The organism is Mesorhizobium sp. BR1-1-13 (assembly GCF_020165515.1).
Classification (GTDB): domain Bacteria; phylum Pseudomonadota; class Alphaproteobacteria; order Rhizobiales; family Rhizobiaceae; genus Mesorhizobium.
The window spans coordinates 285,202-399,435 of the sequence record NZ_JAIUIH010000004.1; the positions used below are offsets into that span (position 1 = coordinate 285,202).

Annotated in this window: 107 protein-coding genes, 2 tRNA genes and 2 riboswitches (2 of these 111 cut by a window edge); of the genes, 47 read left to right on the forward strand and 62 right to left on the reverse strand. The window is 64.0% G+C overall.

Annotated elements, in window-relative coordinates; all coding sequences use genetic code 11:
- The 8 genes from LB533_RS12095 to LB533_RS12130 all read left to right on the forward strand — a co-directional run.
- Positions 1-403: the 3' portion of a formyl transferase gene (locus tag LB533_RS12095; RefSeq protein WP_224677257.1), read on the forward strand. The gene continues 380 nt to the left of window position 1, outside the view; only the last 403 of its 783 coding nucleotides appear in the window; its start codon lies beyond the left edge, outside the window; its stop codon occupies positions 401-403.
- 202 nt (positions 404-605) lie between these two features.
- Entirely contained in the window at positions 606-908 is a 303-nt protein-coding gene (locus tag LB533_RS12100; protein ID WP_140516337.1) for a virulence factor, read from the forward strand.
- On the forward strand, positions 901-1,524 hold the full coding sequence (locus LB533_RS12105; protein ID WP_224677258.1) for a methylenetetrahydrofolate reductase C-terminal domain-containing protein: 624 nt from the start codon (positions 901-903) through the stop codon (positions 1,522-1,524). Before LB533_RS12100 ends, LB533_RS12105 begins: the two co-directional genes overlap by 8 nt.
- Positions 1,521-2,612, forward strand: a complete 1,092-nt coding sequence (locus LB533_RS12110; protein WP_224677259.1) for a methylenetetrahydrofolate reductase — start codon at positions 1,521-1,523, stop codon at positions 2,610-2,612. Before LB533_RS12105 ends, LB533_RS12110 begins: the two co-directional genes overlap by 4 nt.
- Positions 2,613-2,693: 81 nt before the next feature.
- Complete coding sequence (locus LB533_RS12115; protein ID WP_140639040.1) at positions 2,694-3,665, forward strand: methyltetrahydrofolate cobalamin methyltransferase; 972 nt, start codon at positions 2,694-2,696, stop codon at positions 3,663-3,665.
- On the forward strand, positions 3,616-5,745 hold the full coding sequence (locus LB533_RS12120) for an ASKHA domain-containing protein (protein ID WP_224677260.1): 2,130 nt from the start codon (positions 3,616-3,618) through the stop codon (positions 5,743-5,745). Before LB533_RS12115 ends, LB533_RS12120 begins: the two co-directional genes overlap by 50 nt.
- A 402-nt stretch (positions 5,746-6,147) precedes the next feature.
- Positions 6,148-6,333 (forward strand): hypothetical protein, encoded by a 186-nt coding sequence (locus tag LB533_RS12125; RefSeq protein ID WP_140559670.1) that lies wholly within the window; start codon positions 6,148-6,150, stop codon positions 6,331-6,333.
- Positions 6,334-6,578: 245 nt separating this feature from the next.
- Entirely contained in the window at positions 6,579-7,559 is a 981-nt protein-coding gene (locus LB533_RS12130; protein WP_224677261.1) for an alpha/beta hydrolase, read from the forward strand.
- Here LB533_RS12130 and LB533_RS12135 read toward each other — a convergent pair whose 3' ends face one another.
- Positions 7,560-8,459 carry a LysR substrate-binding domain-containing protein gene (locus LB533_RS12135; RefSeq protein WP_140551349.1) on the reverse strand — a complete coding sequence of 300 codons (900 nt, stop codon included), beginning with the start codon at positions 8,457-8,459 and terminating at the stop codon, positions 7,560-7,562.
- Between the two features lie 217 nt (positions 8,460-8,676).
- Between LB533_RS12135 and LB533_RS12140 the strand changes: the two genes are divergently transcribed.
- The 3 genes from LB533_RS12140 (at position 8,677) to LB533_RS12145 (ending at position 10,629) form a co-directional block, all read left to right on the forward strand.
- Positions 8,677-8,862: a hypothetical protein gene (locus tag LB533_RS12140; protein ID WP_140495643.1), complete on the forward strand. Its 186-nt coding sequence runs from the start codon at positions 8,677-8,679 to the stop codon at positions 8,860-8,862.
- 358 nt (positions 8,863-9,220) lie between these two features.
- On the forward strand, positions 9,221-9,355 hold the full coding sequence (locus LB533_RS29845; RefSeq protein ID WP_127853696.1) for a hypothetical protein: 135 nt from the start codon (positions 9,221-9,223) through the stop codon (positions 9,353-9,355).
- A gap of 335 nt (positions 9,356-9,690) precedes the next feature.
- Entirely contained in the window at positions 9,691-10,629 is a 939-nt protein-coding gene (locus LB533_RS12145; protein WP_263482988.1) for a GlxA family transcriptional regulator, read from the forward strand.
- A 9-nt stretch (positions 10,630-10,638) separates the two neighbouring features.
- Here LB533_RS12145 and LB533_RS12150 read toward each other — a convergent pair whose 3' ends face one another.
- The 15 genes from LB533_RS12150 to LB533_RS12220 all read right to left on the reverse strand — a co-directional run bounded on the left by LB533_RS12150 (position 10,639) and on the right by LB533_RS12220 (position 28,569).
- A complete protein-coding gene (locus tag LB533_RS12150) occupies positions 10,639-11,424 on the reverse strand; it encodes an ABC transporter ATP-binding protein (protein WP_224677262.1) in 786 nt (261 codons plus the stop codon).
- Positions 11,421-12,197: an ABC transporter permease gene (locus LB533_RS12155; protein WP_140495640.1), complete on the reverse strand. Its 777-nt coding sequence runs from the start codon at positions 12,195-12,197 to the stop codon at positions 11,421-11,423. The genes LB533_RS12150 and LB533_RS12155 overlap by 4 nt, the downstream gene beginning before the upstream one ends.
- A 63-nt stretch (positions 12,198-12,260) precedes the next feature.
- Complete coding sequence (locus tag LB533_RS12160; RefSeq protein ID WP_140639045.1) at positions 12,261-13,205, reverse strand: ABC transporter substrate-binding protein; 945 nt, start codon at positions 13,203-13,205, stop codon at positions 12,261-12,263.
- A gap of 141 nt (positions 13,206-13,346) precedes the next feature.
- Positions 13,347-13,691: a peptidase inhibitor family I36 protein gene (locus LB533_RS12165; protein WP_140551346.1), complete on the reverse strand. Its 345-nt coding sequence runs from the start codon at positions 13,689-13,691 to the stop codon at positions 13,347-13,349.
- 210 nt (positions 13,692-13,901) lie between these two features.
- A complete protein-coding gene (locus LB533_RS12170) occupies positions 13,902-14,747 on the reverse strand; it encodes a DUF1194 domain-containing protein (protein WP_181169324.1) in 846 nt (281 codons plus the stop codon).
- 101 nt (positions 14,748-14,848) lie between these two features.
- Positions 14,849-17,410: an FAD-dependent oxidoreductase gene (locus LB533_RS12175; RefSeq protein WP_140639047.1), complete on the reverse strand. Its 2,562-nt coding sequence runs from the start codon at positions 17,408-17,410 to the stop codon at positions 14,849-14,851.
- A gap of 148 nt (positions 17,411-17,558) precedes the next feature.
- Positions 17,559-18,317: an FkbM family methyltransferase gene (locus LB533_RS12180; RefSeq protein WP_140639048.1), complete on the reverse strand. Its 759-nt coding sequence runs from the start codon at positions 18,315-18,317 to the stop codon at positions 17,559-17,561.
- Positions 18,314-19,546 carry a hypothetical protein gene (locus LB533_RS12185; protein WP_140639232.1) on the reverse strand — a complete coding sequence of 411 codons (1,233 nt, stop codon included), beginning with the start codon at positions 19,544-19,546 and terminating at the stop codon, positions 18,314-18,316. Before LB533_RS12185 ends, LB533_RS12180 begins: the two co-directional genes overlap by 4 nt.
- An 11-nt stretch (positions 19,547-19,557) precedes the next feature.
- On the reverse strand, positions 19,558-20,988 hold the full coding sequence (locus LB533_RS12190) for an aspartate aminotransferase family protein (protein ID WP_181169332.1): 1,431 nt from the start codon (positions 20,986-20,988) through the stop codon (positions 19,558-19,560).
- A gap of 104 nt (positions 20,989-21,092) precedes the next feature.
- Entirely contained in the window at positions 21,093-22,100 is a 1,008-nt protein-coding gene (locus LB533_RS12195) for an NAD-dependent epimerase/dehydratase family protein (protein ID WP_140639050.1), read from the reverse strand.
- Entirely contained in the window at positions 22,097-22,546 is a 450-nt protein-coding gene (locus tag LB533_RS12200; protein ID WP_140639051.1) for an EamA family transporter, read from the reverse strand. The genes LB533_RS12195 and LB533_RS12200 overlap by 4 nt, the downstream gene beginning before the upstream one ends.
- A 123-nt stretch (positions 22,547-22,669) precedes the next feature.
- The gene (locus LB533_RS12205) at positions 22,670-24,022 is read right to left on the reverse strand and encodes an FAD-dependent oxidoreductase (protein ID WP_140639052.1); all 1,353 of its coding nucleotides are present in this window, start codon (positions 24,020-24,022) and stop codon (positions 22,670-22,672) included.
- A 2-nt stretch (positions 24,023-24,024) separates the two neighbouring features.
- Positions 24,025-25,458 (reverse strand): UbiA family prenyltransferase, encoded by a 1,434-nt coding sequence (locus tag LB533_RS12210; RefSeq protein WP_224677263.1) that lies wholly within the window; start codon positions 25,456-25,458, stop codon positions 24,025-24,027.
- Between the two features lie 204 nt (positions 25,459-25,662).
- Positions 25,663-25,926 (reverse strand): hypothetical protein, encoded by a 264-nt coding sequence (locus tag LB533_RS12215; protein ID WP_140521120.1) that lies wholly within the window; start codon positions 25,924-25,926, stop codon positions 25,663-25,665.
- 153 nt (positions 25,927-26,079) lie between these two features.
- Entirely contained in the window at positions 26,080-28,569 is a 2,490-nt protein-coding gene (locus LB533_RS12220; RefSeq protein ID WP_140639054.1) for a mechanosensitive ion channel family protein, read from the reverse strand.
- A 442-nt stretch (positions 28,570-29,011) separates the two neighbouring features.
- Between LB533_RS12220 and LB533_RS12225 the strand changes: the two genes are divergently transcribed.
- From LB533_RS12225 to LB533_RS12245, 5 genes are all read left to right on the forward strand, one after another.
- A complete protein-coding gene (locus tag LB533_RS12225; protein WP_140639055.1) occupies positions 29,012-30,271 on the forward strand; it encodes a sarcosine oxidase subunit beta in 1,260 nt (419 codons plus the stop codon).
- Positions 30,272-30,321: 50 nt separating this feature from the next.
- Positions 30,322-30,618, forward strand: coding sequence for a sarcosine oxidase subunit delta (locus LB533_RS12230; protein ID WP_140639056.1), 297 nt, complete (start codon positions 30,322-30,324; stop codon positions 30,616-30,618).
- Positions 30,615-33,608, forward strand: a complete 2,994-nt coding sequence (locus LB533_RS12235; RefSeq protein ID WP_224677264.1) for a sarcosine oxidase subunit alpha — start codon at positions 30,615-30,617, stop codon at positions 33,606-33,608. The genes LB533_RS12230 and LB533_RS12235 overlap by 4 nt, the downstream gene beginning before the upstream one ends.
- Entirely contained in the window at positions 33,601-34,188 is a 588-nt protein-coding gene (gene soxG, locus LB533_RS12240) for a sarcosine oxidase subunit gamma family protein (protein ID WP_140639058.1), read from the forward strand. The genes LB533_RS12235 and soxG overlap by 8 nt, the downstream gene beginning before the upstream one ends.
- 160 nt (positions 34,189-34,348) lie before the next feature.
- Positions 34,349-35,791, forward strand: a complete 1,443-nt coding sequence (locus LB533_RS12245; protein ID WP_224556607.1) for an MFS transporter — start codon at positions 34,349-34,351, stop codon at positions 35,789-35,791.
- 28 nt (positions 35,792-35,819) lie between these two features.
- On the opposite strand, the gene LB533_RS12250 is transcribed toward LB533_RS12245, so the two are convergent.
- A complete protein-coding gene (locus LB533_RS12250; protein ID WP_140639060.1) occupies positions 35,820-36,524 on the reverse strand; it encodes a nitroreductase in 705 nt (234 codons plus the stop codon).
- Between the two features lie 223 nt (positions 36,525-36,747).
- Here LB533_RS12250 and LB533_RS12255 point away from each other — a divergent pair, with 223 nt between their 5' ends.
- Genes LB533_RS12255 through LB533_RS12270 form a run of 4 tightly spaced genes read left to right on the forward strand, consistent with a single transcriptional unit; the run spans position 36,748 to position 43,412 of the window.
- The gene (locus tag LB533_RS12255) at positions 36,748-37,290 is read left to right on the forward strand and encodes a helix-turn-helix domain-containing protein (protein ID WP_181169333.1); all 543 of its coding nucleotides are present in this window, start codon (positions 36,748-36,750) and stop codon (positions 37,288-37,290) included.
- 31 nt (positions 37,291-37,321) lie between these two features.
- Positions 37,322-39,775, forward strand: coding sequence for an FAD-dependent oxidoreductase (locus LB533_RS12260; protein ID WP_140639062.1), 2,454 nt, complete (start codon positions 37,322-37,324; stop codon positions 39,773-39,775).
- Complete coding sequence (locus tag LB533_RS12265) at positions 39,775-40,956, forward strand: pyridoxal phosphate-dependent aminotransferase (RefSeq protein WP_140639063.1); 1,182 nt, start codon at positions 39,775-39,777, stop codon at positions 40,954-40,956. Before LB533_RS12260 ends, LB533_RS12265 begins: the two co-directional genes overlap by 1 nt.
- Positions 40,953-43,412, forward strand: a complete 2,460-nt coding sequence (locus LB533_RS12270) for an FAD-dependent oxidoreductase (protein ID WP_140639064.1) — start codon at positions 40,953-40,955, stop codon at positions 43,410-43,412. Before LB533_RS12265 ends, LB533_RS12270 begins: the two co-directional genes overlap by 4 nt.
- A 398-nt stretch (positions 43,413-43,810) precedes the next feature.
- Here the strand turns inward: LB533_RS12270 and LB533_RS12275 are convergent, their stop codons facing one another.
- The 9 genes from LB533_RS12275 to LB533_RS12315 all read right to left on the reverse strand — a co-directional run bounded on the left by LB533_RS12275 (position 43,811) and on the right by LB533_RS12315 (position 52,744).
- Positions 43,811-44,569: a hypothetical protein gene (locus LB533_RS12275; protein ID WP_140639065.1), complete on the reverse strand. Its 759-nt coding sequence runs from the start codon at positions 44,567-44,569 to the stop codon at positions 43,811-43,813.
- Positions 44,562-45,092: a hypothetical protein gene (locus tag LB533_RS12280; protein WP_140639066.1), complete on the reverse strand. Its 531-nt coding sequence runs from the start codon at positions 45,090-45,092 to the stop codon at positions 44,562-44,564. Before LB533_RS12280 ends, LB533_RS12275 begins: the two co-directional genes overlap by 8 nt.
- Before the next feature lie 861 nt (positions 45,093-45,953).
- Positions 45,954-46,541, reverse strand: a complete 588-nt coding sequence (locus tag LB533_RS12285; protein WP_140639067.1) for an NAD(P)H-dependent oxidoreductase — start codon at positions 46,539-46,541, stop codon at positions 45,954-45,956.
- Entirely contained in the window at positions 46,541-47,122 is a 582-nt protein-coding gene (locus LB533_RS12290) for an NAD(P)H-dependent oxidoreductase (protein WP_140639068.1), read from the reverse strand. The genes LB533_RS12285 and LB533_RS12290 overlap by 1 nt, the downstream gene beginning before the upstream one ends.
- A gap of 205 nt (positions 47,123-47,327) precedes the next feature.
- Complete coding sequence (locus LB533_RS12295) at positions 47,328-48,731, reverse strand: FAD-binding oxidoreductase (protein ID WP_140639069.1); 1,404 nt, start codon at positions 48,729-48,731, stop codon at positions 47,328-47,330.
- Positions 48,731-50,032, reverse strand: coding sequence for a cytosine deaminase (locus tag LB533_RS12300; protein WP_140639070.1), 1,302 nt, complete (start codon positions 50,030-50,032; stop codon positions 48,731-48,733). The genes LB533_RS12295 and LB533_RS12300 overlap by 1 nt, the downstream gene beginning before the upstream one ends.
- Positions 50,033-50,062: 30 nt before the next feature.
- Complete coding sequence (locus LB533_RS12305) at positions 50,063-50,911, reverse strand: ABC transporter permease (protein ID WP_140639071.1); 849 nt, start codon at positions 50,909-50,911, stop codon at positions 50,063-50,065.
- Entirely contained in the window at positions 50,898-51,728 is an 831-nt protein-coding gene (locus LB533_RS12310; protein ID WP_140639072.1) for an ABC transporter ATP-binding protein, read from the reverse strand. Before LB533_RS12310 ends, LB533_RS12305 begins: the two co-directional genes overlap by 14 nt.
- Positions 51,729-51,739: 11 nt before the next feature.
- The gene (locus tag LB533_RS12315) at positions 51,740-52,744 is read right to left on the reverse strand and encodes an ABC transporter substrate-binding protein (RefSeq protein WP_140639073.1); all 1,005 of its coding nucleotides are present in this window, start codon (positions 52,742-52,744) and stop codon (positions 51,740-51,742) included.
- 269 nt (positions 52,745-53,013) lie between these two features.
- Between LB533_RS12315 and LB533_RS12320 the strand changes: the two genes are divergently transcribed.
- Entirely contained in the window at positions 53,014-53,397 is a 384-nt protein-coding gene (locus LB533_RS12320; protein ID WP_140639074.1) for a RidA family protein, read from the forward strand.
- A 55-nt stretch (positions 53,398-53,452) separates the two neighbouring features.
- A complete protein-coding gene (locus LB533_RS12325; protein ID WP_140639075.1) occupies positions 53,453-54,253 on the forward strand; it encodes a creatininase family protein in 801 nt (266 codons plus the stop codon).
- A gap of 315 nt (positions 54,254-54,568) precedes the next feature.
- On the opposite strand, the gene LB533_RS12330 is transcribed toward LB533_RS12325, so the two are convergent.
- Positions 54,569-55,078, reverse strand: coding sequence for a tyrosine phosphatase family protein (locus LB533_RS12330; RefSeq protein WP_140639076.1), 510 nt, complete (start codon positions 55,076-55,078; stop codon positions 54,569-54,571).
- Positions 55,075-56,121, reverse strand: a complete 1,047-nt coding sequence (cobD, locus tag LB533_RS12335) for a threonine-phosphate decarboxylase CobD (protein WP_140639077.1) — start codon at positions 56,119-56,121, stop codon at positions 55,075-55,077. The genes LB533_RS12330 and cobD overlap by 4 nt, the downstream gene beginning before the upstream one ends.
- Here cobD and cbiB point away from each other — a divergent pair.
- Complete coding sequence (cbiB, locus tag LB533_RS12340) at positions 56,120-57,091, forward strand: adenosylcobinamide-phosphate synthase CbiB (protein WP_140639078.1); 972 nt, start codon at positions 56,120-56,122, stop codon at positions 57,089-57,091. The two genes, cobD and cbiB, sit on opposite strands and share 2 nt — an antisense overlap.
- Before the next feature lie 36 nt (positions 57,092-57,127).
- Here cbiB and cobO read toward each other — a convergent pair whose 3' ends face one another.
- Genes cobO through LB533_RS12360 form a run of 4 tightly spaced genes read right to left on the reverse strand, consistent with a single transcriptional unit; the run spans position 57,128 to position 59,244 of the window.
- Positions 57,128-57,742, reverse strand: coding sequence for a cob(I)yrinic acid a,c-diamide adenosyltransferase (cobO, locus tag LB533_RS12345; protein ID WP_140639079.1), 615 nt, complete (start codon positions 57,740-57,742; stop codon positions 57,128-57,130).
- A 1-nt stretch (position 57,743) separates the two neighbouring features.
- Positions 57,744-58,259, reverse strand: a complete 516-nt coding sequence (gene cobU, locus LB533_RS12350) for a bifunctional adenosylcobinamide kinase/adenosylcobinamide-phosphate guanylyltransferase (protein ID WP_140639080.1) — start codon at positions 58,257-58,259, stop codon at positions 57,744-57,746.
- Positions 58,252-59,049 carry a CbtA family protein gene (locus tag LB533_RS12355; protein WP_140639081.1) on the reverse strand — a complete coding sequence of 266 codons (798 nt, stop codon included), beginning with the start codon at positions 59,047-59,049 and terminating at the stop codon, positions 58,252-58,254. The genes cobU and LB533_RS12355 overlap by 8 nt, the downstream gene beginning before the upstream one ends.
- Before the next feature lie 15 nt (positions 59,050-59,064).
- On the reverse strand, positions 59,065-59,244 hold the full coding sequence (locus tag LB533_RS12360; protein WP_140639082.1) for a CbtB domain-containing protein: 180 nt from the start codon (positions 59,242-59,244) through the stop codon (positions 59,065-59,067).
- 35 nt (positions 59,245-59,279) lie between these two features.
- Positions 59,280-59,476: riboswitch (cobalamin riboswitch) on the reverse strand.
- Between the two features lie 134 nt (positions 59,477-59,610).
- Between LB533_RS12360 and LB533_RS12365 the strand changes: the two genes are divergently transcribed.
- A complete protein-coding gene (locus LB533_RS12365; RefSeq protein ID WP_140639083.1) occupies positions 59,611-60,780 on the forward strand; it encodes an aromatic ring-hydroxylating oxygenase subunit alpha in 1,170 nt (389 codons plus the stop codon).
- A 3-nt stretch (positions 60,781-60,783) separates the two neighbouring features.
- Here LB533_RS12365 and LB533_RS12370 read toward each other — a convergent pair whose 3' ends face one another.
- Complete coding sequence (locus LB533_RS12370; RefSeq protein WP_140639084.1) at positions 60,784-61,983, reverse strand: MFS transporter; 1,200 nt, start codon at positions 61,981-61,983, stop codon at positions 60,784-60,786.
- 231 nt (positions 61,984-62,214) lie between these two features.
- Here LB533_RS12370 and LB533_RS12375 point away from each other — a divergent pair, with 231 nt between their 5' ends.
- Entirely contained in the window at positions 62,215-63,216 is a 1,002-nt protein-coding gene (locus tag LB533_RS12375; protein ID WP_140639085.1) for a DUF1624 domain-containing protein, read from the forward strand.
- On the forward strand, positions 63,213-63,689 hold the full coding sequence (locus LB533_RS12380; protein ID WP_224677265.1) for a methyltransferase family protein: 477 nt from the start codon (positions 63,213-63,215) through the stop codon (positions 63,687-63,689). Before LB533_RS12375 ends, LB533_RS12380 begins: the two co-directional genes overlap by 4 nt.
- A 147-nt stretch (positions 63,690-63,836) precedes the next feature.
- On the opposite strand, the gene LB533_RS12385 is transcribed toward LB533_RS12380, so the two are convergent.
- The 3 genes from LB533_RS12385 to LB533_RS12395 all read right to left on the reverse strand — a co-directional run bounded on the left by LB533_RS12385 (position 63,837) and on the right by LB533_RS12395 (position 66,043).
- A complete protein-coding gene (locus LB533_RS12385) occupies positions 63,837-64,223 on the reverse strand; it encodes a MerR family transcriptional regulator (RefSeq protein ID WP_006203215.1) in 387 nt (128 codons plus the stop codon).
- Between the two features lie 124 nt (positions 64,224-64,347).
- The gene (mgtE, locus tag LB533_RS12390; protein ID WP_140639087.1) at positions 64,348-65,766 is read right to left on the reverse strand and encodes a magnesium transporter; all 1,419 of its coding nucleotides are present in this window, start codon (positions 65,764-65,766) and stop codon (positions 64,348-64,350) included.
- Positions 65,767-65,958: 192 nt separating this feature from the next.
- Positions 65,959-66,043, reverse strand: a tRNA-Leu gene (locus tag LB533_RS12395).
- A gap of 180 nt (positions 66,044-66,223) precedes the next feature.
- Here LB533_RS12395 and lipB point away from each other — a divergent pair.
- On the forward strand, positions 66,224-66,967 hold the full coding sequence (gene lipB / locus LB533_RS12400) for a lipoyl(octanoyl) transferase LipB (protein ID WP_140639088.1): 744 nt from the start codon (positions 66,224-66,226) through the stop codon (positions 66,965-66,967).
- Positions 66,968-66,983: 16 nt separating this feature from the next.
- Here lipB and LB533_RS12405 read toward each other — a convergent pair whose 3' ends face one another.
- Positions 66,984-68,231 (reverse strand): site-2 protease family protein, encoded by a 1,248-nt coding sequence (locus LB533_RS12405; RefSeq protein ID WP_140639089.1) that lies wholly within the window; start codon positions 68,229-68,231, stop codon positions 66,984-66,986.
- Between the two features lie 421 nt (positions 68,232-68,652).
- Here LB533_RS12405 and LB533_RS12410 point away from each other — a divergent pair, with 421 nt between their 5' ends.
- On the forward strand, positions 68,653-68,850 hold the full coding sequence (locus LB533_RS12410) for a hypothetical protein (protein ID WP_140639090.1): 198 nt from the start codon (positions 68,653-68,655) through the stop codon (positions 68,848-68,850).
- A gap of 113 nt (positions 68,851-68,963) precedes the next feature.
- On the opposite strand, the gene LB533_RS12415 is transcribed toward LB533_RS12410, so the two are convergent.
- From LB533_RS12415 to LB533_RS12520, 22 genes are all read right to left on the reverse strand, one after another.
- A complete protein-coding gene (locus tag LB533_RS12415; protein WP_140495870.1) occupies positions 68,964-69,644 on the reverse strand; it encodes an ABC transporter ATP-binding protein in 681 nt (226 codons plus the stop codon).
- Positions 69,644-70,930, reverse strand: a complete 1,287-nt coding sequence (locus tag LB533_RS12420) for a lipoprotein-releasing ABC transporter permease subunit (protein WP_224677266.1) — start codon at positions 70,928-70,930, stop codon at positions 69,644-69,646. Before LB533_RS12420 ends, LB533_RS12415 begins: the two co-directional genes overlap by 1 nt.
- Positions 70,927-72,255 carry a proline--tRNA ligase gene (gene proS, locus LB533_RS12425; protein ID WP_224677267.1) on the reverse strand — a complete coding sequence of 443 codons (1,329 nt, stop codon included), beginning with the start codon at positions 72,253-72,255 and terminating at the stop codon, positions 70,927-70,929. The genes LB533_RS12420 and proS overlap by 4 nt, the downstream gene beginning before the upstream one ends.
- A gap of 634 nt (positions 72,256-72,889) precedes the next feature.
- Entirely contained in the window at positions 72,890-73,174 is a 285-nt protein-coding gene (locus LB533_RS12430) for a DUF1467 family protein (protein WP_140495592.1), read from the reverse strand.
- A complete protein-coding gene (gene mce / locus LB533_RS12435; RefSeq protein ID WP_140639093.1) occupies positions 73,171-73,575 on the reverse strand; it encodes a methylmalonyl-CoA epimerase in 405 nt (134 codons plus the stop codon). Before mce ends, LB533_RS12430 begins: the two co-directional genes overlap by 4 nt.
- Before the next feature lie 118 nt (positions 73,576-73,693).
- Positions 73,694-75,364, reverse strand: a complete 1,671-nt coding sequence (locus LB533_RS12440; RefSeq protein WP_140639094.1) for a ribonuclease J — start codon at positions 75,362-75,364, stop codon at positions 73,694-73,696.
- 93 nt (positions 75,365-75,457) lie between these two features.
- A complete protein-coding gene (locus LB533_RS12445) occupies positions 75,458-76,279 on the reverse strand; it encodes a biotin--[acetyl-CoA-carboxylase] ligase (RefSeq protein ID WP_224677268.1) in 822 nt (273 codons plus the stop codon).
- A 4-nt stretch (positions 76,280-76,283) separates the two neighbouring features.
- Positions 76,284-77,720, reverse strand: coding sequence for an NADH-quinone oxidoreductase subunit NuoN (nuoN, locus tag LB533_RS12450; protein ID WP_140639096.1), 1,437 nt, complete (start codon positions 77,718-77,720; stop codon positions 76,284-76,286).
- A gap of 19 nt (positions 77,721-77,739) precedes the next feature.
- Entirely contained in the window at positions 77,740-79,245 is a 1,506-nt protein-coding gene (locus LB533_RS12455; RefSeq protein WP_140495587.1) for an NADH-quinone oxidoreductase subunit M, read from the reverse strand.
- A complete protein-coding gene (nuoL, locus tag LB533_RS12460) occupies positions 79,245-81,218 on the reverse strand; it encodes an NADH-quinone oxidoreductase subunit L (protein WP_140579847.1) in 1,974 nt (657 codons plus the stop codon). Before nuoL ends, LB533_RS12455 begins: the two co-directional genes overlap by 1 nt.
- Before the next feature lie 10 nt (positions 81,219-81,228).
- A complete protein-coding gene (nuoK, locus tag LB533_RS12465; RefSeq protein ID WP_019858930.1) occupies positions 81,229-81,537 on the reverse strand; it encodes an NADH-quinone oxidoreductase subunit NuoK in 309 nt (102 codons plus the stop codon).
- Position 81,538: 1 nt separating this feature from the next.
- Positions 81,539-82,159 carry an NADH-quinone oxidoreductase subunit J gene (locus tag LB533_RS12470; RefSeq protein WP_140495585.1) on the reverse strand — a complete coding sequence of 207 codons (621 nt, stop codon included), beginning with the start codon at positions 82,157-82,159 and terminating at the stop codon, positions 81,539-81,541.
- Between the two features lie 226 nt (positions 82,160-82,385).
- The gene (gene nuoI / locus LB533_RS12475; protein WP_140553634.1) at positions 82,386-82,877 is read right to left on the reverse strand and encodes an NADH-quinone oxidoreductase subunit NuoI; all 492 of its coding nucleotides are present in this window, start codon (positions 82,875-82,877) and stop codon (positions 82,386-82,388) included.
- On the reverse strand, positions 82,877-83,920 hold the full coding sequence (gene nuoH / locus LB533_RS12480; RefSeq protein ID WP_224627743.1) for an NADH-quinone oxidoreductase subunit NuoH: 1,044 nt from the start codon (positions 83,918-83,920) through the stop codon (positions 82,877-82,879). The genes nuoI and nuoH overlap by 1 nt, the downstream gene beginning before the upstream one ends.
- A gap of 2 nt (positions 83,921-83,922) precedes the next feature.
- Positions 83,923-86,004 carry an NADH-quinone oxidoreductase subunit NuoG gene (nuoG, locus tag LB533_RS12485; protein WP_140639099.1) on the reverse strand — a complete coding sequence of 694 codons (2,082 nt, stop codon included), beginning with the start codon at positions 86,002-86,004 and terminating at the stop codon, positions 83,923-83,925.
- Between the two features lie 73 nt (positions 86,005-86,077).
- Positions 86,078-86,773, reverse strand: coding sequence for an NADH-ubiquinone dehydrogenase (locus tag LB533_RS12490; protein WP_140639100.1), 696 nt, complete (start codon positions 86,771-86,773; stop codon positions 86,078-86,080).
- A 76-nt stretch (positions 86,774-86,849) separates the two neighbouring features.
- Complete coding sequence (nuoF, locus tag LB533_RS12495) at positions 86,850-88,154, reverse strand: NADH-quinone oxidoreductase subunit NuoF (protein WP_140521143.1); 1,305 nt, start codon at positions 88,152-88,154, stop codon at positions 86,850-86,852.
- Between the two features lie 10 nt (positions 88,155-88,164).
- Positions 88,165-89,442, reverse strand: coding sequence for an NADH-quinone oxidoreductase subunit E (locus tag LB533_RS12500; RefSeq protein ID WP_140639101.1), 1,278 nt, complete (start codon positions 89,440-89,442; stop codon positions 88,165-88,167).
- Complete coding sequence (locus LB533_RS12505; protein ID WP_140639102.1) at positions 89,443-90,633, reverse strand: NADH-quinone oxidoreductase subunit D; 1,191 nt, start codon at positions 90,631-90,633, stop codon at positions 89,443-89,445.
- Positions 90,633-91,235 carry an NADH-quinone oxidoreductase subunit C gene (locus tag LB533_RS12510; RefSeq protein WP_140495577.1) on the reverse strand — a complete coding sequence of 201 codons (603 nt, stop codon included), beginning with the start codon at positions 91,233-91,235 and terminating at the stop codon, positions 90,633-90,635. The genes LB533_RS12505 and LB533_RS12510 overlap by 1 nt, the downstream gene beginning before the upstream one ends.
- Before the next feature lie 4 nt (positions 91,236-91,239).
- Positions 91,240-91,821, reverse strand: a complete 582-nt coding sequence (locus LB533_RS12515) for a NuoB/complex I 20 kDa subunit family protein (protein WP_140495576.1) — start codon at positions 91,819-91,821, stop codon at positions 91,240-91,242.
- Entirely contained in the window at positions 91,812-92,177 is a 366-nt protein-coding gene (locus LB533_RS12520) for an NADH-quinone oxidoreductase subunit A (protein ID WP_140639103.1), read from the reverse strand. Before LB533_RS12520 ends, LB533_RS12515 begins: the two co-directional genes overlap by 10 nt.
- A gap of 331 nt (positions 92,178-92,508) precedes the next feature.
- Here LB533_RS12520 and LB533_RS12525 point away from each other — a divergent pair, with 331 nt between their 5' ends.
- The 8 genes from LB533_RS12525 to LB533_RS12560 all read left to right on the forward strand — a co-directional run bounded on the left by LB533_RS12525 (position 92,509) and on the right by LB533_RS12560 (position 102,609).
- Entirely contained in the window at positions 92,509-93,708 is a 1,200-nt protein-coding gene (locus LB533_RS12525) for a winged helix-turn-helix domain-containing protein (RefSeq protein ID WP_224677269.1), read from the forward strand.
- Positions 93,709-93,737: 29 nt separating this feature from the next.
- Positions 93,738-93,942: riboswitch (cobalamin riboswitch) on the forward strand.
- A 37-nt stretch (positions 93,943-93,979) separates the two neighbouring features.
- The gene (locus LB533_RS12530) at positions 93,980-94,426 is read left to right on the forward strand and encodes a DUF1636 family protein (protein ID WP_224677270.1); all 447 of its coding nucleotides are present in this window, start codon (positions 93,980-93,982) and stop codon (positions 94,424-94,426) included.
- 2 nt (positions 94,427-94,428) lie between these two features.
- Positions 94,429-95,481 carry a cobalamin biosynthesis protein CobW gene (gene cobW / locus LB533_RS12535; RefSeq protein ID WP_224677271.1) on the forward strand — a complete coding sequence of 351 codons (1,053 nt, stop codon included), beginning with the start codon at positions 94,429-94,431 and terminating at the stop codon, positions 95,479-95,481.
- A 16-nt stretch (positions 95,482-95,497) separates the two neighbouring features.
- Positions 95,498-98,959, forward strand: a complete 3,462-nt coding sequence (gene cobN, locus LB533_RS12540; RefSeq protein ID WP_224677272.1) for a cobaltochelatase subunit CobN — start codon at positions 95,498-95,500, stop codon at positions 98,957-98,959.
- Positions 98,956-100,446 carry a precorrin-3B synthase gene (gene cobG, locus LB533_RS12545; protein WP_224677273.1) on the forward strand — a complete coding sequence of 497 codons (1,491 nt, stop codon included), beginning with the start codon at positions 98,956-98,958 and terminating at the stop codon, positions 100,444-100,446. Before cobN ends, cobG begins: the two co-directional genes overlap by 4 nt.
- 2 nt (positions 100,447-100,448) lie before the next feature.
- The gene (locus LB533_RS12550) at positions 100,449-101,081 is read left to right on the forward strand and encodes a precorrin-8X methylmutase (RefSeq protein WP_224677274.1); all 633 of its coding nucleotides are present in this window, start codon (positions 100,449-100,451) and stop codon (positions 101,079-101,081) included.
- Positions 101,078-101,848 (forward strand): precorrin-2 C(20)-methyltransferase, encoded by a 771-nt coding sequence (locus LB533_RS12555; protein WP_224677275.1) that lies wholly within the window; start codon positions 101,078-101,080, stop codon positions 101,846-101,848. Before LB533_RS12550 ends, LB533_RS12555 begins: the two co-directional genes overlap by 4 nt.
- Positions 101,845-102,609: a precorrin-3B C(17)-methyltransferase gene (locus LB533_RS12560; protein WP_224677276.1), complete on the forward strand. Its 765-nt coding sequence runs from the start codon at positions 101,845-101,847 to the stop codon at positions 102,607-102,609. Before LB533_RS12555 ends, LB533_RS12560 begins: the two co-directional genes overlap by 4 nt.
- Here the strand turns inward: LB533_RS12560 and LB533_RS12565 are convergent.
- The gene (locus LB533_RS12565; RefSeq protein WP_224677277.1) at positions 102,573-103,337 is read right to left on the reverse strand and encodes a cobalt-precorrin-6A reductase; all 765 of its coding nucleotides are present in this window, start codon (positions 103,335-103,337) and stop codon (positions 102,573-102,575) included. The genes LB533_RS12560 and LB533_RS12565 overlap by 37 nt on opposite strands.
- A gap of 1 nt (position 103,338) precedes the next feature.
- Here LB533_RS12565 and cbiE point away from each other — a divergent pair, with 1 nt between their 5' ends.
- The 8 genes from cbiE to LB533_RS12605 are packed head-to-tail and all read left to right on the forward strand — an operon-like array spanning position 103,339 to position 109,967.
- The gene (gene cbiE, locus LB533_RS12570) at positions 103,339-104,580 is read left to right on the forward strand and encodes a precorrin-6y C5,15-methyltransferase (decarboxylating) subunit CbiE (protein ID WP_224677278.1); all 1,242 of its coding nucleotides are present in this window, start codon (positions 103,339-103,341) and stop codon (positions 104,578-104,580) included.
- Entirely contained in the window at positions 104,577-104,963 is a 387-nt protein-coding gene (locus LB533_RS12575; protein WP_224677279.1) for a cobalamin biosynthesis protein, read from the forward strand. Before cbiE ends, LB533_RS12575 begins: the two co-directional genes overlap by 4 nt.
- Positions 104,960-105,724 (forward strand): precorrin-4 C(11)-methyltransferase, encoded by a 765-nt coding sequence (gene cobM / locus LB533_RS12580; protein ID WP_224677280.1) that lies wholly within the window; start codon positions 104,960-104,962, stop codon positions 105,722-105,724. Before LB533_RS12575 ends, cobM begins: the two co-directional genes overlap by 4 nt.
- The gene (cobA, locus tag LB533_RS12585) at positions 105,721-106,539 is read left to right on the forward strand and encodes a uroporphyrinogen-III C-methyltransferase (RefSeq protein ID WP_224677281.1); all 819 of its coding nucleotides are present in this window, start codon (positions 105,721-105,723) and stop codon (positions 106,537-106,539) included. The genes cobM and cobA overlap by 4 nt, the downstream gene beginning before the upstream one ends.
- Entirely contained in the window at positions 106,536-107,849 is a 1,314-nt protein-coding gene (locus LB533_RS12590; RefSeq protein ID WP_224677282.1) for a cobyrinate a,c-diamide synthase, read from the forward strand. The genes cobA and LB533_RS12590 overlap by 4 nt, the downstream gene beginning before the upstream one ends.
- Positions 107,850-107,852: 3 nt before the next feature.
- The gene (gene cobS / locus LB533_RS12595) at positions 107,853-108,629 is read left to right on the forward strand and encodes an adenosylcobinamide-GDP ribazoletransferase (protein ID WP_224677283.1); all 777 of its coding nucleotides are present in this window, start codon (positions 107,853-107,855) and stop codon (positions 108,627-108,629) included.
- Positions 108,630-108,653: 24 nt separating this feature from the next.
- Entirely contained in the window at positions 108,654-109,664 is a 1,011-nt protein-coding gene (gene cobT / locus LB533_RS12600) for a nicotinate-nucleotide--dimethylbenzimidazole phosphoribosyltransferase (RefSeq protein WP_224677284.1), read from the forward strand.
- A 39-nt stretch (positions 109,665-109,703) separates the two neighbouring features.
- Positions 109,704-109,967 (forward strand): hypothetical protein, encoded by a 264-nt coding sequence (locus tag LB533_RS12605; RefSeq protein WP_224677285.1) that lies wholly within the window; start codon positions 109,704-109,706, stop codon positions 109,965-109,967.
- Positions 109,968-110,097: 130 nt separating this feature from the next.
- Here LB533_RS12605 and LB533_RS12610 read toward each other — a convergent pair.
- A tRNA-Lys gene (locus LB533_RS12610) sits at positions 110,098-110,173 on the reverse strand.
- Positions 110,174-110,280: 107 nt separating this feature from the next.
- Positions 110,281-111,213 carry a PhzF family phenazine biosynthesis protein gene (locus LB533_RS12615; RefSeq protein WP_140639121.1) on the reverse strand — a complete coding sequence of 311 codons (933 nt, stop codon included), beginning with the start codon at positions 111,211-111,213 and terminating at the stop codon, positions 110,281-110,283.
- Between the two features lie 130 nt (positions 111,214-111,343).
- On the opposite strand from LB533_RS12615, the gene LB533_RS12620 reads away from it, so the two are divergent.
- The 3 genes in view from LB533_RS12620 to LB533_RS12630 are tightly spaced (at most 4 nt apart) and all read left to right on the forward strand, a layout consistent with a single transcriptional unit that may run on beyond the window.
- On the forward strand, positions 111,344-112,636 hold the full coding sequence (locus LB533_RS12620) for an efflux RND transporter periplasmic adaptor subunit (RefSeq protein ID WP_140639122.1): 1,293 nt from the start codon (positions 111,344-111,346) through the stop codon (positions 112,634-112,636).
- A 4-nt stretch (positions 112,637-112,640) separates the two neighbouring features.
- On the forward strand, positions 112,641-113,348 hold the full coding sequence (locus LB533_RS12625) for an ABC transporter ATP-binding protein (protein ID WP_140639123.1): 708 nt from the start codon (positions 112,641-112,643) through the stop codon (positions 113,346-113,348).
- 2 nt (positions 113,349-113,350) lie between these two features.
- Positions 113,351-114,234: the 5' portion of an ABC transporter permease gene (locus LB533_RS12630; RefSeq protein WP_140639124.1), read on the forward strand. The gene runs 334 nt beyond the window's last position; only the first 884 of its 1,218 coding nucleotides appear in the window; its start codon is at positions 113,351-113,353; the stop codon falls past the right edge of the window.

Consider the following 114,234-nt stretch of genomic DNA (forward strand, 5'->3'; position numbering starts at 1 on the left):
CGGTTGCCGACTCCTGTCGAAGGACATGTTGGCCAGGATGCCCTGCCCGGTGCTCAACTATCACGCAGGCATCACTCCGAAATATCGCGGCATGAATGGCGGCTACTGGGCTTTGGCATCAGGCGATTCCGCGAATTTCGGCACCACGGTGCATCTTGTCGATGCCGGCGTGGACACGGGCGGCGTGCTGAAACAGGCCTACGGCCACCCGAAACCAGGCGACACGATCTCAAGCTATGCGCTGCGCCAGACGGCGTTTTCGCGCGACATCTGCGTCGAGGCGGTCAGTGATGCCCTTGCCGGAAAAATGACGACGTTCGATCCAGGCCTGCCATCGAAACAGTGGTACCATCCGACGATCTGGTTCTATCTCTGGACGGGGCTCAGAACCGGCATCTGGTAGCGCATTCCTCGTCCGGCGCCGCGTGCAGAAGGCAGGGCTATCCCAGCGTTTCGAGCCTGCCGACGCACAAGCCGGAACGAATAAACGCGCCTTTCATTTTACGACATCCAAATGCGTCGCTTTTGAATGCGCGCGCGTCGTCCCATAACAAGCGGCCCAATTGCGCATGCGGCAATGCTCGCAGATCGAGGAGTGAGAATTCATGGCCGATCTGATCGTCGTCTACTGGCGCGACATCCCTGCCCAGGTCATCGTCAGGAAAGGCCGCCAGAACGCCAAGCGCGAACTGCCATTGCGCTTCACCGAGGCGATCGACATGTGCGCCATGCGGACCGGCGCGGGCGGCACGGACGACTATCTGGCCGAATGGCGCAAGGCCGATCCGGTTCCGGTCGGCGACGATCTCGAAGCCGAGGTCGAGAAGGCATTCCAGGACATCGACGCGAAATATGACCGCGAGCGGCTGGTCGCTCTGGTCAAGGCGGGCGGCAAAGAAAATGTCTGAAACCATTCCCGCCAAGGAGAGCCCGGCGGCCCTGCAGCCGGTCACCCAGGCGACCCTGGTCAAGACGGCGGCGCCGAAATCCGACTACAAGCCGGCCGACGTGTCGCCGCAGCGGCGCGTGCAGCGCTCCTTCGCGGTGAGATTGTGGTCGGTCCGGCACTCGCGTCTGCTCGAATGGTTCTATGCCCGCTTCGCCGACACGTTCCTTCTGCTGCATCCCTTGTGGAAAGGCATCGGCTACAGCCGTGTCGAGGCCCCTGTGAAGTTTGTCGAAAAGCGCGTCAAGGGCTTCATGTTCGACTGCCGCATGTGCGGCCAGTGCATCCTGTCCTCGACCGGCATGTCGTGCCCGATGAACTGCCCAAAACAGCTGCGCAACGGCCCCTGCGGCGGCGTGCGCGCCAACGGCAATTGCGAGGTCGAGCCCGACATGCCTTGCGTCTGGGTCAAGGCCTGGGAGGGGGCGCGCAACATGGAGCACGGCGACAGGATTCTTGCGGTGCAGAAGCCGGTCGACCAGTCGCTGCGCGAAACGTCCGCCTGGCTGCGCGTCACCGCGCAGGCGGCAGCGGCCCGTGAAGCCGCGGCCGATGCGAAGACCGGAGCGGCCGCATGATCGCCCGCCAGCGTGACGAGAACCCGGCCGGCATCCATCTGCCGCTCGACCCCTTGCCCGGCCACACCTCGCGCGGCCGGCTCGAGCGCGTCCTGCGACGCGGTGAATTCGCTGTCACCACAGAGCTCAACCCGCCCGACAGTGCCGATCCCGAAGACGTCTACAACAGGGCGAAGATCTTCGACGGCTGGGTCGACGCCATCAACGCCGTCGATGCGTCGGGCGCCAATTGCCACATGTCGTCGGTCGGCATCTGCGCGCTCCTGACCCGCATGGGCTATGCCCCGATCATGCAGATCGCCTGTCGGGACAAGAACCGCATCGCCATCCAGGGCGACGTGCTGGGCGGGGCTGCCATGGGTGTCGCCAACATGCTGTGCCTGACAGGCGACGGCGTGCAGGCCGGCGACCAGCCCGGCGCCAAGCCGGTGTTCGACCTCGATTCCATGTCGCTGCTCGAAACCATCCGCATCATGCGCGACAACGGCAAGTTCCTGTCCGGCCGCAAGCTTACCACGCCGCCGCAGTTGTTCCTCGGCGCGGCGGTCAATCCGTTCGCACCGCCCTTCGACTTCCGCCCGATCCATCTCGGCAAGAAGATCGCCGCCGGCGCGCAGTTCGTTCAAACGCAGTACTGTTTCGACGTACCGATGTTCAAGACCTTCATGCAAAAGGCACGCGACCTCGGCCACACGGACAAAGTGTTCGTCCTGTGCGGCGTCGGACCGCTCGCCTCGGCCAAGACGGCCAAATGGATCCGCTCCAACGTGCCGGGAATCCATATTCCCGATACCGTCATCAAGCGGCTGGAAGGCGCCCAGGACCAGAAGAAGGAAGGCAAGCAGCTCTGCATCGACATCATCAATGAGGTGAAGGAAATCCCGGGCGTTTCGGGCATCCATGTGATGGCCTACCGTCAGGAGGAGTATGTCGCCGAGATCGTCGATGAATCGGGCGTGCTGAAGGGCCGCCAGCCCTGGAAACGCGAGATCCGCCGCGATGACCAGATGGTCGCCGACCGGCTCGACCATATCCTGCACGACGATGTTACCGAAACCCAGGTGGACATGGTGAAGACCGCGCATTGACTTGCGCTGAGAACCACCATTCGCTTGATCGACAAGAGATAACGATATAAAGAACTCTTTATATCACGACGGAGAGATTTCATGACCCGGACCATCGTTGCCTCGGCGACACGAGAAATCATCATCGGCTTCGACCAGCCCTTCTGCGTGATTGGCGAGCGCATCAACCCGACCGGCCGCAAGAAACTCGCCGCCGAGATGGTCGCCGGCAATTTCGAGACCGTGATCAAGGACGCGTTGGAACAGGCCGCTTGTGGCGCCACCATGCTCGACGTCAATGCCGGCGTCACTGCCGTCGATCCCAACGCGACCGAGCCGGCGCTGCTGGTGCAGACGCTGGAGATCGTGCAAGGCCTGGTCGACCTGCCGCTGTCGATCGACTCCTCGGTCACCGCCGCGATCGAGGCGGCTCTGAAGGTCGCCAAGGGCCGCCCGCTGGTCAACTCCGTCACCGGTGAGGAGGAAAAGCTCGAGGCCATCCTGCCGCTGATCAAGAAATACAACGTGCCGGTCGTTGCCATCTCCAACGACGAGACCGGCATTTCGATGGATCCGGATGTGCGCTTCGCCGTCGCCAAGAAGATCGTCGAGCGCTGCGCCGATTTCGGCATTCCCGCGCATGATGTGGTCGTCGACCCGCTGGTCATGCCGATCGGCGCGCTCGGCGATGCCGGCCGCCAGGTGTTCGCCCTGCTGCGGCGCCTGCGCGAGGAACTGAAGGTCAACACCACCTGCGGCCTCTCCAACATCTCCTTCGGCCTGCCGCACCGCCACGGCATCAACGCCGCCTTCATCCCGATGGTGATCGGCGCCGGCATGACATCGGCGATCATGAACCCCGTGCGGCCGCAGGAAATGGAGGCCGTGCGCGGCGCCAACGTTCTGAACGGCACCGACGAGAATTGCACCAACTGGATTCGCACCTATAAGGATTACAAGCCGGCCGAAGGCGGCCAGGCGGTCGCCGCACCGACGGCGGTCAATGCACCAGGCGAAGGCGGCAATGGCGGTCGCCGTCGTGGCGGCCGTGAAGCCCGCATGGCAAGGGGATAAGCGCGCAATCGTGAATTCGCATACCAACATCACCGATCCGCTCGTGCTGTTCATGCCGTCGGGCAAGCGCGGGCGGTTTCCGGTCGGCACGCCGGTGCTCGACGCCGCGCGCCAGCTCGGCGTCTATGTCGAAAGCGTGTGCGGCGGGCGCGCCACTTGCGGGCGCTGTCAGATCGAGGTTCAGGAAGGCAATTTCGCCAAGCACAAGATCGTCTCCTCCAACGACCACATCTCGCCCAAGGGGCCCAAGGAAGAGCGCTATGAGCGCGTGCGCGGCCTGCCAGAACGTCGCCGCCTCTCCTGCTCGGCGCAGATCCTCGGCGACCTTGTCATCGACGTCCCGCAGGACACGGTCATCAACGCACAGACCATCCGCAAGGATGCCGACACCAGGGTGATCGCCCGCGATACGGCGATCCGCATGTGCTATGTCGAGATCGAAGAACCCGACATGCACAATCCGTCAGGCGACCTCGACCGACTCAAGATCGCGCTGATGAAGGACTGGAACTTCAAGAACCTCGAATTCGATTTCTATTTGCTGCCGCAGGTGCAGGGCATCCTGCGCAAGGGCAACTGGACCGCGACCGCCGCCATCCACAAGGACGCCGACAGCGACATCGCGCGCGTCATCGCTTTGTGGCCCGGCCTCAAGAACGAGGCCTATGGGCTGGCCTGCGATATCGGTTCGACCACCATCGCCATGCATCTGGTGTCGCTGCTGTCGGGCCGCGTCGCCGCTTCCTCCGGCACATCGAACCCGCAGATCCGCTTCGGCGAGGATCTGATGAGCCGCGTCTCCTATGTGATGATGAACCCGGATGGGCGCGAAGGCATGACGGTCGCCGTGCGCGAGGCGATCTCGGGCCTTGTCGACAAGGTCTGCGCCGAAGGCAGTGTCCAGCGCAACGACATCCTGGATTCCGTCTTCGTCGGCAATCCGATCATGCACCATCTATTCCTCGGCATCGATCCGACCGAGCTCGGCGGCGCGCCCTTCGCGCTCGCCGTCTCGGGCGCGGTGCGCATCAAGGCCTCGGATATCGGTCTCAAGCTCAACCCGGGCGCACGTCTCTACATGCTGCCCTGCATCGCCGGCCATGTCGGCGCCGACGCCGCGGCGGTGACGCTGTCGGAGGGCCCGCATCGCCAGGACGAGATGATGCTGATCGTCGACGTCGGCACCAATGCCGAGATCGTGCTCGGCAATCGTGCGCGGGTCGTGGCTGCTTCCTCGCCCACCGGTCCGGCCTTCGAAGGCGCGGAAATTTCCGGCGGCCAGCGCGCAGCGCCCGGCGCCATCGAGCGCGTGCGCATCGATCCCGAGACGCTGGAGCCGAAATACCGCGTCATCGGCTCGGAACTGTGGTCCGACGAGCCGGGCTTCCTCGACAGCGTGCAGGCGACCGGCGTCACCGGCATTTGCGGCTCCGGCATCATCGAGATCGTTGCGGAGATGTATCTGGCCGGCATCATTTCCGAAGACGGCGTCGTCGACGGATCGCTCAGCATGCGCTCGCCGCGTATCGTCGCCAACGGCCGCACCTTCTCCTACGTGCTGAAGGAAGGCGAGCCGAAGATCACCATCACCCAGACCGACGTGCGCGCCATCCAGCTCGCCAAGGCGGCGCTCTATGCCGGCACCAAGCTGTTGATGGAAAAGCAGAACACCGAGCATGTCGACCGCATCCATTTCGCCGGCGCCTTCGGCTCCTTCATCGATCCGAAATACGCCATGGTGCTGGGCCTGATCCCCGATTGCGACCTCGACAAGGTCTCGGCCGTCGGCAACGCCGCCGGCGCGGGTGCGCGCATGGCGCTGCTCAATCGCGGCTATCGTCGCGAGATCGAGGAGACGGTTAGCCAGATCGAGAAGATCGAGACCGCACTGGAGCCCAAATTCCAGGAGCACTTCGTCTATGCGATGGCGTTGCCGAACAAGGTCGATCCGTTCCCGAAACTGTCGGCGGCGGTGAAGCTGCCGCCGCGCAAGACGGTGAGCGAGGACGGCATCGCCGGCGACGCCACCCCGCGCCGGCGCTCGCGCGAAGGCCACGCCGCGCGGCGTGGACGGGAGTAGACAGCCGCGCAGCCGAGTGCTTTCCCGAACTGTTGGCGTCGCCCCTCATCCGGGTGCCGCCACCTTCTCCCCGTATACTGACGGGAAGACGGGAGCTCCCCGCAACCTTGGCGCCTGTTCGGCAACGTCTGTGATTGGCGAAATCATCAACGATGGCCACTTTCGCCCCGTCACTATACGAGGAGAAATGTCCGGCAGGACAATGAGGGGCAGCGCCCGAGATTTCAGAGTTGGTTGCCTGGTCCAATTCATTTGTATGCAAATGTTTCGGGATTGACTGATCCGGAAACCAAATCACCGTTTTCGCGAAATCCGACCGATACATGGCAGGCGCATTTACCCGGCATCGAACGGCGGCCGAAGATAATCCTCGGCCGCCGCCGTTCTTCAAGGGAGATGAAAATGTCGATGTTTGAAAATCTCGGCCGCTACGGTGCGACCATCAGGCAGGCCCATGCCAGGAACAAGGCCGTCCGCGCCCTGAACAGCCTGCCGGCGCATGTCCAGAAGGACATCGGCTGGCCGGCCTCGCCGCCCAGCGACCCGCAGGCAGCACTTTCCGCCCTGCTCTTGGGCTTTACGCGCTGATGACCTTCGCCGACAAGTGCAAACTGCTCGGCACGCGCCGGAGCCCGCGCGGGGCTCCGGCCGTCACCAGCAACCGCCTGCGCGCAGCCCTTCTGCCGCAGCGCTGATCCCTCCCGCGAGAAATGCGGCGCCGATCACAGCGACGTGTGCACACAGCGTAAATCTTGACATCTTCGACCAGGGCACGATCTTCAAACATGAAGGGGACTTCTCTTAGCCGGCTCCGCTGAAGTTCGTGTATCCGCATGCCAAGTTTGAAAAGCCACGTCGTGTCCTTCGTGCTCAGGCACAGTCGCAAGAAGGCGTTTTCCAGCCCGGAAAACCTGCAGCGCTGGATCGCCGCGGCGCGCCGGACAGAGAACCATCACCCTCCGGTGTCCGTGCAGCAGCGCTTCGACATCGAGACACGCACCGTCGACGGCTTTCCCGTCTACGAGATCGCCCCCAGGGCCGGCGAGCGCAAGCGGGTTCTCTATCTGCACGGCGGCGCCTATGTCTTTGAAATCACGCCCTATCATTGGCACCTGATCGCCGACATGGCCGACCGGCTGGGCTATGCCTTTACGGTGCCCATCTATCCCATCGCGCCCGAGCATGACTTCCACGCCATGTTCGGCATGGTCGGCGACGTCTATCGCCGGATGCTCGGCGAGACGGAGGCGGAAGACATCGTCTTCATGGGCGATTCCGCCGGCGGCAACATGGCCGTGGTGCTGACCATGATGGCCGCCGAAGAAGGCCTGCCCTTGCCGTCGCGCCATGTGCTGATCTCACCCGGGCTCGACGTCTCGCTTGCAAACCCCGAGGTGTTCGAGGCGGAGCGGAACGATCCCTGGCTGGGCATCGCGGGCGGACGGGAGGCCATCCGGCTCTACAGTGCCGGAATAGATCCGACGGACTGGCATATCAGCCCCGTCTATGGCGACCTCTCGGTGCTGCCCAGGACATTGCTCCTGGCGGGCTCTCGCGATCTTCTCACGCCCGACAATCTGATCTTCGCACAAAAGGCGCGGGCCGCCGGCGTCGAGGTAGAGCTCGTCCACGAGGAAGGCATGTTCCACGTCTGGCCGCTGATCAACATGCCGGAATCGCGCCGCGCGCGCGAACGGATCGTGGCGTTTCTGACCGAGAACCCCTCGCCCCTTGCTGAAGGGGCCGGAGCAAGCTTCGAAGCGCCGTCCGCCGAGGCTTCGGGGCAGAGCCTCCAGTCGGAGCACCCCGGCTGATCAGAACTTGCCGGTTTCCCGGAAGACTTCGAACGTCGCGCGAATGTGGTCGGCCACCGCCTTGACCGGCGCGCTGGCATCCGGCGCTACCACCATGGCGAGGTTATAGGTGCCGATATCGGGCATGCCGTCCTTGGGACAGAGCTCGACCATGTCGTTGCCGAGGAAAGACTTCGGCAGCGGCGCCACGGCAAGATCTGACATGATGGCGGCGCGCTGGCCGGCCGTATGCGCGCTCATATAGGCGATGCGGTAGTTGCGGCCCTCGCGGCTCAGCGCTTCGAGCGCCCCTGCCCGCCAGGCGCAGCCCTCTTCCCACAGCGACACCGGCAAGGGTTCGCGCAGATGCGCGCAGCCGCCCTTGGCGCCGGCCCAGACGATCGGCTCCGTCAACAGCACCTCGGCGCCGAGCGCGCTGGTCTTGTAGGAATTGGTGAGCAGCGTGATGTCGAGCGCACGGTCATCCATGCGCCGGCGCAGATTGCTGCTCTGGTCGATCGTGACGTCGACGGCGATCGAGGGATGCGACTGCGCAAAACGCTTCAGCACATGCGGCAGCACGCGCTCGCCATAGTCATCCGGCGAGCCCAGCCGCACCACGCCGACAATGTCGGGAACGATGAACTTGGACACCACCTCGCGATTGATCGACAGCAGACGGCGGGCATAGCCCAGCAGCATTTCCCCATCTGTGGTCAGCGTCACCGAGCGGGCATCGCGCGCGAACACCGAACGGCCCAGAATATCCTCCAGCTTCTTGATCTGCATGGAGACCGCCGACGGCGTCCGGAAGACGGCGTTGGCGGCGGTGGTGAAGCTGCCGGTTTCGGCAATCGCCACGAAAGTGCGCAGCACGTCGAGGTCCAGCAGCGGCAGCGGATGATTGAGTGGGGCGTTCATGACGATCGACCTTCAATTTTTCTGATGCAAACTATCATTCCATTTCGTTTGATTGAACATCAGTTCGGGCGCATAGTCAACTCCATCGAAGCAGGATGCTGCCAAGGCAGCCACGAAACGATCACGACACAGACCTGCCTTCGACATGCAATGAAGCTGATACAGACCTGACGTAAGGCATTGCCGGGCACTTCCGCCCCGACATGAGGAGATCGAAATGTCTATCCTGTCATCCATCGGTCGGCTTGCGACCGAATTCAGCGCGGCCCGCGCCCGCTATCAGACCGAACGCGCCATCCGCTCCCTGCCGATCGAGCTGCAGAAGGATATTGGCTGGCCTGAAGCGGCCGACACGAAGGCCGGCATACGCGCCGGCGTCGGATCCTGGGCTGGAGCAAAGTAAACCGTGTGTATCATGCATTGAAGGCCTGCCGCGCAAACCGCCCGGCAGGTCTTCTTGTTTTACCGACCTGTTTTGCCCTTTTATTTGCGTTCACATGAATTTCGGAGCCATGCCGCCGCTGCATGGCGCATATGAACAAGCCGCATAGCGGCTCGGTTTTGAGCTAACCATTTGTAAATTATTGAAAAATCCGGGAATGCCTACAAAGGCTCCCGCCTTGCGTGTCGCTTTTCATATCAAGTGCTTCGCTTTTGCGATTTAGTTTTTACTTACACAAGCCTATATCCGCGCCAGCAAACGAGCTGCCCCACTCCATCAAGCGAAGGCGACCCGTCTGAGCAACCGATTGGAGATGAACATGAAGCTTTTTGCCCGCCTTTTCCCTCGCCGCGAAATGAACCTGACCACGGCCCTCGAGCGCCAGCGCCTTGCCAACACCATGCCCGGCCAGACCGGCGCCATGGCTGCCGCACGCCTCGGTTTCGTCGCCTGAACCGATCCCGCAGGCAGCGCTCCCTCGCGCTGCCTGAATAGATGACGCCGCCCGGTTCCGCCGAGGCGGCGTTTGTTTGCACACCCCTGACGGCGCTTCCATCATGGACGGCGCCGCGGCTGCCCGGCGTCGCAACACGATTGCCCATTTGCGACCCATGTCGCAAATTAAATCTTGCTAAAGCTCCTTAGCCGATTGACAAGGATGGTTTTTCCTGTTGTCGCTATGCTATTCGCGACATTCTGTTCGCGCCATGGCTGCGTGAGGTTCCCGTGAACGCCGTTAAGCATCCGATCAAGCGATCGTTTGTATTTTTCCTTATCCCCGACTTCACCATGATCGCCTTTGCGACGGCGCTCGACCCGCTTCGCTCGGCCAATCGCATGCTCGGCTACGAGGCCTATCGATGGCGCCTTGCCAGCATCGACGGCAAGCCGGTGCGCGCTTCGAACGGTGTCGAATGCGCGGTCAACACCTCGCTGGAGGAGGAGCGCAGGAAGATGGGAGGGCCGGATCGCCCCAATATGGCCATCGTCTGTAGCGGCACCAATGTCGAGCGCTACCAGAACAAGTCCGCCTTCGCCTGGCTGCGCGAGGAATACAATCGCGGCGTCTCCGTCGGCGGCCTGTGCACCGGAGCACATGTTCTGGCCGCTGCCGGCCTGTTGTCCAACAAGCGCTGCGCCATCCATTGGGAGAACCTGCCAGGCTTCTCCGAGGCATTCCCGAAGGCCAATGTCTTTGCCGACCTGTTCGAGATCGACCAGAACATCTACACCTGCGCCGGTGGCACCGCCGCGCTCGACATGATGCTGAAGCTGATCGGCGACGATTTCGACGAGAATCTCGTCAACCGCGTCTGCGAACAGGTGCTGACCGACCGCGTGCGCAGCCCGACCGACCGCCAGCGCCTGCCGCTGCGCGCCCGGCTCGGCGTACAGAACTCGAAAGTGCTGACCATCATCGAACTGATGGAAGGCAATCTGTCGGAGCCGCTGTCGCTGATCGAGATCGCCGATCATGTCGACCTGTCGCGACGCCAGATCGAGCGGCTGTTCCGCACCGAGATGGGACGCTCGCCGGCCCGCTACTATCTCGAAATCCGCCTCGACCGTGCAAGGCATCTCTTGATCCAGTCCTCGATGCCGGTGGTCGAGGTGGCGGTCGCCTGCGGCTTCGTCTCGGCCTCGCATTTCTCGAAATGCTACCGCGAGCTCTACGCCCGTTCGCCGCAGCAGGAACGCGTCGACCGCAAGCAGCTGCTGGCGGCATAGAGGCGCGCCTCAGAGCACCTCTGCCGATCGCATCGCCTCGACACGGATGTCCTCGGTCAGCCGCGCCTTCAACACGGAGAATTCCGGACTGGTCTTCAGCGTGTAGTGGCGCGGGTGCGGCAGGTCGATGGCGACGTCCGACTTGATCCGGCCGGGCCTGGCCGTCATCACCACCACGCGCGACGCCATGAAGATCGCCTCCTCGATGTCGTGGGTGACGAACAGCACCGTCTTCTTGCGCCGTTCCCAGATGCCGAGCAGCAGTTCCTGCATCAGCCCGCGCGTCTGGTTGTCGAGCGCGCCGAACGGCTCGTCCAGCAAAAGGATCGCGGGGTCGTTGGCGAGCGCCCTGGCGATTGCCGTGCGCTGTTGCATGCCGCCCGAGAGTTGCTTGGGCCAATGGTTCTCGAAGCCCCTCAGCCCGACGAGGTCGATATAGGAGGCGACGATTTCGCCCCTCTCCCGCTCAGCCATGCCGCGTTCGCGCAGGCCGAAGGCGATGTTTTCGGCGACCGTCAGCCACGGAAACAGCGTGTAGGACTGGAAGACCATGCCGCGATCCGGCCCCGGCCGGGTCACCGCCTTGCCGTCGAGCAGCACGCGGCCCTCGCTCGGCGCCTCCAGCCCGGCGACGATACGCAAGAGCGTCGACTTCCCGCACCCCGAAGGTCCCAGGATGGTGATGAAATCATTGGCCGCGACCGCCAGGTCGACAGGCATCAGCGCCTGGACCGGTGAGCCGCCGCGCACGCCGGCGAAAATGCGCGAGACGCCCTCGATGAGAAGCTTGCTCATGCCAGGCTCCATGGGAAGAGCCAACGATTAAGCGCCTTGAAGGCAAGGTCGGACAACAGGCCGATCAGCCCGATGACGATGATGCCGAAGATGATCTGCCCGGTTGCCAGTCGCGACTGGCTGTTGATGATCATGTAGCCGATGCCCGACGACGAGCCGATCAGTTCGGCGACGATGACATAGGTCCAAGCCCAGCCAAGCACCAGCCGAAGCGTCTCGGCGATCTCGGGCGCATTGGCGGGCATGATCACACGCTTGACGATGCCGTTGTCCGTGGAGCCGAGCGTGTAGGCCGCCTCGACAAGGTCGCGGCGTGTGGAGCCGACCTTTACGGCGATGATCAGGATGATCTGGAACACGGAGCCGACGAAGATGACCAGCAGCTTCTCCAGTTCGCCTATGCCGGCCCAAAGGATGAGCAGCGGAATGAAGGCCGAGGCCGGCAGATAGCGGGCGAAGGAGACGAACGGCTCCAGGAACGCCTCGACTGGTTTCCACGCGCCCATCGCAATGCCCAGCGGCACGGCGACGGCCGATGCCAGCACGAAGCCGCCGAAGACGCGCCAGATGGTGATCAGTATGTCGAGCCAGAACCGGTCTTCGACCAGCAGCCGCCAGCCATCCCGCAGCATCGATAGCGGATCGGCTAGAAAGATGCGGTTGACGTGACCTCCAAGCGTGATCCACGCCCAGAAGACGACGAACAGCACGAAGAAGGAAATGCCGAGCACGGTTCGCGTGCCCGGCGAGATCGGATGCAAGGGGCGCGGCATTAACAACGGTCCTTGTGGGAAGCAAAACGGCGGCGCGGGGCGCCGCCGCTAGACAGCGGCCGGTCAGTTCGCCACGGCGCTGGTGTCGGCCAGGGTGGAGACGTCAGGCGCTTCCTTGATCAGCCCCATCTGCAGCAGGAGCTCGCCGGCGGTCTTGGAGAAATCCTGGAACTCCTTGGTGAAGAACTGCTTGTTCTCCGCCCGGTCGGCCCATTTCAGGTACTTCGCCGAATCCTCGAACTCCTTGGCCGACTGTTTTACGTCCGCGCCCATGATGCCGTAGGATTTCTGCGGGTCCTTCTTGATCAGCTCGAGCGCGTCGAAATAGCTGTCGGCAAGCGCCTTGGCGGCGTCCGGATTGGCTTTGAGGAATTCGGGCGTGCAGCCGACCGTATCGAGCACCATCGGGTAGTCGAGCGTGGTCGCCAGAATGTGGCCCTGGTCGGCCTTGTCGCGCACCGCCGAGATGAACGGCTCATAGGTGACGGCGGCGTCGTTCTGGCCGGCAAGAAAGGCTTGCGCCGCCGCGTCCGGTTCCAGGTTGACCACCGTGACATCCTTGGTCGACATGCCGTTCTTGTTCAGCACCCAGGCCAGCATGAAATAGGGCGAGGTGCCCGGCGCCGAGGACGCGACAGTCTTGCCCTTGAGGTCGGCGACGGTCTTGATGTCGTTGCGCACGACGATGCCGTCGGCGCCGTAGGACTTGTCGAGCTGGAAGATCTGCTTGGTGGTCACGCCACTGGCGTTCCACACCTGCCACGTCTCGACCGTGGTGGCGGCGCATTGCAGGTCGCCGCTGGCGATGGCGAGCGGCCGGCTGGCCTGCGGCACCTTCTTCAAAGTCACGTCGAGACCGTGCTTCTCGAAGAGCCCCGCCTGTTTGGCGAGCGTCAGCGGCGCGAAGCCGGTCCAGCCGCTGATGCCGATAGTGACCGATGTGGCGGCCATCGCCGGCGCGGACAGGCCGGCGGCGAGCGCCAGCGTAAGGATAATGGTCCTGTTCATGTCAGTTCCCCTTTGTTTTCTCTGGGGGAATGTTCACGGACGCCGCCCGGCTGTCAATGAACAGGGCCGTGTTCGCCCCCATCGTCGGCGACGAATGTTCGCCTTTGCCGCCATAAAGCGGCTAGGCCGAGGACCGTGTCGTCAATACTGGTCGCAGTAGCACTCCGCGGACGAGATGCGGTCGTTCCAGTCGCTGCCGCCGAAATCGCGGACCCTGCGCCTGATCTCGATCGAACGGCCTCCCCTGCGCGAATCCTCATAGGCAACGAGAGTGCAGCCCCGGCGAACGATCACCGACGACACGCGGTCGTTCCAGAACTCGCGGCCGCGAAAATTGACCGAATCGTCGGCCCCGAGCGCGATCGACCGTCCGCGAAAATTCGCATTTTCGAACATGATGCAGGCGGCCTGATCGTCGTATTGGGCGCTGGCGCCGTCAGCGTAAAGCATGGACGCGACCGCAGTCAGGATGGCTAGACGTCTCATCTGGTGTTTCCTCGGTTTGACCGCGTCACCCCGCCCGCCGGATGGCGCGGCAAGGTCAGTTTGCCACTGCTTCTGCCGGACTGGCAAGCCTGGAGCGGTTGGGCATTTCACGGAAAGGCCGAACCGCTTTGACTATTTTTTTCAACCAATTCCCAAGGGAAAGCGTTACGCGCGTACCGGCAAAGCGCTCTGCGCTTTTTCTGGAATTTCTCAGCGGCTATCGAGCATCCAGTTGCGGTTGCGCCACATCTTTTCGCCGACAAGGCAATCGGTGGCTCGTTCGGCCTGCGCCAGCACCACCGGCGGACGATCGGCCTTGCTACCCGACCGCGGCGAGGCCGGCCCGGCGAGTTCCAGCACCAGCTTGCGGCGGATAGCCTCCGGGAACTGCGTCCAGTCATTGACCGGGACCATGAAGGCGCCGGGGCCGCCAATGACGCAGTCGCTGTAATAGCGGTCGAGATCGTTGACGTCGTAGGCGCTGGTGAAACCGCCGCGGGTCATCAGCGGCAAGCCGTTTATGACGATGCCTTGCGTGACCACCTCGTCGCGGATGATATCGACCGGCGCGCCCTGGTTGTTGGGGCCGTCGCCGGAAATATCGATGACCCGCTTTGTCCCTTGAAAGCCACTTTCGGCGAAAAGGTCCGCGCCGAATTCCAGCGCGCCGGAGATCGACGTGCGCCGCGCGCTGTTGGGCGGCTGGGCGGACAGCCGCGCCACCACCCGCTCGGCGTCCGCGCGAGTGGCGATCACCGTCCACGGCACGATGACGTGCTGCGAGTTGGTGCCGGCCCATTCGACATAGGTGACGGCGATCCTGCCATAAGCGCCGGCGGCGATGGCTTGCAGCACATGATCGTGCGTCAAGGCAGCCGCGTAGCCGCGACGCTGGATCTCGAGTTCGTCCGCCGACATCGACAGCGAGACGTCGACCGCCAGCACCAGTTCGACGTCGACGGGTTCGTCCGCGAGCGACGCCGGCGCCAGCCACAGCATCAGCGCCAGGGCGGCGGCACCGGAAAGCAGATGTCTTGCGCGAGCAAAAGCAGACATGCCGCAGGGTAAGCCAGAATCGCCAGCCGAAAAAGAGAAAAGCCCGACCATGGCCGCCGGGCTTATCCAAAATTTGCTGACGAGCCCTGCTGGGAGGTCGCCTAGCTTCTCGGTTTCAGATTCTCCGGATCGTAGAGCGGCTTGTAGCCGACCCCGGCGACCTCGACCGGATAGGTCTCGCCGAAATACTCCACCTTCAGCTTGCGGCCCTCTTGGCAGTAAGCCCATGGCAGATAGGCGAGCGCGATGTTCTTGCCGATGGTCGGGCCGTAGGCGACCGACGTGGTGAAGGAACGGCGGCCGAGTTCGTCAACCAGCGTCTCGCCGGTCTCGGGGTCCAGCACCGGCATGATGCCCACCGGATAACGCGCCACGCCCTTGGAATCGGTGTTTTCGGTCATCACCAGCGTGCACAGCATCGCCGGCTGGTGCTCGCGGGCGCGGTATTCCAGGTGCTTGGCCTTGCCGCAGAAGTCGTTCTCCTTGACCTTCGGGCGGGCAAGATCGGCCTCGAGCAGGTTGTACTCGGTGAGCAGGTCGGCATTCTGCAAACGCAGGCTCTTTTCCATGCGCCGCGTGTTGGCATAGGTCTCGACGCCGAACGGCATGACGCCGGTCGAGCGCAGCGCGTCCCAGACGGCCAGCCCGTCCTCGTAGCGCATGTGCAGTTCCCAGCCTTGTTCGCCGACATAGGAGATGCGGAACGCGGTGACGTCCTTGCCGCCGATCCGGATCGGCTTGATCGCGGCGAACGGGAAATTCTCCAGCGCAAGGCCCTCGGGATTCTCGACCACCTTCTGCAAGGTTGCTCGGGCGTTCGGGCCCCAGATGCCGATGGTGACGTATTTTTCCGTCACATCGGTGATGGTGACATCGAAACCCTTATCCTGCGCGGTGCGGCGCATGTACTGGAAGTCGCGCGGGCCGGCGTCCGCGCCGTCGATCAAACGGCAGCGGTCGGCCATGCGGATGACGGTGAAGTCGGCGCGCACCATGCCTTCCTCGTCGAGGAAGTGGGTGTAGATGCCCTTGCCGATATTGTTGTCGCCGCCGATCTTGGCCGCGCACAGCCACTCCAGCAGCGCGACGTGGTCGGGTCCCTCGACGTCATACATCGAGAAGTGCGACAGGTTGACGATGCCGCAGTCTTCGCTCATCGCCAGATGCTCGGCATTGGAGACGCGCCAGAAATGGCGGTTGTCCCATTCGTTCTCGCGCACCGGTACCCGGTTGGCGTATTTCTCCAAAAGATGCTCGTTGGCGGCATAGCCGTGCGCTCGCTCCCAGCCGCCGAGTTCCATGAAGTAGCCGCCGAGTTCCTTCTCGCGCTCCCAGAACGGCGAGCGCCTGATGTTGCGGCCCTTGGAGAAGGGCTCGCGCGGATGCACGGCGGGATTGTAGACCTTCATCGCTGTCTCGGTGCAGCGATCCCAGATGAACTGCTCCTTGGTCTGGTGCGGATAGAAGCGCGCATAGTCGATGGCGTGATGGTCGATCGAGGTGCGGCCGTCCGTCATCCAGTCGGCGATGAGCTTGCCCATGCCCGGGCCGTCCTTGACCCAGATGGCAACGGCATACCACAGCCCCCTCACCTTCTGGCTCTCGCCCATGGACGGGCCGCCATCGGCCGTCACCTGCAGCAGGCCGTTGAAGGAATGGCTTTCGTTATAGCCGAGTTCGCCAAGGATCGGCGTCAGTTCCATGGCGCGCTCCAGCGGCGCCAGGATCTGCTCCATGTCGAGGTCGCGCTGCGAAGGCGAAAGCCGGGCCTGGTCCTTCTCGAGCAGGTCGCGCGGATGGCAAAGGCGCGGATTGGTCTCTTCGTAATAACCCCATTCGATCTGCCCGCCCTCGGCGGTCTTGGGGTCGCCGGTGTCGCGCATATAGGCCGAATTGCCCTGGTCGCGCAGCAGCGGCCAGCCGATCTCCTTGCCCGTGCCGGCGAACTCGTTGTAAGGGCCGAAGAAGGTGAGCGGATGGTCGATCGGCATGACGGGCAGGTCCTCGCCCACCATCTCGGCGATCAGCCGGCCCCAGATGCCGGCGCAGACGATGACATAGTCGGCCTCGATGGTGCCGCGGTCGGTCACCACGGCGCTGATGCGGCCGTCCCTGACGACGAGCGAACGGGCCGGCGTGTTGGCGAAGGATTTGAGCTTGCCGGAGGCTTCCGCCTGGTCGACGAGCTTGCCGGCGACCGTCTGCGAGCGCGGGATGACCAGACCGGCGTCGGGATCCCACAGGCCGCCCTGCACCATTCCCTCTTCGATGAGCGGGAATTTCTCCTTGATCTCGGCCGGTTCGATCAGCCGGGCGCGCGTGCCAAAAGCCTTGGCCGACGCGATCTTGCGCTTGATTTCGTCCATGCGGCCGTCATCGCCGACGCGCGCGACTTCGAGGCCGCCGATGCGAGCGTAATGGCCCATCTTCTCGTAGAAATCGATGGAGTAGAGTGTCGTCCAGCAGGACAGGAAATCGTGGCTGGTGGTGTAGCAGAAGTCGGAAGCGTGCGCCGTCGAGCCGATGTCGGTCGGGATCCCTGATTTGTCGATACCGACAATGTCGTCCCAGCCGCGTTCGATCAGGTGATGGGCGATCGACGCGCCGACAATGCCACCCAGGCCGATGATGACGACCTTCGCCTTGTTCGGAAACTCTGCCATTGCCCGCGACTCCAGGTGCTGTTGCGGGCGGCGTCGGCGCCCGTCTGATCGGCGCACAATATGCAGACGACGGTGAGCGCGCTACCGCCTGTTTGCGACACGCCGCGGATGCGCCGCGACCCGATTTGGATCAGGAAAATCGCTGCCGTCAGGCGAAGGCCCAGATATCCTCGGCCTGGAAACCGACCTGGTAGCCGGCGGTCTTGAGCTTGACCACGACCTGGCCGATCTCCGGAGCGGGCAGTGCGCCGACCTCGACCTTGATCATGCCCGGACGGTAGCGTTGGAGATCGAGTTGCTCGAAGACCATCCAGTCTGCGCCCTCGCAATCGACGAGGAAGGCGTCGATATGGCTGATGCCGTTGCGGTCGAGTAATGTCTGCAAGGTCTCGGACGGCACTTCGATGTCCCTGAGATAGGGCGCGAATTTATTGAAATTCACGTCATCCTCGCCCCAGGCATTCTTGCCCGACATCAGGTTCGTGTCGGTGACCGAGGAGCAGCCGATGAACTCGATCGGCAGCGTGCCGGCCTCGAGCGCGGCGGCATCGAAGGTGTGGACGGTGATCGTCCCCCTTGTTTTCGTGACGGCAACCGGCTCGATGATGAAGCGGCTGGTATCGGGATAATTGGCGCGCAGGCGCTTCTGGTTATAGGGGATCGGCTCTACCAGCAGGGCACGGGCACCCGGTATGCGATGCAGCCACGGCGTGACGTCGTCGAACAGCGCGCCGTCGCAGGCACCGATATTGACCATCTGGAAAGGCCGCCTTGTCCCGCCGAAGCGCGATTTCAATGCCGCCCCGGCCAGGAATTTCGTGCCGCGCAGCGACGGACCGCGGTCGAGCAAACCGGCCGGAAGGCCAAGCGACAGCGCGATGCGCGTCAGGCTGGATAGCGAACTCATGGCGTGTCTCCGGGAATGACATGCAAGACGGCGCGGTGCTGGCCATGGGCGATCGTCGCCCACAGCGCCATGAAAGGGGTAGCCAGCAACAGGAATGGCGGGACCAGATGCGGGAAATAGATGCGCGTGTCGTGGATCGGGAAGACGGTGAATTTAGCCAGCGCGCCGAGCACGAGCGCGGCAAACAGAATGCCGGCGCGTCGGTCGAGCCGGAAGCCGGCACGGCCGGCCGTGTACCAGCCGGCCAGCGCCAGCACCGAGACGCCAACCCAGCTGTTGAGATTGACGGCGCGCAGCAGCGATGCGGCAAACGCCTTGAGATAGGCAACGACCGAGAAGGGCGGCTCGAATCCGTCCATATTGTAGTGCTGCGCGACGCTGGAGAACCACAGATGCGGCCACCAGCCAGGATGATGCGCCCAGTGCGAGATGGCGAAATAGGCGACGAAAGACGTGGCAAAACCGGCCAGCGCGCCCCATGCCTGCTGCCGGAAGGCGACGACCAGAACGGCGAAAACGGCAAGAAAGACAATATTGTCCGGCCGCACCATGAAGGCGAGGAAGAGCAGGATCGCCGTCGCCGTCTCGCGGCCGCGGACATAGGCGTAAAGCCCGCCGAGCAGCAGCGCCGAAGTCAGCAGATCCGGCGTCGAGGCGCGCGCCGCATCGCCGAAATCGGCCATGATCAGCACCGCGCCGATCACCGGCGCCAGCGCCAAGGCCTTTTCCGAGCGCAGCCAGAGCAGCGTGATTGCGCCGAACAGCAGCACCGAAGCCACCTGCACCAGCCGCATCGCTTCGACCGGCGACATCGCCGCGCTCAGCGTCGACAGGATCTCGGCGTAGAGGAACTTGATCCGGTACATGCCGAGCAGCGAATGGAAGTCGGCGGCATTCTCCGCCATGTGGCTGCGGAAGCCGCCGCCATCGTCGGTCAGCGTCTTGTAGTCGCCTGCCGAGACCCCGGCCTTGACGGTGTTGTAGGCATAATCATGCAGCGCCTGCGCATCGGGGTATGTGCCTTCCTCTGATATGGCGAGATAGGGAAGCATGTCCCAATTGGCATCGGGCATCACCCAGGCCGTCAGCGCCGTCAAAAGGATATAGAGCGCGAAAGCCGCCGCGCCGATGGGCGCCGCCAGCCGTGCATAGGTTCCCTCACCCCACGCCAGGCCGGCCGCTGTGAGCCGGTCGAGCGGGTTTTGCGGAGTGGGCGACTTGGTCAGCATCGTCGTGGGGCTCAACGAACCTGGCTTTTGACGAAATCCTTCACGATTCCCACAATGCCGCGCGACAACAGGCTGTCGAAGGCGTCGACGAAGCGGTCAACATGCTCGCGCTGGCAGATCAGCGGCGGCTCGAGCCGGATGACGTTGCGGTTGTATTCGGTGAAGGCGACAAGCACGTCATAGTCGCGCAGGAGCAGCGCGCCGACGAAGCCGGACAGCGAACCCTTCAGCTTGTCGTCGAGCACGCTGACCACCGGCCGCAACACCGTCGGCAAGGTCTGCGAAAAATCATGGAACTCGAGCCCGATCATGAGCCCCTTGCCGCGCACCTCCTTGATGATCTTTGGGTGTCTGTCCTTCAGCGCCTGCAGGCGCTGCAAAAGATATTCGCCGGTAGCGGCGGCGTTGTCGATCAGGCCCTCGTCATAGAGAACGTTGAGCGCTTCGATCGAGGTGACGCAAGCCTCGCCCATGCCGCCGAATGTCGCCATGGCATGGATCATCGCCGTCTTCGGCGTGCCATAGGCTTTCATATAAATCTCGCGCCTGGCGACCATCGCGCCGACCGCCGCCTTGCCGCCGCCGAGCGACTTGGCGAGCGCCGTCACGTCGGGGACGACGCCATAATGTTCGAAAGCATAGAAGCGGCCGGAGCGGCCGTAACCGCACTGCACTTCGTCGGCCACCCACAGCACACCGTACTGATCGCACAATGCGCGCAGCTTCTGCCAATATTCCGCGGGCGCCTGGATGATGCCGCCGCCACCCTGGATGGTTTCCAGTACGATGACGCCGATCTCGGGATCGCCGCGGAATGCGCGCTCGACCGCTTCGATGTCCGCGAACGGAATGCGGACCGCATTGTCGGCCACCTTGAAATCGGCGCGGTAGAGCTGGCCGTCGGTGATCGCCAGCACACCCTTGGTCTTGCCGTGGAAGGAATTTTCGGCATAGACGATTTTGGGCCGCTTCGGACCGGCGGCACGCTCGGCGAGTTTTATCGCCGCTTCCATCGCTTCCGAGCCGGACGAGCCCAGAAACACCATGTCGAGATCGCCGGGCGAACATTTGGCGATGTTGTGCGCCAACGCGGCCGCATACTGCGACATGAAGGCAATGGCGATCTCCTGGCGCTTCTCCTCCTGGAATTTTTTCCGCGCTTCGAGGATGCGCGGATGGTTGTGGCCGAAGGCCAGCGAACCGAAGCCGCCGAAGAAATCCAGGATCTTGCGGCCGTTCTGGTCGATATAGAACATGCCCTCGGCGCGTTCGATCTTGATCTTGTGGAAGCCGAGCAGCTTCATGAAATGCAGCTGGCCCGGGTTGAGATGTGCCTTGAACAGGTCGGTCATCGCAGCGACGTCCATCGCCTTGGCCTGCTCGACGCTGATCAGGCCAGGCTTGGCGATGGTGGCTGGCGACAGCGCCGGCGCGCTGACCATGGTGCGCGCGCTCGCCTGATCGGGCTTGGCCATGATGGTCATTTCAATCTCCTGTCCGCGCGCAGGATCGGGGATCGTGCGCAGATGAAACTGTTGGCAGGCCGCTATTCGGCGGGCACATGTTTGGCGGCGACGGCGTGCCCGGCCTTCTTGGCGCGGTATTCGCTGTAGGCGGCGATCAGCATATCCTCGTCGCGATATTGCGGCACCCAGCCGAGCTGGCGTCCCGCTTTGGAGACGTCGAGCACGCACTCCTCGTCGGCGATCAGATATTGCTCCGGATCCATGATCGGCAGGTTCACCAGGTCGAGCAGGTCCAGCGTGCGCTTCACCGCCCAGCCCGGCGTCGGAATCAGGATCGATTTCGAACCGGCATGCCTGATCAGGTCGCCGAGCAATTTCCTGACCGGCGGCGGGTTGAGCGAGCCCAGATTGTAGGCTTCATCAGGCACTCCGGCCTTCCAGGCGGCCCGCGCGGCCTCGGCGCAGTCGAATACGGAGATGAACTGATAGGGGTTTTTGCCCGAGCCGATCATCGGCACTGGAAGGTTCCAGTCGATCAGTTTGAACAGTTTTTCGAGAATGCCGAGCCTGCCCGGCCCGATGATCAGGCGCGGACGAAACAGCGAGATCGACATGCCGCGCTTGCGCCATTCGGCGGCCAGTTCCTCCGTCTTCTGCTTCGACCAGCCATATTCGCCGAGCGGCGCGACCGGATGCTCCTCGGTCATCGGCTGGGTGACCGTGTGGCCGTAGATCATGTCGGTCGTGTAGTGGACGAGTTTTGGCGCGCCAGCCCTGTCCATGGCCTGCATGATGTGCTCGGTGCCATGGAAATTGACCGGAAAGAAGAAGTCATGCCGCTTGGCCCGCACCTGGATCGGCGACAGCATCTTGGCCGACAGATTGTAGACCATGTCGTCTGCCTTCAGCCCAACTGCCGCCACTGACGCGGGATCGGTCACGTCGCAATGGATGAAGCGGGCGTTGCGGTAATGCGCCAGGTCGCTCTTGACGATGTCGGCGACGACCACCTCTTCACCATCCGTCACAAGCTTCGGGGCAAGGTGGCGGCCGACGAAGCCGTCACCGCCGAAAATCACATGTCTCATCGAACGATCTCGCTGGTGCCGATCTTGTCGGGGGTGATGGAGACGGTCTGCTCGTCATGCCCGCGGGCACCCAAGTCTCGGCCGCTTTGGGCGATCAGCACCGTGCCCACGCAGATGCAGGCGATACCCGCGATGCGCCAGCCATTGAGATCCTCGCGGAAGACGAAATAGGCGAAGACCGCGACGGCGACATAGGCGAGGCTAAGGAACGGATAGGCAAAGGAAAGCTCGACCTTGGACAGCACATAGAGATGCGAGGCCATGGAAATGACGAAGGTGCACAGGCCGAGAAACACCCAGGGGCTGAAGACGATCTGCAAAAGCTTGATAAGCGGGTTGGCGCCTTCGAACGAGATCGGCCCAAGCGACATCATGCCTTGCTTCAGCATCAGCTGCGCGGCCGCATTGGTCATGACCGTAAAGAGAATGAAGACGATATATTTCATGTCAGCTCAGCCACCCGTGACGCCTTCTATTACAAACCCGAAAAGATTTCGTGAACTCACAAGGATATTTTGAGTAAATCTTCTCGTTAACCGCTTGCTAACCAAGATCCATTTCAATTTTATCTATTCGGCTGCCTCGGCGCCCCGGCTTCGCAGGTCGATGTCTTTCGCGGTTCGCGCCCAGAAGCCGGACATGAAGGCCGGATCGCGCTGCGCCTCCAGCCGCGACCACTCCGGAAAGGACGCGGCGAAGGTTGCGGCACTCATGCGGGCATCCTTGTAGGGGTTGACCGCTCCGCCGGCTCCGATGGCGATGCGGTCGAGTTCATCCAACAACGCCAGGGTCGCGGCTCCCCTGTTGGGGAAATCCAGCGTCAGCGTGTAGCCAGGCCGCGGGAAGGAGAGCAGCGCCGGGGATAGGACGCCGCCGAAGCGTTTCAGAACAGTGAGGAACGAGCCCTGCCCGGCCCGCCTGGCAGCCGCGAGCAGCGTCGGCACCGCTTCGCGCGCGGCGGCTTCCGGCACAACGCTCTGGTGCTGGAACAGCCCGTTCGGGCCGTAAAGCCGGTTCCAATCGCGCACGCCGTCCAGCGGGAAGAAGAAGCCCTGGTAACCGACCTGGCGCGGCGCGGCAGAGCGGCCCTTCCTCCATCGGTAGGCCGCATTGAAGGCGCTCAGGAACGGTCGGCTGAGCACATTGAACGGCGGCTGGAACGGCACCGCGAAATTGCCGCCGGCGCGCGCAGCGGTATGCGAGCCATGCTCGGCGTGATTGCCTGTGAACAGCAGGCCGCGCCCGCTGCCCCGGCCGCCGGCGAGCTGATCGATCCAGGCGACGGCATATTCATTGGCCTGGTCCGCCGCTTCGGCCAGGTCGAAATATTCGCCGAGGTCACGAAACCGCGTTGTCTTCTCCACGATGTCGAGCGACGGAACCCGCATCAGCCGAATCGAGGCCGACAGAATCAGGCCGGTGAGGCCCATGCCGCCGATGGTCGCCCGGAATAGGCGCGCATTGTCGGTCGCAGAGCAACGGTAGGCCCGTCCATCCGACCGCAGCAGCGTAAAGCTCTCCACATGGCACCCGAACGTGCCGCGCCGGTGATGGTTCTTGCCGTGGACGTCGTTGGCGATGGCGCCGCCGAGCGTGACGAACTGCGTGCCCGGAACGACTGCCGGGAAGAACCCGTAGGGCGCGGCGTGGGCAATGATGTCGGACAGAAGAACGCCCGTATCCGCTTCGAGAAGGCCGGTCTCGGCGTTGAAGGCGCGGATGCGGTTCAACGGCCGCATGTCGACGACCGCGCCGGCCTCGTTCTGGCAGGAATCGCCGTAAGATCTGCCATTGCCATAGGCAAGCAAAGAGGATCGCCTGGCCTGGCCGCCCTTCAGCAGCGCGATAGCATCATCGACGCCGGTGGCGCGGGGCGCCGGCGGCGTCGCGCGCCCGAAGCTGTTGAAGCGCTCGCCGGCCATGCCTACCAGCCCCCGATCATCAGCAGCACGGCGCCGATCAGCACCACGATCTGGCTGCGCCAGTCGCGGATGATGAACACGACCGGATCGTCATGCATCTCATCGCGACGCGCCAGGATCCAGACCCGCATGGTGAGATAAAGCACGATCGGCGGCAGCGGCCAGATCAGCCAGGGATGCGGGTAGAGTTCACGCACCGCGACACTGTCGATGTAGAGCGCCAGCACCAGTGCCGAGGAGAAGGCCGAAGCCATGCCGGCCTGGGCGACGATCTCCTGGTCCTCGGTGCGATATCCGCGCCCGGCAATGCGCTCGCCGGGTGGAATGGCCGTGGTGCGCAGTTCGACGAAGCGCTTCACCAGCGCCAGCGACAGGAAGAAGAAGATCGAGAAGGCCAGAAGCCAGAACGAGACATCGACGCCGGTCGCCGCCGCGCCCGCCAGCACACGGATTGTGTAGAGGCCCGCCAGCGTCAGCACGTCGACCAGGAGCATGCGCTTGAATGACAGTGAATAGGCCGTGGTGACGGCCAAATAGCCGCCAAGCACGGCGAGGAATTCGAGCGACAGCAGGGCTCCCGTGCCGAGGCCGATCGCCAGCAGCACCGCGATCGCGCCAATGCCGAACGGTATGGACAGCGCGCCGCTGGCGAACGGCCTGTTGCGCTTGGTGGCGTGCTTGCGGTCGAGTGCAAGGTCGAAGAAATCATTGAGGATGTAGATCGCCGACGCCACGGCACTGAAAGAGACGAACGCCAGCAGGCATTCCCAGATCATGTTGGTGTTGAAATAGTCATGCGACAGCACCATCGGCACGGTGATCAGCGAATTCTTCAGCCACTGATGGACGCGCAACATCTTGACGATGGTCCGCAATGTCGGCTTCGGCGCCGGCATCGCCTCCGCGCCATGTGCCGCCTGCCAGCGCGCGGCGTGGCGATCCGGCGCCACCACGATCGCACTGCGCGCCGCATCGAAAACCTGGAGGTCATGGCGGCTGTTGCCGGCATAGTCGAAGCCGCCATCGCCATAGGCCGCGATAAGCGAGGCACGCTTCTTGCCGGAAGTTAGATTGTCGACCCCGTCCGTCGCCAGCACCCGGTCGAAGACACCGAGGTGGCGAGCGATGGCGTCGGCGAATTTGCGCGGCGTGCCTGTCGCCAGCACGATCTTGCGGCCTTCGGCATGCTCGGCCCGGATGCGGTCGAGCAACGGTGCGCGGTAAGGTAGCGACGCCGGATCGATATCGACGCGCTGGGCGATGGCCTGCTTCAGCCGGGCCGGCCCGGCGGCGGCCCAGAAAGGCACGAGGAAAATGTAGAGCGGGTTCTTCTTGAGAAGGATGAACAGTCCTTCCCATAGCAGGTCGGTCGCGATCAGCGTGCCGTCGAGATCGACCGCAAGCGGTATTGCGTTTCCGTCAGACCGCGCGTCCATGCCGTCCTGCCCTGCCTCGAACCCGTCGCGCCGTTTGTCGGCGTCTTCGCAAGACGTATAGCGGGGAGATGGCGTAACGAACGTTAAAACGCCCGGTTGTAGGCGGCTGTCGCCGCGGTATTCCCGCGTCATTGTTAAACAACGGCTACCGAAAACAATAAAAGGCCGGACAAATGTCCGGCCTTTCAAGGCATGCCGTCGAAATTACTTGATGCGGGCGACGCCACCCGAGATCTCGACCGTTTCCGAGCCGGTCAGGGCTTCGAGGTCGCCATTGGGCAAGGTGACGAAGCAGCCATTCGGGCAGAATTCCACGGTTTCGCCGGCGGCCAGCGCCAGGTCGGTCTTGCTGCCGCCTTCCGTCACGATCAGCGTGCGGGTCTCGGCGTCCTTGTTGACCGCGCTGGCGGAATGGGCCGAGCCGCTCACGGCGAGCAAGGCGACGGCGGCGACGAGCGACTTCCACATGTGCAGTATCGGTGTTCCCACCGCCTCTGTTGCATTCGCAAGGCATCCTCGCCTTTGCTTGGGAGCTTATATGAGATGGAAGCTGAACCGCAACTGAATGCCGCATTCATGCCGCAATTGGTTTTGACGGCCTGAAATTTTCCGACCGCCGATCTAATCCGGATCAGGTTTTTTCGCCTTGCGTCCCGATCTGGCCAGACGTTTGGCCTCGGCCGCGGCTTCCGCCTTTGCTTGTTCCTGCTCGGCGAAATCGGCCTCGATCTTGTCGTCGTCGGTCGGCCAGGCCTTCGCATGCTTGGGCTCGACGACCGCGCGTGGCGTCGAAGGTATCTCGATATGCTGGTCGCTGAATGTTTCCAGCACGGTGAAACGAATATCGTTCTGCACGATGTTGCCGTTCATCACATCCGCCAGGAAAACCCGGATCTCGAATTCCAGCGCGGCAGGCCCGAAATTGGAAAACAGCACGAACGGTTCGGGGTTCTTCAGCACCAGCGGATGACCGCGGGCGATCTCGAGCAGCACGGCGTGCACCTGCTTGACGTCGCTGCCATAGGCGACGCCGACCTTGATGTCGATGCGGCCGAGCTTGTTGCGGTGCGTCCAGTTGCCGACGGCGTTGTTGATCAGGTTCGAATTGGGCAGGATCACCGACTGCCGCTGGAAGGTTTCGATCTCGGTAGCGCGCACGCTGATCTTCTTGACAGTGCCGCTGATGTCGCCGGCGACGATCCAGTCGCCGACCTTGAACGGCCGCTCGGCCAGCAGGATCAGGCCCGAGACGAAGTTCGACACCACGTTCTGCAGGCCAAAGCCGATGCCGAGGGACAGCGCGCCGGCGACCAGCGCCAGGCTGGACAGGTCGATGCCCGCCGCCGAGATGCCGATCAGTGCCGCAAGTGCCACGCCGGCATAGCCGACGGCCAGCCGGATCGAGTTGCGCACCCCCGTGTCGACCTTGCCGCGCGCCATCACCGAACCGTCGAGCCAGCCCTGGAACCAGCGCGTCAGGAAATAGCCGATGATGAAGACGACGATGCCCGACAGGATGCCGGTGACCGAAATCGTCACCGAACCGATATTAATCCCGGTCGCCAGTTTGTAGGCCCAGGCCTGGATGTCGCCCAGTTGGAAGCCCCACATCAACAGGATCAGCGGCAGGAAGACCAGCACGATCATCACATTGATGGCCACGCTGACGACAAGGCCGAGCTGGTCGAGCGCGGTGTCCTCGTAGCTGGAATTGGCCGACAGCCAGCGCCCGACCGACGTGTTGGCGAAGGCGCCCTCGTCGCCGATCGCCTGTGCCGACAGGAAGCCGATATAAGCGGTGACGAGCGCGGTGCCGGTGACCACCACCTGCAACGAGACGAACAGCGCAAGGCCGATATAACCGAGCAGCGCCGCGATGATGGTGAAGAACCCCAAAGCCAGCGCCAGGTAGCGCAGCCATGCGGGCCAGGGCCGCCAGCTGCCGTCACCGGCCTTGAACGGCCGCAGCATCGCCATCAGGATCAGGATGATGCCGACGACGATGGTGGCCACGAAACTGCGCGCGATCGTCAGCGACAGCGGTGATCCCATCTTGTCGTTGATGACGGACAGGAAGGTGTTGACGCTGATGACCACGGCCATGGCGGTGGTGAGCCGCACCAGCCAGCGCGCCGGCCCGGTTTCGACCGGGATCAGGCGCCAGTTCGGCAGCCGCGGCTCGAGCGCCGCATTGGCAAGCCGATTGACGCAGAACACCACCCCGATGACGGTCGCCAGCGCGTTGAGGAAGGGGCCAATGTCGCCGCGCAAAACGTTGTAATAGTTGAAAAAGAAAATCGTCGATCCAAGGAAAGCGCCGACCGCCAGCGTCGGCAGCAATGTCGACCAGAAAGCCACCGACAGCCGGCTGAGATAGGACGGATCCTCATTGGACGGATCGGCTTCGAACACCCGTCCAAACAACCGCCTGCCGCCGACCAGAAGCACCAGGGCCAGCCCGAGCGCCACGAAGGTTGCCGCCAGAACGGCCTGGAACTTGAACCTGAAGGCGAAGCTCAGCCAGGACGAGACCGCCTTGTAGAAATTGCCGAACTCGTCGCGGGCGTCGGAAAAGACCTGTGGGCTCAGCGCATCCGACAGCACATAGCGCTTGGTCAGGAGATTACGGAAAAGCGCGCTGCGCATGTTGCCGATCTTGTCGATCAGCCCGCTGATGCGGATCGACAGCGTCTGCGCCTGCGCGATGACGGCGTTGATCTCGGCCTTTTCGGAGACCAGCGCCTGGCGCTCGGTGCTGACGATATCGGGCTCCGGCGGCTGGCCGGCGGCGGGTGCCGGGCCAAGCTGCTCGAGCCGGCTGTTGATCTCGCTAAGGCGCGTGCGGAAGGCCAGCGCGCTGTTCAGCGATTGCCGCGACAGCTCTTCCAGCTGAAGGCGGATATCGACGAGGGTGGCGTCGTCATCGCCGTCCTGCTGGATCTTCTTGTCGAGATTGTCGGTCTTGGCCGTCAGGTCCTGGAGGATTTTCTGCTGGTCGGCGACCAATCCGGCAGGCGCCTGGCCAAGCCCCTGCGCCGACGCGTCGAAGGAGAGCGGCGCCGAAACGACAAGAGTCAGGATCAGAACGAGGCGAAGCAATTTGAAAAACATGATTTGTTGGCGACTCAAGGCGGCAATGGCAATGAATTTGCCTGTCCTTGATAAAGACGGCCACATCATGGGGCAAGCCGTTGCATCCGACCGCCAGGGCCTCGAACTCGGGTCAACCAAGAACTGACGGCGGCCAGTCCCTCTGCGCCGGCAGCTTTTTATGATAGGAATTTTTTCTTGACTGGGTGAAGGCAGCTATGGTAGATATTCAGCCATGGTGCTGACTCGCGCCAGGGACCCGCCGCACAGGCGGGTTTTTCGTTCAACAGCGCGCCTACGAAGGATCCCGTCACCCGGATTCGTCGCCTGATCCGACCGCCACCTGCGCTGATCTGGCGGTGGCCGGAGCGTCGGCCAGTCGAAAGGCGATGGCGCAATATTGGCTTTGCGCGTGCGGCCTGCTCTATAGTCTGCCGCATCGCCCGAAACGGACATCATACCTATGGCAGAGTACTCGGCCCTTTCGCTGCTCGCGAACGCGCTCAAGGGAAACAAGGACTGGAAGCCGGCCTGGCGAAAGCCGGACCCGAAGGCATCCTACGACGTCATCGTCATCGGCGGCGGCGGGCACGGGCTGTCGACTGCCTATTATCTCGCCAAGGAACACGGCATCACCAATGTCGCGGTGCTGGAAAAAGGGTGGCTCGGCTCCGGCAATGTCGGCCGCAACACCACCGCCGTGCGCTCCAACTATCTGCTGCCCGCCAACACCCGCTTCTACGAGCATTCGATGAAGCTGTGGGAGAACCTGTCGCACGATCTCAACTACAACGTCATGTTCTCGCAGCGCGGCTGCCTGAACCTGGCGCACACGCCGGCCCAGTTCGACGACTATGCACGGCGCGGCAACGCCATGCGCCATCTCGGCGTCGACGCCGAACTGATGACGCCGGCGCAAATCAAGCACCTGCTTCCCGCGCTCGACATTTCCAATGATGCACGCTTCCCCGTGGTCGGCGGCCTGATGCAGCGGCGCGCCGGCACCGCCCGCCACGACGCCGTGGCATGGGGCTATGCGCGCGGCGCCGACCGGCGCGGCGTCGACATCATCGAGAATTGCGAGGTCACCGGCTTCCTGCGCGACGGCGACCGCATCACCGGCGTCACCACATCACGCGGCGACATCCGCGCCAAGAAGGTGGCGGTTGCGGTGGCCGGCAGCACCGGCCGGGTGATGCAGCTCGCCGGCATCGAGACGATGCCGATCGAGAGCCATGTGCTGCAGGCCTTCGTCACCGAATCGCTGAAACCCTTCATCGATACGGTCGTCACGTTCGGCATGGGCCATTTCTACATGTCGCAGTCGGACAAGGGCGGCCTCGTCTATGGCGGCGACATCGACGGCTACAACAGCTACGCCCAGCGCGGCAACCTGCCCATCGTCGACGAGGTGATGAGCGAGATGCTGGCGCTGTTCCCGGGGCTTGCCCGCGTGCGCATGCTGCGCTCATGGGGCGGCGTCTGCGACATGTCGATGGACGGCTCGCCCATCATCACCACCGGGCCCCTGCCCGGCATGTATCTCAACTGCGGCTGGTGCTATGGCGGCTTCAAGGCGACGCCTGCTTCCGGCTGGTGCTTTGCCTGGACCATCGCCAAGGACGAGCCGCACGACCTCAACGCCCCCTTCACGCTCGACCGCTTCCATCGCGGCCTGGTGATCGACGACAAGGGCCAGGGCGCCAACCCCAGACTGCACTGAACAAGATCTCACTAAGGCTCCGTTGAGCAAGGCTGCACCAGGAATATCCGATGTTGATCACTTGTCCCTATTGCGGCCCGCGCGACGTCATCGAGTTCACCTACCAGGGTGACGGCAACCGCGAGCGTCCCGACCCCGCCTCGCAGAACTTCGAAGCCTGGAACGCCTATGTCTATGACCGGCTGAACCCGGCCGGAGACCACAACGAGATCTGGCAGCATTCCGGCGGCTGCCGCGCGCATCTCAGGGTCGTGCGCAACACGCTGACGCACGAGATTTCCAGCGTGGCCTTCGCACGCGGCGATCACGGCTCGGTCGCGCGGCGCAAGGCGGAGGGCAAATCGTGAGCCCGCGCCGCACCGAAACCGGCGGCCGCATCGACCGGCTGAAGACCATCCGCTTCACCTTTGATGGCGCGTCCTACACCGGCCATGCCGGCGATACGCTGGCTTCGGCGCTGCTGGCCAACGGCGTCACGCTTTACGGGCGCTCGTTCAAATACCACCGCCCGCGCGGCCTCCTGACAGCAGGCGTGGAAGAGCCGAACGCGCTGGTGACGGTGCTGAAGGGCGAGGTCCGCGAGCCCAACGTCGCGGCGACCATGGTCGAGATTCATGACGGGTTGGTCGCCGTCAGCCAGAACCGTTTTCCGTCGCTGACCTGGGACGTCAGCGCCGTCAACCAGCTCGGCGGCAAGCTCCTGTCGGCCGGCTTCTACTACAAGACCTTCATGGGTCCGGTGATCGGGCCGCTGAAGGGCACGCGCTTCTGGATGTTCTGCGAGCATTTCATCCGCCGCGCCGCCGGCCTCGGCCGTGCCGGGTCCGCCGCCGACCCGGCGCGCTATGAGCGGATGAACGCCTTTTGCAACGTGCTGGTGGTCGGCTCCGGCCCTGCCGGGCTGACGGCCGCCAAGGCCGCTGCTGACCAGGGCGCGCGCGTCATGCTTGCCGAACTCGATCCGCGTTTCGGCGGCTCTGCCAACTGGTCGAACGAGACGATCGATGACCTGCCGGCGGCCGACTGGGCCAGGCGAACCGTGGCCCAGCTCGAGGGTTACGACAATGTCCGGCTTCTGCCGCGCACCACGGTCTGGGGCTACTACGACAGCAATACGCTTGCTGCCCTTGAGCGCGTCACCGATCACAAGGAGACACCCGGCAAGGGCGAACCACGCCATCGCTATTGGGCGATCCGCGCACGGTCGGTGGTGCTGGCCACCGGCGCTTTCGAACGGCCGCTTGTATTCCCGGGCAATGACCGCCCGGGCGTGATGCTGGCGCATGCCGCGGAGCGCTACGCCAACGAATTCGGCGTGCTGGCGGGGCAGACGATCGCGTTGTTCACCAACAATGACAGCGCCTATCGCTGCGCCCTGGCGCTGAAGAAGGCCGGCGCAAGGATTGCCGCGATTGTCGATGTCCGCCCCGAGCTTTCGGGCGAAATGCGCAAGCTGGCCGAGGAAACCGAAGCCGAGATCTTTCCCGGCCATGCCGTCATCGCCACCGAGGGAGGCAAGGCGCTTTCCGGCGTCAAGCTGCAGCGCTTCGACATGACCAACGGCACGCTCACCGGCGACGCGCGCAGCATCCATGCCGACTGCCTCTTGATGTCGGGCGGCTGGTCGCCAACCATCCATCTGGCCAGCCAGGCCGGCGCCAAGGCGGAGTGGAATGCTGCCCGGCAAGCCTTCCTGCCGCCGAAGCCGACGCAGAACTGGATTGGCGCAGGCGCCTTCACCGGCAGCTTTTCCACCGCCGAAGCGGTGAGTGAGGGCCGCGCCGCAGGCCTTGCCGCGGCGGGCGCGCAAACCACGCCGGCCGCGCTGCCCTCGATCGAAGCCGTACCTTGCGATCCCGATCCGGCGCCGGTGTTCGAGATCAGGGCCAGCGGCAAGAGCTTCGTCGACTTCCAGCATGACGTCACGTCGGAGGACGTGCGGCTCGCGTACCGCGAAGGCTTCGTCTCGGTCGAGCATCTGAAACGCTACACCACGCTCGGCATGGCGACTGACCAGGGCAAGAATTCCAACGTTCCCGGCCTGGCCATCATGGCCGAGGCGCTGGGCAAGCCGATCCCGGAAGTCGGCACGACGCGCTTTCGGCCGCCTTTTGCGCCGGTTTCGATCGGATCGCTGGCGGCGGAGCGCTTCGGCGACCTCAAGCCCGAACGTCTGACGCCGATGCATGACTGGCATGTCGCCAATGGCGCAACCATGTATTCCGCCGGCCTGTGGTACCGGCCGATGATCTACGGCCTTGCCGGCGAAACGGTCGAGCAGGCCTATGTGCGCGAGGCCAGGGCGACACGCGAAAGCGCTGGCATCGTCGATGTTTCGACGCTGGGCAAGATCGCGGTGCAAGGTCCGGACGCGGCCGAATTCCTCGACCGTGTCTACACCAACATGTTTTCCACGCTGGCCGTCGGCAAGGCCCGTTACGGACTGATGCTGCGCGAGGACGGGCTGGCCTTCGACGACGGCACCACATGGCGGCTTGGCGAACAGGATTTCCTGATGACCACCACCACGGCCAATGCCGGCAAGGTGATGCAGCACCTGGAATATTTCCTCGATGTGATCTGGCCGGAGCTCAAGGTTCACGTCACCTCCGTGACCGACCAGTGGGCGGGTGCAGCGATCGGCGGGCCGAAAGCCAGGCAGATCCTGGCCGGCTGCGTCGCCGGCACCGCTGTCGACAACGCGGCGCTGCCGTTCATGGGCATCGTGCGTGGCCAGATCGCTGGCGTGCCGGTGATGATCTGCCGGCTGTCCTTCTCAGGCGAAATGGCGTTCGAGGTCTATTGCGGCGCCGACCATGGCACCCATGTCTGGGAAGCGCTTGTCGAGGCCGGCAAGCCGTTCGGCCTGGTAACCTACGGACTGGAAGCCCTGGGCACGATGCGCATCGAGAAAGGCCATGTGACGGGCGCCGAGATCGACGGCCGCACCACGGCGCGCGACCTGCATCTCGACTGGATGCTGTCGAAGAAGAAACCGTTTATCGGCTCGGCGATGATGGACCGCGAGGGCCTCATCTCCCCCGACCGGCTGGAACTTGTCGGCCTGGTCGCGCTCGACAACAGGCCGCTCAACGGCGGCGCGCATATCGTCGAGGAGCTTGACGAGTCCAACCCGCACGGCTCCATCGGCCACATCACGGCCTGCTGCTATTCGCCGGCGCTCGGCAAGCACATCGCACTGGCGCTGGTCAAAGGCGGCAAGGCCAGGCACGGCTCGCGCGCCCACGTCTCCGATCCACTGCGCAATCGGTTCGGGCCGGTCGAGATCGTTTCCAACCACTTCTACGATCCGGACGGGAGCCGCATGCATGGTTGAGCGTCTTTCACCGCTGGAGCCGGAATTCCATGTCGGCTCGCACGGCGATTTCGAACATGGTGTCGAGGTCATCCTGACCGAGACGCGGCCGGGCTCGATCGTGCAGCTCGCCGCCTGGCCGGGCGAAGAGAAGAAACTGATATCGGGCATCCGCACCGTCACCGGGCTTACACTGCCCGACGGCGCCGGCGGCGGCGCCACCAATGGCGTTAAATCGGCATTCGGTTTCGCGCCGGGAAAGTTCACCGTAGCCGACGAAGCCGAGGGGCTGGCCGCGGCTTTCGCTGACGTGGTGACCCCCGCCATCGGCACGGTGACCGATCTTTCGCATGGCCGCACCGTGATCCGCATCGCCGGACCGAAGGCCGAATGGGTGCTGGCGAAGTTCTTCGCCATCGATTTCGCGCTGCCGGCCTTCCCGCTCGGCGCCGGCCGCTCGACCACCCATCACGATATCTTCGCCCAGGTCCAGCGCACCGGCGGCGACCAGTTCGACATCTACGTCTTCCGTTCTTTCGCGCGCTCCTTCTGGAAGGCGCTGTGTCATGCCAGCGAGGAAGTCGGCTACGAGGTACAGTAGGCTCGGGCTCGACGAATTCTGGCATCAAGGCCGGCCGGCTCTGACGCTACAGCAATGCGCCGGCGGCCGTCATACTGGCATGATATGGCCGTCAAGCCGGTCCGAAGGGTAACAAAACCCGTCTCCAGAATCCGCGCATCCGTTTGGCTCGAATATCTCCATGACCGCAGAAATATCCGCCGGCGCCACCGATCGCGCCGATGTGTCGGCCAGGGCCACGCTCCTGCTGCCGCTGACGGTTGCCTGCGGCGTGTTCATGACCAGCCTCGACCAGAATGTTGTGGTGACGGCGCTGCCCGGCATCAGCGAAAGCCTCGGCCGTCCACCCAGCCAGCTTGGCCTGCTGATCACGGTCTATGTCGCCAGCCTGATCATCTCGATGCCGCTCGGCGGCTGGGCCGCCGACCGCTTCGGCCTGCGCAACGTCTACTGCTTTGCGCTGCTGGTGTTCGCCGCCTCGTCGGCGCTGTGCGGCCTGTCCGACAACATCTGGACGCTGGTCGGCGCCCGCGCGCTGCAGGGCTTCGGCGGCGCGCTGATGGGTACGCTCGGCCAGGTCGTCATCCTGTCGACGTTCCCTCGAAGCCGGACGCTGAAGATCAACATGTATATCTCGCTGGCCGGCCAGTCCGGCCCGCTGGTCGGTCCGCTCGTCGGCGGCGCGCTGACCACTTACATCTCCTGGCGCTGGATCTTCTTCATCAACGTGCCCTTCGCACTGGCGGCGGCTGTCCTTGCCGCCTCGCTGTTTCCGACGGTGACCAAACCCGTGCGCACGCCGTTCGACTTCCCGGGCTTCCTGCTGGTCGGCAGCGGCATGGTCCTGCTTGTCTTCGGCATGGATTCGCTGGCGGCGAAAGATGCGGCCGCCGGCGTGATCGCGGTCGAGCTTGCCCTGGCGCTGGTCATCCTGACGGTCGCCTCGTTCTATTGCCTGCGCGTGCGCAACCCCCTGCTCGACCTCAAGCTCCTGCGCATCCGCACCTTCCGCATCTCCTTCCTCACCGGCGGCGGCCTGGACACGATCGGCCTCAGCTCCGTCGTCTTCCTGCTGCCGCTGATGTTCCAGCTCGGCTTCGGCATGAGCGCGGTGCAGGCGGGGTCGCTGACCTTCGTCGCCGCGGTCGGGTCGGTGGTCATGCGTATTTTCATGCCACGCCTCCTCAACCGCTTCGGTTTCCGCCGCGTGCTGGTTTTCAACACGCCCGTCGTAGCGGCCATGGTTGCGGGCTTTGCCCTGATGCAGGCGACGACACCGGTGTGGATCGTGCTTGCCTACATCTTCATCTTCGGCGTCTTCCGTTCCGCGCAATGGGCGTCGACCGGCAATCTTGCCTATTCCGATATCGCGCCCGAGCAGCTCGCCCGCTTCAGCGCGCTCTATTACATATTGTGGCAACTGGCGGTGGCGATCAGCGTCGGCCTCGCCGCCGCTGCACTATCGTTTCTGGCCGGCGGCCGTCCGGCCGTCGCCAATGACTTCCGGATACTGTTCGTGATCGAGGGTGTCATCACGCTGTGCGCGCTATCGGCCTATCTCAAGCTGACGCCGCAGGATGGCGCCCATGTCAGCGGCCATGGCGCCCAGATGAACACGGAATAACGGATGTCGCAGCGCAGACACAATCGGCCTACTCGCTGAACGTCACCCATTCCTCCAGCGGCACGCGGTCGGTGCGGAAGGCGTTTTCGGGCTTCGACGTATCTTCATAACCGAGCGCCATGCCGCAGACGACGATCTCCTCGTCGGGAATGCCGAGCACCGGCCTGATCTGCCGGTGATAGGGCGCGAACGCCGCCTGCGGACAGGTGTGCAGGCCCCTGCCCCGCGCGGCAACCATGATGTTCTGCAGGAACATGCCGTAGTCGATCCAGGAACCCTGGTTGAGGCGGCGGTCGATGGTGAAGATCATGCCGACCGGCGCGTCGAAGAAGACGAAGTTGCGGTCGTGCTGGGCGCGCATCTTGTCGACCTCGCGGCGGCCGATGCCGAGTGCGCCGTAGAGCCCGAAACCGTTGGCGCGGCGGCGGGTCAGGTAGGGTTCGAAGAACTGCGTGGGATAATATCGATATTCGTCCCAGTCGGCCTTTTCGGCACGGATGCCGGAATTCAGGATGGCATCCGATATCCGCTGCTTGGTATCGCCCTTGGTGACATAGACCCGCCATGGCTGCATGTTGGTGCCTGAAGGGGCGCGTGCCGCAACCGCCAGTATGTCGCGGATCGTGTCGTCGTCGACCATGTCGGGCAGAAAAGCGCGCACCGACCGGCGCGATACGATCGCGTCGTCGACGATCTCGGCATCAACCGTGATTCGAGCCTTCTTTTCCAGCATGGGCCGTCCTTACCCTGTGTCCCGATCGGACGTCCCCACTCGCCGCTCGCGGCCGAGCCTTTGCATGAACCGCCAAAATCGCGCAAGCAAATCTTGTGCACTCGTGAAAATCCGCTTGATTTTTTCACCGCTCCGGCATCTCATGAAATTTGATGGGATTTTTTCACGAGAGCACGATTTGCCCCCAGCTACAGCGAAAGCATTGCAGGGAAACTACGAGCGATTGCTGGCCGGCGATATCAGGGCGCTGCGCAAGGCGCGCGGCCTGACGCTTGCCGAGATCGCCTTGAAACTCGGCAGGTCGGTCGGCTGGGTCAGCCAGGTCGAACGCGGCCTGTCGACACCGTCGCTCAGTGATCTCAGGGCTTTTGGCGAACTGTTCGGCGTGCCGGTCAGCCTGTTCTTCGGCCACGACGTGCCCGTCGAAAGCGAGCGCGGCGCGGTCGTGCGCGCCGGCAGCCGCCGCACCCTTGGCACAAGCGAATCCGGTCTCATGGAGGAGCTTCTGTCGCCCGATCTCGGCGGTAGCTTCGAGATGCTGCGTTCCGTCTTCGCGCCGGGCGCTGAACTCAAGAGCGAGGCGCGCCGGCCGACCGAAGAGGCTGGATATGTCGTGTCGGGGACGTTCGACATCGAAATATCGGGGACATGGCACCGGCTCGGCGAAGGCGATTCCTTTCGCTTCGAGGGCAAGCCTTTTCGCTGGCGCAATCCGGGAATGGAGCCGGCGGTCGTCATCTGGGTGGTTTCGCCGCCGGTTTATTGAATGAAAATTGGATCAAGGGTTGGAGAAAAACATGGCCGGTTTGCCGAGCACGGCACGCGTGGTGATCATCGGAGGCGGTGTCGTCGGCGCCTCCTCGCTCTACCATCTCGCCAAGGCGGGCTGGACCGACTGCGTTCTCCTGGAAAAGAACGAACTCACCTCCGGCTCGACCTGGCATGCCGCCGGCAATGTGCCGACCTTCTCCTCGTCCTGGTCGCTGATGAACATGCAGCGCTATTCGACCGAGCTCTATCGCGGGCTGGCCGAGGCCGTCGACTATCCCATGAACTATCATGTCACCGGCTCGCTGCGGCTTGCCCACACGCAAGAGCGCATGCAGGAGTTCCAGCGCGCCAAGGGCATGGGCCGCTACCAGGGCATGGACCTCGATGTCGTCGGCACGGACGAGATCAAGCGCCGCTATCCCTTCATCGAGACTCATGAGCTGAAAGGCGCCCTCTACGACCCGAGCGACGGCGACATAGACCCGGCGCAGCTGACCCAGGCGCTGGCCAAGGGCGCGCGCGACATGGGTGCTAAAATCATCCGCTTCTGCCCCGTCACCAGCGTGCACCGCGAAAGGGACGAATGGGTGGTCGTGACGCCGCAAGGCGAGATCCGCTGCGAGATCGTCGTCAACGCCGCCGGCTACCGTGCCGCCGAAGTCGGAAAAATGTTCGGCCGCGAAGTGCCGATGATGGTGATGAGCCATCAGTACATATTGTTCGAGGAAATCCCCGAACTCGCCGCATGGTCGAAGGACCAGGGCAGGAAACTGCCGCTGCTGCGCGACGTCGACACTTCCTACTATCTGCGCCAGGAAAAGAACGGCATGAATCTGGGCCCCTATGAGCGCAATTGCCGTGCGCACTGGGCAACCCACAACGATCCGATGCCGGAGGATTTTTCCTTCCAGCTTTTCCCCGACGATCTCGACCGGCTGGAGCATTATCTGGCCGACGCCGTCGCCCGCGTGCCGATCCTGGGTACCGCCGGCCTGTCCAAGGTCATCAACGGCCCGATTCCCTATGCGCCGGACGGCAATCCGCTGATCGGGCCGATGCCGGGCGTCCCCAACGCCTTCGAGGCCTGCGTCTTCACCTTCGGCATCGCGCAAGGCGGCGGTGCAGGCAAGGTGTTGGCGGAATGGGTCACTGAGGGCCAGACCGAATGGGACATGTGGTCCTGCGACCCGCGCCGCTTCACGTCCTTCGCTTCGGCTCCGGATTACTGCGTTGCCAAAGGCATGGAGATCTACGGCAACGAATACGCCATCCAGTTTCCACGTCATGCCTGGCCGGCGGGACGCGACAGGAAATTGTCGCCGATCCATGATCGCATCAAGGCGTTCGGCGCCCGCTTCGACGCCTATAATGGCTGGGAGCGCGCCACCTGGTATGCGCAGGATGGTGACGACGTCTCCGAGGAAGCAACGCTCACCTTCCGTCGCGACGGGCCGTGGCAGCACCGCGTGCGCGAGGAATGCCTGGCCGTTCGCGACGCCGCCGGCATCCTCGACCTCCCGGGTTTTTCGCGCTTCAACCTCGAAGGTCCGGGCGCCGCCGAATGGCTGAGCCGGCAAGTGACCGGCCTCGTGCCGAAGCCCGGCCGCATCGGTCTCGTCTATTTCTCCGACGACAAGGGCCGCATCGTCACTGAAATGTCGGTGGTGCGCCATGGCGAGGAGTCCATGACGCTGATCACTGCGGCGGTTGCGCAATGGCATGACTTCGAATGGCTGAAATCGCACATGCCCAAGGATGCGACCTTCAAGCTGATCGACCGGACCGAGGAATTCTCCACCCAAATCCTGGCCGGCCCCAAGTCGCGGGAAATCCTCGCAGCCGTCTGCGAGGCCGACCTGACCTTGCCCTGGCTGACGCATCAGGAAACAAAGATCGCCGGGCGCTGGGCGAAGCTGGTACGCGTCTCCTTCGCCGGCGAACTCGGCTGGGAAATCCACACCAGGGTCGATGACACCGCCGCCATTTTCGACGCTATCTGCGCGGTGGGGCAGCCGCACGGCCTGAAACCATTCGGCATGTACGCGCTGGATTCGCTGCGGCTCGAAAAGGGCTACCGCACCTGGAAGGGTGACCTTTCGACCGACTATTCGATCCTGCAAGGCGGGCTCGAGCGCTTCGTCAAATGGGACAAGCCCGAGTTCCGCGGCAAGGCAGCGCTGCAGAACGAGAAACAGCAGGGCGTCAGGAAGCGCTTCGTCACGCTAGTGGTGGAAAACCCCGGCGATTGCGACGCGCCCTACATGTCGACGCTGTGGCATGACGGCCAGATCGTCGGCGAGACGACGTCGGGCGGCTGGGGCCATCGCGTCGGCAAGTCGATCGCGCTCGGCATGCTGCGTGCCGATCTGACCGAGCCCGGCACCGCCGTGGAGGTCGAGATCTTCGGCGACCGTTTCAAGGCAGTGGTGCAGAAGGATGAGCCCTTGTGGGATCCGAAGAACGAAAGGTTGAGAGCCTGATGCCAAAACCATCATCGCGCATTTCAGGCATCGTGCCGTCGGGCAAGGATGGCTGGGAAGTCCACTTCGCCGCATGGGCCCGCAAGGAGGCCGGCGAGGACATCATCATGCTGTCGGTCGGCGATCACGATTTCGATACGCCTTCCGAAACGATCGAGGCCTGCGTGACCGCGGTTCGCGGCAGCAATCACCACTACACCCCCCTGCCCGGCCTGCCGCGCCTGCGCGGGGCCATGGCGGCGGCCTCGGTCGCCTGCACGGGCGTCGGGACGACGCCGGACCAGGTCATCGCCACGCCGGGCGGCCAGGCGGCGCTCTACGCCGCCGTGCAGGCCGTGCTCGACCCGGGCGACCACGCCATCGTGGTTGCGCCATACTACGCGACCTACCCCAACACCTTCAGCGCCGCGGGCGCGACCTTCACGGTTGTCGAGACCCCGGCCGAGGATGGTTTCCAGCCACGCGCCGACATGATCCGCGCGGCACTTCGGCCGAATACGCGCGCCATCCTGATCAACACGCCGAACAACCCGACCGGAGCCGTCTATTCGCGCGAACGGCTGGAACAGCTGGCCGAGGTCTGCCGCGAGCACGATTTGTGGCTGCTGTCCGACGAAGTCTATTGGACGCTCGGCGGCGGCGAGCACATCTCGCCGCGTTCCCTGCCCGGCATGGCCGAGCGCACGCTGGTCATCAATTCCATGTCCAAAAGCCACGGCATGACCGGTTGGCGCATGGGCTGGCTGACCGGCCCGAGCGAGATGATCTCGCTGCTGACCAACCTCAATCTGGTGACGACCTACGGCCTGCCGGCCTTCATCTCGATCGCCTGCACCGAGGCGCTGGAGAAGGGTTATGGCGTGAAGGAAATTGCCGAACGCTACGCGGCGCGACGCGCCGTCCTGCTCGACGCCGTGCGCGGCATGAACAATGTCGGCGTGCGCGGCTCCGAAGGCGGCATGTATGTCATGCTCGACATATCGGCCGTCGAATCCGACGACGAGAAGTTCGCCTTCGCCTTCCTTGACAAGGAGAAGGTCGGCGTCATGCCCGGCTCCAGCTTCGGCGAGGCCGCAGCAGGCCATATCCGCGTCAGCCTGTGCCAGCCGGAACCCGTCTTGCGGGAAGCAGCACTTAGGCTGCGCCGCTTTGTCTCCAGCTATCGCCGCGAGGCAGCATGAACATCCCTTCCCCCAGAACCATTCCCGCCAAGGCAAGAGCCGTCATCATCGGCGGCGGCGTTTCCGGCTGCTCGGTCGCCTATCACCTGGCCAAGCTCGGCTGGACCGACATCGTGTTGCTGGAGCGTAAGCAACTGACCTCGGGCACGACATGGCACGCCGCCGGCCTGATCGGCCAGTTGCGCGGCTCCCAGAACATGACGCGGCTGGCGAAATATTCGGCCGACCTCTACGTCAAGCTGGAAGCCGAGACCGAGGTCGGCACCGGCATGCGCCAGGTCGGCTCGATCACCGTCGCCCTGACCGAGGAGCGCAAGCACGAGATCTACCGGCAGGCGTCACTCGCCCGCGCCTTCGATGTCGACGTGCGCGAGATTTCGCCCAGGGAAGTCAAGGAGATGTACCCGCATCTCAACGTGTCCGACGTCGTCGGCGCCGTGCATCTGCCGCTCGATGGCCAGTGCGACCCGGCCAACATCGCCATGGCGCTGGCCAAGGGCGCGCGCCAGCGCGGCGCCACCATCGTGGAGAATGTGAGGGTCACCAAGGTCCACACCAGGAACGGCCGCGTCACCGGCGTGTCCTGGGCGCAGGGCGAGGAGCAAGGCACGATCGAGGCCGACATCGTCGTCAACTGCGCCGGCATGTGGGCGCGCGAACTGGGCGCCCAGAACGGCGTCACCATCCCGCTGCACGCCTGCGAGCATTTTTACCTCGTCACCGAGCCGATCCCGGGGCTGAGCCGCCTGCCGGTGCTGCGCGTACCCGACGAGTGTGCCTACTACAAGGAAGATGCCGGCAAGATGATGCTCGGCGCCTTCGAGCCGGTGGCCAAGCCGTGGGGCATGGACGGCATAAGCGAGGATTTCTGCTTCGACCAGTTGCCTGAGGACATGGACCATTTCGAGCCGATCCTGGAAATGGGCGTCAACCGCATGCCGATGCTGGCCACCGCCGGCATCCATACCTTCTTCAACGGCCCCGAAAGTTTTACGCCCGACGACCGCTACTATCTCGGCGAGGCGCCGGAACTGCGGGGCTACTGGATGGCGACCGGCTACAATTCGATCGGCATCGTCTCGTCAGGCGGCGCCGGCATGGCGCTGGCGCAGTGGATCAACGACGGTGAGGCACCGTTTGACCTGTGGGAAGTCGACATCCGCCGGGCCCAGCCTTTCCAGAAGAACCGCCGCTACCTCGAGGAGCGTGTCTCCGAAACGCTCGGCCTGCTCTATGCCGATCATTTCCCCTATCGCCAGGTGGTAACGTCGCGCGGCGTGCGCCGTTCGCCCCTGCACGAACATCTGAAGGCGCGCGGCGCCGTGTTCGGCGAAGTCGCCGGCTGGGAGCGCGCCAACTGGTTCGCGCGCGAAGGCCAGGAGCGCGAATACCGCTATTCCTGGAAGCGGCAGAACTGGTTCGACAACCAGCGCGAGGAGCACCTCGCCGTCCGCAACAAGGTCGGCCTGTTCGACATGACCTCGTTCGGCAAGATCCGCGTCGAGGGCCGCGACGCCTGCGCCTTCCTGCAAAAACTGTGCGCCAACGACATGGACGTGGCGCCCGGCAAGATCGTCTACACGCAGATGCTCAACCGGCGCGGCGGCATCGAGAGCGATCTGACGGTGTCGCGCCTGTCGGACACCGCCTACTTCCTCGTCGTGCCTGGTGCGACGCTGCAGCGCGACCTCGCCTGGCTGCGCAAGCACCTTACGGACGAATTCGTCGTCGTCACCGATGTCACCGCTGCCGAAAGCGTGCTCTGCCTGATGGGCCCGGATGCGCGAAAATTGATCCAGAAGGTCAGCCCCAACGACTTCTCCAACGAGAACAACCCGTTTGGCACCTTCCAGGAGATCGAGATCGGCATGGGCCTCGCCCGCGCCCACCGTGTCACTTATGTCGGCGAACTTGGCTGGGAGCTCTATGTTTCGACCGACCAGGCGGCCCATGTCTTCGAGGCAATCGATGCGGCCGGTGCCGATGTCGGGCTGAAGCTGTGCGGCCTGCATACACTCGATTCCTGCCGCATCGAAAAAGCCTTCCGCCATTTCGGCCACGACATCACCGACGAGGACAACGTGCTGGAAGCCGGTCTCGGCTTCGCGGTGAAGACGGCCAAAGGCGATTTCATCGGCCGCGACGCGGTGTTGAAGAAGAAGGAAGCTGGAGTGAGCCGCCGGCTGGTCCAGTTCCGGCTGAAGGACCCGCAGCCGCTGCTCTTCCACAATGAGGCGATCCTGCGCGACGGAAAGATCGTCGGCCCGATCACCTCAGGCAATTACGGCCACCATCTCGGCGGCGCGATCGGGCTGGGCTATGTGCCCTGCCAGGGCGAGACCGAGGCGGATGTGCTGGCCTCGTCCTATGAGATCGAGATCGCCGGCGAGCGCTTCGCGGCGGAGGCGTCGCTGAAGCCGATGTATGACCCGAAGGCGGAAAGGGTGAAGATGTAGCGGCGCTTTTTCCTTCTCCCCTTGTGGGGAGGTGCGCGATTAGATGGGTCAACGCCGAGGCGCACATCAACAACCAGGGACCCGGGTTGCCCTGTTCCAGACTTTGCCCGGCGCGGGCCAACATCGTCGCCGCCACGGCCGATGCTGAGCAGCCGTCACTGCACCTACTCGAGCGCGAGCCTCGCGGTATGACCGCTATCGTCCAGTCGGGCCTGGCCGTGGCCTGCCTTGCATTGTGCAGCGTCCCGCCCTCGTTGAAGATCATTGGCGACGCGGAAGGACTGCCATCGTGGAATACCTTGAGATTGGCATCCTACGCGCCAACGCGGCCGAGAATGTAGCTGCCGATCGCCTGGAGGCAGCCATCCGGCGCGACTTGGCTTAAATGCGCCGGAGGGTCAGGATTTTGGTGCTTTCATCAAGGCTTGGATTTCGCCGACCGCCGCGGAATACCCGGCCTGTGTGAGCCGGAATCCGGTCTTCGCGTCGCCGTGTACGAGTTTTTCTGTCCTCAATTCCCCAAGGCGATTTCGCACGGACCCAGCACTTCTTGCACTCATCGTCTTGAGAATATCAGCGCTCGGCACCCGCTCCGGATAGCGGCTATGGAGCAAAATCAGGATTTCGCCTTTAACCGAGGTATCGGCATGGACGAGGTAGGTGCCATCAATTTCCTCGACCAGCGTGCCCAACGGAGCCTGCACCAGTTCGATAAGTTTACCGGCTTCCTCCATCGAAACGCCGGTGGCATTTCTCAAGAGTTCCGCGGTGATCCATGCGGCGCCCTGGTGCACGAAAGCTAGGTCGAATCTGTTCGGGTCGACCGGGTTCTTGTGCGCGATATTGCGCTTATTCCGAAGTGTGTAGATAGATCGCGCAATGCGGCTCGCGCAAATGCGCAACCCTTCCGGAATGACCGTTTCATTTTCAACGGTTTTGCTGAGATAGGCGTCGACGTCGGGCTTGGCGTCGTATTTGCCTTTCGCCATGTATTGAAGGCATTGCACGAACGTCTCAACAAACTTCCCGGGCGATGCCCGCTCGAGGGTCAGCGTCGTTGCGTCCTGGCGGACCTTCACGAAGTCAATGCACAGCTCCTTTGTCAGGACTTCACCGAGAAGTCCTGACAGCGCCTGGGCAAGGCGTTCTTCATCCATTGATCATAGCCTCGACTGCCTTGACCCCGGCCACAGTGATTTTATAGACCTTGCGGGCCTGCTGGCTCTTGCCGCTTTTCTTAAGCTGAAGCGCAAGTGCCGGTTTCTGATTCTTCAAAGATTCAATGGCCGCAGTGACGTTGGCCAGACCCTGGCCCAGGTGCTTCAATTCCTTGTTGGCCGACTGGCTGTCGAAGTTTTCGGCGCCTTGGCAAACCTGGAGCCAATAGCCGGCAATCAAGGCCTTGTCGCCGTTCGTTTTCGGTTGGGTAGCGTCGTAGAGCTCGGCAACGGAACCGTAGGTGGTTGCCTCAGCAATTTCCGGCTCCGCTGCCGGTTCGGAGCCAGCTGCAGGCTCGGCCGCGGCTGCTGCAGCCCGGCTCGCGTTATGGACGATTTCCAACCTCGCAACGATGTAATTGACAACCCGGCTGCGCGCGTCGTCGTCGAGGGGTTCCAGAGCATTGTAAAGCGTCTGCATCGCCGAAAATTCCGCATCGGCAGCGTTAGGCTGATCAGTCATTTCGATTCTCCAAGCTACAATGCCATTTAGATATTGGTGCGATCTACAAAATGCAAGATGATCGCTTTCACGTATTCTCCATGCTCAGGCAATTTCACTTCGTCGCGGACCGGCGTTTTATAGCTGAATTGACAGCATATTTTTCAACGTGTGGCTATAGCTCGATGCGAATGGCTTGTAAAAGCCTGCGTTTAGGGAAATTCATAACCTGCCTTTGTCGAGCGCAAAAAATGATAGTTGATCATACATATCAATAAGTTATGGTTCCTATACCTTTCTGCCGACCATGACATTTCGGAAAAGAGAGATTCAGTTCTCCTTTATACATCTATTTAAAGCCTTGGCGTTGTGCGCCGGGCTCCATCTCGTTGAGGCCGTTAAATCGGGTGCGAACCCACGGGACGATTCCGGTGGATAAGTTCAATCGTATATAATCTAAAGTCAGCCAAGCGCGGCCTGCGTGGGGATGAGCGGCGCACGCTCACCAAGGACCAAATCCGCAAGAAGTAGCGGCTTGTGGTTTTCGCCGCCGAAGGCGATCCCCCTGCTATCCTGGCAGCACGGTGCTGCAGAATCTGCTAGGCATCGAAAATCAGGACGAGATCGACGAATTCGAGCTGGCGCTGTTTCTAAGGCGCCGATGAGCCCCTGCCCGCGGGCAACCCCGGATTATCACCACTATCTCGCCCTGCATCATCACCTGTTCCAGGACGTCTATTCGTGGGCCGGATAGGTTCGCTCGATCCAGACCAAACACACTTAGCGAAGGTGGCCCGAAAGGCCGAATGAGGGGCGGCCCCAGCCTCTCGCAGTTAGCGCAGGCGCCATCATCTCCCGTGAACGGGGCGAAGAAAGCTGTTTCTAAAACCGCTCCAGCTTTGTCCGCACTTTCGCCAGAAACGCCGCCCTCGTCTTCGGCGTCGAGGCGTCCATCAGATAGTGCGCCAGGAAGAAGGTCCGGCAGCGCGTGGCGCAGAGCGCCCGCATGCCGCGCAGCAAGGTCTTGCGCCCGGGCTGGCCGACGACGACGCTCCACCAGGTCGGCGCGCCGCAGGTGGTGATGACGCCAACTTTGGTCACATGCCGCATCAGCGATTTGATCCGCCCCTTGCCGGCCGGCAGCTTGAAGGCGACGTCCGTCGCCCACACCCGGTCGAGCCAGCCCTTCAGCATCGCCGGCAGCCCGTACCACCAGGTCGGATAGACGAACAGGATCGCCTCGGCCCAGTTGAGCAGCTCGAAATGCGGCTTCAGCGCAAGGTCCTGCGGCGCCTGGTCGTTGTAGAAACGCCGTTCCTCGCAGCTCATCACCGGATCGAACTTCTCGGCGTAGAGATCGAGCAGCCGCACCTCCCAGCCCCTTCGCGTCAGCACCTCCACAGCGGTGTCGCGGATAGCGGCGCAAAAACTCTCCGGCACCGGATGGCAATAAACCACCAGCGCGCGCATCAGAATCTGTCCATGCTGGCAATGACCTTGGCCAAGAACGCCTTGCGCGTCTCGTCGGTCGAAAGGTTCATCGAATAATGCGCCAGATAGTAAACGGGAGCACCCGGCTTGACCGTGGCACGCAGCACGCGCTTGACCAGTTTGCGCGGCGGGTCGCCCATCAGCAGGGCGCGGAACCGGCTGCCGCCATAGGTGGTAACCGCCGCGATCTTCCTGATGTTATGCAGCGACGGCTGCGCCTTGCCGTCGATCAGCTTGAAAGACACGCCGGGCAGGAAGACGCGGTCGAAGAACCCTTTCAGGATTGCCGGAAAGCCGTAATTCCAGACCGGATAGGAAAGCACCAGCGCATCGGCGCGCAGCAGGCGGTCGACATACGGCGCCGCAGGGTCGGCGGAACCGCGCGGATTGTGATAGTCCAGCCGTTCTTGGCGAGAGAGCCGCGGGTCGAAATCCTCGGCATAGAGATCGCAGTCGTCAATCGCATGGCCGGCAGCCGTCAGTCGCTCGACGATCGTCCGGTGCAGGCCGGCATTGAAGCTGGTCTCGACCGGATGGGCGTGGAGGACGAGGATGTTCACGGGAAGATATCCCGAAGGTCAGCGCGAGGCGTCCCCCTCCGCCCTGCCGGCCATCTCCCCCTCAAGGGGGGAGATTGGCAGCCCTTACGCCGCGCCTGTGCTTCCAACGTTGGAGACAGGCGAAAGCGGTGGCGCGAATAATCTCCCCCCTTGAGGGGGAGATGGCCGGCAGGCCACAGGGGGGCGTTCAGGCGCGAACCTCTCCTCATCCCACCCTCTGCAGCCCCTTGAACAGAAAAGTCCGTCCCGAACAGTAGTCATAATCCGGGTTTTCCCAGGCGATCATCTTGCCGGGATTGAGCAGGCCTTGCGGATCGGTCTCGCGTTTGAAGGCGAGTTGCACCGCATCGGTCTGCTTCATGCCGCCCTCTTCCAGCGTGTAACGATGCGGGTTGAAGATCGGGCAGCCATTGTCCTCATGCAGGCGGATGATCTCGTCGAGCCGTGCCTCGGTGGTGAACTTCACCAGCGGCAGGCCGAAGCAGGTGATGTTGCCGTCCAGCCGCACGAATTCCAGATGCGAGAAGACTTCGCCCGGAAACATCGCGTCCATCTTCTCGACCAGCGCGAGCTGATTGGGAAAGGGATAGAGCGACTGCAGATAGGTGATGTCGGGGTCGACCCGCAGTGCCCTGAGCGTCGTGTGGTTCCAGGCCAGCTCATAGGCCGGCGGCAGGCCCTTTTTCTCGTCCGGCGTCGCCGTGGCGGCGTTGAAAGTAACCTGGCCGCCGGTGCGCCGCGTGAAGGCAAGGAACGCGTCCAGCCCGTGCCGCGCCACCATGACGACGCAGATGCTCTGCCCATCCTTCAGGAATTTCTGGTGCCGTTTGAAATAGAGCTGCGGCACGGGTGCCGCGATCGGCGTGATCAGCTTGGTCAGGATGCCGTCCTGGCAGGCCAGTGCGTTGCCGTAGCGCGCCGCATCCATGAAGGCGTCAAAGCCGACAATGACGTCGATCCACTCATAGGCCGCGGTCAGCGGCATTTCGACTTCCGTGATGATGCCGTTGGTGCCGTAGGCGTGCGTCACCTTGTGCAAATCCTCGCCCGTGAGTTCGAGCACCCTCGGCTCGGCCTCCATGGTCACCACGCGCAGGCGCAGCACGTTGCCGAAATCACGCAAGCCGCCGAAATTGATCGAACCGACGCCGCCCGAACCGCCGGCGATGAAGCCGCCGATCGAGGCGGTGTTGTAGGTGGAGGGTGAGAGCCTGAGTTCCTGCCCTGAATGCGCCCGCGTTGCCTTGTCAATGTCGGCCAGCACCGCGCCCGGCCCGGTCACCACGCGCCCCGGCGCGATCGACTTGATCTCTTTCATGTCGGCGAGATTGAGCACCACGCCGCCCGAGAGCGGCATCGCCTGGCCGTAATTGCCGGTCCCGCTGCCGCGTGGTGTCACCGGCACGCCATGCCGGTGACAGGAGGCAAGCACGCGGATCAACTCGGCCTCGGTCTTCGGCGTAACGACCAGGTCGCCGGTGACGTGATCGAGCTGCCGTTTCAGCACAGGGCTGTACCAGTAGAAATCGCGGCTCTTCTGCTGGACGATGGCCGGATTGTCGTCGAGCTTTATCCCGTCGAGATCGCGTTTCAGCGCGGCGATATCCATCAGTCCACCATCAGCTCGTCGAGTTCGGCATAGTCGGGCAGTTGCCGGTCGATCGCGCGCCCAGCGCGCACGACGATGCGATCCGATTCGGGCCGCGACAGCAATTCCGTCCAGCTGCGGCCCTTGAAGACAATGAAATCGGCATCGCCGCCGGCGGCAAGCGTGCCGAAACCATCGAGCCGCATCACATCAGCCGGCGTTGCCGTGACGGCCTGCGGCCAATCGGCGACCGGATGATCGAAATGCAGGATGCGCGTCGCCATGCGATAGACCTCCAGCATGTCGAGATCGCCATAGGCATAGAACGGATCGCGGGTATTGTCGGAAGCGACCGCGACCGGGATGCCCCTCGCCTTCATCTCATGCAGCAGCGTCACCCCGCGCCAGCGGGGCGTGGTTTGATCGCGCCGCCGGTCCTGCAGATAAAGATTGCACATTGGCAGCGAGACGATCGCCAGCCCGGCTTTTGCCACCTTGTCAAGCGTGTCCAGCACCTCGAGGTCCGGCTGGCGCGCCAGCGAACAGCAATGGCCGACGAGGATCTTGCCCTCGAAGCCGTTCCACAGCGACGCCTCGGCGATCTTCTTCAGCGAGATCGCCGCGATGTCGTCGGTCTCGTCGGCATGGAAATCGAGATCGAGGCCATGCTTGATGGCTTGGGCGAAGACATGGTCGAGCAGTTCTTCCAGATCCGGCACCATATAGGTGACGACGCCAAGCACGCCCTTGGCGGCGGCCACCCTTTTTGCCAGCCTGTCGAACCAATTCTTGTCGCGCACGCCCTCGACGCCGATCAGGCAGGCGCCCTGCAACTCGATGCGGCCGCGCCACCTCTCGCGCATCGTCTCGAACACCGGCCAGGAGATTTCCTCTTGCGGCGGGACACTGTCCAGATGCGTGCGCAGTGCCCTGGTGCCATGCGCGTAGGCGCAGCGCAGCGAGAAATCCATGCGCCGCGCCACGTCCTCGGCACTCCAGCGGGCAGTGCGGTCGGCACCTGTGGCATTCAGCGCCCCCATGAAAGTGCCGTCGGGATTGGGTTTTCGCGGCCAGATATGGCCTTTGTCGATATGTGTGTGGCAGTCGACGAAGCACGGTAGGACGATACGGCCGCCGAGGTCGATCGCATCGGCAGGTGCGTTCGATCTGCCAGGAACGGCAATGCTGGACATCTTGCCGTCGGCCACCGCGATGTCGGCGAGTGCGAAACCGTCGCTGTCGAAGGGCGCGGCAAGGTCAGGCGTAACGGACCGATGAACGCGTGCGTTGGCAAGCTGGTAGTAACCAGAGGCTGGTATCAAGGCCTGCCCCCCTCTGTCCTGCCGGACATCTCACCGCTCCTGCTTCAGCGCGCTCTCGTGCCAGCGCCGCAAAATGAGATGCGAAATCAGCGACAGCACGAGGAAGATCAGGATGCCGGTCAGCGAGATCAGGAACAGCGCCGCGAACAGCCTGGGCGCGTTCAGCCGGTAGCCGGCCTCGATGATGCGCGAGGCGAGCCCCGACGACTGGCCGGTAGCGCCGGCGACGAACTCGGCTACCACGGCGCCGATCAGCGACAGGCCGCCGGCGATCTTCAGCCCGCCGAGGAAATACGGCATCGCCGCCGGCAGCCTGAGATAGCGCAATTGCTGCCAACGCGTCGCGCCGTTGAGCTTGAACAGGTCGCGCAGATTGCGGTCGACCGAGTTGAGGCCGAGGGTGGTGTTGGAGAGGATCGGAAAGAAGGCCACAATCCAGGCGCAGAGCAGAAGCTTGGTCGTCTGGTTGTCGACATAGATGTTGATCAGCGGGAAGATGGCCACGATCGGCGTCACCTGCAGCACGATGGCGAAGGGAAAGAACGACATCTCCACCCATTTCGATTGCGCAAACAGCACCGCCAGCCCGACCCCACCGATGACGGCAAGGAGCAGACTGAGGAAGGTGATGCGCAAGGTGACCAAAAGTGCGGAGAACAGCAGGCCGGCGTCGTTGTAGAGCGTCCCCAGCACCACGCCGGGACGCGGCAATATGTATTGCGGAATTTCGTTCCACACGCAGATGCGGTCCCACAGCCAGATCGCCAGGACCATGATCGCCAGCGGCAGGATCCAGCGGCCGATCCGCTCGAGCCGCTCCTGGCGCGCGCGGCGTGCTTCCTCGGGGTCGAGTTTCAATGCACCGTCAATGGCCGTCATGATGCGAGCCTGGAATTGAATTGATGGCTTTGACCAGCACGTCGGACGTCTGCCGGCACAGCGCCGCATAATCGGGTGAGGTGCGAAAGGCCTCGTCGCGCGGATAGGCCGCATCGATGGCAAGCTCGTCGAAGATCCTGCCTGGCCGCGCCGCCATCACGACAACCCTGTTGGACAGAAACACGCTTTCGAAGACGCTATGCGTGACGAAGACGACTGTGAAGCGCTCGTCCTGCCACAGCTCCAGGAGATCGTTGTTGAGCTTGAAGCGGGTGATTTCGTCGAGGGCCGCGAACGGCTCATCCATCAAAAGCACGCGCGGTTTGGTCACCAGGGCCCGGGCGATCGATACGCGCATCTTCATGCCGCCCGACAATTCGCGCGGCACGGCGTTCTCGAAGCCGGTGAGATGAACCCTTGCCAGCATCTCGGTCACCACCGGTGCCGCCTTGGCGCGGCTGACGCCCTTCAGTCTGAGCGGCAGCCAGACATTGTCGAAAACGCTGGCCCAGGGCAGCAATGTCGGCTCCTGGAACACGAAGCCGATGTTCGAGCGGTCGAGCGAACCGCCCGCACGCCAGTCGAGCATGCCGGAGGTCGGCGTCGCCAGGCCGGCGATCAGCCGTAGCGCCGTCGACTTGCCGCAGCCGGACGGCCCGAGCAGGCTGAGGAAATCCCCTTCCCGGATCGTCAGGTCGACGTCGGCGAGTGCCGTCACGCCATTGGAAAAGACCTTGCCGACGCCCCGCAGCGCCAACAATGCCGGAGCCGTGTCGGACCCGTTCGCCGGCGCCTGCGCCACCTGTTCCCGCAGCATGCCGGGACGGCCTATTTCTTCAGCTCGAGCCCGACGCCCTTGTTGACGAAGGCCAGCGTATAGGCCTTCGTGATGTCGATGCCTGCGGGCGTGACCTTGGCCTTGACCATCTTGTCGTAAAAACTCTTGATCCGCGCCTCGTTCATGGCGCCGATGCCGAGCTTCTCGGTGTCGCCGGAATCGGCCAGGCCGAACTTCTTCATCTGCTCGATCGAGAAAGCGATCTGCTCATCCGTCATGTCAGGATTGTCTTTCTTGATCATGTCGTTGGCGGCCTTGTTGTCGCCGTAGAGATACTTGTACCAGCCCTTGGCCGAGCCATCGACGAAGCACTGGACCACCTCCGGCTTCTTGTCGATCGTGTCCTGCATCACCTCGACCGTCGTCGAATAGGTGTCCCAGCCATAGTCGGCGAGCAGGAACTGGTTGGGCACGAAGCCGCCTTCCTTTTTGACCGCGAACGGCTCGGAGGTGACATAGCCTTGCTGGATCGACTTCTTGTTGGCGAGGAAGGGAGCTGTGTTGTAGGTGTAGGGCACGCGCTTGGCCGCGTCGAAGCCGAGTTCGATGATCATCCACTGGAAGAAGGTCTGCGCGCCCTCGTCGCCCAGAATGTACTGCTCGGCGTTCTTCAGGTCCTCCCATTTGTCCAGCCCCTCGCCGGGATGGGACATGATGACCTGCGGATCCTTCTGGAAATCGGCCGCCACCACGCGCATCGGAATGCCTTGCTGGACGGCGTCGAAGGCCGACAGCAGGTTGCCGCCCATGTAGAAATCGATCTTGCCGGCCAAGAGCATCGGCCGGCCGCTGACCTGCGGGCCGCCCTGCATGATGGTGACGTCGAGGCCGCATGCGGCATAGGTGCCGTCAGCCACGGCCTGGTAGTAGCCGCCATGTTCCGGCTCGGCCAGCCAGTTGGTGCCGAAGGTGACTTTTTCATTTGCCGCGGCACCAAGCGTGCTCGCCGCAAGCACGGCCACCGCCGCCACCGACATCTTCAGTTTTCCGTACATCGACACCACCACCCTTTGTTTGCTCCGGCGCGCCACGCGCCAGGCTCGACACCAGAGATTCAAGAAGCAAGACACATGCCACCGGCGTCTCGCGCCGGGACCCGCCCGCCTGCACCACAGCCATCTGCGAACGCCGGAAAGGTCGTGCTGCACCGGAGGCATCGTGCCTATTTTTTAAACGCCTGTCCACAATCGCACCGGCGACATGCACCGCCATCTTGATGGTACGAGGCATCCGGTCCTAGGCTGCCAGGAGACAGGAGATTGCCATGTTCAAATTTCTGAAGCCAAAGTCGATCAAGCCGCCCTTTGCGCGCTACAGCCACGGCGTCGAGGTGCCGGCTGGAAAGCGTCTGATTCTGTGCTCGGGCCAACTCGGCATCCGTTTCGACGATTTCGTTCCGGAAGACGCCGGCGCCCAGGCCGAGCTTTGCTTCGCCAACATAATCGCCATTTTGGCCGAGGCCGGATTGGGGCTGAAGGATATTGTGCGCATCAACGCCTTCGTGACCGATCGCGCTCATCTCCAATCCTACATGGATGTCCGCAACAGCCTGTTCTCCGATCCCGCACCGGCCTCGACGCTGATGATCGTATCGGGGTTTGCCCGGCCGGAATTCAAGGTCGAGGTGGAAGTGCTGGCGGCGGGGTGATCGACAGGCAGTCCGTCCCGCGCTAGGTCTGCCCGGATAATTGAAGAGGCACGACATGACTGCGAAAAAACGCGTGTGGTGGGGCGACTACCGGACAACCGAATATGCCTCGATCAATCCTGAGGCAACGATCGCCGTGCTGCCGGTGGCGGCCATCGAGCAGCATGGACCGCATCTACCTGTCTCGACCGATACTTCGATCATGAACGGCATGCTCGACACGGTCATCGCTCGCCTGCCCGACGATCTCGACATCCGCATCCTTCCCATCCAGGCGGTGGGCAAATCGAACGAACATCTGCATGCGCCGGGCACCCTCACTCTGCCGGCGACGACGCTGGTGGAGGCCTGGACCGAGCTTGGCGTTTCGATCGCGCGGGCCGGCGTGCGCAAGCTGGTCGTCGTCAATTCGCATGGCGGCAACGAGGAGATCATGGGCATCGTCACGCGCGAATTGCGGGTGCGCGAAAGGATGCTGGCGGTCAAGACCAGCTGGCAGCGCTTTGGCCGCCCGGCCGGCATGTACACCGAACTCGAAGACCGCCACGGCATCCATGGCGGCGACGTCGAGACCTCGCTGATGCTGCATTTCCGGCCGGATCTGGTCGACGTGAGCAAGGCCGACAATTTCGTGTCCAATGTCGCGAAGGCCGAGAAGGAATTCTCGCTGCTGCGCCACACTGGCACCCACGCCTTCGCCTGGATCGCCAGCGATCTCAACCCGAATGGCGTGGTCGGCGACGCCAGCATCGCCACCCCTGAAAAAGGCCGGCTGACCGCGGAATACCAGGCCGACGGCTTCATCGGCCTGCTGCGGGATGTTCGCAAGGCGAAGCTGGCAGACTGGCTGAAGTAGGATGTTGCCTGACGCGGATTTTCTGACCATCCCATGGCACATCGCCTCTCTGAGATTGGTCGAAGCCTTTCTCCCCTCGTCATCCTGGGGCGAAGCAAGGAGCGAAGCGACGCGGCGCAGACCCCTGGAGCTGCACCGCAGCCCAAGGGATCCATGGCGTGACCAGGGAGCGTCGCTGCGGTGGAGAATTCTGCTCTGCTGCACTCGCGGCTAAGGTCGCGGCATGGATCCTCGGGTCTCCGCGACGGAGCTTCGCTCCTGCTCCGCCCGTGGATGACGAAGGCGGGGAGGCTACGGCTAACCTCCACGGTCGCATCAAACGTCGATCTTGAGGGCAAAGGGCGTGCCTTCAAAGGCATCGGCGCCGCGCCCGATCACTTCGATTGCCGCGACCATGCGGCCGTCTCGACCAAGCAGCGCGTCGGCCACCGCGATCAGCCGCGGATTGGGCGTCGCCGATGGCGACAGCATCCGCAACGTCCGGGCCAGTTCGGCCTCGTCGCGCTTCGGCGCCAGCGCGGCGGCGATGATATAGGCGGAGGCTGTCGAGCGGCTGATGCCGGCATAGCAATGCACCACCATCGGTCTTGCCCGGTCCCAGCGGCGCGCGAAATCGAGCAGGTTGCGCACATGCTCCTCGCCCGGCATGGTCATGCCATCCTGCGCCACCGCGATGTCGTGCATGACCAGGTGCAGATGGTTTTCCCTCATGATCGAGGCCGGGCGGAGCACATCGGTGCCGGCGGCCAACAGCGACAGCAGCCGCTCGGCGCCGGTCCTCGCCACCGTTTCCTCGACCTTTGCCAGCGAGCAGACATGGATCATGGTTTGATACCTTTCGCTCGATCCTCGCGCCGCGCCGCCCATTCGGCAAGGGCGGATTCGAGCCGCAGCCACTCCTCCTCGTTCCCCGGCAGACCGGCCCGCAGGACGTGCGGACGGTCGGTGAAATGGCGAAGCAGGATGCCGCGTTCGCCAAGTGCTGCAAACAAGCCGGCGGCCTCCGGCAGGCTGAAATAGCGGAACAATGTGGTGCCGCCCGCGACAGGCACGCCGAAACGACCGAACAGTCCGTCGAGCCGAGCCGATGCCTCCGCCAGCGACGCGCGCATGTCGTCCTGCCAGCCGATATCGGCAAGTGCCCGAATGCCATATTCCAGCGCCGAGCCGGCAACGGCCCAAGGGCCGAATTGCGTTTCCAGCCGTTGGGCCGTCGGCGCATTGGCAAGCGCAAACCCAAGCCGCAGGCCGGCCAGCCCGAAAAACTTGCCGAAAGAGCGCAACACGACGATGCCGCCCTGGCCGACATCGCCGGCGAGACTGTGTTGGCGCGGGCCGACATCCATGAATGCCTCGTCGACGACCAGCAGCCCGCCCTTGGCGTGCAAGCCGGCGGCCAGCGCCAGCAGCCAGTCGCGCTCGATGATGCGCCCATCCGGGTTGTTCGGATTGACCACGACGGCAAGGTCGGCGTCCGCCAGATCAGCGAAATCGCTGACTTCGGTCACCTCGTGCCCCGCGATTTCCGCCGCGCGGACATGTTCGGCATAAGTCGGCCCCAGCACGAGCGCCTTGCCCGGCGCGACCAGCGATGCCACGCGCGGCAGCAGGATCTGCGTACCGGGCGCAGCGACGACATTGGCTGGCGAGGGCGCACCATAGGTGCCGGCCGCGATCGCCGTCAGCTCACGCGCCCGCCCCGCTTCCGGCAATCGCGACAGCGAGGTGGCGGGCAAATCGAAAAGCGGGTAGGAGTGCGGATTGATTCCGGTCGAGAGGTCGACGAAAGGCTGAGGGGCGTTGGGGAAAAGCGCCCTTGCCCGGCCGAGACTTCCACCATGGTCCACCGCTCCTTCAAGAAGCTTCATGTCAGTCCTGATCGCTTTCCTGTCATTGGCCGTCGAATCCGCGCTGGGCTACCCCGACTGGCTGTTTCGCGCCATCGGCCATCCCGTGACATGGTTCGGCAGGCTGATATCCTTTCTCGATCGCCGGCTCAACCGCGCCACTGATCCCGACGCGCTGCGTCGCCAACGTGGTGTCCGGGCGCTTCTGGTCATCGTGCTGGTGCCGGCGCTAATTGGCCTGTGCGTGCAGACCCTGCTCGGGTTCGTTCCCTTGGGACTGTTCATCACCGCCCTTCTGGCGACATCGTTCCTGTCACAGCGGAGCCTTTATGAGCATGTCGAGGCCGTCGCCGACGCGCTCGATTCGGGCGGGCTCGACATGGGCCGCGCCGCCGTTTCGCGCATCGTAGGCCGCGATCCCGAAATCCTGGACAGGGCCGGTGTCTGCCGCGCCGCGATCGAGAGCCTGGCCGAAAATTTCTCCGACGGGATCGTTGCCCCCGCCTTCTGGACGGGCGTCGGTGGCCTTGCCGGCGGCGCCGCCTACAAGGCCGCCAACACCGCCGATTCGATGATCGGCCATCGCACGCCGCGCCACGAAGCGTTCGGCAGGGCAGCGGCACGTTTCGATGATTGGATAAATCTGCCGGCGTCGCGGCTGACGGCGCTGCTCATCACGTCGGCGGCTTTCCTGGTGAAAGGCGCCGACGCGAAAGCCGCATGGCAGGCGGTGCGGCGCGACGCGAAAAAGCACCGCTCGCCCAATGCCGGCTGGCCGGAGGCGGCGATGGCCGGCGCACTTGGCCTGGCGCTCGCCGGGCCGCGCAGCTATGGCGGCGTAACGGTCGACGACGCGTTCATGGGCGAAGGCGGCCGGCGCGAAGCCGACAGCATCGACATAAGGCGGGCACTGAAACTTTATCGTGTCGCCGACTGCCTGTTGATCGCGCTGTGCGGGGTGATTTCGGTCGTTGTCATGGTTGTGACCTAACCTTACCCTCCCCCTTGTGGGGAGGGTAAGGAACGCTCAGAACTCGATCCCCTGCTGCGCCTTCACGCCCGCCGCGAAATGGTGCTTGGTCAGCCCCATCTCGGTGACCAGGTCGGCCGCCTCGACCAGCGCCGGCTTGGCGTTGCGACCGGTGACGACGACATGCAGGCCCTCGCGGCGCGCCTTCAGCGCGGCAACCACCTTCTCCAGATCGAGATACTCGTAGCGCAGCGCGATGTTGAGTTCGTCGAGCACGACGAGACTGATCGACGGATCGGCCATCAGCTCCAGCGCCTTGGCCCAGGCGGCCTCGGCCGCCGCGATGTCGCGCTTCAGATCCTGCGTCTCCCAGGTGAACCCCTCGCCCATCGCGTGCCAGACGACGCGGTCGCCGAATGCGGCGAAGGCCTCCTTCTCACCCGTATGCCATTTGCCCTTGATGAACTGGACGACGCCGACGCGCTTGCCGTAGCCGAGCATGCGCAGCGCCAAGCCGAAGGCAGCCGTGGTCTTGCCCTTACCCGGGCCGGTGTTGACGATCAGCAGTCCCTTTTCGACCGTCTTGCTCGCCACCTCGGCATCCTGCACCGCCTTGCGCTTGGCCATCTTGGCGCGGTGGCGCTCTTCGTCCTTTTCGTCGATGTCGGTCATGTCACTTCACCTTGAGCGGCAGCCCCGCCACCATCAGCAGCACTATGTCGGCAATCGCGGCGACCTGCTGGTTGAGGCGGCCGGCGGCGTCGCGGAACCGGCGCGCCAGCGCATTGTCTGGCACGATGCCTTGTCCGACCTCATTGGATACCACGAACCAGGGCCCGCGCGGCCGCGACAGCATGTCAGCCAGCCGCCGGCATTCGCCCTCTACATCATGTTCGGCCAGCATGTGATTGGTCAGCCAGAGCGTCAGGCAGTCGATAAGCACCGGCTGGTCCTCCGGCAAGATCTCCAATGCACCGACAAGGTCGAGCGGTGCATCAATGGTCGTCCAGCCCTCGCCGCGCCGCGACCGGTGCAACGCGATGCGCTGCCGCATCTCGTCGTCATAGGCTTGCGCCGTGGCGATGTAGGTCCATGGCGAAGGCAAGGCCGTCATCAGCGTTTCGGCGTGCGCGCTCTTGCCGGAGCGCGCACCACCGATGATGAAGGTCAGTCTTCCGCGATCAGGCAAAGCTGTCGCGCAGACTCGTCGCGGTGCCGGTGAAGCGTCCACGCACCACGCCGACGGCAGCGCCGAGCACGAGCCAGAAGACTAGGTTGGTCACAGTTACCGCCACCACGAACTGATGATGCAGGCCTTCCGGAATCGGCGTCTCGAAACTGTCGGGCTGCGGCGCGCCGACAATATGCGGCGCGACGATCAACACCACGCCCAGAATCGCCAGCGGCAGCGATTTGCGGAAGGCGATCAGGGCAAGGCCGATCGCCGTTGCCGCCACCGTTGCCGTCCACCAGATCTGGCGCGGCAGAAGCTCGGCGGCAGGCATGGCCGGCAGTTCCGGCGGCAGGCCGAGGCCCGGCGCCAGCGTGAACACGGCAAAGCCGGCCAGTCCCCAGAACACGCCCTGGCGCCAGTTGCCGATGCCGCCGGCGAATTCCGAAACCGCGACCAGGACCAGCGCGAAGCCGATGCCGGTGACGATGTTGGCAAGCACGCTGAAGGCGAAACGCTCGAAGCCGTCGGCCGGCGCCCAGCCTTCCTCTTCAGCCGGAGCAGCTTCAGCGGGTGCCGGCGCCGCGGAGCTCATGGCGTTACCCGCCGGGGCGGCAGCGCTCATGGCGTTGTTGTCGGTCGCGGCCGGTGCGGTATGGTCATGGTGATGGCCGCCGCCGGCCTGTTCGTAGACTTCCGCCTTCAGGATCAACGGCACGGTGGCATAGGCCTGCATGCAGGCGAGAACGACACCGGCCACAAGCCCTGCGATCGCCGCGATGAACACGACGTTGCGAAACAGGTTCATGATGTCAAATCCCTATCAGTGGCAGGGAAACGCCATCGAGTGGCGATAGTCGTGCGCGGCATTGTGGACCGCGTCGATATGCGAGAAACCGACAAAGCCGACGACGAAAATGCCGAGCAGCGCCGCGAGCGCGAGTTGCAAGAGGCGCGACTGCGAGGAGATGGAGGCGCCGAGGGAGACGGAAGCGGTATTCATGTCTTGTCCTTTCACCCTCCACCCGAGGGCATCGAAGTCAGTTTCCTGTCGCCGGCAGGTCTCCTGGCTCGCGGATCAGCGCCCTTCCCCACCTTCCCGAAGAAAATCTTCAGTGGCATATGGAGAGGACTACCGCACACAGTTGCGGGGGCAGCCACGGCATTGGGCAGCAAATCCGCCCGCACCGCATTCCCTCTTGGCTCCAATCGGAACCGACGACGAAGGTGACTATAGGGAAAATCGCCGCATCCGGCAAACCAAATTCCGACGGCGACAAGCGCTTTAGCGCCGTCCGGCCGCTTGCTCCGCTGCAATTGACAATTTCCGTGGCCGGGTGTCGGCTGCCATCCTCACAGGAGGCCAGCCATGCAGCCCGTCCAGAGCCAGCACGCCCCCTACAACGGCCTCACCCGGGCCGAGCCGACATTGCCGTCCTCGGCCTATTGGGATGCGGCGGCCTACCAGCGCGACCTCGACGCCATCTGGTACAGGAACTGGCTGCTCGTCTGCCGTGGGGCCGACCTTGCCCAGCCGCTCGCCTTTCGCACCTTCCGCGTCGGCACCCAGGAGGTCGTCGTGCTGCGCGACGACACCGGCGAGCTACGCGCCTTCCACAACACGTGCCGGCATCGCGGCTCGCAGCTTTGCCAGGAAAGTGCTGGCCGGTTGAAGGCGCGGCTGATCACCTGCCCCTATCACGCATGGTCCTATTCGCTGCGCGGCGATCTCGTACGCGTGCCGTCGAAAACGCTGCCCGAAGGCTTCGACAAGGCGGACCATCCGCTCTATCGCGTCTCGCTGTCGGTCTGGCGCGGCTTCGTCTTCGTCAATCTGGCGGAAGATGCCGCCGGCTCGGCGCACTCATCCTTCGACCAGGCCTCCGGCGATCTCGGCAACTGGCCGCTGGAATCGCTGACATCAGGCCATGTGCTGCGCAAGGTGATGAACTGCAATTGGAAGATCTTCTGGGAAAATTTCAACGAGTGCCTGCATTGCCCCGGCGTCCACAAGGACCTGTCGCGGCTGGTTCCGATCTATGGCCGCGGCCTGATGGGCCGGCATGACGACCCCGAATGGACCCGCCATGCCGACAATGACGCGCCGGAATTTTCCGGCGGGCTGCGGGCGGGTGCCGAGACATGGTCGCGCGACGGCCAGGCGCATGGGCCGGTCTTTTCGGGCCTCACACCGGCCGAGCGCGCCGCCGGCCAGACCTACGCCACCAGCCTGCCCTCTATGTTCATCGTCGGCCACGTCGACTATGTCAGGTCAGTACGGCTGGTGCCGCTTGGCCCCGAGCAGACCGAGTTGACCGCCGAATGGCTGTTCGCGCCCGAGGCGTTGGCCGCCACCGACATCGACAATATCGTCGGCTTCGGCACCCAGGTGCTGGAGGAGGATGCCGCGATCTGCGAGGTCAACCAGAAAGGGCTGCGCTCCATGCGCCACAAGGCCGGCGTGCTGATGCCGGAGGAGTACGACCTTCACCGCTTCCACGACTGGGTGCGCGAACGGCACGCTGCGCTTGTGCCGTAAGCTTCACAGCGACTTCGGCAGATACCGCCAGGTGACATAGCCGCAGACCGCCGCAAGCAGGCCGAGCGTGACGAAAACCGAGCCGAGGCCAAAAAAGGCCAGCACCACTGAATAGACCAGCGGCGGCGTCAGTTCGGAAAAATCGAGATAGGTGCGGTAGACCGCAGCCATCTGCGCGCGCTCGTAAGAACGCACGGAGCGCATGAAGGCGGTCGAGCCCAGCGCGTCGAGCGCGATGGTGAAGAAGGCGCCGCATAGCAGGAAGGCGCCGGTGATGAGCGGCGCGCTTTCGCCGACGGCACCCGCCGCCAGCAGCATCGCCGACATGGCGAAATAGGCAAATGTCATGGTCCTGCGGCCGCCGAAGCGCTTGCCCGCCTTGCCCCAGAAAATCGCCATGAACAAAAGCGCGTTGCCCGCCGAAACCAGAATGCCGCCGGCCAGTTCGCCCTCGCCGGTGATGACCATGAACAGCGGTCCGTAGACGAAGAAGGTCGTCCAGAAGCAGGAGCGGCCGAAGGCGATCAGCCAGGCCAGCCTCAGCCTCGGCTGCGCGACGAAGCGGCCGATATTGGCCAGCGGATTGACCGGGCGCGTCTTGCCCGGCCGGATCGAGGGATTGTCGCCGAGCCGGTAGGTCCAGAACAACGCCAGCAGGGCCAAGGCGAATACGGCGACCGCGCCATGCGCGGCATAGATGCCGAAGCGCGTGTAGAGAAAGATGCCGAGCGTCGGCCCACCCGTCCAGGCAAACATCGACCACGCCATGCGCAGCGATTCGGCCTGCATGAAATCGGTCTTGCGGATGTGGTCCATGATGTAAAGGTTGAGCGTGATCGACAGCGCGCTGGCGCCCATGACACGGCATAGCATGCCGGCCAATTGCCCGGCGAGCGTATGCGTGACGAAGAACAACGAGCCGATCGCCAGCAGGCAGGCGCCCGCCGTGTAGACCCAACGCCGGGCGAAGCGCTGGATCAGCATCGGCATGAACAAGGTCACCGACAGGCCGAGCATCGCCACGATGGTGTAGAGGATCGAGACGATCTGCTCATTGTGGAGGATCTCGTAGGCCTGGATCGGGATGACGCTCGACACCGTGGCGCGAGCGAAGGATTCGACCGCGTAGAGCGAGGCGAAGGTGCGGGCATCCGCGGCCTTGAGGGCCGGTAGCCAGATCGGATGGCGCACATGCGTGGACATTGCTTCCCCAAAGCAGAATCACCAGCCAAATCTGCGGCCATCATTTCGCGACCGGTAACAGGAAACCGACGTGCCCCGGTTAAAACGAAGCCGGTCAAAGGCTTTCCCGTGCTGGCCTAAAGGGGTGCCTGATGCAGCGCCGGCTGACCGTCCGTATCGAAGCTCACGGCCTTCTTTTGTCCGGCGTAACCGTGATAGTCCTCGTGCGGGGCTGAATCAGATCGCGAGACCATGAGCATCCAGACGCCGACCATGCCCGCCGCGGAGTTGCCGAAGACCAAGCGCATCGTCGCCATCGACATGCTGCGCGGCATCGCGCTGATCGCCATGGCGAGCTACCATTTCACCTGGGACCTGGAATTCTTCGGCTACACCGATCCCGGCCTGACCGCCTTCGGCTGGTGGAAGTTCTATGCTCGCTGCATTGCCTCAACCTTCCTGTTCCTGGTCGGCGTCAGCCTGTATCTCGCCCATGGCAAAGAGATCCGCTGGAACGGCTTCTGGAGACGCTTCGCCATGGTCGCCGGGGCCGCGATCGCCATTTCGGTCGCCACCCGTATCGCCACACCGGATGGTTGGATCTTCTTCGGCATCCTGCACCAGATCGCGCTGGCGAGCCTGCTCGGGCTGGCATTCCTGCGCCTGCCGGCGCTGCTCACACTGCTGATCGCCGCGGCCGTCATCGCCATTCCCTTCTATTTTCGGCTGGAATCGTTCGATCACCCCTGGCTGTGGTGGGTCGGCCTTTCCGCGGTCAACCCACACTCCAACGACTATGTCCCGTTGTTCCCGTGGTTCGGGGCGGTGCTTGTGGGCCTCGGAGCGACCAAGCTTGCCTCCGGCTTCGGCGCCTTGGCGCGCCTGGCGGATGTGGCACCCGGGCGCTGGTCCAACCCGCTGGTCTTCATCGGCCGGCACAGCCTGGCCTTCTACGTGATTCACCAGCCGCTGCTGATCGGCAGTGTCTGGTTGTTCTCGCAAGTAATGCCCGCGAAGGTCGAACCCCCGCAGGTGAACTTTCTCAAGACCTGCCAGATCTCGTGCGAGCAGCAGCGCGACAGCAAGTTCTGTTCGAGCTATTGTGGGTGCATGCTGGACACGCTGGAGGGCGAGGCAACGCTTGATCGGCTCTACAAGAACGACCAGACCGCCGAATGGAGAGCGCATCTGGCGGACCTCGCCGGCACCTGCACGGCCCAGACCGACAGCAAGACGGAGGAAGGTGTCGAATGACCGAGACCCCGCCCAAACCTGGGCTGATACCGTGGCCGCCGCTGATCTACATCGCCGCCATCGCCATCAGCATCGCGCTTGGCCTGCTCTTTCCCCTGCCCTGGATCGGCGACCTCCTGGGCGACCTCCTCTACGCGGCCGGCTGGGTGGCGCTGTTCGGCGTCGCCGCACTCTGGTTCGCCGCCATCCGCACCATGATGCGAGCCAGGACCACGCTCAACCCCAACGCCGTGCCGGACCATCTTGTCACCTCGGGCCCATTCGCCGTCAGCCGCAATCCGATGTACCTCGCCAACACGCTGCTGTTGATCGGCGTCGCCTTCATCTCCGGGATCGTCTGGTTCCTGCCGCTCGCCTTCGTCGCCGCCTACGTCACGCAGAAGGTCGCGGTGGAAAAGGAAGAAAAGATGCTGGCGGCAAAGTTCGGCAAGAAATACCGCGACTATGCCAAGCGGGTGCGGCGCTGGATTTGATTGGAGGCTGGCTTGGCCGAAACCGCCCCTTCTTCGTCATCCACGGGCGAAGCAGGAGCGGAGCTCCGTCGCGGAGACCCGAGGATGACGATGTTTGGAAGCTTCGGCCAATCCCGAACGTTTCCTGTGGCCACTCACACAAGCCGCCTACGTATTAACCCCCAGCTCGACCAGCCGCTCGACGCAGGATTCCTCTGCCTGGTCCAGCTCTGCCAATGTCTCCTCGAGGTCGCGGCGCTTTTGCCTCAGATCCTCGCGCTTTTCCTCGATGCGCTTGATCATCAGCTTGAGTTGGCCGACCTCGCCGGGCGGTTCCTTGTACATCTGGATGATTTCGCGGATCTCGTTGATCGAGAAGCCGAGTCGTTTTCCGCGCATGATCTGCCGGATCAGGTGTCGGTCGGATGGACGAAACAGCCGCGTGCGGCCGCGCCGCACCGGCTGCACCAGCCCCTCGTCCTCGTAGAAGCGCAACGTCCGCGTCGACACGTCGAATTCGCGCGTCAGCTCGGTGATCGAATAATATTCCCGCATTCTCACCCCATAGCCGGAGACTGGCGATTGCTGCTCTCCGTCCGCCGCAGACCTGCCGGATCGGCCGCAGTCTGCCTGTCGCCGAGCCTCGCACGGCATTTACGTAAAAGTCAATTGAGCCGGATCAATGGACGCCGAACCACCACGTGGCAAGGCCGAGAAAGGCGAAGAAGCCAACGACGTCGGTGACCGTGGTGACGAAAACCGCCGAAGCGACCGCGGGATCGACCTTGAAGCGGTCGAGCAGCAGCGGGATCAGGATGCCGGCAAGGGCCGCAACGAACATGTTGATGATCATGGCCGCGGCGATGATGCCGCCCAGATTGGCATCGCGGAACCAGACGGCGGCGACGATGCCGATCAATATGGCGAAAACGATGCCGTTGATGAAGCCCACGCCCATCTCGCGGCGAATGATGCGGCCGGCATTGTAGATGTCGAGATCCCTTGTCGCCAGCGCGCGCACGGTGACGGTCATGGTCTGCGAACCGGCATTGCCGCCCATCCCGGCCACGATCGGCATCAGCACGGCGAGCGCCACGATGCGCTCGATCGTGTGGTCGAACAGGCCGATCACCGATGCCGCCAGGAAGGCGGTCAGGAGATTGACAAGCAGCCATGGAACACGCGAACGCGAGGTCGAAAAGATGCTGTCGGAAAGCTCTTCGTCGCCGACGCCGCCCATGCGCAGGAGATCTTCCTCGGCTTCCTGCTGAATGACGTCGACGACGTCGTCGATGGTCAGCACGCCGACCAGCCGCTCGTTCTCGTCGACGACGGCGGCCGACAGAAGGTCATATTGCTCGAACTCCCGCGCGGCCTCTTCCTGGTCCATTGTGGCCGGAATGGCGTGCCGCGTCTCATGCATGACCTCCTCGACCTTGACCGAGCGCTTGGTGCGCAGGATCTGGTCGAGGTCTATGGCGCCAAGCAGCTTGAAGCTCGGGTCGATGACGAAGATCTGGCTGAAGCGGTCGGGAAGGTTCTTGTCCTCGCGCATGTAGTCGATGGTCTGGCCGACCGTCCAGAACGGCGGCACTGCGACGAACTCCGTCTGCATGCGCCGCCCGGCGGTCTCCTCGGGATAGTCGAGCGAGCGGCGTAGCCTGATGCGCTCGGTAAACGGCAGTTGCGACAGGATCTCGTCCTGGTCCTCCGGTTCGAGGTCCTCGAGGATGTAGACCGCGTCGTCGGAATCGAGTTCCTGCACCGCCTGGGCAATCTGCGCGTTGGGCAGATTGTCGACGATGTCCATGCGGATCGCCTCGTCGACCTCGGTCAGCGCGGAAAAATCGAAGTCGGCCCCCAAAAGCTCGACAAGGGCGCGCCGCTGGTCGGGATGCAGCGCCTCGATCAGGTCGCCCATTTCCGACTGGTGCAGGTCGTCGACCTCACGCTTGAGCGTGAGCGTATCGCGGTCGGCGATCGCCGCGCCGATCTGGGCGAGAAAGGACGAAAGGACAGCGCCGTCCTCACCGTAGATGTCGGCGCGGTGTTCGTCAGCGACCCCAGCGCCGGTCGTCCGTTCGTCCTGGCCTTCCACCAGCGCCTCCCGCCATTGCAATCCTGGAAAAGGTGCGTCTCAGGTCTAGAACATCGGACCCGAAAGGGGAAACCGGTTTCGGGAAAATCCGACGCTCAAAAGAAACTGGCGTAACGCGCGGGAATATCAAACGAAATGCGCGGTCCGTTGGGCTGGAGGTGCCGCTACAAATGAGATTCCCGGAAGAGAGAATGGTGCGGTCGAGAAGACTCGAACTTCCACGGGTTGCCCCACAGCGACCTCAACGCTGCGCGTCTACCAATTCCGCCACGACCGCACGTGGTAGGAGCCGGAACCGACCGGCTCGCGGCGTGTAGCAAATCGTTTCCGGCGAAACAAGTGCGCCCCGAGCATTTAATCGCTGGGAATTGCCATAACGGATCAAAGCGTCAAAATGCACCGCGAACTGGACGTTTCGGCCCGATATCGCCATATGGAGTACAACAAGAGACATCCCATGCCAGAACGCAGCCAGATCGCCACGTCGTTCCTGCCTTTGCCCGGTTCGGCGCCCGTCGAATGGGCGATCGAGCCCGGCCTCACCGCCTACCCCGAGGCGCTTGCCTTCATGGAGGCGCGCGCCGAAGCGATCCGCAGCGGGGCCGCCGGCGAGATGGTCTGGCTGGTCGAGCATCCGCCCCTCTATACCGCCGGCACCAGTGCGCGTAGCGAGGACCTGATCGACGCCACCCGGTTCCCGGTGTTTTCGGCCGGCCGCGGCGGCGAATACACCTATCATGGGCCGGGCCAGCGCGTCGCCTACGTCATGCTCGACCTGAAACGCCGCCGCGAGGATGTGCGCGCCTTCGTCGCCGCCCTCGAACAATGGATCATCGGCACGCTCGCCGCCTTCAACGTCAATGGCGAGCGCCGTGAGGATCGCGTCGGCGTCTGGGTGGTGCGGCCCGATCGCCCTGCCCTCCCGGACGGCTCTGCCGCCGAGGACAAGATCGCGGCAATAGGCATTCGGCTCAGGCGCTGGGTGAGTTTTCACGGCATCGCCATCAATGTCGAGCCGGACCTCGGCCATTTCAGCGGTATCGTGCCGTGCGGCGTGCAGGACCATGGCGTCACCAGCCTCGTCGATCTCGGGCTGCCGGTGACGATGGCCGATCTCGATCTGGCGCTGAAATCAGCGTTCGAGGATGTCTTCGGCCCGGCTACGGCCTTGCCCTTGGAAACAGTCCGCGAGGCCGGCTGAACGCTTTCCGGACAGCTCAGATCAGCCGTGCGGACGCCCAGAGCACTCCATAGCCGTGGATGACGAACACCGCCAGCAGCGCGCCGGCGATGACGAAACGGTCGGCTGTGCGGATCGGCTTCAGTTCGTGGCGCGGCCTCACCCCGCTGCCCGCAGTCAGAAGGCTGAGGATTGCAAAGACCGCGCCGGCCGCGAGCAGAAAGCCGGTGGAAAAGCCGGCCTGCCAGCCAAGCGCGAGGAAGGCCGAGAACAGGAAAAAGGAGGCCAGCGCCAGCGCGACCGGCCCCGGGCAGATCTGGCGCAGCACCTGGCCGCCATCGAATTTCCACACCGGCACCAGATTGGCGATGTTGAACAGGGCAGCACAGCCCGCCAGTGTCGCCAGCAATGTCGCGGTAAGCCAGTGCCCTTCCGCGCTTGCAAACGTACTGCCCATCATCGCCAACGGCACCAGGAAAGCAGAGAACCCGGCGCCCATCAGCGCCACGAACGCGACTTCGAAACGGCTGTCATAGGGCCGGCCGCCAATGGCGACGCCGCCGAGGAGCGGGATGAAGATCATGCGCGCCCTGCGATGGCCCATCAGGCGGAATGCCGCCATGTGGCCGAGCTCGTGCAGGGCGACAACGGAAGTCAGGATCGCGGCCAGCGCCAGCCCGCCGCGGTGAAGCCCGAAGAACGGCCACAGGATGAATGCCGAGAGGGCGGCGAAGCCGAGCTGGCTCAGCGGATGTTCGAACCAGCCGCCCTTGCGATACCGCCCTGTCCTGGCCCAGCCATCCAGCTTGGCGAGTTCGCGGCGCATGGCGAAATAGCGGAACACCAAGAAGGCCACGCCGCGGTAACGGTCGGTCTGGGTGAGCGTCACCCGGGTGGCCTCGCCAATCGAGACCAACTGCGCGGTTTCCCGATAATGCGCCCAGAAAGACGGATCGAGCGCCGTGTCCTCGATGACGCGCATCGAAAAGCACCTGCCATGCACGACATTCTCGAGCAGGGCCTTGCGTTCGATCGGCTGGCCGTCCCGGCCCTCCCAGGACATTCTGGTGCGGACCAGTCCCTCGCCCAGCATCTCTGCCGAGAGGATTTCGCCGGACCAGCCGGCATTGCTCCCGAGCGGCCACAGCGCCTGCCACAGGCGCTGCCGGTCGGCCGCGACCGTGCGGCTGAGCCTGATGGTGCGCAAACCAAGCGGCACGCTCATCAGGAGAAAAATCAGCCCGAGATTGCTGGCCACGAGGAAGGCGGTGACGATGGGCGACACGCGGCGCTCCTGCTTTCAGGAGCGATACCCTAGCGCCATGGCGGCAAGAAAGGCTTAACGGCAAGACGGACTTTCGTCCGCCGGAACAAAGACGGCAGACACCGTCACCTCACATGGCTCCGATCCAGATCGCCATGGAAATGAGGAAGGTGCTCATGCAAACCAGCGAGATGACATCCTGAACCAGATCGGTCATAACTCTCTCCTGTTGTTGATATGTTCGCAATTTGTTCTAATTTTGTCTCAAAGTCAACGAGCAGAATCCGTCCGCAGCCGGAATCTTCGAGCGATCCAACCGGCAGGGTTAAGAAAAGGTTGATGGTGCGGGACCTATCAACAGGTCAGGAAGATGTCGGCGCCGCTATCGTCCCGCAGCGTATGGATGAGCGCCTGCTTGCACTCAATCCTAGTCGAGACAATAGTGGGTAAGCTGTACGACTGCCGAGTGATGGACGTGGGGCAACACGAAGGCGCCAATCAAGCTGATCGCTGGCGAAAGCGCATGAGGCAAGGCCGCCGGTGGCGCCTCTCGCGCAACTTTGTAACCTGGCTGCTCATCCTGGTGATGATCGCGATCTCTTCCACCCTGATCGCACTGAAGGCTCATTGGCGGCTCTGATCTTGAGGGACTCCCGGAAAGATCAGTATCCCTGATGGCAAACTAAACTCGCGGAAATCTCACTGGACGTAGTTAAGATTGGACCCGATCTCGCAGCGGACATCGAGGTGCCCCTAAAGCGGTACCACCTTGCCCTCGGCCAGGGTGACGCGCCGGTCCATGCGCGCTGCCAGCTGGTGATTATGGGTGGCGATCAGCGCCGCGAGGCCCGATTGCCGCACCAATGCCTCCAGCGCCTCGAACACATAGGAAGCAGTGACCGGGTCGAGATTGCCGGTGGGCTCGTCTGCCAGCAGCACCAGCGGCGCATTGGCGACCGCGCGGGCGATTGCCACGCGCTGCTGCTCGCCGCCCGACAGTTCGGACGGCCGGTGCGATGCGCGCTTGCCGATCTGCATATAGTCGAGCAACTGCGCCGCGCGCTCGGCCGCCTCCTTGCGCGGCAGCCCTTTGATAAGCTGCGGCATCATGATGTTTTCCAGCGCCGAAAACTCCGGCAGCAGATGGTGGAACTGGTAGACGAAGCCGACATCGTTGCGGCGGATCGAGGTGCGCTCGTCGTCGGACAGCCGGCCGCAGGCCCGGCCGGAGAGAATCACGTCGCCGGCATCGGGCCGCTCCAGGAGCCCTGCCGTATGCAGCAGCGTCGATTTGCCGGTGCCGGACGGCGCCACCAGCGCCACCATCTCGCCGCGCTTCAGCGAGAAGTCCGCACCGTTCAGGATGGTGAGCTTGCGCGGCCCCTGGACATAGTGCCGCTCGACGCTCTTCAATTCGATAATGGCCTGCGCCATCATTCGTACCTCAGCGCTTCGACCGGATCGAGGCGGGCCGCCCGCCATGCCGGAAACAATGTCGCCAGGAACGACAGGCCGAGCGCCATGATGACGACATAGGTCGTCTCGCGCGGATCCATCTTCGCCGGCAACTGACTGAGGAAATAGAGCTCCGGATTGAACAGCACCTTGCCGGTCATCCAGGAGAAGAACTCGCGGATCGATTCGATGTTGAGGCAGATGACCACGCCGAGCAGCACGCCGGCGATGGTGCCGGTGACGCCGATCGCCGCGCCTGTCATCAGGAATATGCGCAGGATGGCGCCGCGCGAGGCGCCCATGGTGCGCAGGATGGCGATGTCGTGCCCCTTGTCCTTCACCAGCATGACCAGCCCGGAGATGATGTTGAGCGCCGCCACCAGCACTATCAGCGTCAGGATCATGAACATGACGTTGCGCTCCACCTGCAGGGCGGAAAAGAAGGTCTCGTTGCGCTGCCGCCAGTCGACGAGGTCAATGGGTCGCTGCGCCGCCTCTTCCACCTTCGGTTTCAGCGCGTCGACATCATCGGGATTGTCGACATAGATCTCGATCGTCTGGGCTCGCCCATCCATGTTGAAATAGAGCTGCGCCTCCGAAAAAGGCATGTAGACGATGGAGGCGTCATATTCCGACATGCCGACTTCGAAGATCGCCGCGATCTTGTAGCCCTTCATGCGCGGCGTCGTGCCGAGCGGCGTCACGTCGCCGTCCGGCGAGATCAGCGTGATCGTATCGCCGAGCGCCAGGCCGAGATTCTCCGCCATGCGCTTGCCTATGGCGACACCCTCGCCCGTGTCGAAATCGGCGATCGAGCCTTGCTTGATATTGCTGGCGACGATGGCGATCTTGCCAAGGTCTTCGCCCCTGATGCCGCGTACCAGCGCGCCGGAGCCGCCGCCGATATTGCCTTGCGCCAGCACCTGCCCGTCGATCAGCGGAATGGCGTATTTCACGCCGGCCACGCCGTTGATGCGGCCGGCGACCTGCGCATAGTCCTCGAGCGGCGAATCGAGCGGCTGCACGATCAGATGGCCGTTGACGCCGAGGATGCGGGTGAGCAGCTCGGCCCTGAACCCGTTCATGACCGCCATCACCACGATCAGCGTCGCCACCCCCAGCATGATGCCGAGGAAGGATATCGAGGCGATGACCGAGATCACCGTCTCCTTGCGTCGCGAGCGCAGATAGCGCCACGCCACCGTGCGTTCGAAGATGGAAAACGGTCCGGCGCCTGCCGGTCTGGCTGCCGCCGCCTCGCTCATGCGGCGGCACCGAAGCGTTTTTTCGCATCGGCGATCGGCAGCGTCACGCGCTCGCCGGTCTTGCGGTTCTTGATCTCGACCTCGCCGGCGGCCACGCCGCGCGGTCCGACGATCACCTGCCAGGGCAGGCCGATCAGGTCGGCGGTGGCGAACTTGCCGCCCGGCCGTTGGTCGGTGTCGTCATAGAGCACATCCTTGCCGGCGGCAGTGAAAGCTGCGTTGAGTTCATCGCAGACGCGGTCGCAATCGGCATCGCCGGCTTTCATGTTGATCAGGCCGAGATCGAACGGCGCCACCGCTTCCGGCCAGATGATGCCGTTCTCGTCATGGCTGGCTTCGATGATCGCCGCAACCAGCCGCGACGGCCCGATGCCGTAGGAACCGCCGGAAGCGAAATGATCCTTGCCGTCGGGCCCGGTCACCTTGGCGCCCATCGGCTTGGAGTATTTCTCGCCGAAATGGAAGATATGGCCGACTTCGATACCGCGCGCCGAAACCTTGTCGCTGTCGGGAACCTCAGCCCAGGCCGCTTCGTCATGCATTTCGTCGGTCGCCGCGTAAGGCGTCGTCCAGGTCTTGACGATGCCTGATATCTCGGCGTCGTTGGAGAAATCGGTGTTGGCTCCGGGCACGCCGAGCGACAGATAATCGCGATGGCAGAACACCTGGCTCTCGCCGGTGTCGGCCAGGATGATGAATTCATGGCTCAGATCGCCGCCGATCGGGCCAGTGTCGGCCCGCATCGGGATCGCCTGCAGGCCCATGCGGGTGAAGGTGCGGAGATAGGACACGAACATCCTGTTGTAGGCGGCTCTCGCGCCTTCGAAGTCGAGATCGAAGGAATAGGCATCCTTCATCAGGAATTCCCGGCTGCGCATGACGCCGAAGCGCGGCCGCACCTCGTCGCGGAACTTCCACTGGATGTGGTAGAGGTTGAGCGGCAGGTCCTTGTAGGACTTTACATAGGCGCGGAAGATCTCGGTGACCATTTCCTCGTTGGTCGGGCCGTAGAGCATGTCGCGGTCCTGGCGGTCCTTGATGCGCAGCATCTCCTTGCCATAGTCGTTATAGCGGCCGCTTTCGCGCCACAGGTCGGCCGACTGGATGGTCGGCATCAGGATTTCCAGCGCGCCGGCGCGGTTCTGCTCCTCGCGGATGATCTGACAGACCTTGTCCAGGACCCGCTTGCCGAGCGGCAGCCAGGAAAAACTGCCCTGCCCCTGCTGGCGGATCATGCCGGCGCGCAGCATCAGCCGATGCGAGACGATCTCCGCCTCGCGCGGATTCTCTTTGAGGATGGGCAGGAAATAGCGCGACAAACGCATGGACTGGTCCGTGAATGAGGAGGCCGCGCCAGAATCGGTGCGACGCAGGCTTGCTTGCCCCGGCTTCATAGCCATTTCATGGCGCAATGGGAACCCGGACGCATCGACCCGGAAAACGGAAATTCAGCTTTCGAACGGACGTGGTGCGCGGAATGAAAAGGGTTTTGAGCACCACTCGCCCGCGCCGCGAATGCTGGACGATCGAAGGAGCCACGGTTGCATAAAACGCCCTGCTGGTGGTTTCCCAAGCAAAGCCTGCCATACTATTGTGCAGTGCAGCACGAGAATGCCCGTTTCAAGGCAAAATTCTTCGTGACATTTTCATTTCCGTTGGGCTAATGTGCCCCGATAACCGAGAGAGCAGAGAAAAATCTGTTCTCCTACGCGGTCAAAGTCTTGGGAGGATGCGATCTAGGCGCGGTTACTCGCTGCCGCCGGAAACCGGAAACAGATCGGACGCGTTTAAATTGCAAGGCCTTGTGCCTTGCATTTTTTTTGTGCAATCACCTGCTTAGCGCAATGCGTTGCCAAACCACCTTACCCCGCGTCATGATTTTTTGAAGCCTGAACAGGTACGCCGGCGCCGAATGGCGGCGCGGCCTCGCCCGAGCGCAAGAACCCGGTTTGAATGCTGCTATTTTGCCGTGGCCTGGCCGAATTCCGGCACGATGTGCGGGATGTCGTTGAGGCTATATCCCAGCCCGTGCGTCAGGCCGTAGAAAATGCCCATGAGCACCGCCGTGGCGACGGTGGTGCGGATCACCGCACGCAGCATATGTGGTCCGCGCGGCGCGCTCGGCACCGTGCCCAGCGTCACGTCACGGTCGTCATCCTGCGTCCTGACGCTGAACGGCAGAACGGCAAACAGCACCACCCACCAGGTCGCGAAAAACAGTGCGGTGAACGAAACCCAGCTCATGATTGCTCCAGTTCGATCAGCGTGCCGAAGAAATCCTTCGGATGCAGGAACAGCACAGGTTTGCCATGCGCGCCGGTCTTCGGCTTGCCGTCGCCCAGAACCCGGGCGCCAGCTGCCTGGAGCCGGTCCCGCGCGGTAAGGATATCGTCGACCTCATAGCAGAGATGGTGCATTCCGCCCGACGGGTTCTTCTCGAGGAAAGCCGCGATCGGCGAGCCCTCGCCGAGCGGCTCCAGCAACTCGATCTTGGTGTTGCCGACATTGACGAACACCACGGTGACGCCATGCCCGGGCAGCGCCTGCGGTTCGCTCACTTCGGCGCCTAGCGTGTCGCGATAGCAAGCGGCAGCCGCAGCCAGATCCGGCACCGCAAGCGCGACATGGTTCAGGCGTCCAAGCATAGAGCGCTCCGCTTTAGGGGAGTAAGGGAGTAGGGCAGTAGGGGAAATGAGACTGAAGAAAGTAACTACTCGTTCTTCCCTACTCCCCTACTGCCTTACTGCCCTATTCCCTTATTCGTCACCGCGTGACGAATACAGTCACCAGCGGTTTCTTGCCCCAGGCTTCGTTGGCGGCGCCGCGTACGGCACGGCGTACCGCCTCCTGCACCAGGTCGAGGTCTTTTCGGCGCTGACGGGGGATGGAGTCCACCGCGCCGATTGCCGCATCGATCATCAGGTCCTCCAGCGTCTCGCCCCTGGCGTCGGCCTCGGCGACGCCGATTGCGACCAGATCGGGATCGCCGGCGAGCTCATACTTCTCGTCCAGCACCACATTGACCGCGACATGGCCGGCAAACGACAGTTTGCGACGATCGCGAATGCCCATCGCCTGGTCGGTGCCGATCAATCTGCCGTCCTTGTAGATGCGGCCGAACGGCACCTGGTCGATGATCGTGGCAGGGCCGGGAGCAAGCCGCAGCATGTCGCCATCGCGCACCTGCGCCACCTGGCCGATGCCCGACGTCGACATCAGCGAGCCCTGCGCCACCAGATGCGCGGCCTCGCCATGCACGGGAACGCCGATCTGCGGCCGTACCCATTCATACATCTTGCGCAATTCGCTGCGCCGCGGGTGGCCGGAGACATGCACCAGCGCATCGCCGTCCTCGATGATCTTGATGCCGAGGTCGACGAGGCGGTTCTTGATTTCGAGGATCGCCTTCTCGTTGCCGGGAATGGTGCGCGAGGAAAACACCACCGTGTCACCGGCCGTCAGCGACACCGACTTCATCTCGTCGCGCGACAGCTTGGCCAGAGCCGCCAGCGGCTCGCCCTGGCTGCCGGTGCAGATGACAACCAGGTTTTCGCGCGGAATGAAGCCGAAATCCTCCTCGGCGATGAACTCCGGCAAACCATCCATGTAGCCGAGCTCGCCGGCGACATCGATGACGCGCTTCAGCGACCGGCCGAGCACCAGGCACTGACGGCCGGCATCGCGCGCCGCCTTGGCGATGGAAACGATACGGCCGACATTGGAGGAAAAGGTGGTGACGGCGACGCGGCCCCTGGCGGCCTGAATAACCCCTTTCAGCCCCTCGCCGACCGCGACTTCCGATGGCGATTCGCCTTCGCGCATCGCATTGGTCGAATCGCAGACCAGCGCCAGCACGCCCTTGTCGCCATAGGCGCGGAACCGCGCTTCGTCGGTCTTGGGTCCGATCGTCGGCGCCGGGTCGATCTTCCAGTCGCCGGTGTGGATGACGGTGCCTGCCGGCGAAGTGATGGCCAGCGACATCGGTTCGGGTATCGAATGCGCGACCGGGATAGCCTCGATTTCAAACGGACCGACGGTGAATTTTTCGCCCGCGCGGTAGATGGTCAGCGGGATCTTCGGCGCGCCCTGCTCGCCCTGGCGCTTGGCTTCCAGCAGCCCGGCGCTGAACGGCGTCATCCACACCGGCGCCTTGAGCCTCGGCCAGATATCGAGCAGCGCGCCATAGTGGTCCTCATGCGCGTGGGTGATCACGATACCGCGCAAATTGGCGATGTTCTCTTCGATGAAGCGCGTGTCGGGCAGGATCAGGTCGACGCCCGGATGCGCCGCATCGGGAAAGGTGACACCGACGTCGATGACGATCCACTCGCGCGCGCTCGGCGGACCATAGCCGTAGAGAGCGAAGTTCATACCGATCTCGCCGACGCCGCCCAGCGGCACGAAGACGAGTTCGGCGTTTTCCGCTTTCGCCATGATTTTTTCCTTCCTGGCCCTCAGGCCAAGCCATTGAAGCAATTCCGGGAAAGTCTGTAACGGTTTTCCGTCTGGAATTGCGCAAAAACAAAACTATACCCGGGCGGATGCGACCGCGCCGAAATGCACATCGCCGGCGGCGATCGTCAGAACCGAGCCCTCATCGTCGCGGATCACGAAACGGCAGTCCTCGTCAATGGTCTCGAACACCCCGCGCACCACATTACCGTCAATTCTGACAGCAACCTCGCCGCCAAGCCCCGCCGCGCGTGCCAGCCAGCGCCGCCTGACGGCGTCAAGTCCGCGCCCCTCATCCCACAGGCGGGCATTCTCGCTCCAGGCATCCGACAGCGCCAGGAACAGCGTTTCGGCGTCGCATGCCGCACCCAATGCGTGAAGCGACGTCGCGGGATAAGGCAAATCCTCAGGGTATGCCACAACATTGACGCCAATGCCGACCGCCACAGCGAAACGGCCGCCGTCCAGCATGGCCGATTCCAGCAGGATACCGGCGAGCTTGGCGCCGGAGGCGAGCACGTCGTTCGGCCATTTCAGCTCGAAACGGTTCTTGCCTTCATTGCCGCCGTCGAGGCCGATGGCGATCCGGCCCGCCGGCACCACGGCATCGAGCGCATCGGCCAGCGCCAGGCCGGCGACGAAACCGAGCGTCGCGGCGAGGCGAAGCTCGCCCCCGGTGAGGACGAGCAGAGTCGCCGCCAGATTGCCTTCGGGTGTCGCCCAGACGCGGCCGCGCCGCCCGCGCCCGCTTTCCTGTTTCTTGGAAACGACCCATAATCTGCCGGGGTCGCCCGCCCGGGCATGATCCAGCGCCAGCGCATTGGTGGAGCCGACACTGTCATGCGCCTCCAGCCGGAACCCTTCCGACGCCGAGGTTGGAGCCAGCCGAAATGCCATCCCGTCAGAAGAATGTCTTGGCGGCGGCTTCGGCATAGGTGCCGATCGGCCCGCCGATCAGCACATAGAACAGCACGAAAGCGCCGGAGACACCGAGTACGAGGCGCAATTCACTGGCCATCGGCACGAAGCCGCCGACCGGTTCGTCGAACCACATGATCTTGATGATGCGCAGGTAATAATAGGCCCCCACTACCGAGGCCAGCACGCCGATGATCGCCAGCGCGTAGAGGTTGGCATTGATGGCGGCGAGGAAGACGTACCACTTCCCCCAGAAGCCGGCGAGCGGCGGGATGCCGGCCAGCGAGAACATCAGGATGGTCAGGATCGTGGCCATGATCGGGTTGGTCGAGGACAGGCCTGCCAGGTCGCTGATCTGCTCGACATTGCCTTCCTTGCGCCGCATGGCGAGGATGAAGGCGAAGGTGCCGAGCGTCATCACCAGATAGATCAGCATATAGATGGCGACGCCGCGCACGCCGGCTTGGCTGTTGGCGGCAAGGCCAACCAGAGCGTAGCCCATATGGCCAATCGAGGAATAGGCCATCAGGCGCTTGATGTTGGTCTGGCCGATCGCCGCGAAAGAGCCGAGCGCCATCGACGCGATCGAGATGAAGACGATGATCTGCTGCCAGTCGGAAGCGATCGGCTTGAACGCGCCCATGGTGACGCGCACGATCAGCGCCATAGCCGCCATCTTGGGTGCCGCCGCCAGGAAGGCGGTCACCGGTGTCGGCGCGCCCTCATAGACGTCGGGTGTCCACATGTGGAACGGCACCGCCGAGATCTTGAAGGCGAGGCCGGCCAGCACGAAGACCAGGCCGAAGACGAGGCCAAGCTGGCGCTCACCGCCGCCCAGTGCCGTCGCGATCTCCTGGAAGCCGGTGTTGCCGGTATAGCCATAGACCAAGCTGATGCCATAGAGCAGCATGCCCGACGACAGCGCGCCGAGGACGAAGTATTTCAGGCCCGCCTCGGTCGAGCGCAGGTTCTCGCGGTTGATCGCGCACAAGACATAGATCGCCAGCGACTGCAGCTCGAGGCCGAGATAGAGCCCGATCATGCCGTTGGCCGAGATCATCAGCATCATGCCGAGCGTGCACAAAAGGATCAGCACCGGATATTCGAACTTGTCGAACCGCTCCGCCTTGGCAAAGCGCATCGACATGATCAGCGTCACCGCCGAGCCCACCAGCGCCAGCAGCTTCATGAAGCGGGCGAAGGAATCCTGGATGAAGGCATTGCCGTAGGCGCTGCCCTGCCCGGTGGAGACGATCAGCCAGGCGCCCGATATCACCAGCACGGCGACGGCAAGGCCGGTCACGGTGTTGGCGGTGTTGGCGCGCGAGTAGGCCCCGACCATCAGCAGCGCGAGCGCGCCGATGGCAAGGATCAGTTCGGGCGTCGAGAGCGACAGGCTGGAGAGAAGGTCCGGCGTCATGGTTCGCAAAACCCCTGGGTCAGTTCGCCGCCGCGGTCTGCGCGGCGCCGATGGATGCGGTGACATTGGTGACGAGCGACTTGACCGACTGGGCCGTCGCGTCGAAGACGGGAGCGGGATAGACGCCGAAGAAGATGACCAGCACGACCAGCGGATAGATGATCGCCTTCTCGCGTGTCGAGAGGTCGAGCAGGCCCTTGAGGCTGTCCTTGGTCAGCGCGCCGAAGATCACCCGGCGGTAGAGCCAAAGCGCGTAGGCCGCCGACAGGATGACGCCTGTGGCGGCGAAGAACGCCACCCAGGTATTGACCCGGAACACGCCCAGCATGGTCAGGAACTCGCCGACGAAGCCTGACGTGCCCGGCAGGCCGACATTGGCCATGGTGAAGATCAGGAACACGGTGGCGTATTTCGGCATGTTGTTGACCAGGCCGCCATAGGCGGCGATCTCACGCGTGTGCATGCGGTCATAGATGACGCCGACGCACAGGAACAGCGCGCCCGAGACCAGGCCGTGGCTGAGCATCTGGAAGATCGCGCCCTGCACGCCTTCCTGGTTCATGGCGAAGATGCCCATGGTCACGAAGCCCATATGGGCGACCGACGAATAGGCGATCAGCTTCTTCATGTCCTCCTGCATCAGCGCCACCAGGGAGGTGTAGATGATGGCGACGACCGAAAGCGCGAAGACCAGCGGCGCGAACATCTCGGATGCCAGCGGGAACATCGGCAAGGAGAACCGCAGGAAGCCGTATCCGCCCATCTTCAGCAGAATGGCGGCCAGGATCACCGAACCGGCTGTCGGCGCCTCGACATGCGCATCCGGCAGCCAGGTGTGCACCGGCCACATCGGCATTTTCACCGCGAAGGAGGCGAAAAAGGCGAGCCACAGCCACGTCTGCATGTTGGCGGGGAAATTATGCGTCAACAGCGTCGGGATATCGGTCGTGCCGGACTGGTAGAACATCGCCATGATGGCGAGCAGCATCAGCACGGAGCCGGCGAGCGTGTAGAGGAAGAACTTGAAGGAGGCATAGACGCGCCGCTTGCCGCCCCAGACGCCGATGATGATGAACATCGGGATCAGGCCGGCTTCGAAGAAGACGTAGAACAACACGATGTCGAGCGCGCAGAACACGCCAATCATCAGCGTTTCAAGCAGCAGGAAGGCGATCATGTAGGCCTTGACGCGCTTCTCGATCGCTTCCCACGACGCCAGGATGCAGAGCGGCATCAGGAATGTCGTCAGGATGACGAACAACATCGAAATGCCGTCGACGCCCATATGGTAGGAGATGCCGGAATCGAGCCAGGCGACCTTCTCGACGAACTGGAAGCCGGCTTGCGAATTGTCGAAGCCGGTCCAGATGAACAGCGAGACGATGAAGGTGAACGTCGTCGTCAGCAGCGCGATGGCGCGGATGTTGCGGCGTGCGTTTTCGCTGTCGTCGTTGATGAACAGGATGAGCAGCACACCAACCAGCGGCAGGAAGGTGACCAGCGAGAGAATTGGCCAGGCGGTCATCAGAGCATCATCCAGGTGACGAATGCGGCAACGCCGATCAGCATGGCGAAGGCATAGTGATAGAGATAGCCGGTCTGCAACTTGACGACGCGGTTGGTGACATCGACGACGCGTGCCGAAATGCCGTCAGGCCCGAGACCGTCGATGACAGTGCCGTCGCCGGTCTTCCACAGGAAGGAACCGAGGCGTTTGGCCGGCCGCACGAACAGGAAGTCATAGAGCTCGTCGAAATACCATTTGTTGAGCAGGAAGGCATAGAGCCCGCGATGCTGGGCGGCCAGGTTGACCGGCACTTCCGGCGAGCGGATGTAGAACTTCCACGCCAGCGCCAGGCCGATCAGCATGGCGATGAAGGGCGATAGCTCGACCCATAGCGGCAGTTCGTGGATGTCGTGCAGGATGTGGTTGTCCGGCAGCGTGAACAGCGATGCCTTCCAGAATTCGGCATAGCCCTCGCCGATGAAGGCGCCGTGGAAGATGATGCCGGCAAACAGTGCGCCCGCCGCCAGGACGAACAGCGGCACCAGCATCACCGGCGGCGATTCATGAACATGGTGCATCACCTCATGGCTCGCCCGCGGCCTGCCGTGGAAGGTCATGAAGATCAGCCGCCAGGAATAGAAGGAGGTGAAGCCGGCGGCGATCACCAGCAGCACGAAGGCGAGGCCCGCCACGGAATTATGCCCGGCAAAGGCCGTCTCGATGATGGCATCCTTGGAGAAGAACCCGGCGGTGCCGATGACGGTGACCGGAATGCCGACGCCGGTCAGCGCCAGGGTGCCGATTACCATCATCCAGTAGGTCGTCGGGATCAGCGTCCTCAGGCCGCCCATCTTGCGCATGTCCTGCTCGTCGGAAACCGCATGGATGACCGAGCCCGAGCCGAGGAACAGCAGCGCCTTGAAGAAGGCATGCGTGAACAGGTGGAAGATCGCCGCGCCATAGGCGCCGACGCCGAGCGCCACGAACATGTAGCCAAGTTGCGAGCAGGTCGAATAGGCGATGACGCGCTTGATGTCGTTCTGGACGAGGCCGACGGTCGCCGCGAAGAAGGCGGTGAAGGCGCCGATGAAGGTCACCACCGTCAGCGCCGAATGCGACAGCTCGAACAGCGGCGACAGCCGCGCCAGCATGAACACGCCGGCCGTCACCATGGTGGCGGCATGGATGAGCGCCGAGACCGGCGTCGGGCCTTCCATGGCATCCGGCAGCCAGGTGTGCAGCGGCACCTGCGCCGACTTGCCCATGGCACCCATGAACAGCAGCAGGCACACGATCGTCATCGCCGCCTGCTTGTCCAACGCATAGCCGAGGAAGGTCAGCACTGCCGCACCTTGCGGGGCGCCTTCAGCCGGGATGAACGTCGCCGCATTGGCGAAGATGGTGCCGAGATTGACCGAGCCGAACAGCACGAACACGCCGAAGATGCCGAGCGCGAAGCCGAAATCGCCGACGCGGTTGACGACGAAGGCCTTGATGGCCGCGGCGTTGGCCGAGGGCTTCTTGTACCAGAAACCGATCAGCAGGTAGGACGCCAGGCCCACCCCTTCCCAACCGAAGAACATCTGCACGAGGTTGTCGGCCGTCACCAGCATCAGCATGGCGAAGGTGAACAGCGACAGATAGGCGAAGAAGCGCGGCCGGTTCGGATCGTGGTGCATGTAGCCGATCGAGTAGATATGGACCAGCGCCGACACGGTGTTGACCACCACCAGCATGACCACCGTCAGCGTATCGATCCTGAGCGCCCAGGACGCCTCCAACCCGCCGGACTGGATCCAGCGCAGCACCGGCACGGTGAACACCTCGCCATGGCCGAAGCCAACGGTGAAGAAAGCAACCCACGACAGCACCGCCGCGATCACCAGGAAGCCGGAGGTGATGTATTCGGACGCCTTGGCGCCAAGCGACGTGCCGAACAGGCCGACGATCAGGAAGCCGAGCAGCGGAAGGAAGACGATGGCCTGGTACATGGTGGTTCCGTCAACCCTTCATCATGTTCACGTCTTCGACCGCGATCGAGCCGCGGTTGCGGAAGAAGACGACGAGAATGGCAAGTCCGATGGCGGCTTCCGCCGCCGCGACCGTCAGCACGAACAGCGCGAACACCTGGCCGACCAGGTCGCCGAGAGCCGCCGAAAAGGCGACGAAATTGATGTTGACCGCAAGCAGGATCAACTCGACCGACATCAGGATGACGATCACGTTCTTACGGTTCAGGAAGATGCCGAACACGCCGAGCGTGAACAGGATCGCCGATACGGTCAGATAATGTGCGATGCCGACGACCATCTCAGACTCCTTCGCCCGACTTGACCTTGCGGATTTCCATGCCCGTCGCCGCCGTGCGGGCGACCTGGGCTGCGATCGACTGCCGCTTGACCCCTTCCTTGTGGCGCAGCGTCAAAACGATGGCGCCGATCATGGCCACCAGCAGCACGAGGCCCGAGATCTGGAAGTAGTAGAGGTAGTCCGTATAGAGGATGTCGCCGAGCGCTGCCGTATTCGAGCGCGCCGCGAGATCGGGAATCGGCTTCGATACCGTCGAGGCGAGCTGCGGGGCGAATGTATAGCCACCGAGCACCACGATCAGTTCCGCCGCCAGGATCAGCCCGACCAGCGCGCCGATCGGCGCATATTGCAGGGCGCCTTCCTTCATCTCGGCGAAGTCGACGTCGAGCATCATGACGACGAACAGGAACAGCACCATGACAGCGCCGACATAGACGACGAGCAGGATCATCGCCAGGAACTCGGCGCCCGTCAGCATGAACAGGCCGGCGGCGTTGAAGAAGGTCAGGATCAGGAACAGCACCGAATGCACGGGGTTGCGCGACGAAATGACCATGAACGCCGACGCCACGGCGACAAAGGCGAAGAGGTAGAAAAAGGCCGCCTCTAGTCCACTCAGCATTGGGGTTCCCCCGGGTTCCTGTCCAAACAGGACGTTCGTCCTGTTTGTTGTCTGTGGCTTCGTTCCGCCTCCGGTGCGAAGCCGCGTTGTCCTAGCCCATGTTCCAACCGGGTTGAAAGACCCGGCGCAAAGAAACATGGGCAACTCTGAAGTCCTGAGGGATGACTTTGCCTGAAATGCTTCGGGTCATCCCCGGACAAGGGCCCTCGCCCCTGTCCATGCGATATCAGCGGTACGGTGCGTCCAGCGAGATGTTGCGCGCCAGTTCGCGCTCCCACCGGTCGCCATTCGCCAGCAGCCTGTCCTTGTCGTAGTAGAGTTCCTCGCGCGTCTCGGTCGCGAATTCGAAATTCGGCCCCTCGACGATGGCGTCGACCGGGCAGGCTTCCTGGCAAAAGCCGCAATAGATGCACTTCACCATGTCGATGTCGTAGCGCACGGTACGGCGCGTGCCGTCATTGCGGCGCGGGCCGGCCTCGATGGTGATGGCCTGCGCCGGGCAGATCGCCTCGCACAATTTGCAGGCGATGCAGCGTTCCTCGCCATTGGGATAACGGCGCAGTGCATGCTCGCCGCGGAAGCGCGGGCTCACCGGCCCTTTCTCGTGCGGATAATTGATCGTCTCCTTCGGCGCGAAGAACTGGCGCATCGACAAGAAGAAGGCGCCGACGAAATCCTTCAACAGCAGCGATTTGGCGGCCTGGGACAGAGCGGACATCACGCAAACCCCGTGATCTTGAGAAAGGCGGCGGTCAGCACCACCATGAACAGCGAGATCGGCAGGAACACCTTCCAGCCAAGCCGCATCAGCTGGTCGTAGCGGTAACGCGGCACGAACGCCTTCACCATGGAGAACATGAAGAACATCAGGCAGATCTTGAGCACGAACCAGATCACCCCCGGCACCCAGGTGAAGGGCGCGAAGTTGAACGGCGGCAGCCAGCCGCCGAGGAACAGGATGGTGGCCAGCGCGCACATCAGCACGACGGCGACATATTCGCCGAGGAAGAACAGCAGGAACGGCGTCGATGAATATTCGACCATGTGGCCGGCGACCAGTTCCGATTCGGCTTCGACCAGGTCGAAAGGCGGGCGATTCGTCTCGGCCAGGGCCGAGATGAAGAAGATGACGAACATCGGCAGCAGCGACAGCCAGTGCCAGTCGAGGAAGGTGTTGGGCAGGCCGAGCTTGGTGCCGAGCCCATCCTGCTGAGACAGCACGATGTCGGACAGGTTGAGCGAGCCGACGCAAAGCAGCACGGTGACGATGACGAAGCCGATCGAGACCTCGTAGGACACCATTTGTGCGGCCGAACGCAGCGCCCCGAGGAACGGATATTTCGAATTGGACGCCCAGCCGCCCATGATCACGCCATAGACCTCGAGCGAGGAGATGGCGAAGACATAGAGGATACCGACATTGACGTTGGCGACGGCCCAGCCCTGACTGACCGGAATGACCGCCCAGGCCGAGATCGCCAGAACCGCCGATACCAACGGCGCCAAAAGGAACACGCCCTTGTTGGCGCCGGACGGGATCACCGGCTCCTTGAAGACGAACTTCAACAGGTCGGCAAAAGCCTGCAGCGTACCCCAGGGGCCGACGACGTTCGGGCCTCGGCGAAGTTGCACCGCCGCCCAGATCTTGCGGTCGGCATAGAGCAGATAGGCGACGGCGATGAGAAGCACGACGATCAGTACGACCGACTTCAACACGATGATCAGCGCCGGCAGCACGTAAAAGGAGAAGAAGGTGTCCATGCTTATTCCGCCGCCTGCTTGAAGCCGCTCTTGGCCAGCGCAGAGCATTCCGCCATCACGGCAGAGGCCCGCGCGATCGGGTTGGTCAGGTAGAAGTCCTGGACCGGCGACGTGAACGTGCCCTTGTTCAGCCGTCCGCCGAGCTTCGCCACATTGGCGATATCCTCGGCATTGCCCGCAGCAACCTGGTCGATGCGGGCAAGATGCGGGTATTCGCCGTAGAGTTTAGCGCGCAGCTGCGGCAGCGAATCGAACGGCAACTTCTTGCCCAGTACATCCGACAATGCCCTGATGATGGCCCAATCCTCGCGCGCGTCGCCCGGCGCGAAGCCGGCGCGGTTGGTCTGCTGCACGCGCCCTTCCGTGTTGACGTAAGTGCCTGATTTCTCGGTATAGGCGGCACCCGGCAGGATGACGTTGGCGCGGTGCGCGCCGGCGTCGCCATGGGTGCCGACATAGACGACGAAAGCGCCGCCGGTCTTTGCCATGTCGATCTCGTCGGCGCCAAGCAGGAACAGCACGTCCGTCTCGCCCAGCATGCCGGCGACGTTCCTGCCGCCCTCGCTCGGCACGAAGCCAAGGTCGAGGCCGCCGACGCGCGCCGCCGCATTGTGCAGGATGGCAAAGCCGTTCCAGTCCGCCCTTGCGGCATTGACGGAGGCGGCGAGCTTCGCCGCCTGGCCGAGTACGGCCGCGCCATCGGGGCGCGCCAGCGCGCCCTGGCCGACGATGATGAGCGGATGCGTCGCCTTCTTCAGCACCTGGAAGAACTTGCCATTGCCGTCGGCCAGATCCTTGAGCGATTCCGGTCCTGCGCCCAGCAGTTCGTAGTCATAACGTGTATCCCCGACATCGCCGATGACGCCGACCGGCAGATTGCCGACCCGCCAGCGCTTGCGGATGCGGGCGTTGAGCACCGAGGCTTCGAAGCGCGGATTGGCGCCGATGATCAGCACCGCGTCCGCCTGTTCGATACCTTCGATGGTGGGGTTGAAAATGTAGCTTGCCCGGCCAAGCGACGGATCGAGCGCGGCGCCGTCCTGGCGGCAATCCATGTTCTTCGAACCGAGTGCGGTCATCAGGAGCTTCAGGGCGTAGATTTCCTCGACCGCGGCAAGATCGCCCGCTACGGCGCCGATCTTCTCGGGCGTAGTCTTCGACACGGCGTCCTTGATTGCCGCGAAGGCCTCGGCCCAGCTCGCCGGGACCAGCTTACCGTCCTTGCGCACATAGGGCCGGTCGAGGCGCTGCGTGCGCAAGCCGTCCCAGATGAAGCGGGTCTTGTCGGAGATCCATTCCTCGTTCACCGCCTCGTTGACGCGCGGCAGGATGCGCATCACCTCGCGGCCGCGGCTGTCGACGCGGATCGCCGAGCCGACGGCATCCATGACGTCGATGGATTCGGTCTTGGTCAGCTCCCACGGCCGTGCCTGGAAGGCGAAAGGCTTGGAGGTCAGCGCGCCGACGGGGCATAGGTCGATGACGTTGCCCTGCAGCTCCGAGGTCATCGCCTGCTCGAGATAGGTGGTGATCTCGGCATCCTCGCCGCGGCCGATCAGGCCGAGTTCGGAAATGCCGGCAACCTCGGTGGTGAAGCGAACGCAGCGCGTGCAGTGGATGCAGCGGTTCATCACCGTCTTGACCAGCGGGCCGATATACTTGTCTTCGACCGCGCGCTTGTTCTCGTGATAGCGCGAGGAATCAACGCCGAAGGCCATCGCCTGGTCCTGCAGGTCGCATTCGCCGCCCTGGTCGCAGATCGGGCAATCCAGCGGATGGTTGATCAGCAGGAATTCCATCACGCCCTCCCTGGCCTTCTTGACCATCGGCGTGTTGGTGAAGATTTCCGGCGCCTCGCCGTTCGGACCGGGACGCAGGTCGCGCACGCCCATGGCGCAGGACGCTTGCGGCTTGGGCGGCCCGCCCTTCACCTCGATCAGGCACATGCGGCAATTGCCGGCGATCGACAACCGCTCGTGGAAGCAGAAGCGCGGCACTTCCGCGCCCGCGTCCTCTGCCGCCTGCAGCAACGTGTAATGGTCGGGTACAGTGATTTCTTTCCCGTCGACCTTGAGCTTTGCCATTCGCCTCAAACCTCTGCGGATTTCCCGCAATCTCATTTTCCGGGCGCGACAGACGCGGCACCCGGCATTTCATTCACTTCTTCGCGGCCAGCACAGCCGCCTGGGCAATCCAGTCGTCGCGCACGATACGGCCGTTGAACGACAGGTAGTCGTCGACCCAGGCGATCTCTTCGGGCGACCAGTCGGCGATCTGGTGGAACGTCCAGATGCCGAGCCCGTTGAGCACCGTCTCCAGCTTCGGGCCGATACCCGATATCTTCTTGAGATCCGAAGGCTTCGCCGGCCTGTCGATAGCCTTGGGCTGCCTGAAATCCTCGGGCAGCAGCACATCCGGAAGCTCGTCCGCTGACCGCCCGGCCTGTGCCGCCGGCACCGTGGTGGCAGCCTCCCTGGCGGCAATGTCGGTGACTTCCTGCGCGAAGGACTGTGCCTCGGCGATCAGGGTCTTGGCCGTCGCCCGCGCTCTGGTGGACGAAAGGCTCGCATCCTCGAATTGTTCGACGCGCGCCTCGAAATCCTCGATGAGCGGCTGCATGAGGCGTTGCGACGCCTCGGCTGCGCCCGACAGCGCACCCAACCAGACGCCGAAAGCGTGGTTGGCGAGCCCAAGCCCCAGGGCCGATATCGCCGCCGCGCCCGCGACAGGGTGCGCCAGAAGGTTGACGGCGCCGGCCATCTCCTTCGGCATCATCCTGGTCAGGTCCTGGTTCATCTTCTCGATCTGGTCCAAATTGGGCATCAACGGGTGGGGTGTCGAATACGGCGCCATAGAATTCTCCTGGTCGTTTCTTCGTTCGCCCCGCCCCGTTCTTCTCGCTCCGGGCTTTCGCCCATTCAATGCTTCTCTATTCCGCCGCCACCAACACCGGCTCGGCCCGGTGCGCGTTGCGCGAAAACTCGTCGATGCGCCGCTCCACCTCGCCGCGGAAGTGCCGCATCAGGCCCTGGATCGGCCAGGCGGCTGCGTCGCCCAGCGCGCAGATCGTGTGGCCTTCGACCTGCTTGGTCACGTCGAGCAGCATGTCGATCTCGCGCTTCTGCGCCTCGCCACGCACCAGACGCTCCATCACACGCCACATCCAGCCGGTGCCTTCACGGCACGGCGTGCATTGGCCGCAGCTCTCATGCTTGTAGAAGTAGGACAGCCGCGCGATGGCTTTCACGACATCGGTCGACTTGTCCATGACGATGACGGCCGCCGTGCCGAGGCCGGATTTGAGGTCGCGCAGCGCGTCGAAATCCATCGGCGTATCGATGATCTGCTCGGCCGGCACCAGCGGCACCGAGGCGCCGCCAGGAATGACGGCGAGGAGATTGTCCCAGCCGCCACGGATGCCGCCGCAATGCGTCTCGATCAGCTCGCGGAACGGGATCGACATCGCCTCTTCGACGGTGCACGGATTGTTGACGTGGCCGGAGACGCAGAAAAGCTTGGTGCCGACATTGTTGGGCCGGCCGAAGGATGAGAACCAGGCGGCGCCCCGGCGCAGGATCGTCGGCGCCACCGCGATCGATTCGACGTTGTTGACCGTGGTCGGGCAGCCATAGAGGCCGACATTGGCAGGAAATGGTGGCTTCAGCCTGGGCTGGCCCTTCTTTCCCTCGAGGCTTTCGAGCAGCGCCGTCTCCTCGCCGCAGATATAGGCCCCGGCGCCATGGTGCATATAGACGTCGAAATCGTAGCCTGAAGTGTTGCCCTTGCCGATCAGCTTGGCCTCATAGGCCTCGTCGATGGCACGCTGCAGCGCCTCGCGCTCGCGGATGAACTCGCCGCGCACATAGATGTAGGCCGCGACCGCGCCCATGGCGAAGCCGGCGAGCAAGGCGCCTTCGACCAGCGTGTGCGGATCGTTGCGCAGTATGTCGCGGTCCTTGCAGGTACCGGGCTCGGATTCGTCGGCATTGATGACGAGATAGCTCGGCCGGCCGTCGCTCTGCTTGGGCATGAACGACCATTTCAGGCCGGTCGGGAAACCGGCGCCGCCGCGGCCGCGCAGGCCCGACGCCTTCATCTCGTTGACGATCCACTCGCGCCCCTTGGCGACGATGCCGGGCGTGTTGTCCCAGGCGCCTCGCGCCATTGCGCCGGCCAGCGACTTGTCGAAGAGGCCGTAAATGTTGGTGAAGATGCGGTCTTTGTCCTGGAGCATTGTTCGTCCCTCAGACCGGCTTCTTGCCGAAGACTCGGATATATTCGGCGACACCGCCCTTGGCGAGCGCCTTGGCCTGCTTGACCCAGTCGTCGCGCTCGATGCGGCCGCGGAAAGAGAGATAGCTGTCCACCCACTCCCGTTCGGCCCTCTTCCAAGACGCAACCTGGGCGAAGGTGAAGATGCCGAGCGAATGCAGGATGCCCTCGGTCCTCGGGCCGACGCCGGAGATCAGCTTGAGATCATCGACCAGTGCCGGCCTGGCGATGCCGGCCGGCCGGTTCTTGTCTTCCAAGGAAGGCTTGGCCGCTTTGGCGGGAACCTTGGTTTCCGGCGACTTGAACGCGGAAGCCGGCTCAGCCTTGTTCAGGGGGCCGCTGCGCGGCTTCGAAACTTTCTCGACCTCGGGCGCCGCCTTGTTGGCGTTTGTCGCCGAGTGGCGGGGGGCCGCGACGCTCGCCGCTTTTTCCGTTGCCGACGCGACCTTGGCCGGAGACGGTGTTTTCAGCGCCGGGCTGGTTTCAGCCGCATCGGTTTTCGGCTTGCTGGCATTGGACGGCGCGACGGGGGTGGCGGCCGGCGCTGGCACCGGCGCCGCGATGATCGCGTCGGGTGCCGCCTTGGCGGCCTTGGCGGCTTCGATGGCCTCCCTGTCACGGGTCGACTTGAGGATCGCCTTCTCGCTTTTCAGCGTCGTGAGGCCGGTGGCCGGCTCCGAGCCGGTGCGGCCGTTCTGCGGCCCCGGCGTCACCGAGGCGCCCTTGCCCGCATCGTAGAGATCTATGATTTCCGCCAGCCGTTCCGGCGTCAGGTCTTCGAACGTGTCCTTGAAGATCATGACCATCGGCGCGTTGACGCAGGCGCCGAGGCATTCGACCTCTTCCCACGACAGCGTCCCCTTGTCGTTGGTGTGGAACTGGTCATGGTGGATCTTGGAGCGGCACACGTCCATCAGCGCTTCCGAACCACGCAGCATGCAGGGCGTGGTGCCGCAAACCTGGATGTGCGCCCGCGTACCGACAGGATTCAGCTGGTACTGCGTGTAGAAGGTCGCGACCTCGAGCCCGCGGATGCGCGGCATGCCGAGCATGTCCGAAATCGTCTCGATCGCCGCCTTGGTGACCCAGCCTTCCTGCTCCTGCGCCAGCATCAGCAGTGGAATGATCGCAGACTGTTCCCGGCCCTTCGGGTACTTCTTGATCCATTGCTTGGCGGCGGCCGCGTTCGCCCGGTTGAAGGCGAAGGATGCTGGCTGGACGCTGGCTTCTGCGAGACGACGGACTGACATTTAGCGATCGACCTCACCAAACACGATGTCGAGGGAGCCGAGGACGGCGGTGACGTCGGCCAGCATGTGACCGCGGCACAGGAAATCCATGGCCTGGAGATGCGCGAAACCGGGGGCGCGCAGCTTGCAGCGATAAGGCTTGTTGGTACCGTCGGAGACCAGATAGACGCCGAACTCGCCCTTGGGCGCCTCGACCGCCGCATAGACCTCGCCGGCCGGCACGCGGTAACCCTCGGTGTAGAGCTTGAAATGATGGATCAGCGCTTCCATCGAGCGCTTCATCGCCTGGCGCTTCGGCGGCACGACCTTGCCGTCGAGGTTCGACACCGGCCCTGAGCTTTCCTTGCCGAGCAGGAGATCGATGCACTGGCGCATGATCTTCGCCGACTGGCGCATCTCTTCCATGCGCACGAGGTAGCGGTCGAAACAGTCGCCGTTCTTGCCGATCGGAATATCGAAATCGAGCTCCGAATAGCATTCATAGGGCTGCGATCTGCGCAGGTCCCAGGCAGCGCCCGAGCCGCGCACCATGACGCCGGAAAAGCCCCAGGCCCAGGCGTCGGCCAGCGAAACCGTGCCGATATCGACATTGCGCTGCTTGAAGATGCGATTGCCGGTCAGCAACTGATCGAGGTCGTCGATCGACTTCAGGAACGGATCGATCCACTTGCCGATGTCCTCGAGCAGCTTCTGCGGCAGGTCCTGATGGACGCCACCCGGACGGAAATAGGCGGCATGCATGCGCGAGCCCGAGGCGCGCTCGTAGAACACCATCAGCTTTTCGCGCTCGACGAAGCCCCACAGAGGCGGCGTCAGCGCGCCGACGTCCAGCGCCTGCGTCGTCACATTGAGGATGTGCGACATGATGCGGCCGATCTCGCAGTAGAGCACGCGGATCAACTGGCCGCGCTTCGGCACCTCGATGCCGAGCAGGCGCTCGGCGGCCAGTGCGAAGGCATGCTCCTGGTTCATCGGCGCGCAATAGTCGAGCCGGTCGAGATAAGGCACTGCCTGCAAGTAGGTTTTGTGCTCGATCAGCTTTTCGGTGCCGCGATGCAAGAGCCCGATATGAGGATCGACGCGATCGACGACCTCGCCGTCCAACTCCAGAACCAATCTCAAAACACCATGCGCGGCAGGGTGTTGAGGTCCGAAGTTGATGTTAAAATTGCGGACGGAAGTTTCGGCCATTACTGCTTTGCCTTCTCATCCCCTGGCAGCACGTAATCGGTGCCTTCCCATGGGGACAGAAAATCGAAATTACGGAATTCCTGCTTCAGTTCCACCGGCTCGTAGATGACGCGCTTGGCTTCGTCGTCGTAGCGCACCTCGACGAAGCCGGTCAGCGGGAAATCCTTGCGCAGCGGGTGACCGTCGAAACCGTAATCGGTGAGGATGCGCCGCAGATCGGGGTGGCCCGAAAACAGCACGCCATAGAGATCGTAGGTCTCGCGCTCGAACCAGTCGGCGCCGGGATAGACGCCGGTGATCGACGGCACCATCGTCTCCTCGTCGGCCTGCACCTTGATGCGGATACGCACGTTCTGCTTTGGCGACAAAAGGTGATAGACGACGTCGAAACGCTTGGCCCGCGACGGATAGTCGGCGCCGCAGACATCGATGACCGAGATGAACTGGCAGCGCGGATCGTCACGCAGGAAAGTCACCACTTCGATCAGATCGCGCGGTTCGACATGGATGGTGAGTTCGCCATAGGCGAACACCGCTTCATTGACGCGGCCAATCAGTTTTTCGCCGAGATAGGTCGACAGTTCGCTCAGGGATGCGGCCATGGATTTACCGTTCGATCGTGCCGGTGCGGCGGATCTTCTTCTGGAGCAGAAGAATGCCATAGAGCAGCGCTTCGGCGCTTGGCGGACAGCCGGGCACATAGATGTCGACCGGCACGATGCGGTCGCAGCCGCGCACCACCGAATAGGAATAGTGGTAATAGCCGCCGCCATTGGCGCAGGAGCCCATCGAGATGACGTAGCGCGGTTCCGGCATCTGGTCGTAGACCTTGCGCAGCGCCGGGGCCATCTTGTTGGTCAGCGTGCCGGCGACGATCATGATGTCGGACTGGCGCGGAGACGCGCGAGGGGCAACACCGAACCGCTCCGAATCGTAGCGCGGCATCGAGGTGTGGATCATCTCGACGGCGCAGCAGGCGAGGCCGAAGGTCATGAACATCAGCGAGCCGCTGCGCGCCCAGGTGATCAGCGCTTCGGTCGAGGTGACGAGAAAACCCTTGTCGGCGAGTTCGTTGTTGATTTCGAGGAAGAACGGATCATCGGACCCAACCGGCCTGCCGGTATTGGGATCGATCAGACCCTTGGGCTTCGGCGCGACGAGCGTGCCGGAACTGTCGCTCAATCCCATTCGAGCGCTCCTTTTTTCCATTCATAGGCAAAGCCGATGGTCAGCACTGCCAAGAACACCATCATCGACCAGAAACCGAGCATGCCGATTTTCGAGAACGACACCGCCCACGGAAACAGGAAGGCCACTTCCAGGTCGAAGATGATGAACAGGATCGACACCAGGTAGAAGCGGATGTCGAACTTCATGCGGGCGTCATCGAACGAGTTGAACCCGCATTCGTAGGCGGAAAGCTTTTCCGGGTCGGGATTGCGATAGGCCACCAGGAACGGCGCCACGATAAGCGCAACGCCGACAGCCGCCGCCACTGCGATAAACAGGACGATGGGCAGGTACGAACCGAGAAGTGCGTTCATGCTGCGGCTTTCCGTTGGCGCCAATCCATTTTGATTACAGCACCAGACCCTATTGCGGAAGCGTGACAGTTTAACCGCTGAACCGTTTTAAGGGGCCTTTGCTGCAACGCGGCGAGGGTTAGCGCAGCGCTTCCGGCGAAGCAAGTCAAACCTTGTTCAAAACACCGGCCTGGACGGCATAAGGGAAGAAACTGGTCCGATCCGCTCCTGTCTGATTTCCTTCGCTTTTTACTCCACTTTCTCTCCTGACAGAATTGCCGACAAAACCCTGCTAGCATCGCTGGAATCAACTGTCCGAACGACGCTCAACACGCCTCAGAGTCGCATCCGAATGAAGGAAAAGATCTCGCTCGCCATGGCCCGGCGCATCGCGCTCGCCGCCCAAGGGTTCACTGATCCCCGCCCAGCCGGCACGCCCGACCGACGCCACTTCGCCCGCGTGCTCTCGCGTACCGGCCTGCTGCAGATCGATTCCGTCAGCGCGGTGGTGCGCGCTCATTACATGCCGCTCTATTCGCGCCTTGGCCCCTACCCGTTCGCCTTGCTCGACAACGCCGCCGTCACGCGCAAGCGCACGGTTTTCGAATACTGGGCGCACGAGGCTTCCTTCCTGCCGGTCGAGACCTATCCGTTGATGCGTTGGCGCATGCAGCGCGCCGAGCGCGGCGATGAAATGTACCTGGGACTGGCCAAATGGGGGCGCGAGCACGCCGCCTATATAGAAGAGATCTACCGCGAGGTCGCAGAACGCGGTCCGATCGCCGCGTCCGCGCTCGAAGGCCAAAAGGGATCCGGCGGCTGGTGGGGCTGGAGCCACGCCAAGCATGCCTTCGAATGGCTGTTCTGGGCAGGACGCATCACCACCGCGCATCGCCGTGGCTTCGAACGCTTCTATGATCTGCCCGAGCGCGTGCTGCCGCAGGCAATCCTCGATCTGCCGGTGCCATCAGCCGAGGACGCGCATCGGGAATTGCTGCGGATCTCCGCCCGCGCCCATGGCGTCGCGACAGCGAGCGACCTGCGCGACTACTTTCGCTTGTCGCCGGCCGACATGAAGGGCCGGCTGGAGGAACTGGTTGAAACAGGCGAGCTGGTGCCGGTGCGTGTCGAGGATTGGAACAAACCGGCTTACCTCCACAAGGAGGCCCGCATTCCCCGCAGGATCAACGCCCGCGCCCTGCTGGCGCCGTTCGATCCGGTGGTCTTCGAGCGCTCGCGCACGGAGCGGCTGTTCGATTTCCACTACCGCATAGAAATCTACACCCCTGCCGAAAAGCGGCAATACGGTTATTACGTCCTGCCCTTCCTGCTCGGCGACAGGATCGTGGCGCGCGTCGACCTCAAGGCCGACCGGCCGGCCGGCGTGCTACGCGTCCACGCGGCCTATGCCGAGCCCAGCGCGCCGCCTGAAACCGCCACGCAACTCGTCCAGGAATTGACGCAGATGCAGGGCTGGCTCGGCCTCGAACGGATTGAGATTACGCCCGCCGGCGACCTTGGGCAGCCGCTCGCCGACATTGCCGTGTCGTAGACGCGCGTTGACACCGCCGCCGGCAAGAGCCTAAATCCCATCCAGACGGTCTCCTCTCGGCAAAGGGAGGAGCCAAGAGGGAATGCGGTGCGAAATCTCGATTTCAAATCCGCGGCTGTCCCCGCAACTGTAAGCGACGAGCCAAGGCCGAAAACCACTGGGACGGTCCCGGGAAGGCGGCACGAAGGCTATGACCCGCGAGCCAGGAGACCTGCCGTCTGAGACATAAGAATCCGATCGCCCGGCGGGTTTTCCGGGCAAGGAGCCCGATTTGGAACGCGACAGCAGTTTCCCGGCTGAAACAGCGGACATTTTGTCTGGCGATAGCGACTTGTCTGGCGATAGCGACGCCTTGGCCGGCGTCACTGTCATCGTCTGCGCTTCCTGCCGCGACGAGACCGGTTCCGACGCCCATCCCCGCGCCGGCGAAGTTTTGGCTCAAGACACGCGCCAAGCCGCAACGGCCGACAATGTCCGCGTCCGCACCGTCGAATGCCTCGGCAATTGCAAGCGCCGCCTCAGTGCCGCGATTCTTCGCGACGGCTGCTGGAGTTATGTCTTCGGCGACCTAAACATCGCCAGCGGCGCCGATCTCGTCACCGGCGCGAAACTCTTCGCCTCTTCGACCGACGGCCTCATTCCGTGGCGCGGCCGTCCGGATTCCCTCAAGCGCGGCCTCGTTGCCCGCATTCCTCCCCTCGACATGCTGAAGGACTGATCATGACCGCCGCAGTTTCCGCCGCCACTCTCTCCCGCGTCCCCTGTACCGTCGTCACCGGCTTCCTGGGGTCCGGCAAGACCACGCTGGTCCGCCATCTACTGGAAAACGCGGGCGGCAAGCGTATCGCCATCATCGTCAACGAATTCGGAGACATCGGCATCGACGGCGAGATCCTGAAGGGCTGCGGCATCGACACCTGCCCGGAGGAAAACATCGTCGAACTGGCCAATGGCTGCATCTGCTGCACCGTCGCCGACGATTTCGTCCCCGCGCTCGACCAGATCCTGTCGCTGACGCCGAAGGTCGACCACATCCTGATCGAGACCTCAGGCTTGGCTCTGCCCAAGCCGCTGGTCCAGGCATTCCAGTGGCCGACGGTGAAGAGCCGGGTGACAGTCGACGGCGTGATCGCCGTGGTCGACGGTCCGGCACTCGCCGAGGGGCGCGTCGCCAACGACATGGACGCCCTGCAGGCGCAACGCGCGCAGGACCAGACACTGGACCACGACGACCCCATCGAGGAGGTGTTCGAGGACCAGATCGCCTGCGCCGACCTCATCATCCTGTCGAAGAGCGACCTGATGGATGCCGCAGGTTCGGCTCGCGCCAACGCCGTCATTGGCGAACACTCCGCCCGCGCCGTGAAGGTCGTGCCGACAGCTCATGGCAAGGTCGATCCGTCCGTGCTGCTCGGGCTGGGCCTCGCCGTCGAGGACGACATCGAGAACCGCAAGTCCCATCATGACGGCGCCTTCGACCACGAGCACGACGACTTCGATACGTTTATCGTCGACATCCCCTCGATCGCCAATCCGGACGACCTGGCAAAGCGCGTCGCCACCGCGGCTGAACAGGAAAACGTGCTGCGGGTGAAAGGCTTCGTCGAGGTCGGCGGCAAGCCGATGCGGCTGTTGCTGCAGGCGGTCGGTCCGCGCGTCAATCATTACTACGACCGCGCCTGGACGGCTGAAGACGACCGCCGCTCGCGCCTGGTCGTCATCGGCCTCAAGGGGCTGAACCGCCCGGCGATCGAGCGTATACTCGCCGGCTGACGCAACAGCGACCGCGATGCACATCCTCGCCACCACATCCGCCTCGCTCGACGATCTCGCCGAGCCGGTCGATCTGCGGCAGACGCCGGCGGATATGGTGGCGCTGTCCTTCACCGACAGCGACCTGGCCGGACTGGCGGCGGCCTGGAAAGGCGACGCCGATCGGCTGCCCACGATGCGGCTGGCCGCGCTCCGCGACCTGCGCCACCCCATGTCCGTCGACCTCTGGATCGACAGCGTCGCCCGTCACGCCAAAATCATCCTGGTGCGTATTCTCGGCGGTTACGAGTGGTGGCGCTACGGCTGCGACCAGTTGGCCGCGGTTGCCCGCGAGCGCGGCATAAAGCTGGCACTGCTTCCCGGCGAGAGCCACGACGAGGATATCAGGCTGATCGAAGCCTCGACGCTGTCGCGCGAGGAACTGGACGGGCTGCTCAATTATTTCCGCGAGGGCGGCCCGGCCAATATGAGCGCGCTGGTGCGCAGGCTGGCGCGGTTGACGGGGTCTGATGCGATAGCAGCCGAGCCGGTAAGCGTGCCGAAGGCGGGTTACTACGAGCCGGGTCGCGGCGTCGTCCCCCTCCCGCTCGAGGGAAGGGTTCGGGCGCAGGCCGGGGGTGGGGTCGCCTCTGAAGTGCGCCGACTTAAAGAGGCGCCGAACCCAGTCGCACCGACCCCACCCGGCCCTGCGGGCCACCCTCCCCTCGAGGGGGAGGGAAAGGTCGTGCCCATCCTGTTCTACCGCTCAATGCTGCTCGCCGCGGATGTCGCCCCGATCGACACGCTCTTCGAGGCGCTGCGGCAACGCGGTATGCGTCCGGTGCCGATCTTTGTTTCCAGCCTGAAGGACCTGGAATCCCTGGCGTTTGTCGAGACCGCGATTGCCCAGCTCAAGCCCGCCGCCATCGTCACGGCGACCGCCTTCGCTTCCGGCGCCGAACCCGGCGTCGAAACCCTGTTCGACCGCGCCGGCGTGCCGATCTTCCAGGTGATCGTCGCCACCACCCGCCGCGACGTCTGGGAAACGAACCAGCGTGGGCTGGCGCCAGCCGACCTTGCCATGCATGTCGTGCTGCCCGAACTCGACGGCCGCATCCTCGCCGGCGCCATTTCCTTCAAGGGCGAAAGCGAGACCGACCCGGCGCTCGGCCACCGCGCCTTCGCCAACCGGCCGGAGCCCGATCGCGTCGAACAGGTGGCGGACCGGGTCGAAGCCTTCATCAGGCTTCGGGAAACGCCGCGCGCGGAACGCAAGCTCGCCATTCTGATCCCCGATTACCCAAGCGCTCCCGGCCGCACGGGCTATGCGGTCGGGTTGGACGTGCCATCCAGCGTGCTGGCGATGCTGCACGACCTCAAGGAACAGGGCTATGCGGTTGAAGGGATTCCGCAATCGCCGCGTGCGTTGCTGGATGCGCTGGAGCGCAGCAACGCGGGGCTGGGGCTGGATGAGTACCTTGCCTTCTCGAATGAGCTGCCGTCAGCAGCAGTTGCCGCAGTAGAAGCCGCTTGGGGCAAAGCCGAAGGCGAGACAGCTTTGCTATCAAGCGAAAAACACTTCCCCTTCCGCACCGCGATCTTCGGCAACATCACCGTGGCGCTCGCTCCCGACCGCGGCCGATCGGCCGACCGCCGCGCCGACTATCACGACCCGACGCTGCCGCCACGCCATGCGTTGCTCGCCTTCGGCCTGTGGCTGCGCAAATCGCTCGGCGTCCATGCGCTTGTCCATGTCGGCGCGCATGGCACGCTGGAATGGCTGCCTGGCAAGACGGTTGCGCTTTCGCAAAGCTGCTTCCCCGAGATCGTCACCGGTCCCCTGCCCGTGATCTATCCTTTCATCGTCTCCAATCCCGGCGAGGCGGCGCAGGCCAAGCGGCGGATCGCAGCCGTCACGCTCGGCCATCTGCCGCCGCCGCTGACCGGCGCCGGATTGGACGAGAACCAGCACAAGCTCGAACGGCTGGTCGACGAATACGCCCAGGCTGACGGTCTCGACCGCCGTCGCCGTGACCGTCTGGCCGGGCTGATCGTCGAAACCGCGCAGACGACGGGCCTCGCCGCGGAGGCCGGCGTTGCCCGCACCGACGCGCCGGACGAGGCCTTGCGCCGCATCGATGCCTGGCTCTGCGACCTTAAGGATTTCGCCATCAAGGATGGGCTGCATGTCTACGGCCGCGCGCCCGACGACGAGCCCGACCTTATGCGCCGGCAAAGCGCAGAGATCGAAAAGGCCGCCCTTCTCGACGCGCTCGATGGCCGTCATGTCACGGCGGGCCCGGCCGGCGCGCCCGCGCGCAGCCGCTCCGACATTCTGCCCACCGGCCGCAACCTGTTCACGTCGGACCCGCGCGCCATGCCGACGCCGACGGCTTACGACATCGGCAAGGCTGCTGCCGAGGAAGTGGTGCGCGCCTATATGCAATCGCATGGCGACTGGCCGCGCTCGCTGATCATCGACCTTTGGGGTTCGGCGTCTTTGCGCACCGGCGGCGAGGAGATCGCGCAGGGGCTTTCGCTGATGGGTTGCCGACCGCAATGGGATGCCGCCACAGGCCGCGTCACCGGCATCGAGGTGTTGGCACTGGCAGCGCTTGGCCGCCCACGCGTCGACGTTACCTGGCGCATATCGGGCCTGTTCCGCGACATGTTCCCGACCCAGATCGCACTGATCGATGCCGCTGCCAACGCGGTTGCCGCGCGCGACGAGGACGATTCGGAAAATCCGCTCGCCGCAAGGACCCGCGCCGAAGGCAAGATCAGCCCGCGCATCTTCGGCACCTCGCCCGGGACCTACGGCGCTGGCGTCGAGGAAATCCTGTCGAGCGGCGACTGGGCGGCGCGCGAGGAAATCGGCCGCGCCTATCTCGATGCCACGTCGCATGCCTATGGCGGCGCCGGCGGTGAAGGGATCGCCGCGCCCGGCGCATTCGAGAACCGTATCGCCGAAGCCGATCTTCTCGTCCACACCGGCGACGATCCCGGCCGCGATATCCTCGAAGGCTCCGCCGATGTCGCCTTTATCGGCGGCTTTTCGGCCGCCCTTGCAGCGCTCGGCAGGAATGCCGACGTCATCGTGCTGGACACGACGGATCCGCAGAGGCCGAAGCCGCGTTCGCTCAGTGAGGCTGTGACGCGCGTCGTGCGCGCTCGCGCCGTCAACGCCCGCTTCATAGCGGGCCAGATGCGCCATGGCCCGCGCGGCGCCTCGGAATTCGCCGAAACGGTCGACCGGCTGGTTGGCTTCGCCGAAACCACGCAGGCCATACCGGGCGCGCTGATTGAGGCCGTGCACGATGCCTATCTCGGCGACGCGGACGTCCGCGCCTTCATCCTGCGCGAAAACCCGGCCGCCGCGAAGGTCATCGCCGAACGCCTCCTGTCGGCGCGCCGGCGGGGTCTGTGGCATCCCTTGCGCAATTCCATCGACGACGACCTCGCGGCCCTGATTGCCGAAGCCCAAGGGGTGGCGGCATGAACGCCTTCTCGCGCCGCGGCGCCTGCCCGGCCTTGTCGGCGCCGATGCAGACCGGCGACGGCCTGCTGGTACGGCTCAACCCGGTCGCCGGAGGCCCATCTTCTGGCGGATTGTCGCCGAAGCTTCTGATCGGGTTGGCAGAATCCGCCCTGCGGCACGGCAACGGCATCATGGAAGTGACAGCGCGCGGCAGCTTGCAAATACGCGGATTGACCGCGGAAAGTGCCACCCTGCTGGCGAAGGAAGTCGATGCGCTGGGCATTGTGGTCCGCACTGGCGTATCAGTGGAGACCGGACCACTGGCCGGCATCGATCCGCAGGAGATCGTCGATCCCCGGCCGCTGGCTGATGGGATCAGGAAAGCGGTCGAGGACGCCGGGCTGACGCAGCGACTCGGGCCCAAGGTTTCGGTCATTGTCGACGGTGGCGGGCAACTGACGATGGACGCTGTGACGGCCGACATGCGGCTTGTTGCGGTGAGCACCGATGCGGGCTCCCGGTGGCGGGTGTCGGTTGCCGGTGACGGGCGGAATGCAAGGCTGCTCGCGGTTGCTGATGACGGTGTGACTCGTGATATAGCCGTCGCGGCTCTAAGGATGATCGCCGAGAAAGGCCGCGACGCTCACGCAAGGGATTTGTCGGAGAGGCAGTTGGTGTCCCTGGCGGGTTGGCTATGCCTGACAAATTTGCGCGAGGCGCCCCCCTCTGTCCTGCCGGACATCGCCCCCTCTAGGGGGGAGATCGGCAGCTTCGACGCCGGATTTTCTTTAGCAACACCGGAAATTGGCGAAACCGTCGGCGACCACGTAATCTCCCCCCTTGAGGGGGAGATGTCCGGCAGGACAGAGGGGGGCGCCTCGCGCAAACCTATCGGCCTTTTCCCCTTAGCCGGCGACGTCCCCATTCTCGGCATCGGTCTCCCCTACGGCAGCATGCCCGCCGAAAGGCTCATCGCCCTCGCTCAAAGCGCTGTCACCCTCGGCACGTCAGAAATCCGCCTCGCCCCGGGCCGCGCCCTGCTCTTCCTCGGCCAGCCACCAGCCGCCAATCCCTTCCTCCAGCAAACAGCCGCTACCCTCGGCTTCGTCACCTCCCCCACCGACCCGCGCACGCGCATCGCTGCTTGTCCCGGCGCGCCGGCTTGTGCCTCGGGTCGCATTGCCACGCGGGACATTGCCGAGGCGATCGCCAGCGAAAACGCCGATAGTCTCGACTTCACCTTGCACATTTCAGGATGCGCCAAGGGTTGCGCGCATCCCGGCCCAGCGTCGCTGACCGTGGTCGGCGGCGAAAATGGAGCCGGACTTGTCGTGAACGCGACGGCAAAGGCCCTTCCTGCCGGTTACAGGCCGGGCTATGACGCCGCGCGCGGCATCGGCCGCGTCGTGGCGGCAATCCGCAGCGCACGCTATCAGGGCGAGACCGCCGCCGCCTGCCTGACAAGGCTGGGGCCGGCCGGCATCGCAGAGGCTTATCGACAGGAATGACAATGGTCGCCTACGACTACATCCACGACGGCACGGCGATCTACGAACGCTCCTTTGCCATTATCCGCGCCGAGGCTGATCTCGCGCGCTTTTCCGACGCGGAGGCCGATGTCGCGGTCCGCATGATCCATGCCTGCGGCCAAGTGGAAGCCGCCAAGAATTTTGTCTTCTCCAGCGATTTCGTTGCCGCCGCACGGGCTGCGCTTGCCGCCGGCGCGCCGATCTTCTGCGACGCCGAAATGGTCTCGCACGGCGTCACACGCGCCCGCTTGCCTGCCGGCAACGAGGTGATCTGCACGTTGCGCGATCCGCGCACGCATGAAATCGCCAGGACGATCGGCAACACACGTTCTGCCGCCGCGATCGACCTGTGGGGCGAGCGTATCGCCGGTTCGGTGGTAGCCATCGGCAATGCGCCGACCGCACTCTTCTACCTCCTGGAAAAGCTGCGCGACGGTGCGCCCAAACCGGCCGCCATCCTCGGCATGCCGGTGGGCTTCGTCGGTGCCGCCGAATCGAAGGATGCGCTGGCGCAGAATTCTTACGGCGTACCCTATGCAATCGTGCGCGGCAGGCTTGGCGGCAGCGCCATGACCGCGGCAGCCCTCAATTCCCTGGCGAGGCCCGGCCTGTGAACGCGCTCCCCAAAACCGGCTCAAGGGGCCGCCTGGTCGGCGTCGGTACCGGTCCCGGCGACCCAGAACTGTTGACGCTGAAGGCCGCGCGTGCGCTGGCCGAGGCCGATGTGGTGGCGTATTTCGCCAAGCGCGGCAACAACAGCAATGCGCGCGCCATCGTCGGAACGCGCTTCCGGCCCGACATGCTGGAACTGCCGCTGCTCTATCCCGTGACCACGGAGATCGACAAGGATCACGACGATTACCGCGCGCAGATATCGGCCTTCTACGAGGAGTCCGCCGAGACCGTTGCCGGTCATCTGGATGCCGGCAAGATGGTCGCCGTGCTATCGGAAGGCGATCCGCTCTTCTACGGCTCCTACATGCATCTGCATGTGCGCCTCGCCCATCGTTTTCCGACCGAGGTCATTCCCGGCGTTACCGCCATGTCGGGCTGCTGGTCGGCGACTGGCCTGCCGATCGTCCAGGGCGACGACGTGCTGACCGTGCTGCCGGGCACGATGAGCGAGTTCGAACTGACCCGCCGCCTCGCCGACACCGATGCCGCCATCATCATGAAGGTCGGCCGCAACCTGCCCAAAATCCGACGGGCGCTGGAGGCCACCGGCAAGCTGGCACGCGCCGTTTATGTCGAGCGCGGGACCATGCCGGGCAGCGTCTCGATGCGGCTCACCGACAAGCCGGACGACAAGGCGCCCTATTTCGCCATCGTGCTCGTCGCCGGCTGGTCCGGACGTCCTGTCGCGCCGACGGGTGGCGCATGAGCGGCCGCCTCACCCTCATCGGGCTCGGACCCGGCAACGCCGATCAGGTGACGCCGCAGGCGAGCCACGCCGTCGCCGAGGCAAGCTTCTTCTATGGCTACAAGCCCTATCTCGATCGGCTGGAATTGCGCCCCGATCAGACCAGCATCGCCTCCGATAATCGCGAAGAGCTTGCCCGCTCCAACGAGGCGCTGGCGAAGGCGGCCGAAGGTCACAATGTCGCCGTCGTCTCCGGGGGCGATCCAGGCGTCTTCGCCATGGCTGCGGCCGTCTGCGAGGCGATCGAAGCCGGCCCCTCCGAATGGCGCGCCATCGACCTCGCAATCGTGCCTGGCGTCACCGCCATGCTCGCTGTCGCTGCCCGCATCGGGGCACCGCTCGGCCATGATTTCTGCGCCATCTCGCTGTCCGACAATCTGAAGCCATGGGACCTGGTCGAACTGCGCCTGCTGGCGGCCGCCGGCGCCGGCTTCGTCATCGCGCTTTACAATCCGATCTCGAAGGCGCGCCCCTGGCAGCTTGGCCGCGCCTTCGAATGTCTGAAGGCCATTCTGCCGGGCACCACGCCCGTCATCTTCGGCCGTGCCGCAGGCCGGCCTGACGAACGCATCGAGGTGTTCCTGCTGGCGGATGCCGATGCCGACAAGGCGGACATGGCAACCTGCATCATCATCGGTTCGCCGGAAACGCGGATCATCAGGCGCGGCGAGAAGTCTTCGCTGGTCTATACGCCGCGCTCCGCGGCAGGCTCGACAAGATGATCGACCATGTCGGCAAGCTGATCGACGGTCGCAGCCGAAGGAATCTCCGGCAGCGCCGGCCTGCGCACCATGACCACGTCGAGGCCGAGCCCGCGCGCCGCGGCGATCTTGCCATAGGTCGCCGCCCCGCCGCTGTTCTTGGATACGACGATGTCGATGCCGTGCCGCTCGAGCAGCGTGCGTTCCTCCGCCTCGCGAAACGGCCCGCGCGCCAACAGGTAGGTGGCATTGGGCACTGCCAGCTTCGGCTCGACCGGATCGACGCTGCGGATGAGATAGTGATGCTGGGGCGCGGCCTCGAAAGCCGCGACCTCCTGCCGGCCGAGTGCCAGGAAAACACGGCGCGGCGCCGATCCAAGTGCTTGCACCGCATCCCCTGTCGTGTCGACCTCAGTCCAGCGATCACCCTCGACAGGCTCCCAGCCGGGACGGCGCAGAGCGAGGATCGGCACCCCAGCCATGCGCGCGGCTTGCGCCGCATTGGCGGAGATTCGCGCCGCGTAGGGATGCGTGGCGTTGATCAGCAGGTCCGTGCCCGCCTCCCTGAGATATGCGGCCAACCCTTCAGCACCGCCATACCCTCCACTGCGCACCGGGACGCCCTGCGCCACCGGGCTTTCGGTGCGGCCCGCCAGCGACAACATCACCGAGTGACCGGCGGCGGCCAGGTTTCCAGCCAGTTGCCGGGCTTCGGTGGTTCCGCCGAGGATCAGAATGCGGTGGGTCATCATGCCTGCTAAGGGTCCGCACGGCGCCAAGCTCAACCAGAAATGGCTCACCATCGTCGGCATCGGCGAGGACGGTGTAGCGGGTCTCGGCGACGAGGCCAAGCAGCGGATTGCCGACGCTGAAATCATCTTCGGCGGCAAGCGGCATCTGGCGCTCGTCTCATCTTTCGCCAAGGGCGATCCGCGTCCCTGGCCGGTACCTTTCGATGCCGGGATGGCTGACGTGCTGGCGCTTGTCGGCAGGCGCGTCTGCGTTCTTGCCTCCGGCGATCCCTTTTTCCACGGCGTCGGCGTCACCCTCGCACGCAAGGTCAAGCCGCGGGAGATGCATGTCGTTCCCGCGCCGTCTGCCATTTCGCTGGCGGCCGCTCGCCTTGGCTGGGCGCTGCAGGACATCGAAACGGTCTCGCTGCATGGCCGCCCCATCGACCTGATCCGTCCATTGCTGCAACCCAACGCACGCATCCTGGCCCTGACATCCGATGCCGATGCACCGGTGGCGATCGCCCGCCTGCTCACCGAGCTTGATTTCGGCGCCTCGCGACTGACGGTTCTGGAGGCGCTTGGCGGGCCAAAGGAGAACCTGCGCTCGGCCCGAGCCGATGCGTTCGACCTCGAAGACATCAATCCGCTCAATGTGCTGGCGCTCGAAATCGAATCCGGTCCGGATGCGCGTATCCTGCCGCTGACATCCGGCCTCGCCGACCACCTGTTCGACCATGACGGCCAGATCACCAAGCATGACATCCGCGCCGTCACACTGTCGGCGATGGCGCCGAGGCGCGGCGAATTGCTGTGGGATATTGGCGCCGGCTCCGGTTCCATCGGCATCGAATGGATGCTCGCCCATCCCTCGATGCGCACCATTGCCATCGAAGCCGATCCGATCCGCGCCGCCCGCATCGGCCACAACGCCGCCGCCTGCGGTGTTCCCGGTCTCATCGTGGTAGAAGGCCGCGCGCCCAAGGCGCTTGCAAGGCTCGAGACCCCTGACGCGATCTTCATCGGCGGCGGCGGCAGCGACACCGGCGTGCTGGCCGCCGCCATCAAGGCGCTGCGCTCGGGCGGTCGGCTCGTGGCCAATGCCGTGACGCTGGAAATGGAGACGCTGCTTCTTGCCCGTCATACCGAGCTCGGGGGCGATCTCACCCGCATCGCCATATCCCGCGCCGCGCCTGTCGGTTCGATGCAGGCCTGGCGGCCGGCGATGCCGGTTACCCAATGGAGTTGGATCAAGCCATGATGGTCGCGGGCATCGGCAGCCGAAAGGGCGTGAGTGTCGAGGACGTGCTTGGCGCGATAGAAACCGCGCTCGAAGCACATGGACTGGCGATGACGGCGCTCTCGTCGCTCGCCACCGCCACGCTCAAGAAAGATGAACAGGCGATCGCTGCCGCAGGTCGCACACTCAACCTTCCCGTCATTGTCGTCGATGAAGCAGTGCTTAAAGCAGCGTCGACGAAGGCGCTCAGCAACTCCAGCCTCTCGCAGGATCTGGCCGGCACAGCATCGGTTTCCGAAGCATCGGCGCTGGCCGTCGCCGGCGAAGGTGCCAGGCTGCTGGGACCCCGCACCGTGCTCGGACCGGTCACCTGCGCCATCGCCATCAGCGGAGACGCGGCATGACCGTGCATTTCATCGGCGCCGGTCCGGGCGCCGCCGACCTCCTTACCCTGCGCGGCGCGCGGCTGTTGGCAAGCTGCCCGGTCTGCCTCCATGCCGGCTCGATCGTGGCGCCGGAATTGCTGCAGCACTGCGCCCCGGGAACGAAGCTGATCGACACCGCGCCGATGTCGCTCGACGAGATCGAGGCCGAATATCTGGCCGCCCACAAAGCCGGCCATGACGTCGCGCGCCTGCATTCCGGCGACCTGTCGGTTTGGAGCGCGGTTGCCGAACAGATCCGGCGGCTGGAAAAGCACGGGATTCCCTACACGCTGACGCCGGGCGTTCCCTCTTTCGCTGCCGCGGCGGCTGCTCTGCGGCGCGAGCTGACCATTCCCGAAGTCGCCCAGAGCCTGGTGCTGACGCGCGTCTCCGGCCGCGCTTCAAAAATGCCGCCTGGCGAAACGCTGGCTGGCTTCGGCCGCACCGGCGCCACGCTTGCCATTCATCTTGCCATCCACGCCGTCGACCGCGTCGTCGCCGAGCTGACGCCGCTCTATGGCGGCGATTGCCCGGTGGCGGTCGTCTTCCGTGCCTCCTGGCCGGACGAGCGCATGCTGACCGGCACGCTGGAAACCATCGAGGCACAACTGGCCGCCGATCCGATGGAGCGCACGGCCATCATCTTCGTCGGCCGCTCGCTGGGGGCGGAAGGTTTTGGCGAGAGTTCATTGTACGACGCCCACTACCAAAGGCGTTTTCGCGGACGGGACGGATTGTGAGCGACAGCACCAAGAATAAGGGCGAGAACGCCGCGCTCCAACAGGCGCTTGCCCGGCTGAACTTCAAGCCGCGGACGCTTGAGCCCGGCCATGTCTGGCTCGCCGGCGCCGGCCCCGGCGATCCCGGCTGCCTGACGCTGGAAGTGCTGGCGGCGCTGAGTGAGGCGGATGCGCTGGTCTACGATGCGCTGGTCTCCTCGGACGTCGTCGCGGTTGCCGAAAACGCCGAGCTTTTCTTTGCCGGCAAGCGCGGCGGAAAACCCTCGATGAAACAGGACGACATAACCGCCCTGCTGGTCCGGCTGGCGCGCCAGGGCCGCCGCGTCATCAGGCTGAAGGGCGGCGATCCCTATATTTTCGGCCGTGGCGGCGAAGAGGCGCTGGCCCTGGCGCGGGAAAACATCCCGTTCCGCGTCCTGCCGGGCCTCACCTCGGGCCTCAGCGCGCTGGCCGCCACCGGTATCCCCGCCACCATGCGCGGCATCAACAAGGCGGTGATCCTGGCGACCGGGCATGCCGCCGGCACCGATGAGGATCTCGACTGGGCCGCGATCGCGCGCACCGGCCAGCCTGTTGTGGTCTATATGGGCATGGCCAATCTACCCGTAATATCGGCCGCATTGCTCGACGGCGGGTTGGCGCCATCGACTCCGGCGGCGGTGATCGTCGCCGCGACAACGCCGCAGGAACGCATTGTCGTCGCCACGCTGGCCACCATCGCCGAGGAAGCCGCCGCCGCCGGCCTGTCCGCGCCGGCGCTGATCGTGGTCGGCGGCATCGTCGCCATGCGCGCGGCGCTGGCGGGTGCGTCGTGAGCGCCCGCGCGATCATCATCGGCGCGCCGCGCTCCGGCTCGGGCAAGACCAGCGTCACCATCGGCATTTTACGCGCACTCGCCCGGCGCGGCCTGAAAGTGCGCGGCGCCAAGTCCGGCCCCGATTACATCGATCCCGGCTTCCACACCGCCGCCACCGGCCTGTCCGGCGTCAACCTCGACAGCTGGGCGATGCCACCATCGCTTCTCAACGCACTCGCCGCGCAGGCAGCCGACGACGCCGATTTCGTCATCATCGAAAGCGCGATGGGCCTGTTCGACGGCATTCCGGCCTCGCCTGGTCGCACCGGTTCAGCGGCCGATCTGGCGCGGCTCTACGGCCTGCCGGTGCTGCTGGTGCTTGACGTTTCAGGCCAGTCGACCACGGCGGCGGCCGTCGCCAAGGGGTTCGCCACCTATGATCCGGAGGTGCGCATGGCGGGCGTCGTGCTCAACCGGCTGGGCAGCGAGCGCCACCGCCGGCTGTCCGGCGACGCCGTCGAGGCGATTGGGCTGCCGGTCGTCGGCGCCATCCTGCGCGATCCCACGCTGAACCTGCCAGAGCGCCATCTCGGCCTCGTCCAGGCCGGTGAATATGATGACCTGATGGCGCATCTCGACCGGCTGGCCGACATGGCCGAAAAGTCGCTCGACCTTGATGCGATAATGCGGCTGGCGACCCCCCTCACTCCTGCGAAAGGCGGCTTCGATGATGCGCTGCCGCCGCCCGGCCAGCGCATCGCACTTGCCGAGGATGCCGCCTTCACCTTCCTCTATCCGCACGTCGCGGCCTACTGGCGCAAGGCCGGTGCGGAGATCGTTCCGTTCTCGCCGCTCGCGGACGAGGCGCCTGACGGCAGCTCCGACGTCTGCTGGCTGCCCGGCGGTTATCCCGAACTTCACGCCGGCCGTCTCGCCGCCGCTGCGAATTTTCGGAGAGCAATGGCAAGGTTCGCCGGGACGAAGCCCATCCATGGTGAGTGCGGTGGCTTCATGGTGCTTGGCGAAGCTCTGGAAGATGCATCTGGCGAAACGCACGAAATGCTCGGCCTGCTCGGCCATTCAACCAGCTTCGCCAGGCGCAAGATGAACCTCGGCTATCGCGAGGCGCGACTGCGCGCCGACTGTCCGCTCGGCCCGCGGGGCGCGTTGATCCGCGGGCACGAATTCCACTATGCACAGATGACGGCGACCGGCAATGACGAGCCCCTGGCCGACCTCGCCGATGGGCAAGGCAATCCGATCGGCGCCTCGGGCTACCGGCGCGGCCAAGTCAGCGGCACCTTCTTCCATGCCATCGCAAGAGGCTGAGGCATGAAGCTCCCGAAGGTCACCCTTTCGCTCCGGCAGATCCCCAGCGATGTTGCCCTCTGCCTGGTGTTCTTCACCAGGCTGCCCTTGCCGGTCATCGACTTTCGCGGCCGCAGCCTTGCCGCCGCGATCTGGGCCGCCCCGGTCGCCGGCCTCGTCGTCGGCCTGATCGGCGCCATCGTCTTTGCCACGGCGGAACGGTTTGGCCTTGCCATGGGGCCGGCGGCAGCCCTTGCCCTGGTTGCAACCGTGGTCACCACCGGCTGCCTGCACGAGGACGGCCTGTCCGATGTCGCTGACGGTCTTGGCGGCGGCAAGACGCGCGGCCGCAAGCTGGAGATCATGCGCGACAGCCGAATCGGGGCCTACGGCGCCATGGCGCTGGGCCTATCGCTCCTCATCCGCTGGAGCGCCCTGTCGGAACTCGTCGATCCCACACAAGCCCTCTTCGCGCTCCTGGCCGCCCATGCGGCCTCGCGCGGCGTATTCGGCGCCTTCATGCATCTCTTGCCCCCGGCGCGCGACGATGGCCTCTCGGCCGGCGCCGGCACCGTCTCGCAAGAAATCGCCATCGCCGGCGCCGTGCTCGGCGCGATCCCGCTCCTCCTGCTCGGGCTTGGCGGCGCCATCGCCGCCCTTATCCTGCTCGGACTGCTGTTTGCCGCCTTCCACGCGCTTTGCCTCAACCAGATCGGTGGCCAGACCGGCGACACGATCGGCGCCTTGGAGCAGGTGAGCGAAATCGCGGTGCTGCTCGTCGCTGCCGTAGCCCTTTCCTGACTCTGTCTCGGAGAATTTCCTTCCATGCCATTCAAATCCCTAGATGAATTGCGCGCTGCTTGCCTCGACCTGCCTGATGGCGATGATGCCGCCGCGAGCGCGGTCGCTCGCCGCCAGGACACGTTGACCAAGCCGCAGGGCAGCCTCGGCCGGCTTGAGAGCATCGCCGCGTGGCTGGCGCGCTGGCAGCGCCGCGACATGCCCAGGCTCGAGCGGGTGAAAGTCTTCGTCTTCGCCGGCAACCACGGCGTTACCGCGCAAGGCGTGTCGGCCTATCCTTCGGAAGTCACGGTGCAGATGGTGGCGAACTTCGCCGGCGGCGGTGCGGCCATCAACCAGCTCGCCCGCATCGCGGGCGCCGAACTCGACGTCATTCCGCTCGATCTCGACCATCCGACCGGCGACTTCACACAAACGCAGGCGATGGACGACAAGGCGTTTCTTGCCGCCGTCTCGGCCGGCTACGATGCGGTGACTGAGGATCTCGATCTCGTCTGCTTCGGCGAGATGGGCATCGGCAACACCACGCCGGCCGCCGCGATCTCGGCGGCGCTGTTCGGCGGCGGTGCGGAAAAATGGACTGGACGCGGCACCGGCGTCGACGATGCCGGCCTGATGCGCAAGGTGGTTGCCATCGAATCGGGCCTGAAGCGCCACGCCGCTGTGCTTGCCGATCCGCTGGGGATTGCCGCGGCGCTCGGCGGACGCGAACTTGCCGCCATCTTCGGCGCCACGCTCGCCGCCCGTCACATGGGCATACCGGTGCTGCTCGATGGCTTCGTCTGCACCGCAGCCGCGGCACCTTTGGCAAAGCTGCATCCCGCCGGCCTGGCCCACACAATCGCCGCTCACGTCTCGGCCGAGTCAGGCCATCGCGGCCTGCTCGAGGCGCTCGACCTGCCGCCGCTGCTCGATCTCGGCATGCGGCTCGGCGAAGGCTCCGGCGCCTGCCTCGCCGTCAACATCGTCCGCTCAGCGCTGGAGTGCCATGCGAGGATGGCAAGCTTTGCCGAGGCGGGCGTGTCGGAGAAGTAACATCTTCCGGTTGTAGCGATTCTCGAATAGATCTGGTGGATGAAAAAGCTTCACCCGGCTGCCGCTGCTATGACTATCGCCGTGCTGCTTGCTGGTGTGCTTCGGCACAGCGGATATTCAACTTACGGCCCGATCGACACCGCAATTCTCGTTGTTTTTCTGGTTTTCTTCTGGTGGCTCATCAGCGATTTCTCAGGCGGAAAGGCCGCCATTGATGCCGACGACGGTCGGAGCGCGGACAACGGCATGGCTTTTCGGTTCGGCAGGTTTCTGAGCCGCGTCTTTCGGCGCAGCCAATCATAGTCTTTGACCAAGCTGCAAAGTCCTACATCTCTCCTGGCCAAAGGCGGCCGGGCGGCGAAAGCAGCCGATGAATGAGCGCGGCAATTGAACCGGCCTATTCAGGGTCTTTCCACCAAGTCTTTGAAGAATTTGGTGGGTGCGCACAGGATTGAACTGTGGACCCGCTGATTAAGAGTCAGCTGCTCTACCAACTGAGCTACGCACCCACTCGGCCGGCAAAAACCGGCGTTGGCGGGCATATAGCCGCCGATGCCGATCCTGTCCAGCCCTGCCGGAATCATTTCCCGACAAATCGCTGAAGTGACGCAGATGGTCAGACGAACAGCTTGCCTTCCGCCACCTTGACCGCGTTGCCACCGATGCGCGCCGAGACCAGTTTGCCGCCCTCGACATTGAGTTCGAGCCGGATACGCGAGGGCCGGCCCATCTCCAGACCCTGCTCGATCCAGAGCTGCGAAACACCGTCGGTCGGACGGTCGAAATACATGATGGCGCCTGCGAATGCGGCCGCCGCCGAACCGGTCGCCGGGTCCTCGTAGGAAGGAGTGCCGGGCACGATCATGCGCACATGAAAGGCGCTCTCGTGGTTCACCGTCTCCCGGCAATACACATAGGGGCTGGCAAAGGCCCATTCGCTCTTGCGCGGCGCCAGCTCCGACCAGGCCTGGTTGTCGAGCCGGATCCGGCCGGCCGCTTCAAGATTGGCCACCGGAATGGTCACGTAGGGCACGCCGGCTGACCAGAACGCGACGCGATGATTCTCGAAACCGATCTCGTGCGGCGCCAGGCCAAGAGCGGCGCCGATCGCCACCGGGTCGGCTTCGAGCTTCAGCGGCTCCGGCAGCTTCGCCAGGTCGAATTCGGCGAATGTCGCGCCATCGTGCTTGCTGACGGCGCAGCGCACCGGGCCGATGTTTTCCTCCAGCACGAAAATGCTCGCAGCGCCGTCATTGACGGCCATTTCAGCGAGCGCGATATCGCCCAGTTCGGCCAGCGCGATCGCCGAGCCCACGGTCGGGTGGCCGGCGAAAGGCATTTCATAGTCGGGCGTGAAGATACGGATGCGGGCGCGGTGCTTGGGATTGTCCGGCGGCAGCACGAACACGGATTCCGAGAGGTTGAATTCGCGCGCGATGGCCTGCATCGCAGCCGTGTCCAGTCCGCCGCTGTCCAGCACCACCGCCAGCGGGTTGCCGGCCAACCGATCGGTCGTAAACACATCGTAAAGCAAGTAATCGCGTCTCATGGAGGAAACCTTCCGCTTTGATCCGAATTTCTGCCTCAATCCCAACATGAGCGAAATTTAATTTGATATTCGAACCATTAGCACTGATCTGTGCACTCATAGGGACATATTGCGCTTCAGGGGGTCCGGCGTGGACCAGATTGTCAATCTGCCAAAGACGGAATCGGATTCCGCCATCGAGACCGCGCTCGGGCTCGACCAGACGGGACGGCGCAAGAAACGCCGCCGCGGCTGGCTCTATGCGCTGCTGGCGCTGATCGTCCTTGTCGCGGCTTTTGCCGGCTACCAGTGGTATGCCGGCTCGCCGATCAAGATCGATTATACGACGGTGCCCGCCGCCAAGGCCGACCTCACTGTCGAGGTTTCGGCGACCGGCACGTTGCAGCCCCTCACCCAGGTCGACATTTCCAGCCAGCTCTCGGGCATCATCCGTTCAGTCTCCGTCAACGAGAACCAACGGGTCAAGAAGGGCGATGTGCTGGCCGCGCTCGACACCGCCAAGCTGCAGGTGCAGATCGAACGCGCCGAGGCATCCGCCAAGGCGGCCGCCGCCAATGTCGCGGACGCCACCGTGACGCTGGCCGAAAATGAAAGCGCGCTCGTGCGCGCCGCAGCGTTGACCAAGCGCGGCATGGCCACCGACCAGTCGCTCGAAGCCGCGACCGCGACCCGTGACCGCTCCAAGGCGGCGCTCGACAGCGCCGAGGCCAATCTCGCCATCGCCAATGCCGACCTGAAATCGCAGCAGACCGACCTTGCCAACAGCACGATCTATGCGCCGATCGACGGTATCGTGCTGACGCGCTCCGTCGATCCCGGCCAGACGGTGGCCTCCTCGCTGCAGGCGCCGGTGCTGTTCATCATTGCCGCCGATCTCAGGAACATGGAACTGGTGGCGGCGGTCGACGAAGCCGATATCGGCGCGGTCAAGCCAGGCCAGCATGCCCGCTTCACCGTGGATGCCTTCCCGGAGCGGCCGTTCGACGCCGAAATCCGCGACATCTCCTACGCCTCGGTCACGACCGATGGCGTCGTCACCTACAATGCCCGGCTCGAGGTCGACAACAACGAGTTGCTGCTGCGGCCAGGCATGACCGCCACGGTTTCCGTCGTCACCCGGCAGGCCAAGGACGTGCTGACCGTCCCCTCCTCCGCCTTCCGCTATCGTCCTGCGCAACAGGCCGCCCGCGGCTGGAGCCTGAGCGACCTGTTCACCGGCCGCATGGGACGTCCCGGCGGCAATCGCCAGCGCCAGGCAGCAACGCCGCCCACCGACGGCTCACGCACGCTCTACGTGCTGGAGAAAGGCCGTCCGCATCCGGTCAACGTCAGGATCGGCTCGACTGACGGCGAGCTGACCGAGATCACCTCGGGTCTGCCAGAGGGGGCGCAGGTCATCACCGCCTCGCAGCAGCGGAGCTGACGCCGTGGCGATGGGCGCGTCTCTCATCACCTTCGACAAGGTCTGGAAGAGCTATGGCCAGGGCGAAGCCAAGGTACATGCGCTGGCCGGCGTCGATCTTGCGATCCGGCGCGGCGAGTTCGTCGCCATCATGGGCCCGTCCGGCTCCGGCAAATCGACGGCGATGAACATCATCGGCTGCCTCGACACGCCGACCGCCGGCACCTATTCCTTCATGGGCGTCGATGCCGGCCGGCTCGACCGCAACCGCCGCGCCATGCTGCGCAACCTTTATGTCGGCTTCGTCTTCCAGGGCTATAATCTGCTGGCGCGCACCACGGCGGCGGAAAATGTCGAACTGCCGCTGATCTATCGCGGCGTGGCCAGCCGCGAGCGCCGCGATCTTGCCATGCAGGCGCTGGCGCAAGTCGGCCTTGTCGGTCGCGAGCATCACACGCCGGCCGAGCTTTCCGGCGGCCAGCAACAGCGCGTGGCGATCGCGCGCGCCATCGTCACGAGGCCGACGCTGCTCGTCGCCGACGAACCGACCGGCAATCTCGACACTGCCCGCACGCACGAGATCATGGAGTTGCTGACGCAACTGAACAAGGAGCTTGGCCTGACCATCACCATGGTCACCCACGAGGCCGACGTCGCCGAATATGCCGAGCGCACGGTGCGCTTCCTCGACGGCCATGTCGCCTCCGACACCATGACTGTCGAGGTGGCCTGACCATGCTCTGGGAAACCGTCCGCCTCTCCTTGCGCTCGATCCGCCGCAATATGCTGCGCTCGTTCCTGACCTTGCTCGGCATCGTCATCGGCGTCGCCGCGGTCATTGCCATGCTGACCATTGGTTCCGGCACCACCGCAAAGGTCAAGAGCGACATCGCCAAGCTCGGCAGCAATCTTCTGGTTGTGCGCTCCGGCCGTCCGGCCGGTCCCGGCGCTCCGGGCGGGCTCGACCAGGTCGTCCGCCCGCTCGCCGAAAAGGACCTAGCAGCACTTGTCACCCACCTGACAGGCGCGCGCGCCATTTCGCCAGCCTCGCAGAAGCAGGTCCGCGTCATCTTCGGTACCGAGAGCCTGACCTCCGGGGTCACCGGCACCGACAGCGCCTATCTCGATGCCCGCGACTGGAAACTGGTCTCAGGCCGTCCGTTCAGCGAGTCCGAGACCCGTTCGGGCACAGGCGTGTGCCTGATCGGCGAGACGGTGCGCCAGCAGTTCTTCGGCGCCGGCGATCCCGAGGGCGAGATCATCCGCGTCAACCGCACCTCCTGCAAGATCATCGGCCTGCTCGAGCCGAAGGGCTATACCGGCTTCGGCCAGGACCAGGACAATGTCGTCTTGATGCCGCTGCATGCCTATCAGCGGCGCATCGTCGGCAACCGCAACATCGACAACATCTACGTCGCCGCCGACGACCGCACCCCGACATCGGAGCTGCAGCCGCGCGTCGAGGATATTCTGCGCGATGCAAGACGCATCACCCCCGACCGCGAAAGCGATTTCGCGATCCGCGACATGACCCAGATCGCCGATGCCATGGCCAGCGCCACCACCACCATGACCGGCATGCTGGGCGCGGTCGCCGGCGTCAGCCTGCTGGTCGGCGG

Coding starts and splice junctions, on each gene's coding strand:
- LB533_RS12100 (WP_140516337.1), top strand. CDS start 606: ATGGCCGATCTGATCGTCGTCTACTGGCGCGACATCCCTGCCCAGGTC.
- LB533_RS12105 (WP_224677258.1), top strand. CDS start 901: ATGTCTGAAACCATTCCCGCCAAGGAGAGCCCGGCGGCCCTGCAGCCG.
- LB533_RS12110 (WP_224677259.1), top strand. CDS start 1,521: ATGATCGCCCGCCAGCGTGACGAGAACCCGGCCGGCATCCATCTGCCG.
- LB533_RS12115 (WP_140639040.1), top strand. CDS start 2,694: ATGACCCGGACCATCGTTGCCTCGGCGACACGAGAAATCATCATCGGC.
- LB533_RS12120 (WP_224677260.1), top strand. CDS start 3,616: ATGGCGGTCGCCGTCGTGGCGGCCGTGAAGCCCGCATGGCAAGGGGAT.
- LB533_RS12125 (WP_140559670.1), top strand. CDS start 6,148: ATGTCGATGTTTGAAAATCTCGGCCGCTACGGTGCGACCATCAGGCAG.
- LB533_RS12130 (WP_224677261.1), top strand. CDS start 6,579: ATGCCAAGTTTGAAAAGCCACGTCGTGTCCTTCGTGCTCAGGCACAGT.
- LB533_RS12135 (WP_140551349.1), bottom strand. CDS start 8,459: ATGAACGCCCCACTCAATCATCCGCTGCCGCTGCTGGACCTCGACGTG.
- LB533_RS12140 (WP_140495643.1), top strand. CDS start 8,677: ATGTCTATCCTGTCATCCATCGGTCGGCTTGCGACCGAATTCAGCGCG.
- LB533_RS29845 (WP_127853696.1), top strand. CDS start 9,221: ATGAAGCTTTTTGCCCGCCTTTTCCCTCGCCGCGAAATGAACCTGACC.
- LB533_RS12145 (WP_263482988.1), top strand. CDS start 9,691: ATGATCGCCTTTGCGACGGCGCTCGACCCGCTTCGCTCGGCCAATCGC.
- LB533_RS12150 (WP_224677262.1), bottom strand. CDS start 11,424: ATGAGCAAGCTTCTCATCGAGGGCGTCTCGCGCATTTTCGCCGGCGTG.
- LB533_RS12155 (WP_140495640.1), bottom strand. CDS start 12,197: ATGCCGCGCCCCTTGCATCCGATCTCGCCGGGCACGCGAACCGTGCTC.
- LB533_RS12160 (WP_140639045.1), bottom strand. CDS start 13,205: ATGAACAGGACCATTATCCTTACGCTGGCGCTCGCCGCCGGCCTGTCC.
- LB533_RS12165 (WP_140551346.1), bottom strand. CDS start 13,691: ATGAGACGTCTAGCCATCCTGACTGCGGTCGCGTCCATGCTTTACGCT.
- LB533_RS12170 (WP_181169324.1), bottom strand. CDS start 14,747: ATGTCTGCTTTTGCTCGCGCAAGACATCTGCTTTCCGGTGCCGCCGCC.
- LB533_RS12175 (WP_140639047.1), bottom strand. CDS start 17,410: ATGGCAGAGTTTCCGAACAAGGCGAAGGTCGTCATCATCGGCCTGGGT.
- LB533_RS12180 (WP_140639048.1), bottom strand. CDS start 18,317: ATGAGTTCGCTATCCAGCCTGACGCGCATCGCGCTGTCGCTTGGCCTT.
- LB533_RS12185 (WP_140639232.1), bottom strand. CDS start 19,546: ATGCTGACCAAGTCGCCCACTCCGCAAAACCCGCTCGACCGGCTCACA.
- LB533_RS12190 (WP_181169332.1), bottom strand. CDS start 20,988: ATGGTCAGCGCGCCGGCGCTGTCGCCAGCCACCATCGCCAAGCCTGGC.
- LB533_RS12195 (WP_140639050.1), bottom strand. CDS start 22,100: ATGAGACATGTGATTTTCGGCGGTGACGGCTTCGTCGGCCGCCACCTT.
- LB533_RS12200 (WP_140639051.1), bottom strand. CDS start 22,546: ATGAAATATATCGTCTTCATTCTCTTTACGGTCATGACCAATGCGGCC.
- LB533_RS12205 (WP_140639052.1), bottom strand. CDS start 24,022: ATGGCCGGCGAGCGCTTCAACAGCTTCGGGCGCGCGACGCCGCCGGCG.
- LB533_RS12210 (WP_224677263.1), bottom strand. CDS start 25,458: ATGGACGCGCGGTCTGACGGAAACGCAATACCGCTTGCGGTCGATCTC.
- LB533_RS12215 (WP_140521120.1), bottom strand. CDS start 25,926: ATGTGGAAGTCGCTCGTCGCCGCCGTCGCCTTGCTCGCCGTGAGCGGC.
- LB533_RS12220 (WP_140639054.1), bottom strand. CDS start 28,569: ATGTTTTTCAAATTGCTTCGCCTCGTTCTGATCCTGACTCTTGTCGTT.
- LB533_RS12225 (WP_140639055.1), top strand. CDS start 29,012: ATGGCAGAGTACTCGGCCCTTTCGCTGCTCGCGAACGCGCTCAAGGGA.
- LB533_RS12230 (WP_140639056.1), top strand. CDS start 30,322: ATGTTGATCACTTGTCCCTATTGCGGCCCGCGCGACGTCATCGAGTTC.
- soxG (WP_140639058.1), top strand. CDS start 33,601: ATGGTTGAGCGTCTTTCACCGCTGGAGCCGGAATTCCATGTCGGCTCG.
- LB533_RS12245 (WP_224556607.1), top strand. CDS start 34,349: ATGACCGCAGAAATATCCGCCGGCGCCACCGATCGCGCCGATGTGTCG.
- LB533_RS12250 (WP_140639060.1), bottom strand. CDS start 36,524: ATGCTGGAAAAGAAGGCTCGAATCACGGTTGATGCCGAGATCGTCGAC.
- LB533_RS12260 (WP_140639062.1), top strand. CDS start 37,322: ATGGCCGGTTTGCCGAGCACGGCACGCGTGGTGATCATCGGAGGCGGT.
- LB533_RS12265 (WP_140639063.1), top strand. CDS start 39,775: ATGCCAAAACCATCATCGCGCATTTCAGGCATCGTGCCGTCGGGCAAG.
- LB533_RS12270 (WP_140639064.1), top strand. CDS start 40,953: ATGAACATCCCTTCCCCCAGAACCATTCCCGCCAAGGCAAGAGCCGTC.
- LB533_RS12275 (WP_140639065.1), bottom strand. CDS start 44,569: ATGGATGAAGAACGCCTTGCCCAGGCGCTGTCAGGACTTCTCGGTGAA.
- LB533_RS12280 (WP_140639066.1), bottom strand. CDS start 45,092: ATGACTGATCAGCCTAACGCTGCCGATGCGGAATTTTCGGCGATGCAG.
- LB533_RS12285 (WP_140639067.1), bottom strand. CDS start 46,541: ATGCGCGCGCTGGTGGTTTATTGCCATCCGGTGCCGGAGAGTTTTTGC.
- LB533_RS12295 (WP_140639069.1), bottom strand. CDS start 48,731: ATGGATATCGCCGCGCTGAAACGCGATCTCGACGGGATAAAGCTCGAC.
- LB533_RS12305 (WP_140639071.1), bottom strand. CDS start 50,911: ATGACGGCCATTGACGGTGCATTGAAACTCGACCCCGAGGAAGCACGC.
- LB533_RS12310 (WP_140639072.1), bottom strand. CDS start 51,728: ATGCTGCGGGAACAGGTGGCGCAGGCGCCGGCGAACGGGTCCGACACG.
- LB533_RS12315 (WP_140639073.1), bottom strand. CDS start 52,744: ATGTACGGAAAACTGAAGATGTCGGTGGCGGCGGTGGCCGTGCTTGCG.
- LB533_RS12320 (WP_140639074.1), top strand. CDS start 53,014: ATGTTCAAATTTCTGAAGCCAAAGTCGATCAAGCCGCCCTTTGCGCGC.
- LB533_RS12325 (WP_140639075.1), top strand. CDS start 53,453: ATGACTGCGAAAAAACGCGTGTGGTGGGGCGACTACCGGACAACCGAA.
- LB533_RS12330 (WP_140639076.1), bottom strand. CDS start 55,078: ATGATCCATGTCTGCTCGCTGGCAAAGGTCGAGGAAACGGTGGCGAGG.
- cbiB (WP_140639078.1), top strand. CDS start 56,120: ATGTCAGTCCTGATCGCTTTCCTGTCATTGGCCGTCGAATCCGCGCTG.
- cobD (WP_140639077.1), bottom strand. CDS start 56,121: ATGAAGCTTCTTGAAGGAGCGGTGGACCATGGTGGAAGTCTCGGCCGG.
- cobO (WP_140639079.1), bottom strand. CDS start 57,742: ATGACCGACATCGACGAAAAGGACGAAGAGCGCCACCGCGCCAAGATG.
- LB533_RS12355 (WP_140639081.1), bottom strand. CDS start 59,049: ATGAACCTGTTTCGCAACGTCGTGTTCATCGCGGCGATCGCAGGGCTT.
- LB533_RS12360 (WP_140639082.1), bottom strand. CDS start 59,244: ATGAATACCGCTTCCGTCTCCCTCGGCGCCTCCATCTCCTCGCAGTCG.
- LB533_RS12365 (WP_140639083.1), top strand. CDS start 59,611: ATGCAGCCCGTCCAGAGCCAGCACGCCCCCTACAACGGCCTCACCCGG.
- LB533_RS12370 (WP_140639084.1), bottom strand. CDS start 61,983: ATGTCCACGCATGTGCGCCATCCGATCTGGCTACCGGCCCTCAAGGCC.
- LB533_RS12375 (WP_140639085.1), top strand. CDS start 62,215: ATGAGCATCCAGACGCCGACCATGCCCGCCGCGGAGTTGCCGAAGACC.
- LB533_RS12380 (WP_224677265.1), top strand. CDS start 63,213: ATGACCGAGACCCCGCCCAAACCTGGGCTGATACCGTGGCCGCCGCTG.
- LB533_RS12385 (WP_006203215.1), bottom strand. CDS start 64,223: ATGCGGGAATATTATTCGATCACCGAGCTGACGCGCGAATTCGACGTG.
- lipB (WP_140639088.1), top strand. CDS start 66,224: ATGCCAGAACGCAGCCAGATCGCCACGTCGTTCCTGCCTTTGCCCGGT.
- LB533_RS12415 (WP_140495870.1), bottom strand. CDS start 69,644: ATGGCGCAGGCCATTATCGAATTGAAGAGCGTCGAGCGGCACTATGTC.
- LB533_RS12420 (WP_224677266.1), bottom strand. CDS start 70,930: ATGAGCGAGGCGGCGGCAGCCAGACCGGCAGGCGCCGGACCGTTTTCC.
- proS (WP_224677267.1), bottom strand. CDS start 72,255: ATGCGTTTGTCGCGCTATTTCCTGCCCATCCTCAAAGAGAATCCGCGC.
- LB533_RS12430 (WP_140495592.1), bottom strand. CDS start 73,174: ATGAGCTGGGTTTCGTTCACCGCACTGTTTTTCGCGACCTGGTGGGTG.
- mce (WP_140639093.1), bottom strand. CDS start 73,575: ATGCTTGGACGCCTGAACCATGTCGCGCTTGCGGTGCCGGATCTGGCT.
- LB533_RS12440 (WP_140639094.1), bottom strand. CDS start 75,364: ATGGCGAAAGCGGAAAACGCCGAACTCGTCTTCGTGCCGCTGGGCGGC.
- LB533_RS12445 (WP_224677268.1), bottom strand. CDS start 76,279: ATGGCATTTCGGCTGGCTCCAACCTCGGCGTCGGAAGGGTTCCGGCTG.
- nuoN (WP_140639096.1), bottom strand. CDS start 77,720: ATGACGCCGGACCTTCTCTCCAGCCTGTCGCTCTCGACGCCCGAACTG.
- LB533_RS12455 (WP_140495587.1), bottom strand. CDS start 79,245: ATGACCGCCTGGCCAATTCTCTCGCTGGTCACCTTCCTGCCGCTGGTT.
- nuoL (WP_140579847.1), bottom strand. CDS start 81,218: ATGTACCAGGCCATCGTCTTCCTTCCGCTGCTCGGCTTCCTGATCGTC.
- nuoK (WP_019858930.1), bottom strand. CDS start 81,537: ATGGTCGTCGGCATCGCACATTATCTGACCGTATCGGCGATCCTGTTC.
- LB533_RS12470 (WP_140495585.1), bottom strand. CDS start 82,159: ATGCTGAGTGGACTAGAGGCGGCCTTTTTCTACCTCTTCGCCTTTGTC.
- nuoI (WP_140553634.1), bottom strand. CDS start 82,877: ATGTCCGCTCTGTCCCAGGCCGCCAAATCGCTGCTGTTGAAGGATTTC.
- nuoH (WP_224627743.1), bottom strand. CDS start 83,920: ATGGACACCTTCTTCTCCTTTTACGTGCTGCCGGCGCTGATCATCGTG.
- nuoG (WP_140639099.1), bottom strand. CDS start 86,004: ATGGCAAAGCTCAAGGTCGACGGGAAAGAAATCACTGTACCCGACCAT.
- LB533_RS12490 (WP_140639100.1), bottom strand. CDS start 86,773: ATGGCGCCGTATTCGACACCCCACCCGTTGATGCCCAATTTGGACCAG.
- nuoF (WP_140521143.1), bottom strand. CDS start 88,154: ATGCTCCAGGACAAAGACCGCATCTTCACCAACATTTACGGCCTCTTC.
- LB533_RS12500 (WP_140639101.1), bottom strand. CDS start 89,442: ATGTCAGTCCGTCGTCTCGCAGAAGCCAGCGTCCAGCCAGCATCCTTC.
- LB533_RS12505 (WP_140639102.1), bottom strand. CDS start 90,633: ATGGCCGAAACTTCCGTCCGCAATTTTAACATCAACTTCGGACCTCAA.
- LB533_RS12510 (WP_140495577.1), bottom strand. CDS start 91,235: ATGGCCGCATCCCTGAGCGAACTGTCGACCTATCTCGGCGAAAAACTG.
- LB533_RS12515 (WP_140495576.1), bottom strand. CDS start 91,821: ATGGGATTGAGCGACAGTTCCGGCACGCTCGTCGCGCCGAAGCCCAAG.
- LB533_RS12520 (WP_140639103.1), bottom strand. CDS start 92,177: ATGAACGCACTTCTCGGTTCGTACCTGCCCATCGTCCTGTTTATCGCA.
- LB533_RS12525 (WP_224677269.1), top strand. CDS start 92,509: ATGAAGGAAAAGATCTCGCTCGCCATGGCCCGGCGCATCGCGCTCGCC.
- cobW (WP_224677271.1), top strand. CDS start 94,429: ATGACCGCCGCAGTTTCCGCCGCCACTCTCTCCCGCGTCCCCTGTACC.
- cobN (WP_224677272.1), top strand. CDS start 95,498: ATGCACATCCTCGCCACCACATCCGCCTCGCTCGACGATCTCGCCGAG.
- cobG (WP_224677273.1), top strand. CDS start 98,956: ATGAACGCCTTCTCGCGCCGCGGCGCCTGCCCGGCCTTGTCGGCGCCG.
- LB533_RS12550 (WP_224677274.1), top strand. CDS start 100,449: ATGGTCGCCTACGACTACATCCACGACGGCACGGCGATCTACGAACGC.
- LB533_RS12560 (WP_224677276.1), top strand. CDS start 101,845: ATGAGCGGCCGCCTCACCCTCATCGGGCTCGGACCCGGCAACGCCGAT.
- LB533_RS12565 (WP_224677277.1), bottom strand. CDS start 103,337: ATGACCCACCGCATTCTGATCCTCGGCGGAACCACCGAAGCCCGGCAA.
- cbiE (WP_224677278.1), top strand. CDS start 103,339: ATGCCTGCTAAGGGTCCGCACGGCGCCAAGCTCAACCAGAAATGGCTC.
- LB533_RS12575 (WP_224677279.1), top strand. CDS start 104,577: ATGATGGTCGCGGGCATCGGCAGCCGAAAGGGCGTGAGTGTCGAGGAC.
- cobM (WP_224677280.1), top strand. CDS start 104,960: ATGACCGTGCATTTCATCGGCGCCGGTCCGGGCGCCGCCGACCTCCTT.
- cobS (WP_224677283.1), top strand. CDS start 107,853: ATGAAGCTCCCGAAGGTCACCCTTTCGCTCCGGCAGATCCCCAGCGAT.
- cobT (WP_224677284.1), top strand. CDS start 108,654: ATGCCATTCAAATCCCTAGATGAATTGCGCGCTGCTTGCCTCGACCTG.
- LB533_RS12605 (WP_224677285.1), top strand. CDS start 109,704: ATGAAAAAGCTTCACCCGGCTGCCGCTGCTATGACTATCGCCGTGCTG.
- LB533_RS12615 (WP_140639121.1), bottom strand. CDS start 111,213: ATGAGACGCGATTACTTGCTTTACGATGTGTTTACGACCGATCGGTTG.